We start from the raw sequence: 115,343 nt of genomic DNA, 5'->3' as shown, positions 1-115,343 counted from the left end.
CCAAGACCCTCGCCGCCATGCTGGAATCGGTCGTCGACGACCAGGAAGGCACCGGAACCAAGGCCGCCATCCCCGGCTACCGCGTCGCCGGCAAGACCGGCACCGCCAACCGCGTCGACCCGCAACTGGGCCGGTACAAGGGCTACACGGCCTCCTTCGCGGGCTTCGCCCCGGCCGACGCCCCGCAGCTCACCGTCTACTGCGCCATCCAGAACCCCACCCAGGGCAGCTACTTCGGAGGCCAGATCTGCGGCCCCGTCCACAAGAAGGTCATGGAGTTCGCCCTGAAGACCCTGCACGTCGCACCGACCGGGAAGCAGCCCCCGCGCATGCCGGTCACCTTCACACCCGGCGCCTGAGCCGAGGGAGCCACCAGTGACAACGATCACGCCCGACCCCGGGAACCGGCCCGGCGACGGCCGCGACCCGGCGGCCTCATTTAGCCCGATCCCGGGTGCGCCCGGTACGCTCACCGCCGTGCCACACCCTGATCAGTCCCCCAGCACCGGCAAGGACGCCCCCGCGAAACAGCCGGGAGCGCCGCGTCCGGCCCAGGTCCGCCCCACCCCCCTCGGCGAACTCGCCGCCCGGGTGGGAGCCTCCGCTCCGCACGAGCCGCACCGGCCGTACGAGGGGCAGGTCACCGGCATCACCCACGACTCACGGGCCGTGCGCCCCGGAGACGTGTACGCCGCGCTGCCGGGTGCCCGCGCCCACGGAGCCGACTTCGCGGACCAGGCCGCCGGCCTCGGAGCCGTCGCCGTCCTCACCGACCCGGCGGGCGCCGACCGCGCCGCCGCGACGGGCCTGCCGGTCCTCGTCGTCGACGACCCGCGCGGCCGGATGGGCGAACTCGCCGCCGACATCTACGGCCGCCCGGGCGCCGACCTGCTCCAGATCGGCATCACCGGCACGTCCGGCAAGACGACCACCGCCTACCTCGTCGAGGGCGGGCTCAAGGCCGCCGGCCACAGCCCCGGCCTGATCGGCACCGTCGAGACGCGCATCGGCGACGAACGCGTCAAGTCCGAGCGGACCACGCCCGAGGCGACCGACCTCCAGGCGCTCTTCGCCGTCATGCGCGAACGCGGCGTCGAGGCCGTCGCCATGGAGGTGTCGAGCCACGCCCTGGTGCTCGGCCGCGTCGACGGCTGCGTCTTCGACGTCGCCGTCTTCAACAACCTCAGCCCGGAGCACATGGAGTTCCACTCCGGCATGGAGGACTACTTCCAGGCCAAGGCGCAGCTGTTCACCCCGCGCCGCTCCCGCCAGGGAGTCGTCAACTTCGACGACGAGTACGGCAGGAGGCTGGTGACCGAGGCGACCGTCCCCGTCGTCACCTTCTCCGCCGAGGGCCACCCGGACGCCGACTGGCGCGCCCGGGACGTCCGTTCCGGCCCCCTCGGCAGCACCTTCACCATCGTCGGCCCGAAGGACGAGCACATCAGCGCCACCGCGCCGCTGCCCGGCCCGTTCAACGTCGCCAACACCCTCGCCGCCGTCGTCACCCTCGCCGTCGCCGGCGTCGACCCGCAGCGGGCCGCCGACGGCGTCGCCGCCGTGCCGGGCGTCCCCGGGCGGCTGGAGCGGGTCGACGCCGGCCAGCCGTACCTCGCGGTCGTCGACTACGCCCACAAGACCGACGCCGTCGAGTCGGTCCTGCGCTCCCTGCGCAAGGTCACCGAGGGCCGGCTGCACATCGTGCTCGGCTGCGGCGGCGACCGCGACGTCACCAAGCGGGGCCCCATGGGCGCCGCCGCGGCGCGCCTCGCCGACACCGCCGTCCTCACCTCCGACAACCCGCGCTCCGAGGATCCCCTCGCGATCCTCTCCGCGATGCTCGCCGGAGCCGCCCAGGTCCCCGCGCACGAGCGGGGCACCGTCGTGGTCGACGCCGACCGGGCCTCCGCCATCGCCGCAGCCGTGGCCCGCGCCCGCCCGGGCGACACCGTGCTCGTCGCGGGCAAGGGCCACGAGCAGGGCCAGGACATCGCAGGCGTCGTACGGCCCTTCGACGACCGACAGGTCCTGCGGGAAGCCATCCAGAACAGTCAGGGATGAAGAAGTGATCGCCCTCTCCCTCACCGAGATCGCCGCAATCGTCGGCGGGCAGACGCACGACATACCGGATCCGGCGGCACAGGTCACCGGCTCCGTCGTCTACGACTCCCGCCAGGTCGAGCCCGGCAGTCTCTTCGCCGCGTTCAGCGGTGAGAACGTCGACGGGCACGACTACGCCCGGGGTGCCGTCGAGGCCGGAGCGGTGGCCGTGCTGGCCACCCGCCCGGTCGGCGTCCCGGCCATCGTCGTGCCCGACGTGACCGCCGCGCTCGGCGCGCTCGCCCGCACCGTGGTCGAGCGGCTCGGCACGTCCGTCGTCGCCCTGACGGGCTCGGCGGGCAAGACCAGCACCAAGGACCTCATCGCGCAGCTCCTGCGACGCCAGGGCCCCACCGTCTGGCCGGCAGGCAACCTCAACAACGAGATCGGCCTCCCGGTGACCGCCCTGCGGGCCACCGAGGAGACCCGGCACCTCGTGCTGGAGATGGGCGCCCGCGGCGTCGGTCACATCCGCTACCTCACGGAACTCACCCCGCCCCGCATCGGCCTCGTCCTCAACGTCGGCAGCGCCCACATCGGCGAGTTCGGCGGACGCGAGCGGATCGCCGAGGCGAAGGGCGAACTCGTCGAGGCTCTCCCGCCGGCGGAGGAGGGCGGCATCGCCGTCCTCAACGCCGACGACCCGCTCGTGAAGGCCATGGCGTCGCGCACCAAGGCGCGCGTCGTGTACTTCGGGGAGTCGGCGGAAGCGGCCGTACGTGCCGAAAACGTCCGTCTCACCGCGACCGGACAGCCCGCTTTCCGCCTTCACACACCCACCGGGTGCAGCGACGTGACCATGCGCCTGTACGGTGAGCACCACGTGTCGAACGCGCTCGCCGCGGCCGCCGTCGCCCATGAGTCGGGCATGCCCGTGCACGAGATCGCCGCCGCGCTCTCCGAGGCGGGCTCCCTCTCCCGCTGGCGCATGGAGGTCACCGAGCGTCCGGACGGTGTGACGATCGTCAACGACGCCTACAACGCGAACCCCGAGTCCATGCGGGCCGCCCTGCGCGCGCTGGCAGCCATGGGCGAGGCCGCACGGGCCAGGGGTGGACGTACGTGGGCGGTGCTCGGCCTGATGGCCGAGCTCGGCGACGAGGCGCTCGCCGAGCACGACGCGGTCGGACGGCTCGCCGTCCGGCTCAATGTCGGCAAGCTCGTCGCGGTCGGGGGCAGGGAAGCGTCCTGGCTGCAACTGGGCGCATATAACGAGGGTTCGTGGGGTGAGGAGTCGGTGCACGTGTCCGACGCGCAGGCGGCGATCGACCTGTTGCGCAGTGAACTGCGCCCGGGTGACGTCGTGCTGGTGAAGGCTTCCAGGTCGGTCGGGCTCGAGAGGGTCGCCCAGGCACTGCTCGGGAACAGCACCGAGGGCGAGGTCACCGGCCGATGAGGCAGATCCTCTTCGCGGGAGCCATCGGGCTCTTCCTGACCCTGATCGGCACGCCGCTGCTGATCAAGCTCCTGGCCCGCAAGGGATACGGGCAGTTCATCCGGGACGACGGCCCGCGCACGCACGGCAGCAAGAAGGGCACGCCCACCATGGGCGGCATCTCCTTCATCCTGGCCACGCTCATCGCCTACGCCCTGGCGAAGGTCATCACCGGCGAGGACCCGACGTACTCGGGCCTCCTGGTGCTCTTCCTCATGGCGGGCATGGGCCTCGTCGGCTTCCTCGACGACTACATCAAGATCGTCAAGCAGCGGTCCCTGGGTCTGCGCGCGAAGGCCAAGATGGCCGGCCAGCTGATCGTCGGCATCGCCTTCGCCGTCCTCGCCCTGCAGTTCTCCGACAAGCGCGGACTGACCCCGGCCTCCACGAAGCTGTCGTTCATCACGGACTTCGGTTGGACCATCGGCCCGGTGCTGTTCGTGGTCTGGGCGCTGTTCATGATCCTGGCGATGTCCAACGGCGTGAACCTCACCGACGGCCTCGACGGCCTCGCGACCGGTGCCTCCGTGATGGTCTTCGGCGCGTACACCTTCATCGGCCTCTGGCAGTTCCAGGAGTCCTGCGCCAACGCCAAGACGCTCACCAACCCGAACGCCTGCTTCGAGGTGCGCGACCCGCTCGACCTCGCCGTCGTCGCCTCGGCACTGATGGGCGCCTGCTTCGGCTTCCTGTGGTGGAACACCTCGCCCGCCAAGATCTTCATGGGCGACACCGGTTCGCTCGCGCTCGGCGGCGCCCTCGCGGGCCTGGCGATCTGCTCCCGCACGGAGCTGCTGCTCGCCCTCCTGGGCGGACTGTTCGTCCTCATCACCATGTCCGTCGTCATCCAGGTCGGCTCGTTCAAGATGACCGGCAAGCGGGTCTTCCGAATGGCCCCGCTCCAGCACCACTTCGAACTCAAGGGGTGGTCCGAGGTCCTCGTCGTCGTCCGGTTCTGGATCATCCAGGGCATGTGCGTCATCGTGGGTCTGGGCCTCTTCTACGCGGGATGGGCAGCCGACAAGTGAGTACCTCCTGGCAGGGCAAGCACGTCACCGTCGCCGGCCTGGGCGTGAGCGGCATCCCCGCCGCCCGCGTCCTCGCCGGCCTCGGCGCGCGCGTCACGGTCGTCAGCGACGGCGACGACGAGCGCTCCCGCACGCAGGCGGCGCAGCTGGAGGCGGAGGGCGTCACCGTCCGCCTCGGCGACGGGGCGACCCTGCCGGAGGGCACCGAACTGGTCGTCACCACGCCCGGCTGGAAGCCCGACAAGCCGCTGTTCGCGGCGGCCGCCGAGGCGGGCGTGGAGGTGTGGGGCGACGTCGAGCTGGCGTGGCGCCTGCGCGGCCCCGACGCCGCCCCCTGGCTCGCCGTCACCGGCACCAACGGCAAGACCACCACGGTCCGGATGCTCGCCTCCATCCTGGAGGCGGCCGGGCTGCGGACCGCGGCCGTCGGCAACATCGGCGTCTCGCTCCTCGACGCCGTCCTCGGCGAGGAGGAGTACGACGTCCTCGCCGTCGAGCTGTCCAGCTACCAGCTGCACTGGGCGCCGAGCGTGCGCGCCCACTCCGCGGCCGTGCTGAACCTCGCGCCCGACCACCTCGACTGGCACGGCTCGATGAAGGCGTACGCCGCCGACAAGGGCCGTATCTACGAGGGCAACCAGGTCGCCTGCGTCTACAACGCCGCCGACGGCGCCACCGAGGACCTGGTGCGGGAGGCCGATGTCGAGGAGGGCTGCCGCGCGATCGGCTTCACCCTCGGCACGCCCGGCCCGTCCCAGCTGGGCGTCGTCGACGGCATCCTGGTGGACCGCGCGTTCGTGGCGAACCGTCAGAAGCAGGCGCAGGAGCTGGCGCAGGTCTCCGACGTGAACCCGCCGGCCCCGCACAACATCGCCAACGCCCTCGCCGCCGCCGCCCTCGCCCGCGCCTTCGGCGTGGAGCCGGCGGCCGTCCGCGAGGGCCTGCGGGCCTTCCACCCGGACGCGCACCGCATCGAGTTCGTCGAGGAGGTCGCCGGCGTCGCGTACGTCGACGACTCCAAGGCCACCAACACGCACGCCGCGGAGGCGTCGCTCGCCGCGTACGACCCCATCGTCTGGATCGCCGGTGGCCTCGCCAAGGGCGCCACCTTCGACGAGCTCGTCGTCAGGTCGGCCGCGCGGCTGCGCGGGGTCGTCCTCATCGGCGCGGACCGCGCCCTCGTGGCGGAAGCCCTCGCGCGACACGCCCCGCAGGTGCCGGTGGTCGACCTCGACCGGACCGACACTGGGGCGATGGCGGCGGCGGTCCGGGAGGCGGCGCGGCTCGCCCGGCCGGGCGACACGGTGCTCCTCGCCCCGGCCTGCGCCTCGATGGACATGTTCGTCAACTACGACAAGCGGGGTGAGGCGTTCGCGGACGCCGTCCGCGCACTCGCCGCCGAAGACGCCTGACCAGCCACCAGGTCCGGCGGCGCCGGACACGACTGGAGGGGACAGCGACCATGCGCGCCGAGCACACCGCCGACGTACGCCCGACACCGGGCCCGCCGGGCAGCCCGCGCGCGCTGCTCGCCGCGGTGGTGCGCCGGATCGTTCCGCCTCCGCCGCTCGCGCCCGCCGGCGCCGCCCTCCCGGACGCCGCTCCGGCCGCCGCGCCCGCGGGGGCGCGTGGCGTGTCCGGGCTGGCCCTGCGCACCCGCACGGCGCGCCCGCGCGGTGCCGCCGTCCCGCGCGGCCGCGCGCGTACGCCGGGCGCGGGGCGGCCGCCCCGCGGCAACCGCCTGCGCCGGTCGTACGAGCGCGCACGCCGGGCGTGGGACCGGCCCCTCACGGCGTACTACGTGATCCTCGGCGCCAGCATGCTCATCACGGTGCTCGGCCTCGTCATGGTGTACTCGGCGTCGATCATCAAGGCGCTGGAGCTGTCCCTGCCGGCCTCGTACTTCTTCCGCAAGCAGTTCGTCGCGGCCGTCATCGGCACCGCCCTGCTGCTGCTTGCCTCGCGCATGCCGGTCAAGCTCCACCGCGCCCTGGCCTACCCGCTGCTCGTGGGCACCGTCTTCCTGATGGTCCTGGTGCAGATCCCGGGCATAGGGCACGCGGTCAACGGCAACCAGAACTGGATCTACCTGGGCGGGCCGTTCCAGCTGCAGCCGAGCGAGTTCGGCAAGCTCGCGCTGATCCTCTGGGGTGCCGACCTCCTCGCCAGGAAACAGGACAAGCGGCTCCTCACGCAGTGGAAGCACCTGCTCGTGCCGCTCGTGCCGGTGGCCTTCCTGCTGCTCGGGCTGATCATGCTCGGGGGCGACATGGGCACGGCGATCATCCTGACGGCGATCCTCTTCGGCCTGCTCTGGCTCGCCGGCGCCCCCACGCGGCTCTTCGTCAGCGTCCTGGCCGTCGCGGGCGTCATCGGCGTCGCCCTGATCCGGGGCAGCTCCAACCGCATGTCGCGCATCGCCTGCATCGGCGCCACCGAACCGGGCCCCGGGGACGCCTGCTGGCAGGCGGTGCACGGCATCTACGCCCTGGCGTCCGGTGGATGGTTCGGATCCGGACTGGGTGCGAGTGTGGAAAAATGGGGTCAACTCCCCGAACCACACACCGACTTCATCTTCGCCATCACCGGGGAGGAACTGGGTCTGGCGGGGACGCTGTCGGTGCTCGCCCTCTTCGCGGCTCTAGGCTATGCGGGTATTCGCGTGGCCGGACGCACGGAGGACCCCTTCGTGAGGTACGCCGCGGGAGGCGTGACCACCTGGATCACGGCCCAGGCCGTGGTCAACATCGGTGCGGTGCTCGGTCTGCTGCCGATCGCAGGTGTCCCCCTCCCGCTGTTCTCCTACGGGGGCTCCGCCCTGCTGCCGACCATGTTCGCCGTCGGGCTGCTGATCGCCTTCGCGCGTGACGAGCCCGCCGCGAAAGCGGCCCTGGCCGGCCGAGAGCCCCGGTTCGGCGGGTGGGCCGGGGTGAGATGGAAGTCGATGCGACGGCGCGTCAAGAAGCGCCCGTCCGGAGAGCGGTGAATTTCGGTGCATGTCGTACTCGCCGGCGGGGGGACCGCCGGCCACATCGAGCCCGCGCTCGCCCTCGCGGATGCCCTGCGCAGGCAGGACCCGACCGTGGGGATCACGGCCCTCGGCACGGAGCGGGGTCTGGAGACCCGGCTCGTGCCCGAGCGGGGCTACGAGCTGGCGCTCATCCCCGCCGTGCCGCTGCCGCGCAAGCCCACCCCCGAGCTCATCACCGTGCCCGGGCGGCTGCGGGGCACGATCAAGGCCGCCGAGCAGATCCTGGAGCGCACCAAGGCGGACTGCGTGGTCGGCTTCGGCGGCTACGTGGCCCTGCCCGGCTACCTGGCCGCCAAACGGCTCGGCGTGCCGATCGTGGTCCACGAGGCCAACGCGCGGCCCGGCCTGGCCAACAAGATCGGTTCGCGGTACGCGGCCGGGGTCGCCGTCGCCACGCCCGACAGCAAGCTCCGCAACGCCCGCTACATCGGCATCCCGTTGCGGCACACCATCGCCACGCTCGACCGCGCCCGGGTCCGCCCGGAGGCGCGCGCCGCGTTCGGCCTGGACCCCAACCTGCCGACGCTGCTGGTCTCCGGCGGCTCGCAGGGCGCCCGGCGGCTGAACGAGGTGATCCAGCAGGTCGCCCCGGTCCTCCAGCGCTCCGGCATCCAGATCCTGCACGCGGTCGGCCCGAAGAACGAGGTGCCACGCGTCGACAACATGCCCGGGATGCCCCCCTATGTCCCGGTACCGTATGTGGACCGGATGGACCTCGCGTACGCCGCGGCCGACATGATGCTCTGCCGCGCGGGCGCGATGACCGTCGCCGAACTCTCCGCCGTCGGGCTCCCCGCCGCCTACGTCCCGCTGCCCATCGGCAACGGCGAGCAGCGGCTGAACGCCCAGCCGGTGGTCAAGGCCGGCGGTGGCCTGCTGGTCGACGACGCCGAACTGACCCCCGAGTGGGTCCAGGGCAACGTCCTGCCCGTCCTCGCCGACCCGCACCGGCTGTACGAGATGTCCCGCGCCGCCGCCGAGTTCGGCCGCCGGGACGCCGACCAGCTGCTGGTCGGGATGGTTTACGAGGCGATCGCGGCACGCCGCTAGGGGCGCGCCCGGCGGCAGCGAGCGAAGGGCAGGGAGCATGGCCGGACCGACGACCGCCGAGCGCGGCGCCAGGAGGCCCGCGGGCGCGTCGCCGGGCCGGCCCTCCGCGCGCCCGGAGCGCGGCGGGGGCGCCCGGGGTGGCCCGGCGCGCCCCCGGGTCCTGCTCCTGGCCCTCGCTGCCGTCCTCCTCGCCGCCGGCGTGCTCTGGGTGCTGTACGGCTCCTCCTGGCTGCGCGTCGAGCGCGTGTCCGTCTCGGGCACGCGCGTGCTGACGCCGGGCCAGGTCACCGCGGCGGCGGCCGTCCCGGTCGGCGCGCCGATGGCCTCCGTCGACACGGACGCCATCGAGGAACGGCTGCGCCGCGCGCTGCCCCGGATCGACTCGGTCGACGTCGTACGCTCGTGGCCGCACGGAATCGGCCTGGAAGTGACCGAACGCGTACCGGTCCTGGTGGCCCGACAGGGCGGGGCGTACATGGAAATCGACGCGAAGGGTACCCGGTACGCCATGGTCTCGACCGCGCCCGCCGGAGTGCCCAGGCTGCACCTCGCCGCGGGCCGGTCGCCGAGCCTGCGCCGCTTCGACGCCGACCGGCTGACGCGCGAGGCGGTGGGTGTGGTGGGCGGGCTCCCCGGAAAGCTCGGCCGGGACCTGCTGTCCGTCCGCGTCCGCTCGTACGACTCCCTCACTCTGGAGCTGTCGGGCGACCGGACGGTCTTCTGGGGGAGTGGCGAGGACCGCGGGGCGAAGACCCGTTCGCTGCTCGCACTGATGAAGGCGGCGCCCGGAGCGGCGCACTTCGACGTGAGTGCCCCGGGCGCCCCTGCGGCGTCAGGGAGTTGACGCACATACGCGCTGGCCAGCACCCTGGTTGGTCAGGGCTCTGGGTGATCACATAGGGTGAAAAGAAAAACGGGAGGTTCGGCGTGTTCGTTGAACGCGCCCCACTTGTCGACTTAGTGTCCTGTTCGGAAGAGTCCAGGGAGCAGGCACACTGGTAACCCTAAACTTCAACGTTAGGGTTTGGGTCGGCGATTCGGACCGTCCCTTCGGCATCCGCCGTCGCGGCGCGCCACGCAGCGCGAAGCGGCGGCACGTAACTCGAGGCGAGAGGCCTTCGACGTGGCAGCACCGCAGAACTACCTCGCAGTCATCAAGGTCATCGGTGTCGGCGGCGGTGGTGTCAATGCCATCAACCGAATGATCGAGGTCGGTCTCAAGGGCGTCGAGTTCATCGCCATCAACACGGACGCACAAGCCCTGTTGATGAGCGACGCCGACGTCAAGCTGGACGTCGGCCGCGAACTCACCCGCGGCCTCGGCGCCGGGGCCAACCCCGCAGTCGGCCGCAAGGCGGCAGAGGACCACCGTGAGGAGATCGAGGAGGTCCTCAAGGGGGCCGACATGGTCTTCGTCACCGCCGGCGAGGGCGGCGGCACCGGCACAGGCGGCGCCCCCGTCGTCGCCAACATCGCCCGCTCGCTCGGCGCCCTGACCATCGGCGTGGTCACCCGGCCCTTCACCTTCGAGGGCCGCCGCCGCGCCAACCAGGCGGAGGACGGCATCGCCGAACTCCGCGAAGAGGTCGACACCCTCATCGTCATCCCCAACGACCGGCTGCTGTCCATCTCTGACCGCCAGGTCAGCGTCCTGGACGCGTTCAAGTCCGCCGACCAGGTGCTGCTCTCCGGTGTCCAGGGCATCACGGACCTCATCACCACGCCGGGCCTGATCAACCTCGACTTCGCCGACGTCAAGTCGGTCATGTCGGAGGCCGGGTCGGCGCTCATGGGCATCGGCTCCGCCCGCGGGGACGACCGGGCCGTGGCCGCTGCCGAGATGGCGATCTCCTCGCCGCTGCTGGAGGCGTCCATCGACGGCGCCCGCGGCGTGCTGCTCTCCATCTCCGGCGGCTCCGACCTCGGCCTGTTCGAGATCAACGAGGCGGCCCAGCTGGTCAGCGAGGCGGCCCACCCCGAGGCGAACATCATCTTCGGCGCCGTCATCGACGACGCCCTCGGCGACGAGGTGCGCGTCACGGTCATCGCGGCCGGCTTCGACGGCGGGCAGCCGCCCGCCCGGCGGGACACCGTCCTCGGCGCGTCGGCGGCCAAGCGGGAGGAGTCCGCCTCCCCCGCGCCGCGTGCCGCGGAGCCCTCGCGCCCGGTGAGCAGCGGCCTCGGCACGGTCCCCGTCCGCGAGGAGCCCGCGCCCGCCCCGGTCGAGCCCGCCCCGACGGCCGGCGAGACCACGCTCGCGCCGGTCACCCCGCCGTCCATCCCGACGACGCGCCCCTACCCGGACACCCAGGCCGAAGAGCTGGACGTCCCGGACTTCCTGAAGTGATAGAGCGGTACGACACGACGGACGGCGCGCACTTCGCCTTCACCGACCGGTGGGGCGGGGTGAGCGCCGTTCCGTACGAGGAGCTCAACCTCGGCGGCGCCGTCGGCGACGACCCCGCCGCGGTCCGCACGAACCGGAAGATCGCGGCCGGGAACCTCGGCGTCGACCCGGACCGGGTCGTCTGGATGCACCAGGTCCACGGCCGGGCCGTCCACGTGGTCGACGGTCCGTGGCCTGCGGGCGCCGAGGTCCCGGCGGGGGACGCCGTCGTCACCTCACGGCGCGGCCTGCCGCTCGCCGTGCTCACCGCCGACTGCGTGCCCGTCCTGCTCGCCGACCCGGTGGCCGGTGTCGTCGCGGCGGCCCACGCGGGCCGCCCCGGCATGGTGGCCGGGGTCGTCCCCGCCGCGATCGAGACCATGATCACACTTGGTGCCGAGCCGTCCCGGATCGTCGCGCGGACCGGTCCCGCCGTCTGCGGGCGCTGCTACGAGGTGCCGCCGGCGATGCGGGACGAGGTCGCCGCCCTCGAACCGGCCGCCCGGGCCGAGACGAGCTGGGGCACCCCGGCCGTCGACGTCGTCGCCGGGGTCCACGCCCAGCTGGAGCGGCTGGGCGTACGCGACCGCCGCGCCTCCGGCACGTGCACCCGCGAGTCGGGCGACCACTTCTCCTACCGCCGCGACCGCACGACCGGGCGGCTCGCCGGGTACGTCTGGCTCGACGGTGCCGCCGCCGGGTCCGCCGGGCGCGTCGAGCCGGGGGAGGACGGGGCATGACGGACCGTAGGGCGGAACTCGCCGAGAACCTCGTCCGGGTGGAGGAGCGCATCGCCGCCGCCTGCGCCGCGGCGGGGCGCCCCCGCGAGGACGTGACCCTCATCGTGGTCACCAAGACCTACCCCGCCGAGGACGTCCGCATCCTCCACGAGCTCGGCGTCCGCCACGTCGCGGAGAACCGCGACCAGGACGCGGCCCCCAAGGCCGCCGCGTGCGCGGACCTCGATCTCACCTGGCACTTCGTCGGTCAGCTCCAGACGAACAAGGTCCGCTCGGTGGCCGGTTACGCCCAGGTCGTGCAGTCGATCGACCGGTTGCGGCTGGTTTCGGCGCTCTCGTCGGCCGCCGCGCGTGCCGGGCGGGAGCTCGACTGCCTGATCCAGGTCGCCCTCGACGCGGAGTCGGGCGAGCGGGGCGAGCGAGGGGGCGTGGGGCCCGAGGGGATCGAGGAGTTGGCGGCGGCGGTCGACGCGGCACCCGGGCTCCGGCTCGGCGGTCTGATGACCGTCGCGCCCCTGGCCGGTCCGTTCGCGGGGCGGCAACGGGCCGCGTTCGACCGGCTGGTGGAATTCTCGTCACACCTGCGCGCGACCCGTCCTGCTGCGAACATTGTGTCAGCAGGGATGAGTGCGGACCTGGAGGACGCGGTGGCGGCCGGGGCGACACATGTGCGCATCGGTACGGCGGTACTCGGAGTCCGACCTCGGCTCGGGTAACGTCGCGAAGCAAGTCGGACCACAGTAGAAAATATGGTCATTTCCGCCGAATGGCGGGCAGGCCGAGTGGATCGCGGGCGCGACCTGACGTTGCCGATCCACCACAGAGCGGAGGAACCGGAGAATGGCCGGCGCGATGCGCAAGATGGCGGTCTACCTCGGCCTCGTGGAGGACGATGGGTACGACGGCCGGGGATTCGACCCCGATGACGACTTCGAACCCGAGCTCGAGCCGGAGCCCGAGCGGCGCCGCCACCAGCCTCCGCACCAGGTGGAGCGCGAGGAGCCGGTCCGTGCGCCGGTCGTGCAACCGCCGGTCCAGCGTGAGCCCGTTGCGCTTCCCGCTGAAAGCGGACGACCCGCCCGAATCGCCCCCGTGGCGTCCATCACACCTGAACGCCCGAGCCTGGAGAAGAACGCACCGGTGATCATGCCCAAGGTCGTGTCCGAGCGGGAGCCCTACCGCATCACCACGCTGCACCCGCGGACCTACAACGAGGCCCGTACCATCGGGGAACACTTCCGCGAGGGCACGCCCGTGATCATGAACCTGACCGAGATGGACGACACGGACGCGAAGCGACTTGTCGACTTTGCCGCCGGTCTCGTCTTCGGGCTGCATGGCAGCATTGAGCGAGTGACGCAGAAGGTGTTCCTGTTGTCGCCTGCTAACGTCGATGTCACGGCGGAGGACAAGGCCCGCATCGCAGAGGGCGGATTCTTCAACCAGAGCTGAGACACGACACCGGGAACGACCCGGCCGCACGGCCGGTATGAGAGAGCCAGGGGAGAGGGAACGCGGGATGGGCGTCGCACTACAGGTGGTCTACATCGCGCTGATGTGCTTCCTGATCCTGCTGATCTTCCGGCTGGTCATGCAGTACGTCTTCCAGTTCGCCCGTTCATGGGAACCCGGCAAGGCGATGGTGGTCGTTCTGGAGGCCACCTACACTGTCACCGATCCACCACTGAAGCTTCTGCAGCGGTTCATCCCACCGCTGCGTCTCGGGGGCGTGGCACTCGACCTGTCCTTCTTCGTTCTGATGATCATCGTGTACATCCTGCTCAACATCGTGGGTGGCTTCGCGATGAGGGTGTGAGCGATAACGGTCCTGCCGACTGCCGACGACTACGTAGAGGTGAAGAAGAGATGGCGCTGACCCCCGAGGACGTGCGGAACAAGCAGTTCACGACCGTCCGTCTCCGAGAAGGCTACGACGAGGACGAGGTCGATGCCTTCCTTGACGAGGTCGAGGCCGAGCTGACCCGCCTGCTCCGGGAGAACGAGGATCTGCGCGCGAAGCTGGCCGCCGCGACGCGTGCCGCCGCGCAGAACCAGCAGCAGGCCATGCGCAAGCCGCCGGAGCAGCAGGAGCGCCCGGTCGGCCCCGGCGGTCCGGGTGGTCCCGTGCCCGCCGCCATATCCGGTCCGCCGGTCCAGCAGCAGCCGCCGCAGATGGGTCCGCCCCAGCTGCCGGGCGGTGCGCCGCAGCTGCCGGCCGGTCCCAGCCACGGCGGGCCGCAGGGCCCGCACGGCCCCGGCCCCATGCAGGGCGGCCCCATGGGCGGTCCGATGGGCGGCCCCATGGGTGGCCACGGCCAGGGCATGCCCCAGCAGGGGCCCGGCGGTGACAGCGCCGCACGTGTGCTGTCGCTGGCCCAGCAGACGGCCGACCAGGCGATCGCGGAGGCCCGTTCCGAGGCCAACAAGATCGTCGGCGAGGCCCGGTCGCGCGCCGAGGGCCTGGAGCGGGACGCCCGCGCCAAGGCCGACGCGCTGGAGCGGGACGCGCAGGAGAAGCACCGCGTCGCGATGGGCTCCCTGGAGTCCGCCCGCGCCACGCTGGAGCGCAAGGTCGAGGACCTGCGCGGCTTCGAGCGCGAGTACCGCACGCGTCTGAAGTCGTACCTGGAGAGCCAGCTGCGCCAGCTGGAGAGCCAGGGCGACGAGTCGCTCGCCCCGCCGCGCTCCCCGTCCGCGGCTCCGTCGCTGCCGCCGTCCCCGTCGATGGCGTCGGCCGGTGCGGCTGCCCCGTCGTACGGCGGCAACCAGAACATGGGCGGTTCGCCGGGCATGGGCGGCGGCCCGTCGTACGGTGGCCAGCAGCAGATGTCCCCGGCGATGACCCAGCCGATGGCGCCGGTGCGGCCGCAGGCGCCGCAGCCGATGCAGCAGGCGCCCTCGCCGATGCGTGGCTTCCTCATCGACGAGGACGACAACTGACGGGGACGGGTCGCGTGATGAGCGCGTAGCCGTCGGTAGGCAGTCGGGCCGGGTGTCGTGGGCCGGGTGTCGTGGGTGGGGGTGGAGAGCGTCGGTCTGGTGGCCCTTGGCGGTGAGGCCGGGGTGCGGTGCCTCTTGGTGGTGAGGCCGTGTGGTGCCTCTTGGGGGTGAGGCCGGGGTGCGGTGCCTCTTGGTGGTGAGGCCGGGGTGCGGTGCCTCTTGGTGGTGAGGCCGTGTGGTGCCTCTTGGGGGTGAGGCCGGGGTGCGGTGCCTCTTGGGGGTGAGGCCGGGGTGTGGTGCCTCTTGGTGGTGGGGCCGTGGTGTGGTGCCTCTTGGGGGTGAGGCCGGGGTGTGGTGTCCATCGGCGGTGCGACCGTGGTGTGGTGTCTCGTGCCAGGGGCTCGTGGTGCGGTGTCTCGTGGCGGCCAGGGCGGGGGCCGTGTCTCTTGGCGGTGAGGCCAAGGCGGGGTGTGGTGTCTCGTGGCCGTGGTGCGGTGCGGTGCCTCGGGCCGGTGGGGGTGGGGCGGGGCCCCTCCGGCGCACCTCCTCGGGGTCGGCGGCCTCGGGTCCCGTACGGGAGCCGTTCCGACGCCGCCAACCCCTGCGGGGGCACCCCGGAGGGGCCCCGCCCCGGCCGTGTGCCGGGTGCGGGACGTGGAGGGTGAGCCGAAGGGCCCGGCCACGGGAGGTGGCCGGGCCCTTCGGAGGGGTCACGCCTTGCGGAGACGGAACGTCAGGGACAGGGGCTCGTCCGTGAACGGCTCGCCGTAGCTGCCGTCCGCGTCGCCCTGGGCGAAGTCCGTCGCCAGGACCTCGTCGGCGATGAGGCCGGCGTGGTCGGTCAGGGCCGTGACGACCTCGGCGTCGGTCGCGGTCCAACGCAGGGCGATCCGGTCGGCGACGTCTAGGCCGCTGTTCTTCCGGGCCTCCTGGATCAGGCGGATCGCGTCGCGGGCCAGACCGGCCAGCCGCAGTTCCGGCGTGATCTCCAGATCGAGCGCGACGGTGGCGCCCGCCTCGGAGGCGACGGACCAGCCCTCGCGCGGCGTCTCGGTGATGATCACCTCGTCCGGCGTGAGCGTGATCGTCTCGCCGTTCACCTCCACCGTGGCCTCGCCGCCGCGCAGGGCGAGCGACAGGGCGGCGGCGTCGGTCGCGGCGACGGCCTTGGCGACGTCCTGCACGCCCTTGCCGAACCGCTTGCCGAGGGCGCGGAAGTTCGCCTTCGCCGTCGTGTCGACGAGCGACCCGCCGACCTCGGAGAGGGAGGCCAGCGACGAGACGTTGAGCTCCTCGGTGATCTGCGCGCGCAGCTCGGGGGAGAGCGACTCGAAGCCCGCCGCGGCGACCAGCGCGCGGGAGAGGGGCTGGCGGGTCTTGACGCCGGACTCGGCGCGCGCGGCGCGGCCCAGCTCGACGAGGCGCCGCACCAGCGTCATCTGCCGGGACAGTGCCGGGTCGATCGCCGACGGGTCGGCCTCGGGCCAGGTCGACAGGTGCACCGACTCGGGCGCGTCGGGCGTGACCGGCACCACCAGGTCCTGCCAGACCCGCTCGGTGATGAACGGCGTCAGCGGCGCCATGAGGCGCGTGACGGTCTCCACGACCTCGTGCAGGGTGCGCAGGGCGCCCTTGTCGCCCTGCCAGAAGCGGCGGCGCGACCGGCGTACGTACCAGTTCGACAGGTCGTCGACGAAGGCGGAGAGGAGCTTGCCGGCGCGCTGCGTGTCGTACGCCTCCAGCGCCTGCGTGACCTGGTCGGTGAGGGCGTGCAGCTCGCTGAGCAGCCAACGGTCCAGGACGGTGCGGTCGGCGGGTGCCGGGTCGGCGTCGGTGGGCGCCCAGCCGGCCGTGCGCGCGTACAGCGCCTGGAAGGCGACGGTGTTCCAGTACGTGAGGAGCGTCTTGCGGACGACCTCCTGGATCGTGCCGTGGCCGACGCGGCGGGCCGCCCAGGGGGAACCGCCGGCGGCCATGAACCAGCGCACCGCGTCGGCGCCGTGCTGGTCCATCAGCGGGATCGGCTGGAGGATGTTGCCGAGGTGCTTCGACATCTTCCGGCCGTCCTCGGCGAGGATGTGGCCCAGGCAGACGACGTTCTCGTACGACGACTTGTCGAACACGAGCGTGCCGACGGCCATCAGCGTGTAGAACCAGCCGCGCGTCTGGTCGATGGCCTCCGAGATGAACTGCGCCGGGTAGCGCTGCTCGAAGAGCTCCTTGTTCCGGTACGGGTAGCCGTACTGCGCGAACGGCATCGAGCCCGAGTCGTACCAGGCGTCGATGACCTCGGGGACGCGCGTCGCGGTGAGCGCGCAGCCGTCGTGGGTGCACGGGAAGGTGAGGTCGTCGATGTACGGGCGGTGCGGGTCGAGCGCGGACTGGTCGCTGCCGGTCAGTTCGGTCAGCTCGGCCCGGGAGCCGACGCAGGTGAGGTGGCCCTCCTCGCAGCGCCAGATGGGCAGCGGGGTGCCCCAGTAGCGGTTGCGGGAGAGCGCCCAGTCGATGTTGTTGTTCAGCCAGTCGCCGAAACGGCCGTGCTTGACGGAGTCGGGGAACCAGTTGGTCGCCTCGTTCTCCTCCAGCAGCCGGTCCTTCACGGCGGTGGTGCGGATGTACCAGGACGGCTGCGCGTAGTACAGCAGCGCCGTGTGGCAGCGCCAGCAGTGCGGGTAGCTGTGCTCGTAGGCGATGTGCCGGAACAGCAGGCCCCGGGCGTCGAGGTCGGCGGTGAGCGCCTCGTCGGCCTTCTTGAAGAAGACGCCGCCGACGAGCCGCAGGTCCTCGGCGAACGTGCCGTCGGGGCGGACCGGGTTCACGACGGGCAGGTCGTACGCGCGGCAGACCTTGAGGTCGTCCTCACCGAACGCCGGCGCCTGGTGGACCAGGCCCGTGCCGTCCTCCGTGGTGACGTAGTCGGCGTTGACGACGAAGTGCGCCTCGGCCGGGAAGTCGACCAGGTCGAAGGGACGCCGGTAGGCCCAGCGCTCCATCTCGGCGCCGGTGAACGTCTGCCCGGTGGCCTCCCAGCCCTCGCCGAGGGCCTTCTCCAGCAGCGGCTGGGCGACGACGAGCTTCTCCCGGCCGTCGGTGGCGACGACGTACGTGACGTCGGGGTGGGCGGCGACGGCGGTGTTGGACACCAGCGTCCAGGGGGTCGTCGTCCAGACCACCAGCGCCGCCTCGCCGGCCAGGGGGCCGGAGGTGAGCGGGAAGCGGACGTACACGGACGGGTCGACGACCGTCTCGTACCCCTGCGCCAGCTCGTGGTCCGACAGGCCGGTGCCGCAGCGCGGGCACCAGGGGGCGACGCGGTGGTCCTGGACCAGCAGGCCCTTGCCGAAGATCTCCTTCAGCGACCACCACACCGAGTCGACGTACTCGGGGTCCATCGTGCGGTACGCGTCGTCCAGATCGACCCAGTAGCCCATGCGGGTCGTCAGCTCGGCGAACGCGTCGGTGTGGCGGGTCACGGACTCGCGGCACTTGGCGTTGAACTCGGCGATGCCGTACGCCTCGATGTCCTTCTTGCCGGAGAAGCCCAGCTCCTTCTCGACGGCGAGCTCCACGGGCAGGCCGTGGCAGTCCCAGCCGGCCTTGCGGGCCACGTGGTAGCCGCGCATGGTGCGGAAGCGGGGGAACACGTCCTTGAAGACGCGCGCCTCGATGTGGTGGGCGCCCGGCATGCCGTTGGCAGTGGGCGGGCCCTCGTAGAACACCCACTCGGGGCGTCCTTCGGACTGCTCCAGGCTCTTGGCGAAGACCTTGCTCTCGCGCCAGAAATCGAGCACGGCGTGCTCGAGGGCGGGCAGGTCGACCTGGGCGGGTACCTGGTGGTACTGCGACATCGAATCCTCCGGCGGACAGGTTCGTCGTTCCGTCGGAGGGACGAGAGCGCGTGCTCCCGCGGTACCACCCTCCTTGGCGCCGGGCACTGGGCCCGGAGCCCCCTCATTGGGGTCGCGATGCCGGTTCTACTGACCTTGCGCCCGTGGGCGGAGCCCACTGCCAAAGCTTTCTTCCGGCGGCTCCGGGGTGATGCTTCACGTCGGGCTCGCCCCCGGGCTCTCACCGTCCCCGGGTCGCTCATGGCCGCGTGCGACGCTACTGGTCCCCATCCACGCCTTTCGCTGCGCCCAGTGTACGGGGCGGGCCGAACGCGGGTCGCCACGTTTTCCGGGGCGGGCGCGCGGCGCGGTCCGTACGGCCGAACGGCCCCGTGCGCCGTCGCACGCCTCCGGCGGGGGCGCACCCCCGCTTACCGGGCGGACGGCGGCGGTACGGGCCCTCCCCGCTCGCCTGGTCGGGTACCGGCTGACCGCCGCCGGCGGCGTGCCCCGTTGCCGCGGGACCGAAGTCGATTTATCGTCCCAGCACGATTCGCGAGCAAGATCACAATATGTGAAGGGGCCGCGGCATGGTGGCGAAGAAGACCGCCGTCGAGGGGACGGCGTCCGGGAGGTCCGCCGCGTCCGCCGCGGGCCGTGCGCCCGCCGCCGCGCGCGGAGCGGCCCCGGCGGACGACGGGCCCCCGACCGGGGGCCGCGCGAGCACGCGGGCGGGCGCGACGGGGAAGAAGGCGGCCACCGGGAAGTCCGCCCCCGGGAAGACCGCCCCTGGAAAGGCGCCGACCAGCCAGTCGGTGGCCGGGAAGACGGCGACAGACAAGGTGCCGGCCAGGAAGGAGGCCCCCGCCGAGAAGGCCGCCGCGAAGAAGGCGTCCGCCAAGAAGGCACCTGCCAAGAAGGCACCTGCCAAGGAGGCGCCTGCCAGGAAGGCGCCTGCCAGGAAGGTGGCTGTCCAGGAGGCCGCTGCCAAGAAGGCCCCTGCGAAGAAGGCGTCCGCCAAGGAGGCGTCCGCCAAGAAGGTTGCGGCGAAGAAGGTGCCCGCCAGGAAAGCTCCCGGCAAGAAGACGGCCGGCAAGACGGCGGTTCCGTCGGGGGCCGAGGGGTCCGGTGGGAAGACGACCGCGGTCGAGGGGTCCGGAAGGGCCTCCGCGGGGAAGGCATCTGCGGGGAGCGCGTCCGGTGCGAAGGCGCCCGCCGGGAAAGCGGTCATCGCCAAGAAGGTGGCGGCCGCGGAGGGGGCCGCGCCGGGGGGTTCCGGCGGTCCTCACCGCGGTGACGGTGTCGCTGGTGGGGAAGGAGTGGTCGGTGAGATGCCCGCGGCCGGTGCGGCGGCGGGTGGCAGGGCAGGGAAGAAGGCCGCGTCCGCGGCCGAGGTGGCGGCCCGGGCCGCTGAGGAGACAGGAGCCAGGACGGTGGCAGCGAAGAAGACGGCGGACGTGACCACGGCGGCCGGGGTGGCCGTTCCCACGGCCCGCGGGGTCGCCGATGTGGCACCCGAGGAGTTGGCCGTACGGCCGGGCGAGGAGCCGTGGACGGCCGAGGAGGTGGCGGAGGCCCGCGCCGAGCTGGAGGGCGAGGTGCAGCGGCTCCAGCAGGAGCTCGCCGCCTCCGAGGAGGCCCTGTCGGGGCTGATGCGGGACTCGGGGGAGGGCGCCGGTCACGACGAGGCGGACACCGGGACGAAGAACATCACGCGCGAGCACGAGATGGCGCTCGCGGCGAACGCCCGGGCCACCCTGGAGCAGAGCCGGCACGCGCTGCAACGGCTCGACGCCGGTACGTACGGCCTGTGCGAGATCTGCGGCAAGCCGATCGGCAAGGCGCGCATGCAGGCGTTCCCCCGGGCCACCCTCTGCGTGGAGGACAAGCAGAAGCAGGAGCGACGGGGCTGACCGCGCGGGTGTGCCGTACCCTCGTCCCAGTCAGGTACCTAGGTTGAGGGACTCACGTGGCAGAGGCGGAGCAGGTCATCGGTACGCCGGACGTTGACGACGACGCCGGGACGCCCGCCGAGCGGCCGCGGGGCCGGCGCAGGGTCGTGGCGCTCGTCGCCGTGGCCCTCGTCGCGTACCTGCTGGACCTGGGCAGCAAGATGCTCGTCGTGGCGCGGCTGGAGCACCACGACCCGATCGTGGTGATCGACGGCCTGCTGGAGTTCAGGGCGATCAGGAACCCGGGTGCCGCCTTCGGCATCGGTGAGGCGTTCACGGTCCTCTTCACGGTGATCGCGACGGCCGTGATCGTGGTGATCGTGCGGCTGGCGCGCAAGCTGTACAGCCTCCCCTGGGCGGTCGCGCTGGGTCTGCTGCTCGGCGGCGCGCTCGGCAACCTCACCGACCGGATCTTCCGCTCGCCGGGCGTCTTCGAGGGCGCGGTGGTCGACTTCATCGCGCCCGCGCACTTCGCCGTCTTCAACCTCGCGGACTCCGCGATCGTCTGCGGCGGCTTCCTGATCGTGATCCTTTCCTTCCGGGGGCTGGACCCGGACGGGACCGTCCACAAGGACTGAACGGGCACCCCCGTCCACAGGCCCGACCGGGCCGGGACGGGAACAAGGCATACTCGACGGGTGAGTACGCTTCCCGAGATCCGCACGCTGCCCGTTCCCGACGGCCTGGAGGGCGAGCGCGTCGACGCCGCCATCGCCCGCATGTTCGGCTTTTCCCGCACCAAGGCGGCCGAGCTGGCCTCCGCCGGGAAGGTCCTCGTCGACGGCGCGGTGGTCGGCAAGTCCGAGCGCGTCACGGGTGGTGCCTGGCTGGAGGTCGAGATGCCCGGGGCGCCCGCGCCGGTGCGGGTCGTCGCCGAGCCGGTCGAGGGGATGGAGATCGTCCACGACGACGACGACATCGTCGTGATCATGAAGCCGGTCGGTGTCGCCGCGCACCCGAGCCCCGGCTGGACCGGCACGACCGTGATCGGCGGCCTCGCCGCGGCCGGGTACCGGATCTCCACGTCCGGCGCCGCCGAGCGCCAGGGCATCGTGCACCGCCTCGACGTGGGCACGTCCGGGCTGATGGTCGTCGCCAAGTCGGAGCGCGCCTACACGCTGCTGAAGGCGCAGTTCCGCGAGCGGGTCGTCGACAAGCGGTACCACGCGCTCGTCCAGGGCCACCCGGACCCGCTGAGCGGCACGATCGACGCGCCGATCGGCCGCCACCCCCAGCACGACTACAAGTGGGCCGTCACCGCCGAGGGCAAGCCGTCCGTCACGCACTACGACCTCATCGAGGCGTACCGGGCCGCGTCCCTCCTCGACATCAAGCTGGAGACGGGTCGGACGCACCAGATCCGCGTCCACATGTCCGCGCATCGGCACCCCTGCGTCGGCGACCTGACGTACGGCGCCGACCCCACCCTCGCCAAGCGCCTGCGGCTGACCCGCCAGTGGCTGCACGCGGTGCGCCTCGGCTTCGAGCACCCGGCGGACGGCCAGTGGGTCGAGTTCGAGAGCGGCTACCCCGACGACCTCCGGCTCGCCCTCGACACCATCGCCGCGGAGAGCGCGTGACCCCCTACCGCGTCCGGGAGGTTCGGACGGAGGAGGACCGCGCGGCGGCCTTCGCCGTCCGGCGCGCGGTGTTCGTCGTCGAGCAGGGCGTCCCGGAGGAGATCGAGTACGACGCGTACGACGCCACGGCCGTGCACGTCATCGCCGAGCACACCGCCGACGGTGTCACCCTCGGCACGGGCCGGCTCCTGTACGGTCCGGACGCCGCGGGCCGCACGGGTGGCGCCGAGGGCGTCGGCGCGCTCGGCCGCCTCGCCGTCACGCGGGAAGCCCGCGGCCTCGGCGTCGGGGCGGCGCTCGTCCGGGCCATCGAGGACGCGGCGCGGGCCCGGGGCCTGACCGCCGTGGACCTGCACGCGCAGACCCACGCCCTCGACTTCTACCGGCGGCTCGGCTACGGGCCGTACGGCGAGGAGTTCCTCGACGCGGGAATACCGCACCTGGCGATGCGCCGCACGCTCTGATCCACCGGGCGGCGTGGCAGGGTGGAGCCCTGACCCCGGCGTTTCCCAGCGGGTGGAGGGCCTCGCACCGTGGACCAGTTGGCTCTGCTTCTCCTACTGCTGCTCGGCGCCCTGCTGGCCGTGCCCCTGGGCGACCGCCTCAAGGTGCCCGCGCCGGTCCTCATGACGCTGCTCGGGATCGTCCTCGCCTTCCTGCCGTTCGTGCCGAACGTCGACGTCCCGCCCGAGCTCATCCTGCCGCTGGTCCTGCCGCCGCTGCTGTACGCCACGGTGCAGCGCACCTCCTGGCGGCAGTACGCGGTGAACATGCGGCCGATCCTGCTGCTCGCGGTGGCGCTCGTCCTGGTCACCACGGCCGTCGTCGCCGCCGTCGCGCACACCGTGGTCCCCGGCCTGCCCATCGCCGCCGCCGTCGCGCTCGGCGCCCTCGTCGCGCCGCCCGACCCGATCGCCGCGACCGCCGTCGCCGGGTCCGTCGGACTGCCCCGCCGCCTCGTCTCGATCCTGGAGGGCGAGGGCCTCTTCAACGACGTGACGGCGATCGTCGTCTACCACGTCGCCGTCGGCGCGGTCGTCGCCGGGACCTTCTCCTGGGCCGGCGCCGGCCTCGAACTGCTGCTCGCCGCGGTCGTCGCCCTCGCCGTCGGCCTGCTCCTCGGCAAGCTGGGCGCCCGGCTGGCGGGCGCGCTCGACGACGCCACCCTCCGGACGGGGCTCACGCTCCTGCTGCCGTTCGTCGCCTACTCCCTCGCCGAGGAGCTGCACGGCTCCGGCGTCCTCGCGGTCCTGGTCACCGCCCTCGTCCTGGCCCGCCACACCCTCGACGCGGACGACGTGACGGGACGGCTGGCCGGCCGCACCTTCTGGGAGATCGTCGACACCCTGGTCACCGGCGTCGCCTTCGGGCTGGTCGGCCTGGAGCTGAGCGCGGTGTTCGAGTTCGCCGAGGGGCGTGTGGGGCGGATGCTCGGCTGGGGCGCGGTGGTCGTCGTGACCGTCGTGGGGGTGCGGTTGCTGTGGCTGCTGCCCGCGACCTGGCTCGCGAAGCGGCTCCACACGCGCCGCGCGTCGGCCGAGGAGATCCCGATGAGCTGGCGGGAGACCGTCGTCATGTGGTGGTCGGGGATGCGCGGCGTCGCGTCCGTCGCGCTGGCACTGGCCATCCCGCTCACCACGGACGCCGGTGGCGCGTTCCCCGGGCGGGACGAGATCCTCTTCATCGCCTTCTGCGTGATCATCGCCACGCTGGTCTTCCAGGGACTCACGCTGCCCTGGCTCGTCGGCCGGCTCGGCGTGCGCGCCGACAGCGACGAGGAGCGGCGCCTCGAACGGGAGCTCGCGCTGCGCGCCGCCCTCGCCGCGAAACGGCGGCTGAAGGAGATCCAGCGCACCGAGGGGCTCCCCGACGAACTGGTCGAGCGGCTGCGGCGGCTGGCCCTCGACATCGGGGCGCGCATCAGCCCGGACCTCGTCGACGAGGAGCGGCGGGTCGCCTACGAACGGCGCGCCGAGGACTTCCGGACCGTCCACCGCGTCCAGCACGAGCTGCTCTCCGCCGCGCGGCACGAGGTCCTCGCCGCGCGCAACGAACCCGGCTCCGACCCGGAGGTCGTCGACCGGGTGCTGTACCAGCTCGACGTGCGCAGCCTCCGCTGACCCGGGCCGTACCGGCCGCGCCCGCCCGGGACCGGCGCGCCCGCAGGGTAACGCGCGCCCGCAGGGTGACGCGCGCCCGCAGGGCCGCCGGCGCGCGGTCAGCGCCGTGCGCGACCCCGGCCGCGTTCGACGGTACGGCCGTGCTCGGTCCGCCGGTCGCGTTCGGGTCCGCGCCCGAGGTCGGGGCGCTCCCGGTCGGAGGGGTCGCGGTCGGGGCGCCGGCCGTCGCCGTCGGCGCCGCCGCGCCCGTCGACACGGCCGCTTCCCTCGGCTCCGTCGGCACGGTCGACGCCGTCCGGGCGGACGTCGTCGCGGTGGGCGCGGTCGGGGCGGGTGGGGTCGCCGGCCCGGCCGGGCGCCGTCGTGGTCGCCACGCGCGGCAGGGCGTACGGGTGGTGCTCCGAGAGCCAGGTGACGAGCTGCTCCCGCACGTCGCACCGGAGCGTCCAGACGTCGTCGGCGTTCCGGGCGGTGACCACCGCCCGGACGACGATCGTGCTCGGGGTCGTGTCCGTGACGGCGAGCGACCAGCTCCGGCCGTCCCACTCCGGCGACTCCTGGAGGAGCCGGTGCATCCGTTCGCGCATGAGCGGCACCGGGGCCGCGTGGTCCAGGTGGAAGTAGACGGTCCCGGTGATCTGCGGGCCGCCGCGCGACCAGTTCTCGAAGGGCTTGCTGGTGAAGTACGAGACGGGCATCGTGATCCGGCGCTCGTCCCAGGTCCGGACGGTGAGGAAGGTCAGCGTGACCTCCTCGACCACGCCCCACTCCCCGTCCACCACCACGGTGTCCCCTATGCGCACCATGTCACCGAAGGCGATCTGGAACCCGGCGAAGACGTTGCTGAGGGTGGACTGGGCGGCGACACCCGCGACGATGCCGATGATGCCGGCGGAGGCCAGCATCGACGTGCCGACGGCCCGGAAGTCGGGGAACGTCAGCAGCATCGCCGCCGTGGCGACCACGCCGACCACCGCCGTGACGATCCTCATGATCAGGGTGACCTGGGTGCGGACCCGGCGGCGCCGCTCGGCGTTGCGGGTCGTCGCGGCGTAGCGGGTGTACGTCGCCTCGACGACGGCCGACGCGATCCGCATCACCAGCCACGCGCTGGCACCGATCAGCACGAGCGTCAGCGCGCGGCCGATGCCCGTGGCGTGGTCCTGGATGATCCGCCACGCCGTCTGGCGGTACGCCCCGCGCAGCAGCGCGCTGAGCATCACCAGCTGGAGCGGTATCCGGCAGCGCCGCAGCAGCCCCCAGAGCGGGGTCTCGTGGTGGCGCTCGTCGGCCCGCCGCAGCAGCAGGTCGGCCAGCCAGCCGACGAGCAGGGTGAGGAGGATCGAGCCGCCGAGGACGATCAGGGGGCGCAGTACGTTCTCCATGACTCCGGACGCTCGACGTGTGGTGTAAGGATGACCGGATGGAGATCATGCTGTTCCACTCGGTCTACGGGCCGCGCCCCGCGGTGCACGCCGCCGCGGACCGGCTGCGCGCCGCTGGGCACCAGGTGCACGTGCCCGACCTCTACGGCGGCCAAACCGCCGCGTCCGTGGAGGAGGGGAGGGAGATCAAGGACCGCATCGGCTGGGAGGAGCTGGCCAGGCGGGCCGTCTCCGCCGCCGCGCCGCACTCCGAGCGGGGCCTCGTGTACGCGGGGTTCTCGCTGGGCGCCGCCTTCGCCCAGATGCTGGCGGTGGCCGACGAGAAGGCGCGGGGACTGCTCCTGCTGCACGGCACGTACGACGTGCCGGAGGACGCGTCGGTGGGCGGTCTGCCGGTGCAACTGCACATGGCCGACCCCGATCCGTTCGAGCCGGACGACTGGCTGAACACCTGGTACCTGGAGATGGGGCGGGCCGGCGCGGACGTCGAGGTGCACCGGTACAGGGGTGCCGGGCACCTGTACACCGACCCCGATCTGCCGGACCACGACGCGGACGCGGCCGAGCGCACCTGGGCGACGGCGCTGTCGTTCCTCGACGGCCTCTGAGCCCCGGTCGGGTGCCGGGCCGCGCCGGTCGGGTGCCGGGGCCCGGGGCCGGGGCCTGGTCGCGGCACCGGTCGCCTGACGCGCCGAGGGGCCCGGCACCGCCGTCGTGGCGGCGCCGGGCCCTCGGCCGCTCCCCGCGGACGGACCGTTCGGCGGCGGTCCGTCGGTGCGTGCCGGGTCAGCGGGTGCGGTACGCCGTCCAGTGGTCCTGCATGCGCTGCACCTGACCGGCCGTGAACTGGTGCATGCAGGAGTCGTACGTGTAGTCCATGAAGTTGTGGATCGGGTCCACGCCGGCCTGGCGGGCGCAGGTGTCGCGGCCGGTCGGGCACTGGTACGCCGGGCTCTTCTCGGCGGCCGTGTCGGTCACGTAGTCGCCCTGGCCGCTGCAGCCGCCCTGGAACGTGTGGTACAGCCCCATCCAGTGGCCGACCTCGTGGGTGCCGGTGTCACCCTGGTTGTAGTTGGCCGCGGAGCCGCCGGGCAGGGACGCGTCGAGGACGACGACGCCGTCCATGGACGGGTTGGAGGCGTACGACGTCGGGAACGTCGCCCAGCCGAGCAGGCCGCCGCTGAGGTTGGCGGTGTAGAAGTTGAGCGCGCCGGCGCCGCCCTGGCGGAGGGTGGTCTTCATCGCCTTCTCCTCGGGGGAGCCGGAGGCGAGGTTGTACCAGGAGGCGTTGTCCGTGTAGGTCGTGCCGGCCAGCGTGAACTGGAAGCCGGTGGGGGCGTTGCCGCTGCCCTGGCCGCCGAAGGCGGAGTTGAGGACGGCCATCTGGTTGTTGACGTCCGTGGCGGTCAGCTTGCCCTTGGCGCCGTCGTGCACGACGTGGAAGTACACCGGGATGGTGGTGGCGACGGCCGCCGTGTCGAACCGGCTGCTGTCGAGGCCCTTGGCCTTGGCGGCCTTGAGCTTCTTCTGGAGGTCGGCCTCCATGGCCGCGGCCTTCTCGGCGGTCACCTCGTTGGGCTCGTGCGTGTGGACGTCGCCCGACGGGCGGGACTCACGGGCGTGCGCGCTCGCGTCCGTCTCCTCGACGCACTCCTCGCCGGCGGCGGCGAGCGGGGCGGTCGCGGCGGCACCGGTGGGGGCGGAGAACGGGAACAGGGCGAGCGTTCCGGCCAGTACGGCCGTGCCGAGCACGCGGCGGTGCGTTCTCGGGGATATGCGGACAAGAGCACGCATGGGTGACTCCTCGCGGGGGGACCGGCGGGGGCTTTCCCCGCCGACGCCCGGAGATTACGTGGCCATGTCAGATGTGCGGCAGGAGTGATCCGGCCCAATCGATCGTTGAGGTGATGGAGACATCCGGGAGAGGAAATCCTGCGGTCCGTCCCGATGGCTGAGACCCGTCCGTAACGAACGCGCCACCGGTGTCGGGTGGTGTGTCCGGTTTCGATCTTCGGAACACACCACCTGACACATGCTGGTGATCGTCGTTTAACCTGCTCCAGGTTGGCTGAAAATCGCCCCCCTGGTCACCTCATCACACCGGGGAGTACACCCGCTCGACCTTCTGCGTTCCGTTGAGCGTGCGGTACGAGCGGGCCCACGTCGCCGAGGCGCCCGGCTTCCTGCGGTCGGAGAGGACGAAGTAGTCCATCTGTGAGCGCTCGGCGGTCACGTCCAGCACGCCGTACCCGTGGTGGTCCATGTCCAGCCAGTGCACGTGGCTGTTGGCCGCCTTGATCGCCGCGGCGGCGACGGTCGACGCGGTGTTCGCCGGGACGCGCAGGATGTCGTCGAGGTTGTCGGAGGTCACCGACGTGACGACGAACTCCGTCGCCGCGGACGGCGACTTGGGGTAGGTGGCGGCCGTGACCGGCACGTCGTTGGCCCACGCCATGTGGATGTCACCGGTGAGGAAGACGGTGTTGCGGACGGCCCGCTCCTGGAGGTGGGTCAGCAGCTCCCGCCGGTCGTCGGTGTACCCGTCCCACTGGTCGACGTTGATCGCGATGCCCCCGGTCGGCAGGCCCAACAGCTCGGCCACCGGCTTCAGCAGGTGCGCGGGGAGCGAGCCGAAGGCGACCGGCGAGATCATCACCGAGGTGCCGACCAGCCGCCAGGTCGCGTCCGAGGAGGCCAGCCCGGCCTTCAGCCAGTCCAGCTGGGCGCGGCCGGTGATCGTGCGCTCCGGGTCGTCGACCTTGCCGCTGCCCGTGCCGGCCTGCCGGGAGCGGAACGAGCGCAGGTCGAGCAGGTGCAGGTCGGCGAGCTTGCCGTAGCGCAGGCGCCGGTAGACCGTGCCCTCGGCGGAGGTGCGCACCGGCATCCACTCGAAGTAGGCCCGCTTCGCCGCGGCCATCCGGGAGGCCCAGTCGCCCTCCGTGCCCGGGGTGTGGTTGTCGGCGCCGTCCGACCACGTGTCGTCGGCGAACTCGTGGTCGTCCCAGATGGCGATCACCGCGTGGGCCGCGTGCAGCGCCTGGAGGTCCGGGTCCGTCTTGTAGGTGGCGTGCCGCAGCCGGTAGTCGGAGAGGGTGACCGTCTCGTGACGGGGCTCGTGCGGGCGCAGGACGCGGTCGGTCTTCGGGTAGGCGCCGGAGCCGTACTCGTATATGTAGTCGCCGAGGTGGAGGACCGCGTCGAGGTCGGTGCGGGCGGCCAGGTGGCGGTAGGCGGCGAAGTAGCCCGCCTCCCAGTTCGCGCAGGACACGACACCGAACCGGACGCCCGGCGTGGCGTCGTCGTACCCGGGCGTGGTGCGGGTCCGCCCGACGGGCGAGAGGACGGAGGTGCCGGTGCCGCCGTCCGCACCGGCCGCGAAGCGGAACCAGTACGGCGTGGCCGGGCGCAGCCCGCGCACGTCCACCTTCACGGTGTGGTCGGTGGCGGCGCTCGCGGTGACCGCTCCCCGGGCGGCGATCCGGGTGAACCCGCGGTCCTCGGCGACCTCCCATCTCACCTCGGTGTCGGCGCCCTTGCCGGAACCGGGCGTGGCGTCGGGCGAGGGGGTCACCCGGGTCCAGAGCAGGATCCCGTCGGGCAGCGGGTCGCCGGAGGCGACCCCGTGGAGGAAGGCGGCGGTGGAGGTGGTGGCGGCGGCGGGGGAGGCGGCCGTGGAGACGAGCGCGGGCGCGGCGACGGCCGTGACGGCGGCGGCCTTGACGACGGTGCGGCGGCTGGGAGCCGCCGTGCGGATGAGGTTTCGACTGGTCACGGCGGAGCAGATTACTCATCCCATTACTGTTCAGTACGCAACAACTGCCCTTGTTTGGCGGGAAGTTGCCATCCGCTCACCTTGTGTCTGTCGAATGAACGGCTCGTCCTCGGTGGAACGGGCTGTTCACTGGATCCGGGTGGCGGCGGGGGTACGTGCCTCGGTGTCCGACGTGGCGGATGTGGCGCTGCGAGGTCTGTATCGACTGGGCGGCGTCGATCGCAGCGCTGACCGGGACACGCGAGAGCGGGCGAACTCGTCGGCGTCCGCCCGCTCTTCGGTGTGCGGTTGTCGTCTGGGTCGCCGGCAGGCTCCGGCCTTGCCTTCCTTGCCTGCCGAGCGGTACGTGGGGCTCTTGTCGACGGCCGCGGTGAATCCGGCCGCCGTCAACAGGACGTTCGTGCCGTTCGCGTCCGCCAACGGCTTCCATCCACCGCCGGGACCCGCGGTCCCCGGCCGGCCCCCACCTCACCTCGGCCTCGGCGACGGTGCGGCGGCTGGGGGTGGTGTGAGCGGGGACTCGACTTGTCGCGGATGCTCGGGCGCGCCGGCCGGGCGAGCGTCGGGCGGGCGGACTCCTTCGAGCCGCCCGCCTGCGGCCGGAACGCGCGCCTGGCCGACCTCGCCGACGGTGAGCCTCACCGGTGGTCATTCGGCGAGGTCACGGTGCGGCGAGGTCGATATCAGGCGACGCCGCCCTGCTTGGTGGCGCAGTACTCCTCGCGGCCGTCCGCTCCGTCCTTCAGGCAGACGCGCACGGTCACCCGGGTGCCCTCGGGGAGGTCCCAGCTGCCGCTGCCGCAGCTGTTGTCCGCGCCGTTGGCGTCCTCGACCACACGCCGGTAGCTACCGGTCGAGGTGGTGTAGAGGAGCTCGCCGTGGACCCTCTTGCCGTCCGCCCGGGTGTCGCAGACGTCGAGGCGGTCGCCGTTGGAGACGAACTTGGCCCACCCGCCCCAGCCGGCGTCGTTGGTGTAGGCGATGGCGTCCGTGCCGGCCATCGCCGGGCTGACGCCCATCAGGAACGCGGCGCCCGCGGCGGCGGCCACGACGGCTCCCCGCTTCTTCATCCTGGTGTTGACGCGCATGACTGCATCCCTCCCGTTTGTGTTCAGATGATCATGCGGAAAGGATCTTTCTCCCAACCCCATGGCCTGTCAACCGAGTTGTGGCCGCCCAGTCCGGGGGCGGTCGGGGATACGGCCGAAAAACAGGGGGAGGGGGAGGCGGGGCCGCCACGGCCCCGCCTCCCCCTCCCCGGGGTACGCCTCTGGTCAGCCCTTCAGGGCCTTCTCCATCGCCGTGGTGAACTCGGCCGCCGTCATCGGCGCGTTCTTGCCGTTCGCGTCCGTCACCGGCTTGCCGTCCATCTTCAGGGTCGGGGTGCCCTTGACGCCGCTCTTGTCGAACGCCGCGGACATCTTCAGCGCCCAGGCGTCGAAGGTGCCCTCCTCGACGTTCTTCTTGAACGCGGCGTTGTCCTTCAGCGCCGGGACCGTCTGGGCGACCTTCAGCAGGTAGGAGTCCTTGCCGAACTCGTCCGCCGACTCCTCGGGGTGGAACTTCGTCGAGTACATCGCCGACTTGAACTTCATGAACGCGTCGGGGCTCACGTCGAGCGCCGCGCCGAGGGCGGACAGGGCGTTCCTGGAACCCTCGCCGGTGGCGACATCGTCGATGAAGGTGGCGCCCACGAACTGGACCTTGTACTTGCCCGCCTCGACGTCCTTCTCGATGACCGGGCCGACCTGCTGCTCGAACATCGCGCAGACCGGGCAGCGCGCGTCCTCGAAGACCTGGAGCGTCTTCTTCGCGGTCGGCTTGCCGATGACGACGGTGGTGCCGTTCTCGCCCTCCGTGTTCCTCGGCGCCTTCACGTCCTTCACGGCCTTGGCGGCCTCCCAGTGGGAGGGCTTGTTGGCCTGGACGACGGCGTAGCCGATGCCGCCGGCGAGGGCGAGCGCGGCCAGGACCGAGACGCCGACGGTGATCTGCCGACGCGCCTTGTCCCGCTTGGCCTGGCGCTCCCGCTCCTGCCGGAGCCGTTCGCGGGCCGCCGCCTTGTTGACCTGCTTGTTGCGTGCGCTCATGGTGATGTCTTCTCCGTGTGTGGGGGTGGTCGTGTCCGAGGGGTGTGTCAGGCCGTGACGGCCCGGCACGGCGGTCCCCTCCGCCCGACGGAGTGCACCAGCAGCCGGTGGTACGCGGCGGTGAGCGGGCGGGCGCCGGCGCGCGGCGCCCGGCGGGGCGCGAGCCCCCGGGCCGAGGCCACCGCCCAGGCCACGAGCAGCGGGCGGAACGTGGACACCGCCACCGCGCGCAGCACCCGGGCCAGCGCCGCCTCGCCCCGCCGCAGCCACGCCGCGGCGAGCAGCCCCACCGAGACGTGCGCGGCGAGCAGCAGCCACGGCACCGACGGGTCGGCGGAGTGCAGGAGCGCGGCCGCCGCCGTCTCGGGCGCGGTGACGCCCGCCAGGGGAGTGCCCACGGCGTCACCGCACAGCACGTCGACGCCGACCGCGCGCAGCGAGCCGGCGACCGGCCCGCCGGAGGGGCCGTAGCAGGCGTGCTGGCCCGCGGTGAACGCGGTGTCCGCGGCCAGCTCCAACGGGACGAGCAGCCCCGCTATGGGCCGGAACCCGCGCTCCGGGCCGGCCAGCGCGTAGGCGACGGCGAACACCCCGGCCGCGACGAGCAGCACCGCGGTCAGCGGGAGCGGCACCCGGGACAGCAGCACGTGGGAGGCGGCGGACAGCGTCACGACCAGAGCCGTGAAGATCGCTGCCCGCGCCCCCCTCAGCTGGGCCCCGGCCATGTCGTCCATCGTCCGAGAGTGTGCCACGCGCCGCTGTAAGGGGCCCCTAAAAGGCGGCGATCAGCGAAGTCCCGGAATGCGACCGTTACGGAAGAGGTCGACGAAGATCCGGTGGTCGGTCCGCGCCCGGGCCCCGTAGGCGTGGGCGAATTCGACCAGCATCTCCGCGAAGCCCTCCTCGTCCGAGGCGATCGCCGCGTCGATGGCCCGCTCCGTGGAGAACGGCACCAGCGAGTGGCCGCTCTCGTCGTCGGCGGCCGCGTGCATCGCCGCGGTGGCCCGCCCCAGGTCGGCGACGGTCGCGGCCGTCTCGTCCGGGTCGTCCACGTCCGACCAGTCCAGGTCCACGGCGTACGGGGAGACCTCCGCGACCAGCTGGCCGGCGCCGTCCAGCTCGGTCCAGCCCAGCCACGGGTCGGCGTGCGCCTGGAGGGCCCGCTGCGAGATGACCGTGCGGTGGCCCTCGTGGTGGAAGTAACCGCGCACCGCCGGGTCGGTCACGTGCCGGGAGACCGCCGGCACCTGCCCCTGCTTCATGTAGATCACGACGTCGTTCTCCAGGGCGTCGCTGTTGCCCTCCAGCAGGATGTTGTACGAGGGCAGCCCCGCCGAGCCGATGCCGATGCCGCGCCGCCCCACCACGTCCTTCACCCGGTGGGAGTCGGGGCGGCCCAGGCTCGACGGCGGCAGCGTCTCCAGGTACCCGTCGAAGGCGTCCAGCACCTTGTAGCGGGTGGCCGCGTCGAGGTCGACCGCCCCGCCGCCGGCCGAGAAGCGGCGCTCGAAGTCCCGGATCTCCGTCATGGTGGCGAGCAGGCCGAAGCGGGTGAGCGCGCGGGCCTCGTGCAGGGCGTCCAGGAGCGGGCCCTGCGCGGTCCGCAGCGTGAACGGCGGGGCCTCCTCGTCGCGGGCCCCGGTCGCCAGGGCGTGGATCCGCTCCCGGTAGGCGGCGGCGCACAGCCGCACGAGCTCGGTGATCTGCCCGTCGCTGAACGCCTTGGCGTACCCGAGGAGGGCCACGGACGCGGCGAGGCGCTTGAGGTCCCAGGTGAAGGGGCCGACGTACGCCTCGTCGAAGTCGTTGACGTTGAAGACGAGCCGGCCGTGGGCGTCCATGTACGTGCCGAAGTTCTCCGCGTGCAGGTCGCCGTGGATCCACACCCGGCTGGTCCGCTCGTCCAGGAACGGGCCGCCCTCCCGCTCCTCCCCCTCCAGGTCGGCGTAGAACAGGCACGCGGCGCCGCGGTAGAACGCGAAGGCGGAGTGCGCCATCTTCCGGAACTTGATCCGGAAGGCCGCCGGGTCCGCCGCCAGCAGCTCCCCGAAGGCGGTGTCGAACACGGAGAGGATCTGCTCGCCGCGCTCGTGGGCGGTGGACTGCGGGACCGGCATCGTCGGGTGCCTCCTGACGCGCGCACGCCGCTCGACGGCGTGCATGACAAATCGGACGGGTCGTACCGTCCGATCAACGCGCGGAGGCGCCCGCGAGTGCCCGGGCCGCGTCCCGCGCCGGGCGCCCGTTGTCGGCGCGGAGTCGTAGACTTCCGAGCTGTCCCCCCGTCTGCCGACGCTCCCCGCCCCCGGAGGCCGCAACCGTGTCGAAGCCGCCGTTCACGCACCTGCACGTCCACACCCAGTACTCGCTGCTGGACGGTGCCGCGCGGCTCAAGGACATGTTCGCCGCCTGCAACGAGATGGGCATGACCCACATCGCCATGAGCGACCACGGCAACCTCCACGGGGCGTACGACTTCTTCCACTCGGCGAAGAAGGCGGGGGTCACCCCGATCATCGGCATCGAGGCGTACGTCGCCCCCGAGTCGCGCCGCAACAAGCGCAAGGTCCAGTGGGGCCAGCCGCACCAGAAGCGGGACGACGTCTCCGGTTCCGGTGGCTACACGCACAAGACGATCTGGGCGGCGAACGCCACCGGCCTGCACAACCTCTTCCGGCTCTCCTCCGACGCGTACAAGGAGGGCTGGCTGCAGAAGTGGCCGCGCATGGACAAGGAGACCATCGCCCAGTGGTCGGAGGGGCTGATCGCCTCCACCGGCTGCCCCTCCGGCGAGCTCCAGACCCGGCTGCGCCTCGGCCAGTTCGACGAGGCCCTGAAGTCCGCCTCCGAGTACCAGGACATCTTCGGCAAGGACCGGTACTTCCTGGAGCTGATGGACCACGGCATCGAGATCGAGCGCCGCGTCCGCGACGGCCTGCTGGAGATCGGCAAGAAGCTCGGCATCCCCCCGCTGGTCACCAACGACTCCCACTACACCTACGCGCACGAGGCCGGCGCGCACGACGCGCTGCTCTGCATCCAGACCGGCAAGAACCTCTCCGACCCCGACCGCTTCAAGTTCGACGGCACCGGCTACTACCTCAAGTCGACCGACGAGATGTACGCCATCGACTCCTCGGACGCCTGGCAGCAGGGCTGCGCCAACACGCTCCTGGTCGCCGAGCAGGTCGACACCGCCGGCATGTTCGAGAAGCGCGACCTGATGCCGAAGTTCGACATCCCCGAGGGCCACACCGAGGTCACCTGGTTCAAGGAGGAGGTCCGGCGCGGCATGGAGCGCCGCTTCCCCGGCGGCATCCCGGAGGACCGCCGGCGGCAGGTCGACTACGAGATGGACGTCATCATCCAGATGGGGTTCCCGGGGTACTTCCTCGTCGTCGCCGACTTCATCATGTGGGCGAAGAACCAGGGCATCGCGGTGGGCCCCGGCCGTGGCTCGGCGGCCGGCTCGATCGTGGCGTACGCGCTGGGCATCACCGACCTCGACCCCATCCCGCACGGCCTGATCTTCGAGCGGTTCCTCAACCCCGAGCGCGTCTCCATGCCCGACGTCGACATCGACTTCGACGAGCGCAGGCGCGTCGAGGTGATCCGCTACGTGACGGAGAAGTACGGCGCCGACAAGGTCGCCATGATCGGCACGTACGGCACCATCAAGGCCAAGAACGCGATCAAGGACTCCGCGCGCGTGCTGGGCTACCCGTACGCCATGGGTGACCGCATCACCAAGGCCATGCCCGCCGACGTCCTCGGCAAGGGCATCCCGCTCTCCGGCATCACCGACCCCTCCCACCCCCGGTACTCGGAGGCGGGCGAGGTGCGGTCGATGTACGAGAACGAGCCGGACGTGAAGAAGGTCATCGACACCGCGCGGGGCGTCGAGGGCCTGGTCCGCCAGATGGGCGTGCACGCCGCCGGCGTGATCATGTCCAGCGAGACCATCACCGACCACGTCCCCGTCTGGGTGAGGCACACCGACGGCGTCACCATCACGCAGTGGGACTACCCGAGCTGCGAGTCGCTCGGCCTGCTGAAGATGGACTTCCTCGGCCTGCGCAACCTCACGATCATGGACGACGCCGTCAAGATGGTGAAGGCCAACAAGGGGATCGACATCGATCTCCTGAGCCTGCCCCTCGACGACCCGACGACCTTCGAGCTGCTCCAGCGCGGCGACACCCTCGGCGTCTTCCAGTTCGACGGCGGCCCCATGCGGTCCCTGCTGCGGCTGATGAAGCCCGACAACTTCGAGGACATCTCCGCCGTCTCGGCCCTCTACCGGCCGGGCCCGATGGGCATGAACTCCCACACGAACTACGCGCTGCGCAAGAACGGCCAGCAGGAGATCACCCCGATCCACCCGGAGCTGGAGGAACCGCTCCGGGAGGTCCTCGGCGTCACCCACGGCCTCATCGTCTACCAGGAGCAGGTGCAGAAGGCCGCCCAGATCATCGCCGGGTACTCGCTCGGCGAGGCCGACATCCTCCGCCGCGTCATGGGCAAGAAGAAGCCCGAGGAGCTGGCGAAGAACTTCACGATCTTCCAGGCCGGCGCCAAGAAGAACGGCTACAGCGACGAGGCCATCCAGGCGCTGTGGGACGTGCTGGTCCCCTTCGCCGGCTACGCCTTCAACAAGGCCCACTCCGCCGCGTACGGACTCGTCTCCTACTGGACGGCGTACCTCAAGGCCAACCACCCCGCCGAGTACATGGCGGCGCTGCTCACCTCGGTCAAGGACGACAAGGACAAGTCGGCGGTCTACCTCAACGAGTGCCGCCGCATGGGGATCAAGGTCCTCCCGCCCAACGTCAACGAGTCCGAGTCCAACTTCGCCGCCCAGGGCGACGACGTGATCCTCTTCGGCCTCTCCGCCGTGCGGAACGTCGGTACGAACGTCGTCGAGTCGATCATCAAGTGCCGCAAGGCGAAGGGGAAGTACTCCTCCTTCCCCGACTTCCTCGACAAGGTCGAGGTCGTCGTCTGCAACAAGCGCACCGTCGAGTCGCTGATCAAGGCCGGCGCCTTCGACGAGATGGGCCACACCCGCAAGAGCCTCGTCGCCCACCACGAGCCGATGATCGACAACGTGGTCGCGGTCAAGCGGAAGGAGGCCGAGGGCCAGTTCGACCTCTTCGGCGGGATGGGCGAGGAGGGCGCCGACGAGCCCGGCTTCGGCCTGGACGTGGAGTTCTCCGACATCGAGTGGGAGAAGTCCTACCTGCTCGCCCAGGAACGCGAGATGCTCGGCCTCTACGTCTCCGACCACCCGCTCTTCGGCATCGAGCACGTGCTGTCGGACAAGACCGACGCCGCGATCTCCCAGCTGACCGGCGGGGAGCACTCCGACGGCGCGGTCGTGACCATCGGCGGCATCATCTCCGGCCTCCAGCGGAAGATGACCAAGCAGGGCAACGCCTGGGCCATCGCCACCGTCGAGGACCTCGCCGGCTCCATCGAGTGCATGTTCTTCCCCGCCACCTACCAGCTGGTCTCCACCCAGCTGGTCGAGGACACGGTCGTCTTCGTCAAGGGCCGCCTCGACAAGCGCGAGGACGTCCCCCGGCTGGTCGCGATGGAGCTGATGGTCCCCGACCTCTCCTCGGCGGGCACCAACGCGCCGGTCGTCCTCACCATCCCGACCGTGAAGGTCACGCCGCCCATGATCAGCCGCCTCGGGGAGATCCTCAGCCACCACAAGGGGAACACCGAGGTGCGGATCAAGCTCCAGGGTCCGCGCAAGACCACCGTGCTCCGCCTCGACCGGCACCGGGTCCAGCCCGACCCGGCCCTCTACGGCGACCTGAAGGTCCTCCTCGGCCCGTCCTGCCTGGCCGGCTGAGCGGCCCCGCCGTCCCGCGCGGGCGGTGGGCCGTACGCACCGGCCCGTCGCTCCGCCGGCCGTCGCGATGCCGGCCTCGCGCCACCGCCCGTCGCGCCATCGCCCGTCGCGCCGCCGCCCGTCGGTCGCCGTGCCACCCGCGCCGCCACCCGCCGCCGTCACACGGAAGGGGCGCGCCCGTCGTCACGGGCGCGCCCCTTCCGTATGACCTGTGACCTCTCCGGTCACACGGTCACACGGTCACCGCGTCAGTTGTGACCGAACCTCTTCTGCCGGCCCTTCTGCGCGACGTCCGCCGGCGTCACCGACGTCGCCCGCTGCTCCGTCTGCCGCTCCATCGAGGTGTCGCGGGACTGCTGGGTGCCGCGCTCCGCCGGGGACTGCTGGCGCTCGGACTTCCGGTGCTTGGCCATGGTGGTGCCTCCTGTGGGATGTGGGGGCCAGGACCGCGACCAGACTCACATACCAGTATGGAGCGCGCATTTTGGATCATTGCCGACCGTAGCCACCCTTCCCTGCAGCGGAGCGGCCGTAGTCAGGAGGCGTCGGAGGCACTACGGTGAGGCGCCACGCCGATGATCGCGCTCCGGCCGTCAGGATCCGGACAGTCGGGCAGACTCGAAGGAAACCCGAAGCAACTCCGATCCCGAGGTTCCCGAAAGAGGGTGGAACACGTGGACCGCTGCGTCGTGCTCGTGGACGCCGGCTATCTGCTCGGCGCCGCCGCCAGCCTCCTCGCCGGGGAACCGGCCCGCTCCCGGATCACCGTCGACCACTCCGCCCTCATCCGAGGACTGCGCGAAGGGGCCGAGGCCGACACCGCGCAACCGCTGCTGCGCATCTACTGGTTCGACGGCGCCCCCGACCGCGTCCCCCAGCCGGAGCACCGCAGGCTCCGCGTGATGCCGCGCGTGACCGTCCGGCTCGGCGCCCTGACCCGCAGCGACGGCCGCTGGGCACAGAAGGGCGTCGACGCCGCCATGCACGCCGAACTCACGGAACTGGCCCGCAACCGCGCCTGCTCCGACGTCGTGCTCGTCACCGGCGACGGCGACCTGCTGCCCGGCCTGATGTCCGCCAAGGAACACGGCGTCGCGGTCCACCTCTGGGCCGTCCAGGCCGCCGACGGCGACTACAACCAGTCCGAGGACCTCGTCGCCGAGGCCGACGAGCGACGCGTCCTCGACCGCGCCTGGATCACCCGGGCCGTCCGCGCCAAGGACCTCACGGGCCCCTGCGCCCCACCGCCCGCCCCGCGCCCCGAGATCGCCGCCATCCTCGCCGCGCCCCTGCCCGAGGCGGCCCTCGCCGCGGCGGAACGCGCCTCCGACGCCGCCCCCCGCCCGCACGCCGACCCCGCCCCGCCCGCCTCCGCCGCGCCGCCCGTCCCCGCTCCCGCCGCGCCGCCCGCCACCCCGGCCGACGGCACGGCCCCCGCCGGCCCCGCCACCGGCCACCAGGCGGCCGCGCCCTCCGGCGCGTCACGCGTCGTCCCCACCCCCAAGGACCTGGCGGGTCTGCGCGCCTCCGCCCACCAGCCCGCCCAGCCGTCCACCGGACCGGCCAACGCCACCCTGCGCTGGTCCTCCGACCGCGGCTGGATCGACCGCCCCGGCGGCCCCGCGGGCGAACCGCCCGAGACCGCGTCCCTGCCCACGCTCGCCCAGCTCACCAGCGCGGAGCAGCGCTGGGCGGACCGGGAGGAGGACATCACCACCGTCGGCGGCGACCCCTTCGAGGTCGGCCAGGTCTTCGCCCGCCGCTGGATGGAGCGCCTCCCCGAGCAGTGCCACGTCCAGAAGCTCTCCGCGATGTACCCGCGCATCCCGCACCGCATCGACGGGGAACTGCTCCGGTACGCCGCCCGCTTCGGACTCCTCGCGCACAAGGACGACCAGATCGACGAGCACGACCGGTACGCGATCCGGGCCGGTTTCTGGCGCGAGATCGACGTGCGCGCCGCGGCCGGAAACCCCGCGGCGGGGGAGTAGCGGCGGGCGTGGCGGGCCGCGCAGCACCGCCCCGGGCGCGATCCGGGGTCCGGGACCCCTTAGGCTCATCCCTCGTGAGTACGGTGTGCGTGGTGCGGGATCTGGTGAAGACGTACCCCGCCGCGCGCGGCGGCCGAGGCAGGCCCGCGACACCCGAGGTCCGGGCCACCGACGGGGTCAGCCTGGACGTGCGGGGCGGGGAGATCTTCGGGCTGCTCGGCCCCAACGGCGCCGGCAAGTCCACCCTCGTGCGCCAGCTCACCGGACTGATGCGCCCGGACTCGGGCACCGTCGAGGTGCTCGGCCACGACCTGGTCCGCCACCCCGACCGCGCCGCCCGCCTCATCGGCTACCTCGGTCAGGAGTCCACCGCGCTCGACGAGCTGACCGTCGGCCTGGCCGCCGAGACCACCGGCCGGCTGCGCGGCCTCACCGCCCGTGACGCGCGGGCCGAACGTGACGCCGTCCTCGCCGAACTGGGGCTCGAGGAGCTCGTCTCGCGCCCCCTCAAGAGGCTCTCCGGCGGACAGCGCCGGCTCGCCTGCTTCGCCGCGACGCTCGTCGGCGAGCGGCCCCTGCTCGTCCTCGACGAGCCGACCGCCGGCATGGACCCCATCGCGCGCCGCGCCGTCTGGGCCGCCGTCGACCGGCGTCGCGCCGAGCACGGCGCGACGGTGGTGCTCGTCACCCACAACGTCATCGAGGCCGAGACGGTCCTGGACCGCGTCGCCGTCCTGGAGCGTGGCCGGGTCATCGCGTGCGACACCCCCGCCGGGTTGAAGGAACGCGTGGCCGGCGAGGTGCGCGTCGACCTGGTGTGGCGGGAGCGGGCCCCGCTGGAGGTGCCCGAGGTGGCGGCGCTGCGGGCGTCCGCCCACGAGTCGGGGCGCCGCTGGGTGCTGCGGCTGACCCCGGACGAGGCGCGGGCCGCGGTGGCCGCGGTCACGGGAGGCGCGGCGTTCGCCGCGCTCGACGACTTCACCCTGGCGACGCCGAGCCTGGAGGACGTCTACCTGGCACTCGGCGGCGAGGCGAAGGGGCTGGTCAAGTCATGAACGCGCGAGGGCGGGACGGGCGGCCCGGCCGGGGCGTCGGCAGCGAGGACAGGAGCTGGGAACGGTGAGCACTCTGCCAGTGGAGGCGCTCTCGACGGGGGTCGTCCGGTCGTCCGCCGCGGGGGCGGGCGAGCGCCGGGAGGCGCCCCTCGCGCCCCGCGCCCGGCTGCTGCCGGCGCTCGCGGCCGTGTACCGGGCGCAGCTGTCCCGGGCGCGGGTCGCCCGGATCCCGCTGCTGTTCGTGGCGACGTTCCAGTCCGTCGGGATCATGGTCCTGATGCGGGGCGTCGTCGACGGCGGCGCGGAGGCACGCGCGGTCGTCGCGGGGTCGTCCGTCCTCGTCGTGGCGTTCGTCGCGCTGAACCTCCTCGCCCAGTACTTCGGCCAGCTGCGCGCGAGCGGCGGCCTCGACCACTACGCCACGCTGCCGGTGCCGCCCGCGGCGGTGGTGCTGGGCGCCGCCGGGGCGTACGCCTCCTTCACGGTGCCCGGTACGGTCGTCACCGCCGTCGCCGGGTCGCTCCTGTTCCAGCTGCCCCTCACGCATCTGTGGGTGCTGGTGGCGGTGGTCCCGCTCTCCGGGGCGGCCCTCTCGGGGCTCGGCGCCGCGCTCGGACTGCTCGCCCCGCGCCAGGAGCTCGCCACCCTGCTCGGCCAGCTCGGGATGTCGGCCGCGCTGCTGCTCGGCGTCCTGCCCGCGGACCGGCTGCCCGGTCCGATCGGCTGGGCGCGGGACCTGCTGCCGTCGACGTACGGGGTGGAGGCGCTGGCCCGCACCTTCGACGCCCGTCCCGACTGGGGCGCGGTCGCCCTCGACCTCTCCGTGTGCGCGGTCGTCGGCGTGGCCTCGCTCGCCGCGGCCACCTGGGCGTACCGCCGGGCGGCCGTCCGGTGAGGCGGCGCCGGACCGCGCCTGGCACGATGACAGCGTGACCGCACCCCTTCCCCCGTCCCAGCAGCCCGCGAGTGAGCACGTGCCGAACGACACCCCCAGCACTCCGCCGCACGGCGACGCGCCCGGCGGTCCCGCCGCGTGGCCGCGGCGTTCCCCGTCCCCGCACCCGTACGCGAAGGACGAGGAAGCGGCACCGGACGTGGCCACGGAGGTGCGGCAGGGGGCCGTGGTGCTGCTCGCGGTGGCGGTCGCGGGGTTCGCGCTGGGCGTGCTGTGGCTGTGGCTGGCGCCGCGCATCCCGCTGGTGTCGGACGGTACGGCCGTCCTGCTGACGGACTCCGAGGGCGAGGGCGCGGTCGGCACGGACGGCGTGTTCCTGCTGCTCGGTCTGGCGTTCGGCGCGGTCAGCGCGCCGGTCGTCTTCCTTCTCCAGCGCCGCGGCGGCATCGCGGTGGTCGTGGGCCTGGCCCTGGGCGGTGTGCTCGGCTCCGTCCTGGGCTGGGGCACGGGCACCCTCCTCGGCCCCACGCACGACGTGGTGGCACGCGCGCGGGCGGTCGGCGAGGGCGTCACCTTCGACGCGCCGCTCGAACTCCACGCGTACGGCGTGCTGCTGGCGTGGCCGGTCGCGGCGATGGCCGTCCACCTGGCGCTCACGGCGCTCTTCACCCCCCACGACCCCGAGCCGGAAGGGGACCTCACCCCGTACGGCCCGGCCCGTCACGCGCCCACACCACACGGGACCACTCCGCCGGCGTCCACGCCGCACGGGTCCACCCCGTCCGGGGCCGCCCCGCCCGGGCCCGCACCGCACGGGTCCACGCCGCCGTCCGGTCCCGGCGCCCCGCCGTCCGGCTCCGGCGCCTGACCCGAGCCCGTCCGGCCGCGCGCGCCGAGAGCGCCAGGGCGTCAGAGGCGGCCGATGGGGGCGAGGACGGCGCCGGTCAGCCCGGCGAGGTCCGCCGGGGCCAGCTCCACCTCAAGGCCGCGCCGCCCCGCGGAGACGCAGATCGTCTCGTGTCGCGACGCCGACGCGTCCAGGACCGTCGGCAGCCGCTTGCGCTGCCCGAGCGGCGAGATGCCGCCCCGGACGTACCCGGTCGTCCGCTCGGCGGCCGCCGGATCGGCCATCGCCGCGCGCTTGCCGCCCACGGCGGCGGCGAGCGCCTTCAGGTCCAGCCGGCCCGCCACCGGCACCACCGCGACCGTGAGGGCCCCGTCGACGTCGGCGACCAGGGTCTTGAAGACCCGGTCGGGGGAGACTCCGAGTGCCTCGGCCGCCTCCTCGCCGTACGACGGCGAGGCCGGGTCGTGGGCGTACTCGTGCACCGTGAAGGGCGTCCCCGCGGCCGTCAGGGCCACCGTCGCCGGGGTGCCGCCCGCCTGCTTCCTCGTCTTCTTCGCCATGTCCCGTCCCCATCCCCGTCCGTCGGTCCGTACCGCTCCGCCGCTCCGTCGGGCCGCGCCCGACGTCCCCGGTCCGACGTCCCCCGGTCCGCCGTCCGCCGGTCCGCCGTCCGCCGGTTCGTCGGGCCCGTGCTCGTCGTGCCGTCAGTTGGGGCTCGTCGGAGCCCGCGTCAGCTCGACCGCCGGCAGCGAGGGCAGGTGGCGCAGCACCGCCGTCTCGGCGCGCAGCAGGCGCAGCTCCTCGCGCAGCCGGGTCGCGGTGTCGGGTGCCTGCAGCAGCCGCTGCTTCGACGGCGTGTCCAGCACCGCGGCCGCGGCCACCAGGTACGACACGACCGACGGCTCGTCGGGCAGTTCCGCGCCGGTCGCCAGAGACCGCTCGCGGGCCCCCGCCAGCCGCTTCTGGTACGAGCGGAAGGCCCGCAGCACCCCCTCGGCGAGCGCGCCCGCGCCCTCGCCCTGCCGCTCCTCCAGCTCCTCCAGCTCCGCCGTGAGGTACGGGCCGCTCGTGTCGACCGACACCAGCCGCACCCGGGTCGTGCCGGTCGCCAGCACCTCGAAGCCGCCGTCCGGCCGCTCCCGGATGGTCGCCGCGTCGGCGACGCACCCGACGCTGTGGAACGCCCGGGCGGGGTCGGGGCCGAATCCCGCGGCGGGGCCCTTCTCCGGCAGCGCCGTCTGGTCGGGCAGCCCCGGCGCCGTCGGCGCCACCTCGTGGCCGTCGCGGATCGCGACGACGGCGAAGCGGCGCGGCTGCGACTCGTCGGTCTTGAGGAGCTCGCGCATCATGGCGCGGTAGCGCTCCTCGAAGACGTTCAGCGGCAGCACGAGGCCGGGGAAAAGCACCGCGTTCAGCGGGAAGAGGGGCAGGCGAGCGGTGGTCACAGCGCTCAAGCCTAATGGCCGCGGCTCCGGGCCCGTCCGGCCGTCCGCGCTCCGGTACCGCCGCGCCGCCCCGGTGTGCCCGGCTCCGGTACCGCCGCGCCGCCCCGGTGTGCCCGGCTCCGGTACCGCCGCGCCGCCCGACGGGCCCCGCTCGGATACCACCGCGCCGTCCCGCGCGCCGCCTCAGCGCACCCGGCGCACGCTCGCGCGCCGCACCAGGTCGCGCGCCTCCAGGAACCGGCCCAGCGGATCCGCGCCGTCGCCGCCGGAACCGACCGCCACCCACGGGAACGTCGTCGCCCGCGCCCCGATCAGCCGGAACTGCTCCAGCGCCGCCCCCCAGCGCCCCCGCGCCATCAGCACGTACGCCAGCAGGTTGCGCACCTCGGCCGTCCAGGCGTCGCCCACCGGGTGGCGGGCCGACAGCTCGATCGCCAGGTCCGCCGCCGCGTCGATCCGCGCCGCCGGGACCCCGCCCGCGCCGCCGGCCGCCAGCTGTGCGTGGGCGGCGCGCAGCGGCAGCGCGCGGACGAGGGAGCCGGGCAGCGCGTCGAGCGCGGCCGCCTCGGCGAAGTCGAAGCACGCGTGGTGGGAGCCGTACCAGCGCGCCGAGAGGTACTCCAGGGCCGCCACGTGGCAGCCGTGGTGGTGCGGGGACCGGCGGACCGCCTGCTCCCACAGCGCCTCGAAGAGCGCGTCGGCGGCGTGGCCGCCGCGCGCGTGGTCCAGGGCGATCCGCCACGGCACGGGGTCGCGGGGCGCGGCCTCGGCCGCCGCGTGGACCACCGGCTCCACCTCCCGCAGCCGCTCGGCGCGGGCCGGCGAGGCCCAGGCCCGGTCGACGGCGAGCTGCGCGGCGACGAGCAGCGCGTCCGGGTCGTCCGGGGTCCGCGCGCGCCACTGCGTCAGCCAGTCCCCGCGGCTGTGGGCGAACGCGGCGAGCCGCACGGCGTACCGGTCACGCCACTCCCACTCGGCGGCGGCACGGGTGGCGGCGAGCAGCCGGGCGGCCGGAATGTGATTGCCGAGCGCGGCGGCCACCAACGCCGGGCCGAGCCTGTCGTCCGGTGCGTCCAGCAGTACGGAGCCGTCCGGCGGCAGCCCGTCGCGGGGCGGCGTGCCGGACCGGACCGTGCGCGCGGAGCCCATCAGGGCGCGGAGCAAAGACATGGTGCCGCCCATTGAAAACCGCAGGTGGGAGCGGCGCCAGAGAGCGTCTGTGAAGCTTTCGTGGCGGCAGGATGGTTGTCCTGACGAACGTCAAGAGGCGGTAAAGAAAGCGGCGGGGTGGGCACGGAAGGGGAGAGCGGGCACCGGTCGCGGCCCCGGCCCGGCGTCCGGCGGCCGCCCGCGGCGCGTCAGCCGCGCCGCAGCAGCCGGGAGGCGCCCGCCGCCACCGCCGTGGCCAGAATCCACCCCACGAGGATCAGCACCGTCGACACCCACTGCCACCCCGTCGACAGCCGCCAGTAGCCCTCCTGGCCGAGGTTGATCACCGGCACCAGCAGGTCCAGCGCGTACAGCACGGCGTTCCACTGGGGGAACTCGTCCTGCTTGATCGGGACCGGGTCGTAGTACGAGAAGGCCCACGCGCCCGCCGCCCACAGCACCGCCATCCACACCGCGGCCCGGCCGGGCCGGTAGCCGTAGGCCACCGTCCAGTCCTGCAGGAAGCCCCACGTCTTCGCGGCGAGCGGCAGCGTCTCGCGGCGGCGCCGCTGCTTGGCCAGCAGCACCTCCCGGGCGTCGGCGTCCTCCCCGCTGCCCCGCAGGACGGCCGCCAGCCGCTCGTACGGCTCCGGGGCGTACTCCGGGGTCGCCGCCGCCACCCACTCCAGACGTTGCGAGAGCGGGAAGTGGCCGTACGGCACGAGGTTCTCGTACACGAAGCCGCTGATCGCCAGGCCGCCCGGCCCCGGCCAGCTGGCCGCCTCGTCGACCAGGGTGACGACCTTCGCGCCGTTGAGCACCACGCGGCCCTCCTCCGGTCGCTCGGAGGTGAAGCGCAGCTCCGGGGTGACGATCCTGCGCAGCGACAGCTCCTCCCTGCGGGCCGACGTCAGCACGAACCGCGCCTGGTGGAGGTCGATCGCGTCCCCGAACCGCCCGTCGTCCAGCCGCACCCCGCCCCGGCACTCGAAGGGCCGCATCCGCGTGCCCCGCATCGGCGTGTTGACGTCGGCCAGGCCGTACGGCGGCGTCCCGCCGAGGTGGTCCTCCGGGCCGCCCACCGACTCGCTCACCCACGCCCCCGTCAGGTACAGCGTGCGCTCCACGCTGAGCTGCGGGGCGTTCAGCGCCCGCCGCCCCTCGGCGCCGCGCAGGCGGCTGCCGCGCAGACTGAGCGAGACCCCGACCTTCGCGCCCCGCAGGCTCACCTCCCCGTACGTCTCGATCAGCTCGGCCTGGAGGTCCTGCGCCACCGTCAGCCCGTCCGCGACGATGGCCCGGCCGCGCCGGTCCGGCTGGACGTGGATCTGGCTGATCAGCAGGTCGGTGCCTATCTGCGCGTCCGTGAGCCGCACGCCGCGCGCCACCCGGCAGCGCGGCAGGTGCAGGTCGCCCTCCGTGTGCAGGCGGGCCGCCTCCAGCCGGGGCACGGCACACCCGACGAGGCGCAGCGTGCTGAACCGCGTCTCGGGCAGCACCACCTCGTGCTCGAAGACGCACCCCTGCAGCTCGACGTACGGGTCGACGGTGCCGCCCGCCAGGTCGAGCGTGCCGGTGATCCGCGCCCCGCGCAGCTTCAGCGCCGACACGCGCCCCGCCAGGGCCGGCGGCCCCGACAGCAACAGCCGGGCCACCACCCGCGCCCGGACGCTCCGCTCCTCGGGCCACGTGCGCGGCGCGAACGGGTCGTCCAGCACCGGATGGCCCGACCGCAGGTCGTACCAGGCGCCGATGCGGAACGCCTGCCACATCCCCAGCTCGGCCGGGGTCAGGTCGCCGGGCAGCTCGTCATCGCGATCGTCCTGCGGCTCGGTCACTGCCGCCCCCTCGCTTTCCCCAGGTCGTACGGCTGTTCTTCCCGCTGAGTGACGGACTGAACGCTAACTGTCAGGTGTGACATCCGACGGGTGGTGTGGCGTGTATCAGCCAGTGATACGGGCGACCGGTACCGCGGAGGCGTCTGCGAGAATTGACCCGTGATCTCACGTATCGATCTGCGCGGCGACGCCCTGCCGACGGGCGGCGCCCTGCGCGACCTGCTCCCCCGTGCCGAGTTCGACGTGGAAGCCGCCCTGGAGAAGGTGCGGCCCATCTGCGAGGCCGTGCACCATCGGGGCGACGCGGCGCTGATCGACTACGCCCAGCGGTTCGACGGGGTCGCCCTCGACCGGGTGCGGGTCCCGGCCGCCGCGCTCACCCGCGCCCTGGAGGAGCTGGATCCGGCCGTCCGCGCGGGCCTGGAGGAGTCCATCCGGCGCGCCCGGATCGTCCACCGCGAGCAGCGCCGCACCACGCACACCACCCAGGTCGTGCCCGGCGGCACGGTCACCGAGAAGTGGGTCCCGGTCGGCCGCGTCGGGCTGTACGCCCCGGGCGGCCGCTCCGTCTACCCCTCGTCCGTGATCATGAACGCCGTCCCGGCGCAGGAGGCGGGCGTCGAGTCGATCGCCCTCGCGTCCCCGCCGCAGAAGGACCACGACGGCCTTCCGCACCCGACCATCCTCGCCGCCTGCGCCCTGCTCGGCGTCGACGAGGTGTACGCCGCGGGCGGCGCCCAGGCCGTCGCCATGTTCGCGTACGGCACGGAGTCCTGCGCCCCCGCCGACATGGTCACCGGCCCCGGCAACATCTGGGTCGCCGCCGCCAAGCGGTACTTCACCGGCCGGATCGGCATCGACACCGAGGCCGGCCCGACGGAGATCGCCGTCCTCGCCGACGACACCGCCGACCCGGCGCACGTCGCCGCCGACCTCATCAGCCAGGCCGAGCACGACCCGCTCGCCGCCGCCGTCCTCGTCACGGACTCCGTCGAGCTGGCCGACGCCGTGGAGAAGGAGCTGGCGCCGCAGATCGCCGCCACTCGGCACGTCGAGGACCGGATCCTGCCCGCCCTGCGCGGCAGGCAGTCGGCGATCGTGCTGGTCGACGGCGTGGAGGAGGGCCTGCGGGTGGTCGACGCGTACGGCGCCGAGCACCTGGAGGTGCAGACCGCCGACGCCGCGGCCGTCGCCGCGCGCGTGCGCAACGCCGGCGCGATCTTCGTCGGCCCGTGGGCGCCCGTCTCGCTCGGCGACTACTGCGCCGGCTCCAACCACGTCCTGCCCACCGGCGGCTGCGCCTGCCACTCCTCGGGCCTGTCCGTGCAGTCCTTCCTGCGCGGCATCCACATCGTGGACTACACGCGCGACGCCCTCGCCGACGTGGCCCACCACGTGGTGACGCTCGCGGAGGCGGAGGACCTGCCGGCGCACGGCGCGGCGATCAAGGCGAGGTTCGGGTGGAAGGTGCCCCCGCAGTGACGATCCGCATCGACGACCTGCCGATCCGCGACGAGCTGCGCGGCAAGTCCCCCTACGGCGCGCCCCAGCTGGACGTGCCCGTACGCCTCAACACCAACGAGAACCCCTACCCGCTGCCCGAACCCCTGGTCGAGCGGATCGCCGAACGCGTCCGCGAGGCGGCGCGCGCCCTGAACCGCTACCCCGACCGCGACGCCGTCGAGCTGCGCACCGAGCTCGCCCGCTACCTCACCCGCACCACGGGCCACGAGGTCGGGACGCGCCAGGTGTGGGCGGCGAACGGCTCCAACGAGGTCCTCCAGCAGCTCCTCCAGACCTTCGGCGGCCCCGGCAGGACCGCGATGGGCTTCGAGCCCTCGTATTCCATGCACGGCCTCATCTCGCGCGGCACCGGCACCGGCTGGATCCCCGGTCCGCGCCGCGACGACTTCGGCCTCGACGTGGAGGCGGCGGCCCGCGCCATCACCGAGCACCGCCCCGACGTGGTCTTCATCACGTCCCCCAACAACCCCACCGGCACCGCCGTGGACGCCGACACCGTCCTCGCCCTCCACGACGCCGCCCAGGCCGCCAAGCCGTCCCTGGTCGTCGTCGACGAGGCGTACGTCGAGTTCAGCCACCGCCCCTCGCTGCTGCCGCTCATCGAGGGCCGGCCGCACCTCGTGGTCTCCCGCACCATGTCCAAGGCGTTCGGCGCGGCCGGTCTGCGCCTCGGCTACCTCGCGGCGCACCCCGCGGTGGTCGACGCCGTCCAGCTCGTCCGCCTGCCGTACCACCTGTCCGCCGTCACCCAGGCCACCGCCCTCGCCGCCCTCGAACACACCGATACGCTGCTGGGGTACGTCGCGCAGCTGAAGGCCGAGCGGGACCGGCTCGTCGACGGGCTCCGCGCCGCCGGCTACGAGGTCACCGACTCGGACGCCAACTTCGTCCAGTTCGGGCGCTTCGAGGACGCGCACGCCGTCTGGCGCGCCATCCTCGACCACGGCGTCCTCGTCCGCGACAACGGCGTACCGGGCTGGCTGCGGGTCACGGCCGGCACGCCCGAAGAGAACGACGCGTTCCTGGATGCGGTTCGCGCACTGAAGAAGGAGCAGAGCTCATGAGCCGCGTAGGACGCGTCGAGCGCACCACCAAGGAGACGTCCGTCGTCGTCGAGATAGACCTCGACGGCACCGGCAAGGTCGACGTCGCCACCGGCGTCGGCTTCTACGACCACATGCTCGACCAGCTCGGCCGCCACGGGCTGTTCGACCTCACCGTCAAGACCGACGGCGACCTCCACATCGACTCGCACCACACCATCGAGGACACCGCCCTCGCGCTCGGCGCCGCCTTCAAGCAGGCCCTCGGCGACAAGGTGGGCATCTACCGGTTCGGCAACTGCACGGTCCCGCTGGACGAGTCCCTCGCCCAGGTCACCGTCGACCTCTCCGGCCGTCCCTACCTGGTCCACACCGAGCCCGAGAACATGGCCCCCATGATCGGCTCGTACGACACGACCATGACCCGGCACATCCTGGAGTCGTTCGTCGCCCAGGCCCAGATCGCGCTGCACGTCCACGTCCCGTACGGCCGCAACGCCCACCACATCGTGGAGTGCCAGTTCAAGGCCCTCGCCCGCGCCCTGCGGTACGCCTCCGAGCGCGACCCGCGGGCCGCCGGCATCCTGCCCTCCACGAAGGGCGCGCTGTGACGGGTCTGTCGACCATCCTCATCGTCGTCGGCCTCTTCCTCGCCGGCGGCGTGTACTCCTTCAGCAAGCAGCGGATGCCCAAGGGCCTGATCGTCCTCCTCGCCGTCGCCTCGGCGATGTGCCTCGCGGCGGGCGTCCTGCGCATCCAGGGAATCTGGGAATGAGCGGCATGAGCACTGCCAAGAAGGTCGTCGTCTTCGACTACGGGTTCGGCAACGTCCGCTCCGCCGAGCGCGCCCTCGCCCGCGTCGGCGCCGACGTCGAGATCACCCGCGACTACGACCGCGCCATGAACGCCGACGGCCTGCTCGTCCCCGGCGTCGGCGCCTTCTCCGCCTGCATGACCGGGCTCAAGGAGGCCCGCGGCGACTGGATCGTGGGCCGCAGGCTCGCCGGCGGCCGGCCCGTCATGGGCATCTGCGTCGGCATGCAGATCCTCTTCGCCCGCGGCGTCGAGCACGGCGTCGAGACGGAGGGCCTCGACGAGTGGCCCGGGACGGTCGGGCCGCTGAAGGCCCCCGTCATCCCGCACATGGGCTGGAACACCGTCGAGGCGCCCGGGGACTCCGCCCTGTTCGCCGGGGTCGACCCCGACGAGCGGTTCTACTTCGTCCACTCCTACGCCGTGACCGACTGGAGCCTCCAGACGGCCAACCCCGCCCTGCGGGCGCCCCTGGTCACCTGGTCCACGCACGGCGAGCGGTTCGTCGCCGCCGTCGAGAACGGCGCCCTGTGGGCGACGCAGTTCCACCCCGAGAAGTCCGGTGACGCGGGAGCCCGGCTCCTGACCAACTGGCTCGACACCCTCTGACCGCCCCCACCGCCCCATCGCCCTCCACCGACCGAACCCCGCCCAGAGGCTAGGACCGCTGAGATGACCAAGCTCGAACTCCTCCCCGCCGTCGACGTCCGGGACGGCCAGGCCGTACGGCTCGTCCACGGCGAGTCCGGCACGGAGACGTCGTACGGCTCCCCGCTGGAGGCGGCCCTGACGTGGCAGCGCGCGGGCGCCGAGTGGCTGCATCTGGTCGACCTCGACGCCGCCTTCGGCACGGGCGACAACCGCGCGCTCATCGCCGAGGTCGCCGGGAGCCTCGCGGGCCACGGCGTCAAGGTGGAGCTGTCCGGCGGCATCCGCGACGACGCCTCCCTCGCCGCGGCCCTCGCCACGGGCTGCACCCGCGTCAACCTCGGCACCGCCGCCCTGGAGACCCCGGAGTGGGTCGCCAAGGTCATCGCCGAGCACGGCGACAAGATCGCGGTCGGCCTGGACGTCCGCGGCACGACGCTGCGCGGCCGCGGCTGGACCCGCGACGGCGGCGACCTGTACGAGACGCTGGCCCGCCTCGACTCCGAGGGCTGCGCCCGCTACGTCGTCACCGACATCGCCAAGGACGGCACGCTCCAGGGCCCCAACCTGGAGCTGCTGCGCGACGTCTGCGCGGCCACCGACAAGCCGGTGGTCGCCTCCGGCGGCGTCTCCTCCCTCGACGACCTGCGGGCCATCGCCGCGCTCGTCCCCGAGGGCGTCGAGGGCGCCATCGTCGGCAAGGCGCTGTACGCCGAGGCGTTCACCCTGGAAGAGGCGCTCGCGGCGGTGGCGGAATGACCGACCCCGTACGCCGTGTGACGACCGGCGCCCCCTGGGAGGAGCAGTTCGGCTACTCCCGGGCCGTGGAGCTGCCGGGCGGTCTCGTCCTCGTCTCCGGATGCACCTCCGTCGTGGACGGGGCCATCGCCGAGGGCGGCCCCTACGAGCAGGCGATCAACTCCTTCGGCGTGGCCTTCGCCGCGCTCGCGCAGCTCGGGCTGGGCGCCGAGGACGTCGTCCGCACCCGCATGTACCTCACGCACGCCCGGGACGCGGAGGAGGTCGGCCGCGCCCACAAGGAGCTGTTCGACGCCATCCGCCCCGCCGCCTCCATGCTCATCGTCGCCGGCCTCGTCGACTCGCGGCTCGTCGTCGAGGTCGAGGTCGAGGCGTACCGCCGGGACGGGGGTGCCGCGTCGTGAGCCTCGCGGTACGCGTGATCCCCTGCCTGGACGTGGACGGCGGCCGCGTCGTCAAGGGCGTCAACTTCCAAAACCTGCGCGACGCGGGCGACCCCGTCGAGATGGCCAGGCTCTACGACGCCGAGGGCGCCGACGAGCTCACCTTCCTCGACATCACCGCCTCCTCCGGCGACCGGGAGACCACCTACGACGTGGTGCGTCGCACCGCCGAGCAGGTCTTCATCCCGCTGACCGTCGGCGGCGGGGTGCGCAGCGCCGACGACGTCGACCGGCTGCTGCGCGCCGGCGCGGACAAGGTCGGCGTCAACACCGCCGCCATCGCCCGGCCCGAGCTGATCCGGGAGGTGTCGGAGCGGTTCGGCAGCCAGGTCCTCGTCCTGTCCGTGGACGCCCGGCGCTGCCCCGAGGGCACCGTCACGGCCTCCGGCTTCGAGGTCACCACCCACGGCGGGCGCCGGGGCACCGGCATCGACGCCGTCGAGTGGGCGCACCGGGCCGCGGAGCTCGGCGCGGGGGAGATCCTGCTGAACTCGATGGACGCCGACGGCACCAAGGACGGGTACGACACGGCGATGATCGCGGCCGTGCGCGCGCACGTCTCCGTGCCGGTCATCGCCTCCGGCGGCGCCGGCCGGCTCGCCGACTTCCCGCCCGCCGTCGAGGCCGGGGCGGACGCCGTGCTCGCGGCCTCCGTCTTCCACTTCGGCGACCTGCGGATCGGCGAGGTCAAGACCGCGCTGCGCGAGGCGGGGCACCCCGTCCGCTGAACACCGGCCGGGCGGCCCGGCCCGCGGGGGAGCCCCGGGCCGGGCGGCCCCGGCCGTGCGCGACCCGGGCGGCCCGGCGTGGGCGGAGGCCCGGCGTGGGCGGAGGCCCGTGCGCCGGTGGACGCCCGTGTGCTGCTCCCGTCGGGCGCCGGCGCGGCCCCGGCGCGGGCGCTCGTGCGCGGTCCGGCGCGGTCAGATGCCCAGTCTGGCCTCGGCCACCCGCGCCACCGCCTCCTTGTCGCCGTCCAGTTCGACCCGGGCGACCTCCTGGCGGCCGTACAGGAACATCAGCAGCTCCGAGGGCTCGCCGGTCACCGTCACCACGGGGGTGCCGCGGCGGGCGACGGCCGTCTGCCCGTCGGTGCGGCGCAGGACGAGGCCGACGGGGCAGCGGCGGGCGGAGAGGCGGGCGAGCTTCTCCAGGCGCGCCCACAGGGTGTCCGCGAAGACCGGGTCGATCTCGCGCGGGGACCAGTCCGGCTGGGCCCGCCGGACGTCCTCGGAGTGGACGTAGAACTCGACCGTGTTCGCCCCCTCGTCGACCTGCTTGATCGAGAAGGGCGACATCCGGGGCGGGCCGCCCCGGACCAGCTGCACGAGCTCGGCGTACGGCTTGGCCGCGAACTCCGCCTGGACCCGCTCCAGCCGGCCCTTCAGCGGGCCGATCAGGACGCCGGCCGCCGCGTCCGGGCGGCGCTCGCGCACCACCACGTGCGCAGCCAGCTCGCGGGTGGTCCAGCCGTCGCACAGGGTCGGAGCGTCGGGCCCCGCGGCCTCCAACAGGTCGGCGAGGAGCAGTCGTTCACGCTTGGCATGGGTGGACATGACCGCAAGGGTAAGGGGGCGCCCCCCGGTCCGCCCAGTGGACGCGGCCGGAACCGGCCCCCGCCGCGCGGCACAATGGCCGCATGACCAGCAACCTTGACCCGGCCATCGCCGCCCGTCTCAAGCGCAGCCCCGACGGGCTGGTCCCGGCCATCGCCCAGCAGTACGACACCGGCGAGGTGCTCATGCTCGGCTGGATGGACGACGAGGCCCTGCACCGCACCCTCACCACCGGTCGCTGCACCTACTGGTCGCGCAGCCGCCAGGAGTACTGGGTCAAGGGCGACACCTCCGGCCACGTCCAGCACGTCAAGTCCGTCGCGCTCGACTGCGACGCCGACACCCTCCTCGTCCGGGTCGACCAGGTCGGCGCCGCCTGCCACACCGGGGCCCGGACCTGCTTCGACGCCGACGTGCTGCCCCTGGGCGAGTAGGGTCGGGCGCCATGGACCTCGAGACCTTCCGGAAGCTGGCGGCCGACCGCCGAGTGATCCCCGTCAGTCGCCGCCTGCTCGCGGACGGCGACACCCCGGTCGGGCTGTACCGCAAGCTCGCCGCGGAGCGCCCGGGCACCTTCCTCCTGGAGTCCGCCGAGAACGGCCGCTCCTGGTCCCGGTACTCGTTCGTCGGCGTGCGCAGCGCCGCCACCCTGACCACCCGGGACGGACAGGCCCACTGGCTCGGCACCCCGCCCGTCGGCGTCCCCGTCGACGGGGACCCGCTGAAGGCCCTCCGCGCCACCGTCGAGGCCCTGCACACCCCGCGCGACCTGGCCTCCGGGATGCCGCCCTTCACCGGCGGCATGGTCGGCTACCTCGGTTACGACGTGGTGCGCCGCCTGGAGCGCATCGGTGACCACGGCACGGACGACCTGCGGCTGCCCGAGCTGACCATGCTGCTCACCTCGGACCTCGCCGTGCTCGACCACTGGGACGGCACGGTGCTGCTGATCGCCAACGCGATCAACCACAACGACCTCCAGACCGGCGTCGACGAGGCGTACGCGGACGCCGTCGCCCGGCTCGACGCGATGCAGGCCGACCTCACCGAGCCGGCCGAGTCCGCCTCCGCCGTCCTGCCGCCGTCGGAGCTGCCCGCCTACACCGCCCTGTGGGGCGGTGAGGCGTACCAGCGGGCCGTCGACGACGTGAAGGAGCGCATCCGCGCCGGCGAGGCGTTCCAGGTGGTGCCCTCGCAGCGGTTCGAGACGCCGTGCACGGCGAGCGCCCTGGACGTCTACCGGGTCCTGCGCGCCACCAACCCCTCCCCGTACATGTACCTGTTCCGCTTCGAGGGCTTCGACGTCGTCGGCTCCAGCCCCGAGGCCCTGGTCAAGGTGGAGGACGGGCGGGCCATGGTGCACCCCATCGCCGGCACCCGGCCGCGCGGCGCCACCCCGCAGGAGGACCAGGCCCTCGCCGACGAGCTGATCGCCGACGCGAAGGAGCGCGCCGAGCACCTCATGCTCGTCGACCTCGGCCGCAACGACCTCGGCCGGGTGTGCGAGCCGGGCTCCGTCGAGGTCGTCGACTTCATGTCCATCGAGCGGTACTCGCACGTCATGCACATCGTCTCCACGGTGACCGGCCGGGTCGCCGAGGGACGCACCGCCTTCGACGTGCTGACCGCCTGCTTCCCGGCGGGCACCCTGTCGGGCGCGCCCAAGCCGCGCGCCATGCAGATCATCGAGGAGCTGGAGCCCGGCAGGCGCGGCCTGTACGGCGGGGCCGTCGGCTACCTCGACTTCGCGGGCGACTCGGACACCGCCATCGCCATCCGCACCGCGCTGCTGCGCGACGGCACCGCCTACGTCCAGGCGGGGGCCGGTGTCGTCGCCGACTCCGACCCGGTCGCGGAGGACGCCGAGTGCCGCAACAAGGCGGCCGCGGTGCTCCGCGCCGTGCACACCGCCAACCGGATGAACCACGTCTGACGGCATGGGGGATAGTGGGTACGTGAGTGCCGCACCCGAACCCCAGCCCCGTGCCGCCGGCCAGGGCGAGGCGTCCGCCCCGGGCGCCCGCCGCAGCCTCGCCGCGGCCCTGCTCCTCGGTGGCGCCGGGGCCGCCGTCGTGCTGCTCGCCTCCGGCCGGACCTGGACCGAGGGGCGGGTCGCCGGCCCCGGCGGCACCGTCACCCTGGAGGCGGCCGGGGGTGACATCACCGGGGTGCCCACCGCCCTGGCCGTCGTCGGGCTCGCCGCCCTGGTCGCCGTCCTCGCCGCGCGCGGGACCGGCCGCCGCCTCGTCGCCCTGCTCCTGACGCTGAGCGGTGCCGGCGCGGCCGCCGCGGCCGTCGCCGGCGCGTACGACCGCGCGGCGCTCGACGAGGCGGCCGCCCGCGCCACCGGGGACACCGCCGCGCGCGCCGCCGCCCTCACCCAGACGGCCTGGCCCTACGTCACGGCCGTGGCGGCCCTGCTGATCCTCGCCGCCGGGCTCCTCGCCCTGCGCCACGGCTCCTCCTGGCCGACCATGTCCGGCCGGTACGAGCGCGACGGCGGCCCCCGCGCGCGGGGCGCCCGCCGCGAGGCCGACCCCGACCGGCCCGACGAGCTGTGGAAGGCCCTGGACCGCGGCGAGGACCCCACCGACCGCACCTGACGGCACCCGCCGCGACCGGCCGACGCGTGCGGCGCACCCCCGGGTCACCCGGCGGGCGCGCGTGCGGAAGAATGGCCGCGAGCGTCCGCACTCGGCAGGGCCTCACCACAGAGCGACATCAACGAGGAGCAACTCATGGCGGGCAGCGCCCACGGACACACCCCGGCCGCCTGGACCGGCGTCACCATCTCCTTCATCGGCTTCTGCGTCGCCGGTGCCTTCATGGTGGCGGCCAACCCGCTCGGCTTCTGGGCCGGTATCGGCCTCGTCCTGCTCGGCGGTGTCGTCGGCGCCGTGATGAAGGCCGCCGGCCTCGGGATGCCCAAGGAGTCGCAGGAGCACGCCGAGGCGCGCCGCGCGGCGGCCGGCGCCTGAGCCGACCGGCCCACCCCGGTCCGACACGGGGCGCGGTCCGGCCCCGGCCGGGCTGCGCCGCCCCGTACGAGCGGTGACAATCGGCGGGTGGACGCCACGACACCCCCGCACCCGGCCGGGACGCACCCGCCCCGCCCCACCGCCCCGTACGGCCCGCCGCACCCGGGCGCGCCGCACCCGCCTGTCGGGGAACCGGACCCGCCCGCCGGCGTGACGGAGCCCGCCCGCGCGTCACGCCCGGCGGGGCCCCCGCCGCCGCTGCGCCGCAGGCTGCTGCCGCCGCTGGGCGCCCTCGCCGGGGTCGCGGCGGCGTTCGCGTACGTCGGCACCGTCGACCCCAACGAACCAGGCCACTACCCGGCCTGCCCGCTCCTGCGGTACACCGGCCTGTACTGCCCCGGCTGCGGCGGGCTGCGCAGCGCCCACGCCTTCGTCCACGGCGACCTCGCCGGGGCCCTCGGGGCCAACGCGATGGCCGTCGCCGGTTACGCCGCCTTCGCCGTGTTCATGGTGTGGTGGCTGGTCAGGGCGGTGCGGGGGCGACCTTCCCGGCTCGACCCGGCGCCCTGGCAGCTGTGGCTGATCGGTGGCGTGTGGGCCGTCTTCACCGTGGTCCGCAACCTGCCCTTCGGCTCCGCGCTCGTCCCGTGAAGCCCGGACGGCCCCCTGAAGCCCGGACGGAGCGGTGAAGCCCGGACGGCCTCGCGAAGCCGGGGCGGGCCGGTGAGGCCCGGGCGGGCGGTGAGGCCGTCGGCGGCCGCGTGAGGCCGCCGGACGGGCTCCGTGAAGGCGCTGGTCAGCGTCCTGGCGCGGACCGGATGCGGACGTGGGCCCCTCCTGCGGATACCATCGAGGTGTCCGGCTTGATCAATCACCACCCTCCCGGAAGGGGGCCTCTCGCGTGAGTGTGCTCGACGAGATCATCGAAGGCGTCCGCGCCGACCTCGCAGAGCGACAGGCGCGGGTCTCCCTCGACGAGCTCAAGGAGCGGGCCGCCAAGGCGCCCCAGGCCCGGGACGGCGTCGCCGCCCTGCGAGGCGAGGGCGTCCAGGTCATCTGCGAGGTCAAGCGCTCCAGCCCCTCCAAGGGCGCGCTGGCCGCGATCGCCGACCCCGCCGGGCTCGCCGCGGACTACGAGGCGGGCGGCGCGGCCGTCATCTCCGTCCTCACCGAGCAGCGGCGCTTCGGCGGCTCCCTGGCCGACCTGGAAGCCGTCCGCGCCCGCGTGGACATCCCCGTCCTGCGCAAGGACTTCATCGTCACCGCCTACCAGCTGTGGGAGGCCCGCGCCCACGGCGCCGACCTCGCCCTGCTGATCGTCGCCGCCCTCGACCAGCCCGCGCTGGTCTCGCTCATCGAGCGGGCCGAGTCCATCGGCCTCACCCCGCTCGTCGAGGTCCACGACGAGGAGGAGGTCGAGCGCGCCGTCGACGCGGGCGCCCGCATCATCGGCGTCAACGCCCGCGACCTCAAGACTCTCAAGGTGGACCGCTCCACGTTCGAGCGGGTCGTCCCGGAGATCCCGGCCGGCATCGTCAAGGTCGCCGAGTCCGGCGTCCGCGGCCCGCACGACCTCATCGCCTACGCCAACACCGGCGCCGACGCCGTGCTCGTCGGCGAGTCCCTCGTCACCGGGCGCGACCCCAAGGCCGCCGTGGCCGACCTGGTCGCCGCCGGCGCCCACCCGGCCCTGCGGCACGGACGGGACTGACCCACCGTGTCCACCGCCGTCGCCCGCCCCGCGCCCCGGCCCCTCCCGGGCCTGGGCGCGCGCGTGCGCGTGACGGCGGCACAGGCCCCCTCCGGGGCGTACGCCCGTCTGGCCCGCGGCTGCCGCCCCCGCGGTTGCCGCGCCCCCGCGCGGCGCGTCCACGGCCGCCGGGTGCGGTACGTCATCGGTGACGAGCCGGGCCAGGTGAACGGCATGCGATGGCGCGCCCCGCGCCGCGGGGAGCACTGAGGACCCCTCCCACCGGGCCGCCGCGGACGGCGGCCCGCGGCTCCCCGGCCGACGCGGCGCACACGTGTGTCACCACCACGTTCCCACCACGTCATCCCGGACACGCCGGGGGCCGTCGCCCCCGTAGGAGTCTCCACATGCCCAGCGAGTTCTTCGTTCCCGACCCCGTGGGCCAGGTGCCCGACGCCCAGGGGTACTTCGGCGCCTTCGGCGGCAAGTTCATCCCGGAGGCGCTCGTCGCCGCCGTCGACGAGGTCGCCGTCGAGTACGAGAAGGCCAAGACCGACCCGGCGTTCGCCGCCGAGCTCGACGACCTGCTCGTCCACTACACCGGCCGGCCCAGTGCCCTGACCGAGGTGCCCCGCTTCGCGGAGCACGCCGGCGGCGCCCGGATCCTCCTCAAGCGCGAGGACCTCAACCACACCGGTTCGCACAAGATCAACAACGTGCTGGGGCAGGCCCTGCTGACCCGGCGCATGGGCAAGACCCGCGTCATCGCCGAGACCGGCGCCGGGCAGCACGGCGTCGCCACCGCGACCGCCTGCGCCCTCTTCGGCCTCGACTGCACCATCTACATGGGCGAGATCGACACGCAGCGCCAGGCCCTCAACGTCGCCCGCATGCGCATGCTCGGCGCCGAGGTCATCGCGGTGAAGTCCGGCAGCCGCACCCTCAAGGACGCGATCAACGAGGCGTTCCGCGACTGGGTCGCCAACGTCGACACCACCCACTACCTCTTCGGCACCGTCGCCGGCCCGCACCCCTTCCCGGCCATGGTGCGCGACTTCCACCGGGTCATCGGTGTCGAGGCGCGCCGCCAGGTCCTGGAGCGGACCGGTCGGCTGCCCGACGCCGCCGTCGCCTGCGTCGGCGGCGGGTCGAACGCCATCGGTCTCTTCCACGCCTTCATCCCCGACGCCTCCGTCCGCCTCGTCGGCTGCGAGCCGGCCGGGCACGGCGTCGAGACCGGCGAGCACGCCGCCACCCTCACCGCGGGCGAGCCGGGCATCCTGCACGGGTCCCGCTCGTACGTCCTCCAGGACGACGAGGGGCAGATCACCGAGCCCTACTCCATCTCGGCCGGCCTGGACTACCCGGGCATCGGCCCTGAGCACGCCCACCTCAAGGACAGCGGCCGCGGCGAGTACCGCGCGATCACCGACGACGCGGCCATGCGCGCCCTGCGCCTGCTGTCGCGCACCGAGGGCATCATCCCGGCGATCGAGTCCGCGCACGCGCTGGCCGGGGCCCTGGAGGTCGGCCGGGAGCTCGGCCCCGACGGGCTGATCGTCGTCAACCTCTCGGGCCGCGGCGACAAGGACATGGACACCGCCGCCCGGTACTTCGGGCTGTACGACACGGACGCCGCCGTGGCCGCCGACGCGGAGACGGACGTCGCGGAGATCGAGGGGGACGCCAAGTGAGCGGGAACATCCAGCTGTTGACCGAGACCCTCGCCGCGGCGAAGGCGCAGGACCGGTCCGCGCTCATCGCCTACCTCCCGGCCGGGTTCCCGACGGTCGACGGTGGCATCGCCGCCGTCAAGGCCGTCCTGGACGGTGGCGCGGACGTCGTCGAGGTCGGGCTGCCGCACAGCGACCCGGTGCTGGACGGCCCCGTCATCCAGACCGCCGACGACATCGCCCTGCGCGGCGGCGTCCGGATCGCCGACGTGATGCGCACGGTCCGCGAGGCGTTCGCCGCCACCGGCAAGCCGGTCCTCGTCATGACGTACTGGAACCCGATCGACCGCTACGGGGTCGAGCGGTTCACCGCCGAGCTGGCCGAGGCGGGCGGCGCCGGGTGCATCCTGCCCGACCTGCCCGTGCAGGAGTCCGCGCTGTGGCGCGAGCACGCCGAGAAGCACGGACTCGCCACGGTCTTCGTGGTCGCCCCGAGCAGCCGGGACGCCCGGCTCGCCGAGATCACCGCGGCGGGTTCCGGCTTCGTCTACGCGGCGTCGCTCATGGGCGTCACCGGAACCCGCGAGTCCGTCGGCGAGCAGGCCGCGGACCTGGTCCGGCGCACCCGCGCCACCACGGACCTGCCGGTCTGCGTGGGGCTCGGCGTCTCCAACGCCGCCCAGGCCGCGGAGGTCGCCACCTTCGCCGACGGCGTGATCGTCGGTTCCGCCTTCGTCAAGCGCATCCTCGACGCCCCCGACGAGGCGGCCGGGCTGGCCGCCGTACGGGAACTGGCGGGTGAACTGGCCCGCGGCGTCCAGCGGTCGCGGCCGGGCGCGTAGCTCGTACGGGTGGATGTGGAACCGGGGAGGAGCGGACGTGCCTCCCCGGTTCGTTGCTTGGGCGTGAACGAGAAGAACAGCGCAGGGAACCGGAGCGCCCGTGAGCGGCTCCAGAAGGAACGCGAGCGCGAGAAGGCCCGCGAGAAGCGCCGCAGGCTGCTGCTCGTGGTGTCGGCCGTCGTCGGCGTGCTCGGCCTCGCCGCCGTCGTCGGCGTGATCGCCGCCAACACCGGCGGCAAGGGCGAGGAGTCGGGCAAGGGCCCGGTCACCGCGCCGTCCGGCGCCACCGGCGAGGACCAGCTCGTCATCCCGGTGGGCGCCGCCGACGCCCCCTCCACGCTCACGGTGTGGGAGGACTTCCGCTGCCCGGCCTGCGCCATGTTCGAGAACACCTTCCGGGACACCATCCACGAGCTGGAGGCCGCCGGGCAGCTGCGCACGGAGTACCGCCTCGCCACGATCATCGACGGCAACATGGGCGGCAGCGGCTCACTCAAGGCGGCGAACGCCGCCGCCTGCGCGCAGGACGCCGGGAAGTTCACCGCGTACCACGACGTGCTCTACGTGAACCAGCCGCAGGAGACGGACGACGCCTTCGCGAAGGACGAGAAGCTGTTCGAGCTGGCGCGGAAGGTGCCGGGCCTCGACACCCCGGCCTTCCGTAGCTGTGTCTCCGACGGCACGCACAACAGCTGGGTGAACGCGTCGAACGAGGCGTTCCGCTCCGGTGACTTCCGCGGAACGCCGACGATCCTGCTCAACGGCGAGTCGATCTTCCCGACGAAGGGGAACGAGCAGATCACCCCGGCCAACCTGAAGAAGTGGGTCGCCGAGGCGAACAAGGGCAAGAAGCCCGGCACGGCCACCCCGACGCCCGCGGCCTCCGCGTCCGGTTCCGGTTCCGGCTCGGCCCCGGACTCCGACGCCGGTTCGGACCCGAGCTCCGGCCCCGGTTCGGATCCGGACTCCGGTCCGGACTCCGGTTCGGATTCCGGTTCCGGGGCGGGCCCGGCCTCTCCGAGCGACGTCCGCGGGGCCGACCCGCAGGACGACTTCGGCCCCGCGTCGGGGCTGGACGCCGCCCGCTGACACCTCGTGCCCGCCCCTCCGCGCGCCCCGCCCGGCCCCGTCCGACCGGTGCGGGGCGCGGTGGTGCCCGGGGGAGGGGCGTTATGCAGTCTTTGCCGGGCGGGTGGCCCCGCCCCCGGTCCGGCAGGGTAGCGTCGGTGGTGCCATGGACCTTGCCTACATTCCCAGCCCGTCGACCGGTGTCCTCCACCTCGGACCGGTCCCGCTGCGCGGCTATGCCTTCTGCATCATCATCGGTGTCTTCGTCGCCGTCTGGTACGGCAACAGGCGCTGGATCGCCCGGGGCGGCACCGCCGGCACCGTGGCCGACATCGCCGTCTGGGCGGTCCCCTTCGGACTCGTCGGCGGCCGCCTGTACCACGTCGTCACGGACTACCAGCTGTACTTCAGCGAGGGCCGGAACTGGGTCGACGCGTTCAAGATCTGGGAAGGCGGCCTCGGCATCTGGGGCGCCATCGCGCTGGGGGCGGTGGGCGCCTGGATCGGCTGCCGCCGCCGGGGCATCCCCCTCCCCGCGTACGCCGACGCCATCGCGCCCGGCATCGTCCTCGCCCAGGCGATCGGCCGCTGGGGCAACTGGTTCAACCAGGAGCTGTACGGCCGCCCGACCGACCTGCCGTGGGCGCTGGAGATCAGCGAGGGCGTGAACCGCGAGGCCGGGCTCTACCACCCGACCTTCCTGTACGAGTCGCTGTGGTGCGTCGGGGTGGCCCTGCTGGTGGTCTGGGCCGACCGCCGCTTCACCCTCGGCCACGGACGGGCGTTCGCCCTGTACGTCGCCGCGTACTGCGCGGGCCGCGGCTGGATCGAGTACATGCGCGTCGACGACGCGCACCACATCCTGGGCCTGCGGCTGAACGTCTGGACCGCGATCCTGGTCTTCCTCCTCGCCGTGACGTACATCGTGCTGTCGGCGCGGAAGCGGCCGGGTCGCGAGACGGTCGTGGAGCCCGTGAAGGCCACCGCGGGGACCGGCACCGGCGCCCCGGGCGCCGGTACGGCCGGGGGGACGGCCACGGGCTCGACCTCCGCCGTCGACAAGCCGGCCCCCGCCGTCGACGAGCCGGCCCCCGCCGCCGCCTCGGAGAAGCCCGGCACGGCCGCCGCCTCCGACACGTCCGGCACGGCCGCCGCCCCGGAGAAGCCCGGCACGGACGCCCGGGGGAGCGCCGCCGACGGGTCGGCCCAGCCCACCGGAAAGACCGGCGCCGCCGGGGCCGGGGCGCCGAAGAAGCCGTAACGGCGACCGCACCACGCGAGCGGCCGCCCCGACCACGACGTCGGGGCGGCCGCTTTGTCACGTCGGACGGCGGCGTCGAGCTCCGCGTGGTCCGGCACGGGCGTCGAATCCCCCGTCCGTCCGTCCACCTCCGCCTCCCTCGTGCCGTTCCCTGGCGCCGCCTTCCCATGCCGTCCCGCGCGCCACCGCCCCGCGCACCCGCCGGTATCCCGCAGTCCCACGCCCCGCCGCCACCCCCGCGGTCCGTCCTCGGCGCACGTGCCGCCGGTGCCGCGCCGTCCCTCGGTGTAAGGGGCGCCATATCGAGGCTTCGAGGTGCTGCGTCGCAGGTGAGGAGAGCCTTACTTAGGAAAGCCAGCCTTGCTGGCGCGGCCCTTACATCGCGCGTAGTTTCGAGAGCGACGAGGGGCCCGGGCGGGACCCGCGCGAAGCGAGGGGAGAGCTGTGTCCATCATCGAGACCGAGGCCGCGCTGCACGAGGCGCACCGGGACAACCACACGCACCGCGACGTGAACGGCGGCTGGCTGCGCCCGGCGGTGTTCGGCGCGATGGACGGGCTCGTCTCCAACCTCGCGCTGATGACCGGTGTCGCGGGCGGCTCCGTCACCCAGCAGGCCATCGTCATCACGGGCCTGGCGGGTCTCGCGGCCGGCGCCTTCTCGATGGCCGCCGGCGAGTACACCTCGGTCGCCTCGCAGCGGGAGCTGGTCCAGGCCGAGCTGGACGTGGAGCGCCGCGAGCTGCGCCGGCACCCGGTGGACGAGATGGAGGAGCTGGCCGCGCTCTACGTGGCCCGCGGCGTCGAGCCCGCCCTCGCCCGCGAGGTGGCGATGCAGCTGTCCCGTGACCCGGAGCAGGCGCTGGAGATCCACGCCCGCGAGGAACTGGGCATCGACCCCGACGACCTGCCGTCGCCGCTGGTGGCCGCCGTCTCGTCGTTCGGCTCCTTCGCCCTGGGCGCGCTGCTGCCCGTCCTGCCGTACCTGCTGGGCGCCACCACGCTGTGGCCCGCGGTCCTGCTGGCGCTGCTCGGTCTGTTCGCCTGCGGGGCGCTCGTCGCCCGGGTGACCGCGCGCGGCTGGTGGTACAGCGGCCTGCGCCAGCTCGCCCTCGGTGGCGCCGCGGCCGCCGTCACCTACGCCCTCGGGGCCGCCTTCGGCGCGGCGCTCTAGCCCTCCGCGGGAGGGCGACCACCGCCCCGCGGACGGCCGGTCGACGGCCGTCCGCGGGGCGTTTCGCGCTCAGGGGCCTTCCCGTGGTGGCACGGGGGCGTTGTGACGAACGTCCGGTAGCCGGATCGGCCGGGCGGGTGGGACACTATGCGGGGCTCCACATAGGTAGTCATGGGTATCCGAGATCCCGGCGGTTTCGTCGCCCTCGCCACCGGGCATCAGTCGTGAACGCCGCGGGCAATGAGGCCCGCTTCCCCGACGGACCGGCTCACACCATCCGTGTGCCCGGTCCCGGCCCGTCCACCGACGAGGAACTCCCTTCGGCACCGCCGGTGCGACCCCCTGGGTGTCCGCATGCTGGAATGCGCTATCCGGTTCCCGAGAAACGCTCCATCATGTAACCTGCACGAAATTTCCTGGAGGGCCAACGTCGTCCCTTCGGCACTCGCAACATGCCACGACGACGACGGGAGAGCCGATGCGTTCCGACGCCTGGTCGCCCATGGACAGTCGCCCCGCTCCGCAGGGGATGTACGACCCCCGCAACGAACACGACGCGTGCGGCGTCGGGCTGGTCGCCACCCTCACCGGTGTCCCCAGCCACGAGCTGGTCGAGCAGGCGCTGACCGTACTGCGCAACCTGGAGCACCGCGGCGCCACCGGCTCCGAACCCGACTCCGGTGACGGCGCGGGCATCCTCATCCAGGTCCCGGACGGGTTCCTGCGCGAGGTCGCCGGATTCGCGCTGCCCGAGGCCGGCGCGTACGCCGTCGGAACCGCCTTCCTCCCCGAGGACGCCGCGGACGAGGCCGTCTCGCGCGTCGAGGCGCTCGCCGCCGAGGAGGGCCTCACCGTCCTCGGCTGGCGCGAGGTCCCCGTCACCCCGGGGCTGCTCGGCGCCACCGCCCGCTCCACCATGCCGGCCTTCCGCCAGCTCTTCGTCGCCGACGGCACCAGCACCGGCATCGATCTGGACCGCAAGGCGTTCGTGCTGCGCAAGCGCGCCGAACTGGAGCTGGGCGTCTACTTCGCCTCGCTCTCCGCCCGCACCCTGGTCTACAAGGGCATGCTCACCACCGGGCAGCTGGAGCCGTTCTTCCCGGACCTCTCCGACCGCCGCATCGCCAGCGCCCTCGCCCTGGTCCACTCGCGGTTCTCCACCAACACCTTCCCGAGCTGGCCGCTCGCCCACCCGTACCGCTTCGTCGCGCACAACGGCGAGATCAACACGGTCAAGGGCAACCGCAACTGGATGCGCGCCCGCGAGTCCCAGCTCGCCTCGGACCTGTTCGGCCCCGCCGCCGGCCGCGGCATGGAGCGGATCTTCCCGATCTGCTCGCCCGACGCGTCCGACTCCGCCTCCTTCGACGAGGTCCTCGAACTGCTGCACCTGGGCGGCCGCTCCCTGCCCCACGCGGTGCTGATGATGGTCCCCGAGGCGTGGGAGAACCACGACTCCATGGACCCCGCCCGGCGCGCGTTCTACCAGTACCACGCGACGATGATGGAGCCCTGGGACGGCCCCGCCTGCGTCACCTTCACCGACGGCACCCAGATCGGCGCCGTCCTCGACCGCAACGGCCTGCGCCCCGGCCGCTACTGGGTCACCGACGACGGCCTCGTCGTCCTCTCCTCGGAGGTCGGAGTCGTCGACGTCGACCCGGCCAGGGTCGTCCGCAAGGGCCGTCTCCAGCCCGGCCGGATGTTCCTCGTGGACACCGCCGAGCACCGCATCATCGAGGACGACGAGATCAAGGCGAAGCTCGCCGCCGAGCACCCGTACCAGGAGTGGCTGGAGACCGGGATCATCGAGCTCGGCGACCTGCCCGAGCGCGAGCACATCGTCCACACCCACGCCTCGGTCACCCGCCGCCAGCAGACCTTCGGCTACACCGAGGAGGAGCTGCGCGTCATCCTGGCGCCGATGGCCCGCGCCGGCGCCGAACCGATCGGCTCCATGGGCACCGACTCGCCGATCGCCGCGCTCTCCGACCGGCCGCGCCTGCTCTTCGACTACTTCACCCAGCTGTTCGCGCAGGTCACCAACCCGCCGCTGGACGCGATCCGCGAGGAGCTCGTCACCTCGCTGCTCTCCTCGCTCGGCCCGCAGGGCAACCTGCTGGAACCGACCGCCGCGTCCTGCCGCAGCGTCACCCTGCCCTTCCCGGTCATCGACAACGACGAGCTGGCCAAGCTCATCCACGTCAACGCCGACGGCGACATGCCCGGCATGACCGCCGTCACCCTCTCCGGCCTCTACCGGGTCTCCGGCGGCGGCGACGCCCTGGCCGCCCGGATCGAGGAGATCTGCGCCGAGGCCGACGCCGCCATCGAGGACGGCGCCCGCCTCGTCGTCCTCTCCGACCGGCACTCCGACGCCGAGCACGCCCCGATCCCGTCGCTGCTGCTCACCGCGGCCGTCCACCACCACCTCATCCGCACCAAGCAGCGCACCCAGGTGGGCCTGCTGGTCGAGGCCGGTGACGTCCGCGAGGTCCACCACGTCGCACTGCTCATCGGCTACGGCGCCGCCGCCGTCAACCCGTACCTGGCCATGGAGTCCGTCGAGGACCTCGCCCGCGCCGGCACGTTCATCGAGGGCGTCGAGCCCGAGAAGGCCATCCGCAACCTCATCCACGCCCTCGGCAAGGGCGTGCTGAAGGTCATGTCGAAGATGGGCATCTCCACCGTCGCCTCCTACCGCGGCGCCCAGGTCTTCGAGGCCATCGGCCTCGACCAGGACTTCGTCGACACCTACTTCAAGGGCACCTCCAGCAAGATCGGCGGCGCCGGGCTCGACGTCATCGCCAAGGAGGTCGCCGCCCGCCACGCCAAGGCGTACCCGGCCAGCGGCATCGCGCCCGCCCACCGCGCCCTCGACATCGGCGGCGAGTACCAGTGGCGCCGCGAGGGCGAGCCGCACCTCTTCGACCCCGAGACGGTCTTCCGCCTCCAGCACGCCACCCGCTCCAAGCGCTACGACATCTTCAAGAAGTACACGGAGCGCGTGAACGAGCAGTCCGAGCGGCTGATGACGCTGCGCGGCCTCTTCGGCTTCCGGTCCGACCGCCCCTCGATCCCCCTCGACGAGGTCGAGCCGGCCTCCGAGATCGTCAAGCGGTTCTCCACCGGCGCCATGTCGTACGGCTCCATCAGCCAGGAGGCGCACGAGACCCTCGCCATCGCCATGAACCAGCTGGGCGCCAAGTCCAACACCGGTGAGGGCGGCGAGGACCCGGAGCGCCTGTACGACCCGGCGCGCCGCTCCGCGATCAAGCAGGTCGCGTCCGGCCGCTTCGGCGTCACCAGCGAGTACCTGGTCAACGCGGACGACATCCAGATCAAGATGGCGCAGGGCGCCAAGCCCGGCGAGGGCGGCCAGCTGCCCGGCCACAAGGTCTACCCGTGGGTCGCCAGGACGCGCCACTCCACGCCCGGCGTCGGCCTCATCTCGCCCCCGCCGCACCACGACATCTACTCCATCGAGGACCTGGCCCAGCTGATCCACGACCTCAAGAACGCCAACCCGGCCGCCCGCATCCACGTGAAGCTGGTGTCCGAGGTCGGTGTCGGTACGGTCGCGGCCGGCGTGTCCAAGGCCCACGCGGACGTCGTGCTCATCTCCGGTCACGACGGCGGTACGGGCGCCTCGCCCCTCACGTCGCTGAAGCACGCCGGCGGCCCCTGGGAGCTCGGCCTCGCCGAGACCCAGCAGACCCTGCTGCTCAACGGCCTGCGCGACCGGATCGTCGTCCAGACCGACGGCCAGCTCAAGACCGGCCGCGACGTCGTCATCGCCGCGCTGCTCGGCGCCGAGGAGTTCGGTTTCGCGACCGCGCCGCTCGTCGTCTCCGGCTGCGTCATGATGCGCGTCTGCCACCTCGACACCTGCCCGGTCGGCATCGCCACCCAGAACCCGGTGCTGCGCGACCGGTTCACCGGCAAGGCCGAGTACGTCGTCAACTTCTTCCGGTTCATCGCGGAGGAGGTGCGCGAGCTCCTCGCCGAGCTCGGCTTCCGCACCCTCGACGAGGCGGTCGGCCACGCCGAACTCCTCGACACCGCCCGCGCCGTGGACCACTGGAAGGCGCAGGGCCTCGACCTCGCCCCGCTCTTCCACGTCCCCGAGCTGCCCGAGGGCGCCGTCCGCCACCAGGTCGCCACCCAGGACCACGGTCTGGAGAAGGCGCTGGACAACCAGCTGATCGAGCTGGCCGCCGACGCGCTCGGCGCCGCCACCGCCGAGGAGGCCCGGCCGGTCCGCGCCCAGCTGCCCATCCGCAACATCAACCGCACGGCCGGCACCATGCTCGGCCACGAGGTGACGAAGCGGTTCGGCGGGGCCGGCCTGCCCGACGACACCATCGACATCACCTTCACCGGCTCCGCCGGTCAGTCCTTCGGCGCGTTCCTGCCGCGCGGCGTGACTCTCCGCCTGGAGGGCGACGCCAACGACTACGTCGGCAAGGGCCTCTCCGGCGGCCGCATCGTCGTCCGCCCGGACCGCGGCGCCGACCACCTGGCCGAGTACTCGACCATCGCGGGCAACACCATCGGGTACGGCGCGACCGGCGGCGAGATGTTCCTGCGCGGCCGCACCGGCGAGCGCTTCTGCGTCCGCAACTCCGGCGCGACCGTCGTCTCGGAGGGCGTGGGTGACCACGGCTGCGAGTACATGACCGGCGGCCACGCGGTGGTGCTCGGCGAGACGGGCCGCAATTTCGCGGCCGGGATGTCCGGCGGCGTCGCGTACGTCATCGACCTCGACCGGGACAACGTCAACGCCGGCAACCTCGCCGCCGTCGAGACCCTCGACGACGCCGACCGGGCGTGGCTGCACGACGTCGTGCGCCGCCACCACGAGGAGACGGGTTCGACCGTAGCGGAGAAGCTCCTTGCGGACTGGGCCACCGCCGTGGGCCGGTTCAGCAAGATCATCCCGACCACGTACAAGGCCGTGCTCGCCGCCAAGGACGCCGCTGAGCTCGCCGGTCTCTCCGAGCGGGAGACCACCGAGAAGATGATGGAGGCGGCGACCCATGGCTGACCCCAAGGGCTTCCTGAACACCGGCCGCGAGGGCGCCAAGAGCCGCCCGGTCGGCGACCGCGTCAAGGACTGGAACGAGGTCTACGTCCCCGGCTCCCTGCTGCCGATCATCAGCAAGCAGGCGTCGCGGTGCATGGACTGCGGCATCCCCTTCTGCCACAACGGCTGCCCGCTCGGAAACCTCATCCCCGAGTGGAACGACTTCGCCTACCGCGAGGACTGGGGCGCCGCGTACGAGCGGCTGCACGCCACCAACAACTTCCCGGAGTTCACCGGACGGCTGTGCCCCGCGCCCTGCGAGGCGGCGTGCGTGCTCGGCATCAACCAGCCGGCCGTCACCATCAAGAACGTCGAGGTCTCGATCATCGATAAGGCGTGGGAGTCCGGCAACGTGGCCGCCCAGCCCCCGGAGCGGCTGTCCGGCAAGACCGTCGCCGTCATCGGCTCCGGTCCGGCGGGCCTCGCCGCCGCGCAGCAGCTGACCCGGGCCGGCCACACGGTCGCCGTGTACGAGCGCGCCGACCGCGTCGGCGGGCTGCTGCGCTACGGCATCCCCGAGTTCAAGATGGAGAAGCGCCACATCAACCGGCGCATCGAGCAGATGCGCGCGGAGGGCACCCGCTTCCGCACCGGTGTGGAGATCGGCCGCGACCTGAAGGCCACGGACCTGCGCAAGCGGTACGACGCGGTCGTCATCGCCGCGGGCGCCACCACCGCGCGCGACCTGCCCGTGCCGGGCCGCGAACTGCGCGGGGTCCACCAGGCGATGGAGTACCTGCCCCTCGCCAACAAGGTGCAGGAGGGCGACTTCGTCGCCCCGCCCATCACCGCAGAGGGCAAACACGTCGTCGTCATCGGCGGCGGTGACACCGGCGCGGACTGCGTGGGCACCGCCCACCGCCAGGGCGCGCTCTCCGTCACCCAGCTGGAGATCATGCCCCGGCCGGGCGACGAGCGCGCGCCGCACCAGCCGTGGCCGACGTTCCCCATGCTGTACAAGGTCACCTCGGCCCACGAGGAGGGCGGCGAGCGGGTCTACTCCGTCTCCACCACCCACTTCGAGGGCGACGAGGACGGCAACGTCCAGTGGCTGCACCTGACCGAGGTGGAGTTCGTCGACGGCAAGCTGACGCAGAAGCCCGGCACCGAACGGCGCATCCCCGCCCAGCTCGTCACCCTCGCGATGGGCTTCACCGGCACCGACCGCGAGAACGGCCTCGTCGAGCAGTTCGGCCTGGACCTCGACGAGCGCGGCAACATCGCCCGCGACGGCGAGTACCAGACCAACGTCCCCGGCGTGTTCGTCGCCGGTGACGCGGGCCGCGGCCAGTCGCTCATCGTGTGGGCCATCGCCGAGGGCCGCTCCGCCGCCCGTGGTGTGGACCGTTACCTGACCGGCGCCAGCGAGCTGCCGGCCCCGATCCGCCCCACGGACCGCGCGCTGACGGTCTGAGCCCGAGCCGGCCGCCCCTCCCGGGAGGGCGGGGCGCCCGGCGAGGCCCTCTGCCGCCGACCCGCCATCCGTGCCACAGTCGTCCCGTACAACGGCGTACGGAACACAGCAGCGCCCGCCACGTCCCCGACCGGACACCTGGCGGGCGCTGCGCCTTGTCGCGGGGCGACGTCCGTGCGCACCAGGCCGGTCACCCAGGGGAGCACACATGGCCATCGACCTGCAGAAGATCCAGCGGACGGCGCCGGCGCTGGTGGACCTGTACAAGCGGGCGGGCGTCTCGCTCCGCAAGCACGGGCTGGAGGGGCAGCGGGCGGCGGTCTACCTCGTCGTCGACCACTCCGGCTCCATGCGGCGCTACTACCGGGACGGCAGTGTCCAGGCCCTCGCCGACCGGGTCCTCGGCCTGTCCGCCCACCTCGACGACGACGGCCGGGTGCCGGTCCTGTTCTTCTCCACGGACGTGGACGCCCTCGCCGAGGTCGACCTCGCGCACCACCGCGGGTGCGTCGAGCGGATCGCCGCCGGCCTCGGCCGCATGGGGCAGACCTCGTACCACCACGCCATGGACGCCGTGATCGACCACTACCTCGACAGCGGCGCCACCCACCCGGCGCTCGTCGTCTTCCAGACGGACGGCGGGCCGTCCGACCGCGTCGCCGCCGAGAGGTACCTGTGCCGGGCGGCGCGACTCCCGCTGTTCTGGCAGTTCGTCGGGTTCGGGGACCCGGCCGGCCGGCAGTTCGACTTCCTGCGGCGTCTGGACGAACTCCCGGTCCCCGCCAGGCGGCCCGTCGACAACGCCGGCTTCTTCCCGGCGGGACGCAACCCCCGCGCGGTACCCGACGACGTGCTGTACGACCGGCTGGTCGGCGCGTTCCCCCGCTGGCTCGCCGCGGCGCGCGCCCCGGGCGTGATCCGGTCGACGCCGGGCGCCCCGACCCCAAGTGGCACCCTGGGCGCATGAGTTCCCTCGTGCGACACGTGACCATCGACTGTTCCGACGCCTACCGGCTGGCCTCCTTCTGGTCCGCCGTGCTGGACGCGCCCCTCGCCGACGACGACCACCCCGGCGACCCGGAGGCGACCGTGGCGGGGCTGCTGTTCGTCACCGTCCCGGAGCGCAAGAGCGTCAAGAACCGGCTGCACCTCGACCTCCAGCCGCAGGACCGCACCCGCGACGAGGAGGTCGAACGGCTCCTCGCCCTCGGCGCCACCCTCGTCTCCGACCAGCGCCGCCCCGACGGCACCGGCTGGGCCGTGCTCGCGGACATCGAGGGCAATGAGTTCTGCGTGGAGCGCAGCGCCGCCGAGCGCGCCGCCGGAGCCGACGCGGCCTGACCCGGGCCGCACCCGCGCGTCCGTGGCCGCACACCACGCGTCCGCGGGCCGCACGTCGGGGGCGTGCGGCCGGCGGACGTCGAGGTGTGGCGTGTGCGCCCGCGGCCGTCGGTGTGCGGCGTGGGGGCGTCAGGGGCGGCGGGACGGGGTCCACTCCAGGCGACGGCGGGTCGGTTCGTCGCGGACGTGCTCCACGGCCGCGCGGGCGACGGCGTACGCGGGACCTTCCGGGTCCGCCGTCGCCAGCAGCCCCTCCAGCGCGGCCACGGCCCGCCCGTCCCCGCGGACCGCCAGCCCGCGGGCCGCCTCCGCCGCCACGGTCGGGTCCGGCGCCTCGTCGTCGAGGCGGGCCGCCAGGGCCTCCCGCACGGTGGGGGAGTCGTCCGGCGCCACCGCCAGGGCGCGCACCGCCGCCGCGCGCACCGCCGCGTCCCCGTCGCGGGCGAGCGCCACCAGGGCCGCCAGGCCCTCGCGGTGTCCCGTCGGGACGAGGCCGGTCACGGCGACGGCGACCCCGCGCCGCACCCGCGCGTCCGGGTGGACGGCGTGCCGCAGCACGTCCGGCAGGACCGCCGCGTCGCCCTGGGCCCCGAGCGCCCGCACCACCGCCAGCACCACGTCCGCCTCCCGCACCTCGCGGGCCAGTTCCCGCAGCACCGGCAAGGCCCGTACGGCGAAGGGCCCGCCGCCACCGGGCGACGCGGTGAGCCGGGCCAGTACGTCCGCCCCGAACGCCTGCCGCAGCGGCTCCCCGTCCGCGCACGCGTCGAGCGCCGCGGCGAACGTCGCCTCGTCGCCGCGCCGTCCCAACGCCTCGGCGGCCTCGGTCCAGTCGTCCAGCGACGGGTCGCCGCACCGCAGCGCCCGGCCCTCGAGCTCCTCGTACGGCGGGTGCTCGCCGAGCTCCTCCTCCAGCAGGGTCGCGATCGCCGCGTGGCCGGTCTGCTGCTCCCGCCCGGCCGTCGGGAGCCCGTCCCGCACCACCTCGACCACCACGGTCACGCCGCCCTCCTCCCGGACGCGCCGCGTGACGGTCTCCACGCCGTCCCCGTACGCCTCCGCCAGCGCCTGGCGCACCACCTGCTCCGCGTCCCGCCCGAGCCACGTCCGGGCCTCCGCCAGCGCCTCGGCCCGGCCGGGCGCGCCGTACTCCAGCAGCGCCCGCACCACCGGCAGCGATCCGCGCCGGGCCGCGGCGACCAGCGGCGGCGTGCCGTCCGGTACGGCCGCGCCCGGGTCCGCGCCGTGCTCCAGCAGGACCCGCACCGTGTCGGCGAAGCCCTGGCGCACCGCCCAGGCCAGCGCCGTGCAGCCGTACTCCTCCCGCTGGTCCGGCCACGCTCCCGCGGCCAGCAGGGCGCGGACGGCCCCGGTGTGGCCGTTGCAGGCCGCGCCGCACAGCGGCAGGTCGCCGCCGGACGCGCCGCTGCCCCGCCCGGGGTCGGCCCCGGCGGCGAGCAGCAGCCGCACGATCCCCGTGTGGCCGCTCACGGCGGCGGTGTACAGGGCGGTGGCGCCGTCCTCGTCGGTGGCCTCGGCCGGCGCGCCGGACCGCAGCAACCGCACCACGGCGTCCTCCGCACCGCCGTGCACGGCCTCGAACAGATCCTCGTGAACTGGCACCGGCACCATCGTCATACCCCGACCCTCACCCGCCGGCCGCCGGGCCGCAAGCAAATAGGCCCCTTACGTGTCGCACTCCAGTACCGTGCGGCACAGCCCGCACCGGGCCCGCACCCGGCCCCGCACCGGCACCCGGACGCGCTGCCGGCAGGTCGGGCACGGGAACGACACCCGCAGCCCGGCCCCACCGCCCTCGAAGGCGTACCCGTCGCCGTCCCCGTCCGCCGCGCCGCCGCCGTCGGCGCCGTCGGGCAGGCGGAGCTCCGTGTACCGGCGCCGCTCCCTGGCGTACCGGCGGCGCCCCGCCCGGTCCGCCGCGGCGAGGGGCGGCCGGCACTCGTCGCGCAGCGCCTCCACCCGGCCGCGCTCGTACGCCGTGTACGCCTGCGGGCTGGTGAACCACGGCGAGGGGTCCTCGCCGAAGACGCGCGCCCGCTTGGCGAGCACGTAGCCGAACTCCTCGGGGGTCAGGTAGCCGAGTTTCTGGCTCGACAGGGCGTCCTCGCGGTACGCGTCGAGCAGCAGCCAGCCGGCGCCCAGGTACGTGGTCGCGGTGTCGGTGAGGATCTCGTTGTCGCGCGTGCCGGGGAAGCCCAGCCCGAGCCGGTGCAGCAGCACGTGTGTGATCTCGTGGGCGAGGGCCGCGCCGATGTCCCGCCGGTGTGTCCGGAAGCGGTCGTTCAGCTCGACGAAGTACTCGGGCCCCGAGGCGAGTTCGACGCTCGCGGCGTGCTCCATCGCCCGGAAGCCGACGATCATCCGGGCCTCCGGCAGCCGGAGCTGCCGCACCAGCGCGCCGGCCACCCGGTGCGCGCCCAGGTGCAGGTCGTCGGCGTCCGCGAAGGCCACGTCGCCGGGGGCGACGCTGGTGGCGTACGCGTACAGCCCCTCGGGGGAGACCCGCCGGTACAGGGCGGTGATCGCGGCGCGGACCGTGGCGAGGTGCGGGAAGCCGTGGACGACGTCACCGTCGCCCCCGCGGGGCCTGCCGTACGCCACGTGCCCTCGCCCCCTTCCGGTCCGCTGCCGGTCACTTCCGGTCCACTTCCGGGCCCGCTCCCGGGTCCGCCCGCGCACTGCCCCGCGGCCCGTCAGCGGGCTGTCGCCGGGGCCGCCCGCGGCCCGCTCCCCGGGTTTCCGGGCCCTCCCGGGTCCGCCGGAGCCTCCTCCACAGTACGGCCGGCGGCCCGCCTCCCGCCCATGCGGCCGCCCGTCCGTCGGCGTGGCCGAAAACACCGCCTTGTGGGGTGCTCGGCGGCCTCCGGATAATCCCATCCACGTCTTGACGGGCGCATGTCACACAGGTGTGCGGTCGTCGTGTGCGAGGCCCAACCCCCCACGGAAGGCAGAGACGTGAAGAAGACACTCGTTCGTGCCCTCAAGAGATTCGTGGCGGCCGGCGCGGTCGTGCTCGCCGCGGTCAGCCTCCAGCCCACCTCCGCCTCGGCCGCCCCCGCGCCGGTCGTCGGCGGCACCCGCGCCGCCCAGGGCGAGTTCCCCTGGATGGTCCGGCTCTCCATGGGCTGCGGCGGCTCCCTGCTCACCCAGCAGATCGTCCTCACCGCCGCCCACTGCGTGAACGGCTCGGGCAACAACACGAGCATCACCGCCACCGCCGGCGTCGTGGACCTGCAGAGCTCCTCCGCCATCAAGGTCCGCTCGACCAAGGTCCTCCAGGCCCCGGGCTACAACGGCACCGGCAAGGACTGGGCCCTGATCAAGCTGGCCCAGCCGATCAACCTCCCCACCCTCGACATCGCCACCACCACCGCCTACAACTCCGGCACCTTCACCATCGCCGGGTGGGGCGCGAACCGCGAGGGCGGCAGCCAGCAGCGCTACCTGCTCAAGGCCCAGGTGCCCTTCGTCTCCGACGCCACCTGCCGCCAGGCGTACAGCGAACTCGTCCCCGCCGAGGAGCTGTGCGCCGGCTACACCAGCGGCGGCACCGACACCTGCCAGGGCGACTCCGGCGGCCCCATGTTCCGCCGGGACGCGAACGGCGCCTGGATCCAGGTCGGCATCGTGAGCTGGGGCTACGGCTGCGCCCGGCCGAACTACCCCGGTGTCTACACCGAGGTCTCCACCTTCGCCTCCGCCATCAAGTCGGCGGCCGCCACCCTGTGACGCGCTGACCGCCGGGCAGGCCCGCCGCACCGCGGGCCTGCCCTCCCACCTGCGGGCGACCGCATCCCGAACACCCTCCGCGCCGTCCGTCGCGAGCCGTCTAAGCTCGCGGTCATGAGCACGAGCGACATGCGAGACATCGACGGCGCCGTCGTCGCGGAACTGAACCGCCTCCGCGAGAGCATCGACAACATCGACGCGGCCGTCGTCCACATGCTGGCGGAACGCTTCAAGTGCACGCAGCAGGTCGGCCACCTCAAGGCCCGCCACCACCTGCCCCCCGCGGACCCCGCCCGCGAGGCCCGCCAGATCACCCGGCTCCGCGAGCTCGCCGAGGCCGCCAACCTCGACCCGGCGTTCGCCGAGAAGCTCCTCAACTTCATCATCGCCGAGGTCATCCGGCACCACGAGCGCATCGCGGTCGAGCCCCGGACCGGCGACGACGCGGGCGCCGGAGGCGCCGGAGCGCGCTCCGAGTGAACCGGCGGCACGGCTGACGCTTACAGCGGAACCCCCTGCCCCGTCCCCGCGCCATCGGGCAGCATGGGCCCATGCCCGTACTGACGCGCGAAGAGGCGCAGACCCGAGCCCGGCTGCTGGACGTCCAGCGCTATGCGATCGACCTCGACCTGACCACCGGCGACGACACCTTCGACTCGACGACCGTCATCGAGTTCACCGCCCGCGCCGCCGGTGACACCTTCGTCGAGCTGAAGCCCGCGGAACTGCGCGGCGCGACCCTGGACGGGCAGCCCCTCGACCCCACCGCACTGGACGACAACCGGCTCCCCCTCACGGGCCTCACCGAGGGCCCCCACGTCCTGCGCGTCGACGCCGCCATGCGGTACTCCCGCACCGGCGAGGGCATGCACCGCTTCACCGACCCCACCGACGGGGAGACGTACACCTACACCCAGCTCTTCCTCGACGACGTCCAGCGCGTCCTGGCCGCCTTCGACCAGCCCGACCTGAAGGCCGTCTTCGACGTCACCGTCACCGCCCCGGACCACTGGACCGTCCTCGCCAACGGCGTCACCACCCGCCAGGACGACGGCCGTTGGACGGCCGCCACCACGCCCCCGATCTCCACCTACCTCGTCGCCGTCGCCGCCGGCCCCTGGCACTCGGTGCGCACCGAGCACGCCGGGCTGCCCTTCGGCATCCACTGCCGGCGCTCGCTCGCGCCCCACCTCGACGCCGACGCCGACGAGATCCTCGACGTGACGCGCCGCTGCTTCGACCGGTACCACGAGAAGTTCACCGAGCCCTACCCCTTCGACTCCTACGACCAGGCGTTCGTCCCCGAGTTCAACGCCGGCGCCATGGAAAACCCGGGCCTCGTCACCTTCCGCGACGACTTCGTCTTCCGCTCGGCCGTCACCGTCTCCGAGCGCCAGACCCGCGCGATGGTCATCGCCCACGAGATGGCCCACATGTGGTTCGGCGACCTCGTCACCCTCAAGTGGTGGGACGACATCTGGCTGAACGAGTCCTTCGCCGAGTACATGGGGTACCAGACCGTCAACGAGGCGACCACCCGCTACCCCGACACCTGGATCGGCTACGGCATCGCCCGCAAGTCGTGGGGGTACGACGCCGACCAGCGCCCCTCCACCCACGCCGTCGCCCCCGACCCGGAGGCCGTGCCCGACACGGCCTCCGCCCTGCTCAACTTCGACGGCATCTCCTACGCCAAGGGCGCCTCCGCGCTGCGCCAGCTCGTCGCGTGGATGGGGGAGAAGGAGTTCCTCGCGGGCATCAACAACCACTTCGCCCGCCACCGCTTCGGCAACGCCACCCTCGCCGACTTCATCGACAACCTCGCCTCCGCCACCGACCGCGACGTCCACGCCTGGGCGGAGGCGTGGCTGCGGACCACCGGCATCGACACCCTCACCGCCGGCGTCACCGCCGAGCAGGGCCACTGGACGCTGGCCCTCGACCGCGACGGCAGCCGCCCCCACCGGGCCACCGTCGGCGTCTACGACCGCGACCTCGCCGACGCCCGCAGCCTCGTCGTGCGGGAGCGGTACGAGACGGACGTCCCGGGGACCGGCGCCCCGGAGAGCCGGCCGGGCCTGCGCCCCGTCCTGGTCGTCCCCAACGACCACGACCTCACCTACGCCAAGGTGCGCCTGGACGAGGACTCCCTGGAGACCACCCTGCGCTGCCTCTCGGGCGTGCCGGACCCGCTCACCCGCGCCGTCCTGTGGAACACCCTGCGCGACATGGTCCGCGACGGCGACCTCGCCCCCGCCGACTACCTCGCCACCGCCCACGCCCACCTGCCGGAGGAGACGGACGTCGCCATCGTCGACGGCGTCCTCGGTTTCGCGATCCACCAGATCGCCGACCGCTACGTCCCCGCGGCCGACCGCGCGGGCGCCCGGGCCACGCTCACCGACGTCACGCGCGACCTCATCCGCCGCACCGAGGACGGCGAGAACCCCGGCCTGCGCCTCACCGCCGTCCGCCACTTCATCGACTGCGCGGACCGCACCGGCACCTTCCAGGGCTGGCTCGCCGACGGCGCCGTCCCCGGCGGGCCCGACCTCGACCCCGAGCTGCGCTGGCGGATCCTGCGGCGGCTCGCCGTGCTCGGCGCCACCGACGAGGCGGCCATCGCCGCCGAGCTCGACCGGGACCCGAGCGCCACCGGCCAGGAGGGCGCCGCCCGCTGCCGGGCCGCCCTGCCCGAGGCCGCCGCCAAGGAGGCCGCCTGGGAGCGGATGTTCCACGACGACACCCTCTCCAACTACCTGTTCAACGCCACCGCCGAGGGGTTCTGGCAGCCGGAGCAGACCGACCTCCTCGCCCCGTACGTGGCGCGGTACTACCCGCAGGCCACGGCCCTCGCCGCCCGGCGCGGCCCGGCCATCGCCACCGCCGTCGGCCGCCAGGGGTTCCCCGGGTACGCCATCACCCATGAGAACCTCAAGCTCGGCGACGAGCAGCTCACCCGCTCCGACCTGACGCCGGCCCTGCGCCGCCAGCTCGTCGACCGCCTCGACGACCTGCGCCGCGCCCTGCGCGTCCGCGAGGGCTGACCCCGGGGGCGCGCCGGCGGGACCCCCGCCGGCGCGCCCCGCCCTTCCCGCGCCCCGCCCTTCCCGCGCCCCGCCCTTCCCGCGCCCCGCCCTTCCCGCGCCCCGCCCTTCCCGCGCCCCGCCCTTCCCGCGCCCTGCCCTTCCCGCGCCCGCCCGCGGCCCCGCGCGTCCGCGGCCCCCGTACGCCCGCGCGTGCCGTCCCCCGTTCGGGTACCGATCCCCGCACACCTCGCACACGGCGCGCACCGCCGGTACACGCTGGCTCACGCAACGTCACGCACGCGTGGAAGGCAGCCCCGGATGACCCCCACCCCCACCGCCCCCGAGCCGGTCCCGGCGCCGCGGCGCCACGCCGGGCCCGAGCGGCCGCACGACCTCGTCGGCGTCGGCATCGGCCCCGGCAACCTCTCCCTCGCCGCGCTCGCCCACGGGTTCCCCGGCGGCCTCGACACCGTCTTCTTCGAGCGGGCCGCCGTCTTCCACTCCCACCCGGGCCGCCCCGTCGAGGGCGCCACCGCGCGCACCCCGTTCCTCGCCGACCTCGTCACGCTGGCCGACCCGACCAGCCCCTGGACGTTCCTGAACTACCTGCGCTCCCGCGACCGGCTCCTGCCCTTCCACGCCGCCGGGCGCCTCCACGTGCACCGCGCCGAGTACGACGCCTACGGCCGCTGGGTCAGCGACCACCTCCCCGGCCTGCACTTCCGCCACCAGGTCGAAGCCGTCCGGTGGAATCCCGAGCTCGACCTGTTCGAGGTCGACCACGCGCGGCTCGACCCCGACGGGGAGACGGAAGTCCTCGGCCGGGCGTACGCGCGCAACGTCGCCCTCGGCATCGGCTCGCAGCCGGACGTCCCCGAGCCCCTCAAGCCCCTCGTCGCGGCGCCCGCCGTCCCGGTGCTGCACTCCGCCGACTACCCGGCCCACCGCGAGGCGCTGCTCGCGGCCGGACACGTCACCGTCGTCGGCTCCGGGCAGTCCGGCGCGGACGTCTTCCTCGACCTCCTGCGCCACCGCCCCCCGGGCCGCGAGGGCATGCACTGGATCACCCGCACCGACGCCTTCGCCTCCGCGGAGCGCTCCCGGCTCGGCCTCGAACACCTCACCCCGGACCACGCCCGGTACTTCCACGAGCTGCCCGAGCAGGCGCGCGACGACCTGGTCCCGGGCGGGCGGCGCCACGGGGCCGTCGCCCGGGACACCCTCGACGCCATCCACGACGAGCTCTACCGCCGCACCGTCCAGGGAGGCCGGCCGGACGCCGTCCTCACCCCCGGCGTCCACGTCCGCACCGCGGGCCGCCTCGCCACCACCAAGGTGGAGCTCCACCTCGAACACGTCCGGCAGGGCAGCCGCTCGCGCCTCACCACCGACGCGGTCGTCCTCGCCACCGGCTACCGCGAACGCCCCCTGCACCGCCTCCTCGCCGCGCTCGACCCCTACCTGCGCCGGGACTCCCGCGACCGGCCCCGCGTCGACGAGCACCACCGGCTCGTGCTCGACCCGTCGGTCACCGGCAGCGTGTACGTCGTGACGTCCGTGGCCCACACGCACGGCGCGGGCGCCGCGGACCCCGGAATGACGGCCTGGCGCAGCGCCACCGTCCTCAACCACCTCACGGGCAAGGAGCCCTACCCGCTGCCCGGCCGCACCGCCTTCACCAGCTTCGGCCTGGAGCGGAGCGAGCCGCCGCGCGTCCCCGCGCCGGACCGCGGGCTCACCCCGCTCGGCGGCCGGCCGTAGGGGGTGCCCCGCCGCGGCCGGCCGCCGGCCCTCAGAAGACGGGCGTGCCCGCGCGCGTCAGCCGCCAGCCCACCGAGGCGAACTCGGACGGGTCCAAGACACCCTTCGCCTTCACCCACTGGATGATGGTGTTGCGGATCTCGTCCGAATCCGCCCACACCTGCTGGGCGTTCGCCACGTGCGGGTAGGCGCCGCCGCCGCTCGCCCGGTAGTTGTTCACCGCCAGCACGAACCGCGCGGCGGGGTCGACCGGCGCGCCGTCGAACGACAGGCCCGTGATCCGCGACCCCACCGGCTGCGCGATGTCGATGTCGTACGTCAGGCCGTACACCGCGTCGTAGTTGTAGTCCGGCGTGCCGCCGGCGTTGGTGAGCCTGGCGGTGTCGACCGGTTCGCCGGGGGCCGTCCGCGCGTAGTAGCGCGCCGAGTACTCCAGGTACTCCTTCAGCTGGGCGCCCGTCAGGACGCGGGCCTCCAGGGTGTTCTCGAACGGGTACAGGCCCGCCGCGTCCCGGATGGTGATCTCGCCCGCCGGGATGGCGGCCGACCGGGAGAAGCAGGACGCCTGGGACAGCACGGGGAGCGCCGCGTGCGGGGTTCCGGCGAGCGCCGCGCGCACCGTCTCGGCCTGCACGTGGTTGATCAGGTCGATGATCGGCTCGTCCCGCCACGGGGCCTGCGCGGTCGACATCTCCACGGGGGAGGTGCCGATCACCTGGTTGACGTAGGCCACGACCTTCTCGTGCTCGTCGGCGAGCAGCCGCACGATGTGGGGGTCCTCCTCCACCGTGTTGGCGTTGAGCACTCGGGCGCCGACCTGCTCGACCACCCAGCGGCCCTTCGACCACACCAGCTCGAAGTCGAACCGCGTCAGCCGCTGGCCCCACTTCAGCGGCTCGGAGAGGACGACGTCGCGGCCGGTCCGCTCGTTCTTCACCCGGTACTCGGCGATCTCCGTGTGCGCGTGGCCGACCAGGATCGCGTCGATGCCGGGGACCTGCTGCGCGACGAGCGCCGCGGCGTTCTCCACGTAGGGCAGCTGGTCCCCGTACGACGAGGTGCCGCTCGAACCGGAGTGCGCGGAGACGATGACGACGTCCGCGCCCATCGACCGGAGCCTCGGGACCCAGTGGGCCGCCTGCTCCTCCAGACCGGGGAAGACCATCCGGCCGGAGACGTTCGCCTTGTCCCAGATGGCGATGCCCGGGTTGGTCAGCCCGAGGACCGCCACCCGCACGTCCCGCCCGCACGGCGTGCGCAGCCGGTGCATGCTGTACGGCGCGAAGGCGGGCCGCAGCGTCTTCGCGTCGAGCGCGTTCGCCCCCAGCAGCGGGAAGTCGCACTGCTCCTCGAACTTCCGCAGCACGGGGATGCCGTAGTTGAACTCGTGGTTGCCGAGCGCCGCGGCGTCGTACCCGATGGCGTTCATCGCCTGCGCCATGGGGTGGACCGGGCCGCGCGCGGCCGTGATCGGGTCGACCTTGGCGTAGTAGTACGACAGCTGGGTGCCCTGGATGGTGTCACCGGCGTCGATCAGCAGCGTGTTGCGCCGGCCCTTCTCGGCCCGCACCCGGTCCACCAGCGTGGAGATCTTCGCCAGGCCGACGTCGTTGTGCGCCTTGTCGTCGAACTCTCGGTCGGTGAAGTAGTCCCAGTTGAAGACGTGGCCGTGGAGGTCCGTCGTGCCCATCACGGTGAAGGAGTACCGCTTCGGCGCGGGCTTCGCCTGCGCGGCGGGCGCGGTGGCCGTGGTGGCCGCGCCCGTCACGGTCACACCGGCTCCCACGGCGGCGGACCGCCCGAGGAACGACCTACGGTTCAGCGGCATGCGTACTCCCCTTCGTGCTCCTGTACGACGCGCGTAGACACGACGCGCGTAGATTCTGGACCAGGGACGTTGTCCCCGAACACCCCCACGAGGTTTCGATCTGGTGACCGGGTGCGAAAAGACACCACATGGCCACCCCCGAAGCCCCCCGCATCACCGTCCGAGGCGAAGCCCACGTCGAGACCGACCCGGAGCTCGCCCGCATCGCCGTGACCGTCACCGCCCGCGGCACCGACCGGCGCGCGACCCTCGACGACCTCACCCGCCGCAACGCCGCCGTGGTCGACCTCGTCAACGGCTGCGCGGGCGCCCTCGACCGCCTGGAGACCGGCGCCCTCGTGCTCACCCCCGAACTGGGCCGGCGAGGGCGGGGCGAGCACGTCCGCACCCACCACGGCACCGTCCAGCTCACCGCCACCCTCACGGACTTCACCGCCCTCGGCGAGCTCGTCACCCGCCTCGCCGACCTCGACCTGACCCGCGTCGACGGCCCGTGGTGGTCGCTGCGCCCCACGTCACCCGCGTACGCCCGCGCCCGCGAGGAGGCCGTCCGGGACGCGGTCCGGCGCGCCCGCGACTACGCCCGCGCCCTCGGCACCGACCTGGACGCCCTCCTGACGCTGGACGACACGCCGTCGGACGGGCACGTCCCGTTCGGCGCGGGCTCCCCCCGGATGGCCTTCGCCGCCGAGGCGGCCGACGTCCCGCCCCTGGACCTCCAGCCGCAGCGGCAGACGGTGACCGCGCACGTCACGGCCGGCTTCACACTCCACCCGCCGACCCTCTGAGGACCCCTCCGGCGCGCTCATCGGAGCAGCCCGCCGCACACTTCAACACTTGTCAACGTGCGGCCACCCAAAGGAGGTTGACCCGTCATCCGCAGCGAAACCTCTACCCATCGGTAAGCCCTAGGCTCACACCATGCGCCGAGCGAAAATCGTCTGCACCCTGGGACCCGCCACCCACTCGTACGACCAGATCAAGGCCCTCGTCGAGGCCGGGATGGACGTGGCCCGCTTCAACCTCAGCCACGGCACCTACGCCGACCACGAAGAACGCTACGCCCGCGTCCGCAAGGCGTCCGACGAGACCGGCCGCAGCGTCGGGGTCCTCGCCGACCTTCAAGGTCCGAAGATCCGTCTCGGCCGCTTCCGCGAGGGGCCCGTACTCCTTGAACGCGGCGACGAGTTCACCATCACCACCGAGCCCGTCGAGGGCGACCGCGCCCTGTGCGGCACCACCTACGACGGCCTCGCCGCGGACGTCACCGTGGGGGAGCGGATCCTCGTGGACGACGGCCGCGTCGCCCTGGAGGTCACCGCGGTCGACGGTCCCCGCGTCCGCACCCGGGTGGTCGAGGGCGGCATGGTCTCCGACCACAAGGGGCTCAACCTCCCGGGCGTCGCCGTCTCCGTGCCCGCCCTCTCCGACAAGGACGTCGAGGACCTGCGCTGGGCGCTGCGCACCGGCGCCGACGTCGTCGCCCTCTCCTTCGTCCGCAGCGGACGCGACGTCGAGGACGTCCACCGCGTCATGGACGAGGAGGGGCGCCGCGTGCCGGTCATCGCGAAGATCGAGAAGCCGCAGGCCGTGGAGAACATCGACGACATCGTCGCCGCCTTCGACGGCATCATGGTGGCCCGCGGCGACCTCGGCGTGGAGATGCCGCTGGAGCAGGTGCCCATCGTCCAGAAGCGCGCCGTCAAGCTCGCCAAGCGCAACGCCAAGCCGGTCATCGTCGCCACCCAGATGCTCGACTCGATGATCGACAACTCCCGCCCCACCCGCGCCGAGGCGAGCGACGTCGCCAACGCCGTCATCGACGGCACGGACGCCGTGATGCTCTCCGGCGAGACCAGCGTCGGCCGGCACCCGGTCGAGACCGTCCGCACGATGAGCCGCATCGTCGCCGCCGCCGAGGAGGACGTGCTGGCCAAGGGCCTGCCGCCTCTCACGGAGCGCAACAAGCCGCGGACGCAGGGCGGCGCGGTGGCCAGGGCGGCGGCGGAGATCGGGGACTTCCTCGGGGCGAAGTACCTCGTCGCCTTCACCCAGTCCGGTGACACCGTGCAGCGGCTGAGCCGCTACCGGTCCCCGATCCCGCTCCTGGCCTTCACCCCCGACCCGGCGACCCGCTCGCAGCTCACCCTCACGTGGGGCGTCGAGACCTTCCTCGGCCCGCACGTGGAGTCGACGGACGCCATGGTGGCGCAGGTGGACGAGCACCTGCTGGAGATCGGCCGCTGCCGGCCCGGCGACATCGTGGTGATCACGGCGGGTTCCCCGCCCGGGGTGGCGGGGTCCACGAACCTGGTCCGCGTGCACCGCATCGGCGAGGCGGTCCGCTGAGGGGTCGCGCACGTCCGCGCGTCCGGTCGACGGGCGTCCGCCGCGGAAGCGCGGGGCGCCCGGCGGGCGGTGGGGAAGAGGGCGCCGAACGGCGCGAAGGTCGGCAGCGGCGTGACCATGGAAACAAAGGAAAAGTGCCCCGGGTCGGACTCGAACCGACACTGTACGGGTTTTGAATCCGTTGCCTGCTGCCAATTGGGCTACCGGGGCTCGCAGAATCGAAGGTTCCCCCCGACCCGCTGCGAGTCCACCATACCGCAGCTAGGTAGGCTCATGGGGAGCTGTACCGCCCCGCAACGAGGAGCCTCCGTGACCGCCCCCGAGTCGCCCCAGCCGCCCGTCGCCGACGACGACACGTCGCACGTCCCGCCGCTGACGACCCGCGTCGTCATCGCCGAGGACGAGGCCCTCATCCGCCTCGACCTCAAGGAGATGCTGGAGGAGGAGGGGTACTCCGTCGTCGGTGAGGCCGGAGACGGCGCGCGGGCCGTGGAGCTCGCCCGCGAGCACCGCCCCGACCTGGTGATCCTCGACGTGAAGATGCCCGTGCTCGACGGCATCTCGGCCGCCGAGAAGATCGCCGGCGAGTCGATCGCCCCGGTGCTGATGCTGACCGCCTTCTCCCAGCGGGAGCTGGTGGAGCGGGCGCGCGACGCGGGCGCGATGGCGTACCTCGTGAAGCCGTTCAGCAAGAGCGACGTGGTCCCGGCGATCGAGATGGCGGTGTCGCGGTTCGCGGAGCTGCGGGCGCTGGAGAAGGAGGTCGCGGACCTCGCGCAGCGCCTGGAGACGCGCAAGCTGGTGGACCGCGCGAAGAGCATCCTGCAGACGCAGTACGGGCTGTCGGAGCCCGCGGCGTTCCGGTGGATCCAGAAGACGTCGATGGACCGCCGCATGTCCATGCAGCAGGTGGCCGAGGCCGTCATCGAGGACGCCGAGGAGAAGAAGGCCGCGAAGGGTCAGTGAGGGTCGTACCGGGGCGCGCGCCCCGGTACGGCGGTGGGCCGACAGCCGTCGGCCGGGTTCCGGGGAAGCCCCCGGCCCGTCGTCCGCTCCTGTGGGAGGTGGACAACGGGCCGGGGGCTTCCGCCGTTGTGGGCCCGGCGCAGCTCAGGGGCGGTTTTCAGCCGGGACGGGGTGGGCCGTGACGATCGTGTTCCGGTCACCGTCACGTCCGCTGGCCGGTAAGGAGTGTTCTGTTTCCGGCGCATGACCCAGGTCACAGGGGGATCACACATCGGTCGGCGACCTATCCGATGAGCCGAACAGACGATTACATTCCCCGCACACCGCACGGACAAGCGGTGTCATGTGAGGAAGTTGTTCGAACTTCCAGCTCACACAAGATCGTTCGGGCGGCTCCAGGGAGTGCGTTGTGCTGAACAAAACCCTCGTCAGACTTGCTGTTCCAGCGGTCGTCGGCGCCCTCGCGCTGACCGGTTGCAGCGATTCGGGCAGCGACGGTGACACCCTCAAGATCGCTTTCCAGGGGCCGCTGTCCGGCGACAACGTCGCCCTCGGCGAGAACATGCAGAACGGTGTGAAACTGGCCATCGACCAGGCGAACGCCAAGGGTGATCTGGACGTCAAGCTGGAGTACGTGGCGGCGGACGACCAGGGACTTCCCGACAAGGCCACGGCCGCCGCGCAGAAGGCCATCGACGACGAGAGCGTCGTCGCGGTCGTCGGCCCCGCCTTCTCCGGCCCCACGAACACCGCCTCCCCCCTCTACACCGAGGCCGGCCTCGTGACGGTGTCGCCGTCTGCGACCAACCCGAACCTCACGGATCCCAAGAACGGCTTCGAGAGCCTGCTGCGCGGCGTCCCCAACGACAGCCAGCAGGGTGCCGCGATGGCGACCTACTACGCCAAGAAGCTGAAGGCGAAGAAGGTCTACCTGCTCGACGACAAGACGGACTACGGCACCGGCCTCGCGGCCGTCGCCGAGAAGAACCTCAAGGCCGCCGGCGTGCAGATCGTCCGCAAGGCCGTCCCGCAGAAGACGCCGGACTACAGCGCCACGGCCAAGGACGTCGTCAACTCCAAGGCCGACGCCCTCATCTACGCCGGCTACTACCAGGACGCCGCGCCGTTCGCCAAGAAGCTGAAGGAGGCCGGCTACAAGGGCGCCGCGATCTCCGGTGACGGCACCAACGACGTCAAGTTCATCGAGCTGGCCGGCGACGCGTCGGAGAACTGGTTCCTCACCTGCCCCTGCACCGACGCCACGGTCGAGGCCGGGACGAAGAAGTTCGCCGCCGACTACCAGAAGGCGTTCAACCGGGCCCCCGGTACGTACTCCGCCGAGGCGTACGACATTACCAACATGATCATCGAGCAGATCAAGGGCCTGAAGGGCGACGTCCAGCGCGAGGCGCTGCGCGACGCGCTGGCCAAGGCCTCCTACAAGGGCCTGACCAAGACCTTCTCCTTCGACGAGAACGGCGAGTTCAAGGGTACGGACGTGTACCTGTACCAGGTCAAGGGCGGCAAGATCGCCTACCAGGGCAACGTCAACGAGCTGGTCGGCTGAGGCCGAAGCGGCTGAACGCCGGGTGACGGGGGCCGGGAGGCGTGCTTCTCCCGGCCCCCGTCCGGCACCGGGGTCCCCCCTCCGACCCCGTACGTGTCTGATTCGCCTGTCCCGCCGCGGACCGCTGCCGCCATGAGCGCCACGGACTCCGCCCGGTTCCCACAAGGAAGTTCGTTCCCATGTCCCTCCAGGAGTTCTGGGACTACCTCGTCCTAGGTGTGATGCTCGGCTCGCTGTACGCCGTCATCGCCATCGGCTACACCCTCGTCTACGGCGTCCTCCAGCTGATCAACTTCGCGCACAGCGAGGTCTTCATGCTCGGCGCCTACGGCAGCCTCATCGTCCTCCAGCTGGTGAACCCGGGGGACAACCCCTCGGCACTGGCCTCCATCGGCTTCGTCGCCCTGGCCATGGCCGGCTCCGCCCTCTTCGGCGGCGTGACCGCCTACGGCCTGGAGAAGGTGGCCTACCGGCCGCTGCGCCGCCGGGGCGCGCCCCGCCTGATCTTCCTCATCACCGCGATCGGGGCCTCCTTCTTCCTCTACAACCTCGCCGGCAAGCTCTTCGGGCGCGACCCCGTGACGCTGCCGGAGATGTACGACAACCACGCCGTGTTCAGCCTCTTCGGCGCCGGTGTGAACGTCACCCAGATGCTCCAGTTCCTCACCGCCGTCGTCATGATGGTCGGCCTCGACCTGCTGGTGAACCGCACCAAGCTCGGCAAGGGCATCCGGGCGGTCGCCCAGGACGCCGAGGTCGCCTCCCTCATGGGCGTGGACATCGACCGGGTCATCTCCCGGACCTTCGTCATCGGCGGCGTGCTCGGCGGTGTCGCCGGCTTCCTCTTCGCCAACCTCAACCAGGTCTCGTACACCATGGGCTTCATCCCCGGCATCACCGCGTTCGCCGCGGCCGTCGTCGGCGGCATCGGCAACATCCGCGGCGCGATGGCCGGCGGCGTGCTGATCGGCGTGGTCGAGACGATGACCGTGCCGCTCCTGGGCGACGAGTGGCGCAGCGTCTCCGCCATGGTCGTCCTGATTCTCGTGCTGATGTTCCGTCCGATGGGCATCCTCGGCAAGCAAGTGGGGAGGGCGGCGTGAGCGCGGTGGATTCTTCCGTGAAGGACGTGGCGTCCGCGGCGAGCAGGCTCCGTCGTACGGCGTGGTACCAGCAGCCCCGGTTCACGCGGCTGTGGGCGCTGCTGGCGCTCGGTGTCCTGCTGGCGCTGGTCACCGGCGAGCAGGGCAACACGCGGGACATCTTCTTCTCGATCGAGAGCTCCCTGCTGGGGCCGCACTTGTGGGTGTGCCTCGGTCTCACGGTGGCCGTGTGGGCGCTGCGCGAGTTCGCGGGCGAGCCCATCAAGGGCGCCGTCGGCCAGGCCCGGTCGGCCACGGGCGGCCCGGTCGGCGCGCTGCGCGACCGGTTCCAGGGCGACCGGCGGCTGCGCTGGGGCCTCATGGGGCTCGCGCTGGTGTTGGCCCTCGTCGTCCCGTCGATGCTGTCGCGGACGTGGCAGACGGTCCTGGTCGACCAGATCGCGATCTTCGCGTTGCTGGCCATCGGCCTGAACGTCGTGATCGGCTGGGCGGGCCTGCTGGACCTGGGCTTCTTCGCCTTCTTCGCGGTGGGCGCCTACTCGACGGCGTTCTGGACGGGGCGTCTGCCCATCGAGCCGCCCGTCGTGCTGAACCCGTTCTGGGTCATCCCCATCGCGGTGGTCACCTGCCTGGTCACCGGCTTGCTGCTCGGCGCGCCGACGCTGCGGCTGCGGGGTGACTACCTGGCGATCGTGACGCTCGGTTTCCACGAGATCATCTACCTGGTGGCGAAGAACGCCGACGGCGTGACGGGCGGCCCGCAGGGCGCCCGCCTCATCCCGGACTTCTCGTTCGACTTCGCGGGCATCGCCTACAAGTGGTCGATCAAGCCGCTGCCGTACTGGTACCTGCTGGTCTTCTTCATCGTGCTGGTGATCATCCTCTTCTCGCGGCTGGAGCACTCCCGGGTCGGCCGGGCGTGGACCGCGATCCGCGAGGACGAGATCGCGGCGGCCGCGAACGGCGTCGACACCGTGCGGTTCAAGCTGATGGCCTTCGCGATCGGCGCGTCCACCTCGGGCGTGGCCGGCGTGATCTTCACCAGCAAGTACGGCTACATCAACCCCGAGGTGTTCCCGCTGCTCCAGTCGATCCTGATCCTGGCGTACGTGATCTTCGGCGGGATGGGATCGATCCCGGGCGTGCTGATGGGCGCGGCCGCCCTGGTGTGGCTGCCGGAGGCGCTGAAGGACTACGTGGACCCGTCCGACCGGTACATGTACCTGGGCGCCCTGCTCGTGATCATGATGATTTACCGGCCCCAGGGCATCTGGCCGTCCCGCCGCCGTCAGCGAGAGCTGAAGCTGGCGGAGGAGGGCCTCGGTGACGCGGACGCGATGTCCGAGCCGGCGGGAGGCAAGGTCCGATGACCACTGAAGTGACGAGTGCGCCGGCCGCGGAGCCGGTGCTCCAGGCGACGGACGTGACGCTGCGGTTCGGCGGGCTCACGGTCCTCGACAAGGTCGACATGTCGATGCGCCGGGGCGAGGTCCTGGCGGTCATCGGCCCGAACGGCGCGGGCAAGACGTCGTTCTTCAACTCCCTGACGGGCGCCTACACCCCGCAGGAAGGGAAGATCGTCTTCATTTCGAAGGACGGCGAGCGGAAGTCCCTGCTCGGCAGCAAGCCCCACCTGGTGAACCGGGTCGGGGTGGCCCGCACCTTCCAGAACATCCGCCTCTTCTCCGCGCTGACGGCGCTGGAGAACGTGAAGATCGCCGCGGAGACCCGGCTCAAGGCCGGCCCCGTGTCGATCATGCTCGGCCTGCCCGGCGCGCGCCGGGCGGAGCGGCAGAGCGACGAACGCGCGCACCGACTGCTGACGTTCGTGGGGCTGGAGGACAAGCTCAACGAGATCGCCGGCAGCCTCAGCTACGGCGACCAGCGGAGCTTGGAGATCGCCCGGGCGCTGGCGACCGACCCGCAGGTGCTGCTGCTGGACGAGCCGGCGGCGGGCACCAACCCGACGGAGAAGCTGGAGCTGGAGCAGCTGATCCGGCGGATCAACACCGAACTCGGTGTGAGCGTGCTGCTGATCGAGCACGACATGCGGCTGGTCATGTCGGTCGCCGACCGCGTGATGGTCCTCAACTTCGGCAAGAAGATCGCCGAGGGCACGCCGAGCGAGGTGCAGCAGCACCCGGCGGTGATCGAGGCGTACCTGGGCACCTCGGCGGAGGACGCGGAAGCGGTCCGGCACGCGGTCGAGGACCAGCACCCGGAACCCGCCACGGCCGCCCCCGCCACCACGTCGGCCACCGTGCCCGCCGTGGCCGCGGCCGGCACCGCTGCCGCGGTCCCGGTGGATGCCGCCGACGCGGACGCCGACGCCGACGCCGACGCCACCGGGACCGGCGCGGCCGATGCCGGAAACACCGCCGAGGCCGACGCCACCAGCGCCGACGCCGGGGCCGAGGCGGGAACCGGGGACGACGTCGGAGCCGAGGACGGTACCGGCGCCGAGGCCGAGGCCGAGGCCGACGCCGACGCGGCCGGTGTGCGGGAGCCCGCCACCGCGGACACCGCGGACACCGCGGACACCGAGGTCACCACGGCGGATCCCGCCGACACCGCCGGGGCCGCTGACACGGCGGAGGCCACTGACACGACCGACGCCGCCGACACGACCGACACCGCGCCCGCGGGCGACGGGGCCGGCACGCGTGGGGACGAGGTCCGGGCGGACGGCGCGAGCCGTGCGCGGAGCGACGAGGAGAGCGGCCAGTGAGCACGACGGCACAGGCACGGACGGAGCCCGGCGGGACCGGCGCCCCGGACGGGACGCTGCTCGAACTGCAGGGGATGCGGGTGTTCTACGGCGCCATCGAGGCGTTGAAGGGCATCGACCTGACGGTCGGCAGGGGCGAGATCGTCGCCCTGCTCGGCGGCAACGGCGCGGGCAAGACGACCACGCTGCGGACGATCTCCGGCATGCTCCAGCCCCGACACGGCCGGGTACTGCTGCGCGGCGAGCGGATCGACGGCATCAAGTCGCACGAACTGGTCCACTTCGGCATCGGGCACGTGCCCGAGGGCCGGCGGGTGTTCGCGACGATGACGGTGCTGGAGAACCTGGAGATGGGCGCGTACCGGTTCTCGTCGGTGGACGCCGGCGACCTGGACCGGGTGTTCACGCTCTTCCCCCGGCTCGCCGAGCGGCGTTCCCAGCAGGCGGGCACCCTCTCCGGCGGCGAGCAGCAGATGCTGGCCATCGGCCGCGCCCTGATGGGCCGGCCGGAGCTGCTCCTGCTGGACGAGCCGTCCATGGGCCTGGCGCCGCTGATCGTCCAGCAGATCTTCGAGATCATCAAGGAGATCAACGAGCAGGGCACCACGGTGCTGCTGGTGGAGCAGAACGCCACGCAGGCCCTGGGCCTCGCCCACCGCGGGTACGTCCTGGAGACGGGATCCGTGGCCATGGCGGGTCCGGCGGGCGAGCTGCTCGCCGACTCCCGCATCCGCGCGGCCTACCTCGGCGAGGGCGCGGCCTGACCCGCGGCGCGTGACGGCGCCGGGTGCCCCTCCGCGGGGCGCCCGGCGCTCACGCGTGCCGTCAGACGACGCCCGGGACGCTCCCCGCGTCCTGCGCGGTGACCTCCCGCAGCATGCACGTCAGGCGCGCGGTGCAGACCCGCTTGTCCTGCTCGTCGGTGACGACGATCTCGTACGTGGCGGTGGACCGGCCGCGGTGGACCGGGGTCGCGACCCCGGTGACCAGGCCCGAGCGGACGCCGCGGTGGTGGGTGCAGTTGAGGTCGACGCCGACGGCGATCTTCTTCGAGCCGCCGTGCAGCATGGCGCCCACCGAGCCGAGCGTCTCGGCGAGCACGGCGGAGGCCCCGCCGTGGAGCAGCCCGTAGGGCTGGGTGTTGCCCTCCACGGGCAGGGTGCCGACGACACGGTCGGGCGCCGCCTCGACGATCCGCAGGCCCATGCGCTCGCCGAGGTGGCCCGCGGAGAACAGGGCGGGCAGGTCGACGCCGAGCGCGGCGTACTCGTCGATGACCTCTTGCGGGAACTTCACTGCGGTCTGCTCGCCCATGGGGCCCGGACTCCGTTCGTCGTCGTACGGCCGGCCTGGTGCCGGTGGCTGAGCGAACGCTCAGTCGGGCGGTGATTGTTCCAGACGGACGACGACGGACTTGCTGGCGGGGGTGTTGCTGACGTCCGCCGTCGCGTCGAGCGGGACCAGGACGTTGGTCTCGGGGTAGTAGGCGGCCGCGCAGCCGCGCGCCGTGGGGTAGTGGACGACGCGGAAGCGGGGCGCGCGGCGCTCGACGCCGTCGTTCCACTCGCCGACCAGGTCCGCGTACGCCCCGTCCGCGAGGCCGAGGCGCGCCGCGTCGTCGGGGTGGACCAGGACGACCCGGCGCCCGCCCTTGATGCCGCGGTAGCGGTCGTCGAGGCCGTAGATGGTGGTGTTGTACTGGTCGTGCGAGCGCAGGGTCTGCAGCAGCAGCCGGCCCTCGGGCACCTTCGGGTACTCGACGGGGGCGGCGGTGAAGTTCGCCTTGCCCGTCGCGGTCGGGAAGCGCCGCTCGTCCCGCGGGGCGTGGGGGAGGGCGAAGCCGCCGGGGTGCGCGGCGAGGCGGGCGTTGAAGTCCTCGAAGCCGGGGATGACGCGCGCGATGCGGTCCCGGATGGTGGCGTAGTCCTTCTCGAACTCCTCCCACGGCGTGCGGGAGGACGGGCCGAGGACCGCCCGCGCCATGCGCGCGACGATGGCCGGCTCGGAGAGCAGGCGCGGGCCGGCCGGCGGGAGGTTGCCGCGGGAGGCGTGGACCAGCCCCATCGAGTCCTCGACGGTCACGAACTGCCGGCCCGACGCCTGGACGTCCCGGTCGGTGCGGCCCAGCGTGGGCAGGATCAGCGCGCGGGCGCCGGTCACCACGTGGGACCGGTTGAGCTTGGTGGAGACGTGCACGGTGAGGCGGGCGCGCCGCATGGCGGCCTCGGTGACGTCCGTGTCCGGGGTGGCGGCGACGAAGTTCCCGCCCATCGCGAAGAAGACCTTGGCGCGCCCGTCGCGCAGCGCCTGGATCGCGCGCACGACGTCGTAGCCGTGGTGGCGCGGGGAGGTGATGCCGAACTCCGCGTCCAGGGCGTCCAGGAAGGCGTCGGAGGGGCGCTCGAAGATGCCCATGGTCCGGTCGCCCTGGACGTTGGAGTGACCGCGGACCGGGCAGACGCCCGCCCCGGGCCGCCCCACGGCGCCGCGCAGCAGGAGGAGGTTGACGACCTCGCGGATGGTGGGCACGGAGTGCTTGTGCTGGGTGAGGCCCATCGCCCAGCAGACGATGGTGCGGCGCGAGGAGAGGACCATGCGCAGCGCCCGCTCGATCTCGGCGCGGGTCAGGCCCGTGGCGGTCAGCGTCTCGTCCCAGTCGGCGGCGCGGGCCGCCGCCGCGAACTCCTCGTACCCGTGGGTGTGCTCGCGGACGAACTCCTCGTCCACCGCGCCCTCGGTCTCGATGACGAGCTTGTTGAGCAGGCGGAAGAGCGCCTGGTCACCGCCGATACGGATCTGCAGGAAGAGGTCGGTGAGGGTGGCGCCCTTCAGCAGTCCCTGCGGCGTCTGGGGGTTCTTGAACCGCTCCAGGCCCGCCTCGGGCAGCGGGTTCACCGAGATGATCCGCGCACCGGCCGCCTTGGCCTTCTCCAGGGCGCTCAGCATGCGCGGGTGGTTGGTGCCGGGGTTCTGCCCGGCGACGATGATCAGGTCGGCCTGGTGGAGGTCGTCGAGGGAGACGCTGCCCTTGCCGACGCCGAGCGTCTCGGTGAGCGCGGACCCGGACGACTCGTGGCACATGTTCGAGCAGTCCGGCAGGTTGTTGGTGCCGAACTCGCGGGCGAAGAGCTGGAGCAGGAACGCGGCCTCGTTGCTCGTGCGGCCCGAGGTGTAGAAGAGCGCCTCGTCCGGTGAGTCGAGGGCGGTGAGCTCCTCCGCGATGATCCCGAAGGCCCGCTCCCAGCTGACCTCCTCGTACCGCTCGGCGCCCTCCGGCAGGTACACGGGGTGGGTGATGCGGCCCTGCTGGCCGAGCCAGTAGCCGCTGCGGCCGGCCAGCTCGGACAGGGGGTGGGCGGCGAAGAACTCCGGCGTGACGCGGCGGAGCGTGGCCTCCTCGGCGACGGCCTTGGCGCCGTTCTCGCAGAACTCCGCGACGTGCCGCTCGTCACCCTCCGGCCAGGCGCAGCCGGGACAGTCGAAGCCGTCCTTCTGGTTGACCTTGAGGAGCGTGCGGGCGGTACGGCCCAGGCCCATCTGCCGCTGCGAGGCGCGCAGCCCGTGCACGACGCCCGGCAGCCCGGCCGCGGAGTGCTGGGCGCCGGTCACCCGCGGAGCGTCCTGGACCGGGTCACCTGCGGGCGGTTTGCTGACCATGGCGCGCGCTCCTTCGTCTTCGTCTCCCCGTACGGGCCGTGTCCCCCCGATCCTGTCACGCGGCACCGATGGCGCGACCCCGGCCGTCAGCCGTTGTCGGTGCGGCGTGGCAGGATCGTGTCCGTGGCTGAGACAGCATCGAAGAAGACCGCGCAAGACCGTCCGCGCCTGCTCCTCATGGACGGGCACTCCCTGGCGTACCGGGCGTTCTTCGCCCTGCCCGCGGAGAACTTCACCACGGCGAGCGGGCAGACGACCAACGCCGTGTACGGCTTCGCGTCGATGCTGGCGAACACGCTGCGCGACGAGGCGCCCACGCACTTCGCCGTGGCGTTCGACGTGTCCCGCAAGACGTGGCGCTCGCAGGACTTCCCGGAGTACAAGGCGAACCGCTCCTCCACCCCCGACGAGTTCAAGGGCCAGGTGGAGCTGATCGGCGAGCTGCTCGACACGATGAACGCCGACCGTTTCGCGGTGGAGGGCTACGAGGCGGACGACATCATCGCCACGCTGGCCACCCAGGCGGAGGCCGCCGGGTTCGAGGTCCTCGTCGTCACCGGCGACCGGGACTCCTTCCAGCTGGTGTCCGACCACGTCACGGTGCTGTACCCGACGAAGGGCGTCTCGGAGCTCACCCGCTTCACGCCGGAGAAGGTGCAGGAGAAGTACGGCCTGTCCCCGAGCCAGTACCCGGACTTCGCCGCCCTGCGCGGCGACCCCTCGGACAACCTCCCGGGCATCCCGGGCGTCGGCGAGAAGACGGCCACGAAGTGGATCACCCAGTTCGGGTCGTTCCAGGAGCTGGTCGAGCGTGCCGACGAGGTGAAGGGGAAGGTCGGGCAGGCGCTGCGCGACCACCTGGAGTCCGTCAAGCTCAACCGCCACCTCACCGAGCTGGTGCGCGACGTGGAGCTGCCGAAGACGGTCGCCGACCTGGAGCGCGCGCCCTACGACCGCACGGCGCTCAAGGGCTTCCTGGAGGTCCTGGAGATCCGCAACCCCAGCCTGCGCGAGCGGCTGCTCGCCGTGGACCCGGGCGCCGAGGAGGAGTCCGCCCCGGCCCCGGCCGCCGGCGTCGAGCTGGACGGCGCGGTCCTCGGGACGGGCGAGCTGGCGCCGTGGCTGGAGCGCCACGGCGACGGACCGCTCGGCATGGCCACGGTCGACACCTGGGCGCTCGGCATCGGCAGCGTCGCGGAGGTCGCCCTCGCGGCCGCGGACGGCGCGGCGGCGTGGTTCGACCCGTCGGGGCTGGACGAGGCCGACGAGCGGGCGTTCGCTGCGTGGCTCGCCGACCCGGCCCGCCCGAAGGTCCTGCACAACGCCAAGGCGGCCATGCGCGTCCTGCCGGAGCACGGCTGGAGCGTGGCGGGCGTCTCGATGGACACGGCGCTCGCGGCGTACCTGGTGAAGCCGGGCCGCCGCTCCTTCGCCCTGGACGCGCTCTCCGTCGAGTACCTGGGCCGGGAGCTCGCCCCCGCGTCCGCCGCCGACGGCCAGCTGGCGTTCGGCGCGGACGAGACGGCGGAGGCCGACGCGCTGATGACGCAGGCCCGCGCGGTCCTCGACCTCGGTGACGCCTTCGCCACGCGCCTGGCCGAGGTGGGCGCGACCCGCCTGCTGCACGAGGTGGAGCTGCCCACCTCCGAGCTGCTCGCCCGGATGGAGCGGCACGGCATCGCCGCCGACCGGGCGCACCTGGAGGCGATGGAGCAGCAGTTCGCGGGCCAGGTGCAGCACGCCGTGAAGGAGGCGCACGCCTCGGTGGGCCACGAGTTCAACCTCGGCTCGCCCAAGCAGCTCCAGGAGGTCCTCTTCGGCGAGCTGAACCTGCCGAAGACGAAGAAGACGAAGACCGGCTACACCACGGACGCGGACGCCCTGGCGTGGCTCGCCGCGCAGACCGAGCACGAGCTGCCGGTGATCATGCTGCGCCACCGCGAGCAGGCCAAGCTCCGCGTGACGGTCGAGGGCCTGATCAAGACGGTCGCGGCGGACGGCCGGATCCACACCACGTTCAACCAGACCGTCGCCGCGACCGGACGGCTGTCGTCCACGGACCCGAACCTCCAGAACATCCCGGTCCGCACGGACGAGGGCCGCGCCATCCGCCGGGGCTTCGTCGTCGGCGAGGGCTTCGACGCCCTGATGACGGCCGACTACAGCCAGATCGAGCTGCGCGTGATGGCGCACCTCTCGGAGGACGAGGGCCTCATCGAGGCGTTCACCTCCGGCGAGGACCTGCACACCACGGTCGCCTCGCAGGTGTTCGGCGTGGACAAGTCCGCCGTCGACGCCGAGATGCGCCGCAAGATCAAGGCCATGTCGTACGGGCTGGCGTACGGCCTGTCGGCGTTCGGCCTCTCGCAGCAGCTGAACATCGAGGCCGCCGAGGCGCGCGGGCTGATGGACACCTACTTCGAGCGCTTCGGCGGGGTGCGGGACTACCTGCGTCGGGTCGTCGACGAGGCCCGTGCGACGGGGTACACCGAGACGATGCTCGGCCGCCGCCGCTACCTGCCCGACCTGAACAGCGACAACCGCCAGCGCCGCGAGATGGCCGAGCGGATGGCGCTGAACGCCCCGATCCAGGGCACGGCCGCCGACATCGTGAAGGTCGCCATGCTCAACGTGGACCGCGCCCTGACCGAGGCGGGCCTGACCTCCCGGATGCTGCTCCAGGTGCACGACGAGATCGTGCTGGAGCTCGCGCCGGGTGAGCGGGAGCCGGTCGAGGAGATCGTGCGCCGGGAGATGGCGTCGGCGGTCGAGCTGCGGGCGCCGCTCGACGTCTCCGTGGGCGTCGGTCCCGACTGGGAGTCCGCCGCGCACTGATCCCGCCGCCCCCGGGGCGCGGCCCGTGCGGCCGCGCCCCGGCGGGCGCCGGGTCCGGGTCCGGGCCGCTCGACGGCGGCGCTCCCGGGGACGGGCACCGCGGTGGCGCGCGCGTCGGGAGGGCGGGCCGTGCGGTGGTGCGCGTCAGGGCCGGGGCGTCGTCGCCCGCAGTCGCGCCCCGGCGCCGTAGAGGACCAGGCCGGCGGCCAGCCCCGCGCCCGCGCCGAAGCAGGCGGTGGGGACGATGTCGAGGGGCGTCTCGATCCGGCCCCAGTAGGCGTACCAGCGCAGGCACCGGTGGAGCAGTCCCACCGCCGCGCACCCGGCGAGCACCCCGACCGCCAGCCACCGGCCCCGCCGGGTCGGCGCCGGCCACGGCATCCCCGCACCGGCCTCCGGCACGGGGGCGCGGCGCAGGGCGCCCCGGCAGAACCACACGAGCACGACCAGCGCCAGCGCCGAACCGCCGTACTGCGCGTACAAGTACAGCGGGAAGCCCGCCACGACCTCGCCGAGCACCGGCAGGACGCGCGTGCCCCACCGGCCGGGGTGCGTGAACAGGTCCCACACCACGTGGGTCGCCGCGCCGAGCACCGCCGAGACGTAGAACCACACCGCCAGCGCCGCCGGGTGCCGTCCGCGCCAGGGCCGGCCGCGCAGCACCGCGTACACCCGCCCCCGCCACCGCACGGGCAGCAGCGCGACGAGCGGCTCACGCGCCATCAGCCACAGGGCCGTCAGCAGCGCCGCCGTCACCGCGTCGACGGTGAGGACGCCCAGGACGCCGTGCGTCACCGCGCCGAAGGCCATGGCGCCGGGGAGGACACTGTCCGCGAAGTAGGTCATGTCCGGTGCGAACGACCCCGTGACGAGGGCGGACGCGACCAGCGGCCCGCGCGCGGTGCCGGACCTCCGCATCCCGGGCAGCACCGCGGCGGCATGGCTCAGTGTGAACGGCATGAACGCGGGCCCCCGGCTGGTCACTTCAGGTTCGGCAACAGCGGTCAGTATCAATCATGATGTGATCACTCCGGTACGTCGGTGTGGAGCAGTACGCAGACGACCGGTGACGGAAGCGTGAAAAGCGGTCAGCCCTCGGTGTGGCGGAGCGCCGAGTTGACGTAGGGTCGCCTGAGCCGCGCACCGGGGCGCGCGGCCGAGGTCTTCGGCGCCGACGGGCGCCATCGGGGAGGGACACACGAATGGCAGCGCACATCGGCCGTCGACTGCGCAAGGGCGCCACCACCACCGCGGTGGCCGCCGCGGCGGTGGCGGCCCTCTCGGCGTCGCAGGCACCGGGCGCCACCCCGATCGCGGGCGGCCAGACGGCCGGCGGTTCCACACCGCCGACCCCCTCGGGCTCCACCGCCACCGGTGATTCGCCCTACTACACCGACCTGCCGCCGCTGAAGAGCCCGAACCCGCTCCCGCCGGGCAGCGCCCCCGACGGGCTGCTCGGCACCGGCCCCGCGGAGGCGGGCATACCGGCGACCGTCCTCGCCGCCTACAAGCAGGCCGAGCAGCACCTGAAGACCACCAAGCCGGGGTGCAACCTCCCCTGGCAGCTCCTCGCCGGCATCGGCAAGGTCGAGTCCGGCCAGGCCCGCGGCGGCCGCGTCGACGCCAACGGCACCACGCCGTCGCCGATCCTCGGCCCGGTCCTCAACGGCAACGGCTTCGCCAACATCACCGACACCGACAACGGCGCCTACGACGGCGACGCCCGGCACGACCGCGCGGTCGGTCCGATGCAGTTCATCCCCTCCACCTGGGCGTCGTGGGGGCAGGACGCCAACGGCGACGGCCGCAAGGACCCCAACAACATCTTCGACGCCGCGCAGGCCGCCGGCATGTACCTGTGCGCCAACAACCGCGACCTCGCGCTGAAGGCGGACCTCGACCGCGCCATCCTCAGCTACAACCAGTCCCGCGAGTACCTGCGCACGGTGCTGTCCTGGTTCGAGTTCTACAAGCGCGGCACGCACCAGGTCCCCGACGGCAGCGGCGTGCAGCCCGGCGACATCAGCGACCCCGTCACGTCGCCCGTCGGGCCCGGCGCCGACCCGGTCCCGAGCACGCCGGTCACCACTCCGTCGCCCACGCCCACCCCGACGCCGACGCCGCCCACCCCGACGCCGACGCCGTCCACCCCGGGTGCCAAGCCGACCCCGTCCAAGCCCTCGCAGCCCCCGACGTCGAAGCCGACGCCCCCGAAGCCGCAGCCCACGCCGACCCCGACCCCGACCCCGCCGCCCAAGCCGACGACCCCGCTCGACCGGCTGCACCGCCTCGTGGTCACCGGCGCCGGCACCCTGACCGCCCCCGCCGGCACCGAGTTCCCGGTGCGGCCCGTGGTCACGGCCCGCGACGCGTGGGGCAAGGTGCTTGGCGGCGTCCCCGTCCGGTTCGAGGTCATCGGCGACACCGACGCGAGCTTCCCCGGCGGCGAGACCGTCGTCACCGTCACCACCGGCGCCGACGGCACCGCCACCGCCCCCGTGCTCGACGCCGGCGAGCGGACCGGGCAGTTCACCGTCCGGGCCGCCGTCCCGCAGCGCCCGGCCGTCGGCCCCGCCGACTTCGCCGCGACGGTCACCTCCGGTCAGGCGGACGCCCTCGTCCGTACGGGCGACGCGGCCCTGTCGGCGGCCCCGGAGGGCGAGTTCGCCGAGCAGGTCACCGTGAAGGCCACCCGCAAGGGCGCCCCCGTGGCCGGCGTGGCGCTCACCGCCACCGTGCTGGTGAAGGCCGCGGACGGCAGCCTCCGGCCCGCCGAGGAGGGGCCCTTCTTCAAGGACGGCCGGGGTGAGCCCCTGCGCGCCCTCGCGGGACTGAAGACCGACGCCGACGGCGTCCTGCAGCTGCCGAAGCTGTACGCCGACGGCCGGACCGGCACGTTCCTCCTGAGCCTCACGGCACAGGGCGGCACGACGCTCACGGTGGAACTGCACGTCACCGCCGCCTGACCGGCCCCCCGCGGCCCGCCGCCCCGCCCCCGCCTTCCGCGCGGGCGGAACGGCGGGCCGCACCGCTTCCCGGCCCCGGCGCCGGCGCGTACGGGGAAGACCCCGCCCGCCCTGGGGGAAACCCACTCCACGCCTTGCGGACTGACGCGGCGTCAGCAACCCGCCGTGTCGCCGCACCGACGCCGCCACAACCATCCCGCGCGCGAGCCGCCGCCGCTCCGCCCGCCCACGCGCGCCCCGCCGCCGTACCCACCCCGCCGCCGTACCCACCCCATGGCCATACCCGCCCCACGCCCACCGTTCCCGGCGCCACCGCGCCACCGCGCCACCGCGCGACGTGCACGTGTCCGGGGACGGGAGGCGGGGCCGGGTGGGTTCGCCCCCGCAGGGGTCGGCGGAGAAGGGCGGGCACCCCGGCCGGGACCCGAGCCCGCCGACCCCGAGGAGGTGAGCCCGCGCGGCCCCGCCGCACCCACCATCCGCGGGCACCCACCCGGGGGCACCCACCCGGGGGCACCCACCCGGCCGCACCACCCGCCGCCCCCGCCGCCCGCCGCCCCGCCCGCCCGCCCCGCCGGGCCGGCGCCATCCCGCGCGCCGAGGCCCGGCCGCGCGCCAGGGCCCGGCTCCGCGCGCCGGGCCGCCCGGCGGGGGCTCAGCGCCGCGGGTTGGCGCGTCGCGTCGGTACGGCCGTGGCCGGGTCCTCCGGCCACGGGTGCCGCGGGTAGCGCCCGCGCAGCTCGGCACGCACGGCCCGGTAGCCCTCCCGCCAGAACGACTCCAGGTCGGCGGTGACGGCGGCCGGCCGGCCCGCCGGCGACAGCAGGTGCACCAGGACGGGCACCCCCGCGACCCGCGGCGTCCGCGCCAGCCCGAACATCTCCTGCAGCTTCACCGCCAGCACCGGCTGCGGACCCCCGTACTCCACGCGGATCCGCGAGCCGCTCGGCACCTCGATCCGCTCCGGCGCCAACACGTCGAGACGCGCCGCGTCTCCGCTCGCCCATGGCAGCAGCCGCTGCAGGCACTGCCCCGCGTCGATCCGCCCCAGGTCCCCCCGGCGCCGCGCCCGTGACAGCTCCGGGTCCAGCCACTCCTCCGCGCGGTCCAGCAGCGCGGCGTCCGACACGTCGGGCCACGGCGCGCCCACCACCCGGTGCACGAACGCCAGCCGCTGCCGTAGCTCCTCCGACTCCCGCGACCAGCGCAGCAGCCCGAGCCCCTCGCGCCGCAACCCCTCCAGGAGGGCGGCGCGCACCAGCGCCGGATCCGGGTCCCGCAGCGGTCGTACGGCCGTCTCGATAGCGCCCAGCCGCTCCACGGACCGCGCGACGACGTCACCGTCCTCCCACCGCACCTCCTCACCCGCCGCGAGCAGGTGCCGGGCGGCCGACCGGGCGGTCTCCTCGTCCACCACCGCGGCGAGCCGCACCCGTGCAGACGCGGCGTGCGGCGGCCGGTCCGCGACGGCGACCGCCAGCCACGGGGCCGCCCGCAAGCGGGACCCGTCCCCGAGCTCGGCGCCCGTCCCCGACGCCATCAGGAACGCCCCGGCGCCCTTGGCCCGGGCCACCCGCTCCGGGAACGCCAGCGACGTGACCGTCCCGACGACGGCGTCGTCCGGCAGGCCGTCCGGCGGCGTCCCGGCCCCGTCCAGCTGGCCCGTCAGCCGCCGCGCCTCCTGCCGCCACCGCGCCCCGTACGCGTCACCGCCCCGCCGCGCCGCGCGCCACGCGGCAGCCAGGTCGTCGCCGTACTCGCGCGGCGGCTCCTCGCTCAGCAGCGCCACCACCTCCGCGGCGCGCCGCGCCCCCACGGCGGGCGCCCCGTCCAGCAGCGCGCGGGCCAGCCGCGGATGCAGGCCCAGACGGGACATCCGTACGCCCCGCTCCGTCGCCCGGCCCGCCGCGTCCACCGCGCCGACCGCCGCCAGCACCGACCGCGCCGCGGCCAGCGCACCCGCGGGCGGCGGGTCCAGCAGCGCCAGGCCCGACGCGTCCGGATCACCCCAGACGGCCGCCTGCAACGCGAACGCCGCCAGGTCCGCCACCTGGATCTCGGGAGCCGGGAACCGCGGCAGCCGCCCGTCCTCCGCCTCCGTCCAGCAGCGGTACACCACGCCCGGCGCCTCGCGCCCCGCCCGGCCCGCCCGCTGCCGGGAGGCCGCCCTCGACGCCCGCACCGTGGTCAGCGAGCCGAGGCCCCGCGCGTGGTCCGTCCGCGGCTCACGGGCCAGCCCCGAGTCCACCACCACCCGCACGCCCGGCACGGTCAGGGACGACTCGGCCACCGACGTCGCCAGCACCACCCGGCGGCCCCGGCCGGGGGAGAGCACCGCCTCCTGGACCGCCGCCGGCGCCCGGCCGTGGACCTGGAGCACCTCGACGTCCGCGAGCCCCGCCAGGAGACCCGCCACCCGCGCGATCTCCCCGACACCGGGCAGGAAGCACAGCACGTCGCCGGAGCGCTCCGCCAGCGCCCGCCGCACCACCGACGCCACGTGCGCCAGGAGCGCCGGGTCCACGCGCATCCCGTGCGGCGGCCGCACGGACGACGCCGGCGGGGCCCACACCACCTCCACCGGATGGGCCGTCCCCTCGGCCTCCACCACCGGCGCGCCGCCCAGCAGCCGGGACCAGCCCTCCGCGTCGGTCGTCGCCGAGGCGGCCACCAGTCGCAGCTCGGGCCGCAGCGCGGCGCGCACGTCCAGCAGGAACGCGGCGGCCGTGTCGGCGTCCAGGTGCCGCTCGTGACACTCGTCCAGGACCACCACGTCCACCCCGGCCAGCTCCTGGTCCCGCTGGAGCCGCTGGAGCAGCACGCCCGTCGTCACCACCTCGACGACCGTCCCGCGCGTCACCACCCGCTCGCCGCGCACCGTGAAGCCCACCCGGCAGCCCACCGGCTCGCCCAGCAGCCACGCCATCCGCCGGGCCGCCGCCCGCGCCGCGATCCGCCGTGGCTCGGCGACGACGACCCGCGCGCCGCGCCCGGCGAGCGCGAGCGGCACGAGCGTGGTCTTCCCCGTGCCGGGCGGCGCGCACAGCACCGCGGCCCCGTGCCCGTCGAGCGCCCGCTCCAGGGCCGGCAGCGCGGTGCGCACCGGGAGGGCCGACGCCTCCTCCCGCAGTCGCATCACGCGCGCTCGCACACGAAGATCGCCGTCCCCGGGATGAGGTTGCCGCGCAGCGGGGACCAGCCGCCCCACTCCTGGCCGTTCCAGGCGGGCCACTCCGGCTCCACCAGGTCCACCAGCCGGAAGCCGCCCGCCACCACGTCCCGGACCCGGTCGCCGATGGTGCGGTGGTGCTCCACGTACACCGCCCGGCCCTCCTCGTCCTGCTCCACGTAGGGCGTGCGGTCGAAGTACGAGGACGCCACGGTCAGCCCCTCGGGCCCCGGCTCGTCCGGGAACGCCCACCGCAGCGGGTGCGTCACGGAGAACACCCAGCGACCGCCCGGCCGCAGCACCCGCCGCACCTCCCGGAACACCCGCACCGGGTCGGCGACGAACGGCACCGCCCCGTACGCCGAGCACGCCAGGTCGAAGGAGCCGTCCCGGAAGGGCAGAGCCCCGGCGTCGGCCTGCACCAGCGCCAGCCCGTCCGCCCCGATGCGCAGCGCGTGCTGGAGCTGCCGGTGGGAGAGGTCCAGCGCGACCGGCCGCGCCCCGCGCGCCGCCAGCCACCGCGAGCACTGGGCCGCGCCCGCGCCGATCTCCAGGACGTCCAGTCCCCGGAGCGACGCGGCCGGGCCCAGCAGTCCGGCGTCCGCCTCGTCCAGCCCCTCGGGACCCCACACGAACCGGTCGTCGCCGAGGAAGCCGCCGTGCTCGCTCTGGTACTCGTCGGCGTTCCGGTCCCACCAGCCCCGGCTGGCCCTGGTGCTCTCCGCGTCGCCCGCGTCACGGCGCGTCGCCTCGGGCTCGTCGTCTTGGAGGTCTTGGATCATCTCGTCCGTCGCTGTAGTTTGCGGACATCGGGCACGGGTCCCGAGAGGGTGTCCCGGCCGTGCCGCCCAGGGGCCGCGCCCCGGTGTGTCGCGGCGCGCCGAGGCCAGGATGGCCTCGGGAAAGCTTAGTTGTGCCGGGTATGGAGGGATCCGCCCCGGGTGGGCGCCTTCGCGCATTGACCCTGCCCCCCGGCGCCCGTATGCTAAAGGTTGCGCTGCGGGCCTGCGCGCCTCAGACGGAGCAGGTCGCGCTCGCATCTGTTGTATGTCCCCTCGGTTGTCGAGGCGCCACCCGGCCGACCCAGTCGGCGGGAACGGGCGCTTCCTTGGCTGTCCGGCTTCTGCAGCTGCGATACGGGCTCACGGCGTAGCAGTACCTACGACTTTCTGTCCGTAACCGGAGCCCTTTCCCACATGACGAGCAGCACCGAGACCACCGCCACCACCCCGCAGGTTGCGGTCAACGACATCGGTAACGAGGAAGCCTTCCTCGCCGCGATCGACGAGACGATCAAGTACTTCAACGACGGCGACATCGTCGACGGCGTCATCGTGAAGGTCGACCGGGACGAGGTCCTGCTCGACATCGGTTACAAGACCGAAGGCGTGATCCCGAGCCGCGAGCTCTCGATCAAGCACGACGTCGACCCGAACGAGGTCGTCAAGGTCGGCGACGAGATCGAGGCCCTGGTTCTCCAGAAGGAGGACAAGGAAGGCCGCCTCATCCTGTCCAAGAAGCGCGCTCAGTACGAGCGTGCCTGGGGCACGATCGAGAAGATCAAGGAAGAGGACGGGATCGTCACCGGTACCGTCATCGAGGTCGTCAAGGGTGGTCTCATCCTCGACATCGGCCTCCGTGGCTTCCTGCCGGCCTCCCTCGTCGAGATGCGCCGTGTCCGCGACCTCCAGCCCTACGTGGGCAAGGAGCTCGAGGCGAAGATCATCGAGCTGGACAAGAACCGCAACAACGTGGTCCTGTCCCGCCGCGCCTGGCTCGAGCAGACCCAGTCCGAGGTTCGCCAGACGTTCCTCACCACCCTGCAGAAGGGTCAGGTCCGCTCCGGCGTCGTCTCCTCGATCGTCAACTTCGGTGCCTTCGTGGACCTGGGTGGCGTCGACGGTCTCGTGCACGTCTCCGAGCTGTCCTGGAAGCACATCGACCACCCGTCCGAGGTCGTCGAGGTGGGCCAGGAGGTCACCGTCGAGGTCCTCGACGTCGACATGGACCGCGAGCGTGTCTCCCTGTCGCTGAAGGCGACGCAGGAGGACCCGTGGCAGCAGTTCGCCCGGACCCACCAGATCGGCCAGGTCGTCCCGGGTAAGGTCACGAAGCTGGTTCCGTTCGGCGCGTTCGTCCGCGTGGACGAGGGCATCGAGGGTCTGGTCCACATCTCCGAGCTGGCCGAGCGCCACGTGGAGATCCCGGAGCAGGTCGTCCAGGTCAACGACGAGATCTTCGTCAAGGTCATCGACATCGACCTCGAGCGCCGCCGCATCAGCCTCTCGCTGAAGCAGGCCAACGAGTCCTTCGGTTCGGACCCGGCGTCGGTCGAGTTCGACCCGACGCTGTACGGCATGGCCGCCTCGTACGACGACCAGGGGAACTACATCTACCCCGAGGGCTTCGACCCCGAGACCAACGACTGGCTCGAGGGCTACGAGACCCAGCGCGAGGCGTGGGAGACCCAGTACGCCGAGGCGCAGCAGCGCTTCGAGCAGCACCAGGCCCAGGTCATCAAGTCCCGCGAGGCCGACGAGGCCGCCGCTGCCGAGGGTGGCCCCGCCGCTCCGGCCGGTGCCCCGGCGGGCGTCTCCGGCGGTTCGTACTCCTCGGAGTCGGACGACAACTCCGGCGCCCTGGCGTCGGACGAGGCGCTGGCCGCGCTCCGCGAGAAGCTGGCCGGCGGCCAGAGCTGAACGGCTCGGCACCGACCCGCTAGCTCCTAGCAGGTGACATCGAGGCCCGTCCCGGCAGGGACGGGCCTCGACGCGTGCCGGGGGGCCGCGCTCGCGTCTCCGCCCGGGGTACCCGGTTGCGCCCGGGGTCTGCCCGGGGTGCCGGGCTGTGCCTGGGACTCCGTCCGGTCCTGCGCCCGGGTTGTCTCCGTCCGGGCGCTGCGCCGGCCGGCGGCTCCGCACGGGCTGCGGTCCGGGCCTCCGCACGGGCTGCGGTCGGGGCCGGCCGTCCGGGTCAGTCGGCGACCGGGACGCCCGGCGTGACCAGACCGCGCCCGCCGGTGCGGGTGTTGTCCGCGTGCACCGTCGTCGGGCACGACGGGGAGTGGTGCGGGGCGTGGATGGCGTACCGGTCCGGGCCGGTCGCGCCGGTCAGGTCCGCGTGGTTGTCGCGGAAGACCGTGCCGCACCCCCAGCCGGGCCGCTGGCTGTGCACTTCGAAGCCGTTGTTCAGGGTGGACCGGCCGGTGTTGCCGGAGACGAGGACGCCGTTGCCCTTCACGTCCACCCATGAATCGTCGTAGTGGACGCCCGTCATCCCGCGCCCGTCGAAGACGTTCCCGACGATCCGCGCGCCGGTGGTGCCCTCCTTGATGTCGACGCCCTCGCCGCCGACCCCCGGGCCGATGGTGTTGTCCTCGATACGGATGTCGTCGCTCCGGTCCGACAGGTCGTTCGCCGTCCCCACGTACACGCCCTCGCCCATGCCCCGGCCGTCGCGGCCCGTGTCGTGGATGTGGGAGTTCCGGATGACGCCGCCGGTGCTGGACGAGCGGAAGTGGACGCCTTCCATGGCCAGGCCGTGGACGGTGACGGAGTCGATGACGACCCCCTTCGCCCGGTCCGTCATGATCCCCTTCTGCCCGCCGGTGACCGTCACGCCGTAGACGGTCCAGTACGAGGCGCCGTCGAGGTGCAGGCCGTAGCCGCCCGTCGCCGTGAGGACGGCCCGGGAGGAGCCGGTGAGGACGATCCGGGCCGAAGGCGTGCCGGGGACGGTCGCCTTGAAGTTGCCCCGGTACGTGCCGTCGGCGAGCCGGATCGTGTCGCCGGGGCGCGCGGCGGCGAGCGCCGCCTTGAGCTGCGCGGCGGTGGAGACGTCCACCACGGCCGCCGCGCCGGCGGGGTGCGGGAGCGCGCCGGCGCGTGAGGGGGCCGCGGTGGCCGCGGTGACGGTGGCGGTCGCCGTCAGGGCGAGGGCGGTCGCGAGCAGGCAGGGGAGCAGCGGTGAGGGGCGCATGATGGGGCCTTCCCGTCCAGTTCTCGTACGTGTACGCCGGCGGGATGCTGAACGCGCGCGCTGTCCCGAGACCGTAGGGACGGGTGAGGGGCATGTCAAGGTCTGGACCAAACGGCCAAAGGGTGGTTCGTGCCCGGGACATGGGCGCCGCGGGGAATGTCAGTGGCCCGTGCGACGTTCTCCGGTAGGACACGAGGAGGAGCGGTAATCGTGCTTGATCCGCAGGATTTGTACGCATGGGAGCCGAAGGGCCTGGCGGTCGCCGACATGGCGCTCGCCCAGGAGTCGGCCGGCCTGATCATGCTCTATCACTTCGACGGATACATCGACGCGGGCGAGACCGGCGAGCAGATCGTCGAGAGCCTGCTGGAGACCCTGCCCCACCAGGTGGTGGCCCGCTTCGACCACGACCGGCTGGTCGACTACCGGGCGCGCCGCCCGCTGCTGACGTTCCGCCGCGACCGCTGGACGGGGTACGAGACGCCCGCCATCGAGGTCCGCATCGTCCAGGACGCCACGGGCGCGCCCTTCCTGCTCCTGTCCGGGCCGGAGCCCGACGTCGAGTGGGAGCGCTTCGCCGTCGCGGTCCGGCAGGTCGTGGAGCGCCTCGGCGTGCGCCTCTCCGTCAACTTCCACGGCATCCCCATGGGCGTGCCGCACACCCGGCCCGTCGGCCTCACCCCGCACGGCAACCGCGCCGACCTCGTACCGAGCCACCGCAGCCCGTTCGACGAGGCGCAGGTGCCGGGCAGCGCCGCCGCGCTCATCGAGTACCGCCTGTCCGAGGCGGGGCACGACGTCCTCGGCATCGCCGCGCACGTCCCGCACTACCTGGCCCGCTCGGCCTACCCGGACGCCGCGCTCACGGCCGTCGAGGCCGTCACCGCCGCCACGGGCCTGGTACTGCCGACCGTCGCGCACGGCCTGCGCACCGCGGCGCAGCGCACCCAGACGGAGATCGAGCGGCAGATCGGCGAGGGCGACGAGGAGCTGGTCGCCCTGGTGAAGGGGCTGGAGCACCAGTACGACGCGCTCGCCGGTGTGGAGACCCGCGGCAGCCTCGTCGCGGAGCCGGTGGACCTCCCGTCCGCCGACGAGATCGGCCGCGAGTTCGAACGCTTCCTGGCGGAGCGCGAGGGCGACAACCCGTGACCCCGCCGGTCGGCCGCCGCACCCCGCACCACGGGGGAGCGGCGCGTCCGGCGGGCGCCGGGGCGGGGGCGCCCCGGCCCGGACCGGGTGGGGGCGGCGGGCGCAGGTCCGCACGCGGCGCCTAAGCTTCCGCCCATGCTGACCGTAGGTCTCACCGGTGGAATCGGCGCCGGCAAAAGCGAGGTCTCGCGCCTCCTCGTCTCGTACGGCGCCGTCCTCGTCGACGCCGACCGGATCGCCCGTGAGGTCGTGGAGCCCGGCACGCCCGGCCTCGCCGCGGTCGTCGAGGCGTTCGGGCCCGGGATCCTCACGCCCGAGGGCACGCTGGACCGCCCCCGGCTCGGCTCCATCGTCTTCGGCGACGCCGAGCGCCTGGCCGTGCTGAACGGCATCGTCCACCCGCTCGTCGGCGCCCGCTCGGCCGAACTCCAGGCGGCCGCCGCGCCCGACGCCGTGGTCGTCCACGACGTCCCCCTGCTGACCGAGAACGGCCTCGCCCCCCTCTACGACGTCGTCGTGGTCGTCGACGCGTCCCCCGCCACCCAGCTCGACCGGCTCGTACGGCTGCGGGGCATGTCCCCGGACGAGGCCCGCGCCCGCATGGCCGCCCAGGCCACCCGCGAGCAGCGGCGCGCCGTCGCCGACTACGTCATCGACAACGACGGCCCCTTCGAGGCCCTCGAACCGCGGGTGCGCAAGCTGTGGGAGGAGCTCACCGCGCGCTCCGCGGACACGGCCCCGGAATAGGCCCCCCGCCGGGGATGTTGAACGGTCGGAGCGAGGGGAAGGAATCCACCGTGCCCGACAGCAACCCGGAGACCCACGTCATCGACTACCGGGCGGCCGAGCAGCTGCTCGCCGCACGCGACCCGCGCGGCGCCGTCAAGCTGCTCGACTCGGTGATCGCGGCCCACCCCGAGAACACCGCCGCCCGCCTCCTCCGGGCGCGCGCCTTCTTCGCGGCCGCCCAGCTGCGCCCCGCCGAGCTGGAGTTCGAACTGGTCCTGGAGCGCGAGCCGGACAACGCCTTCGCCCACTTCGGGCTGGCCCGCACCCTCCAGCGCGCCGGCCGCCCGCAGCACGCCCGGCGCCACTTCCGGCTCGCCGCCGCCCTCGATCCCAAGCCGGAGTACGTCGAGGCGGCCCGCTTCGACGCCGGCGACTGACGCGGCCGACGGGCTCACCGAACGCCCGCACGGCGGCCGTACGGCAAACGCCCGCACGGCGGCCGCGCCCCGCCCGCCGGGCGGCCGTGCGCCAGGCCGGGCCCCGCCCGCCGCCGGCCGCCGCGAGCACTGGGCGCGCGGCGATCCGCCGTCGCCCGGGGCCCGGTCAGGTCCCCGGCGGGCGCTGCTCCGGCCGGTACGGCTCGTACGGGGGGACGCTCGGGCCCGGCTGGTAGCGCGCGCCCTGCCGCAGATGGCGCACGACCAGCACCAGGTCGGTCACGACCACGAGCGCCAGGACCCCGCAGGCGACCGCCCACCCCGTCCGCCCCAGCACCGCGAACGCCACCGTGCCGCCCAGCGCCCACAGCAGGCCCCACACCCCGAGCCACAGCCGCAGCCGCAGGGGGCTGCGCGCGGTGACGGGTTCGTTTCCACTGCGCATGGTCATCACCCTCCGCCCCCGCGGGTACCCGTCCGGGGGCTCCCGACCCACCGCCGGCCCCGTTGTCAGACCCCCACCGTAAGGTCGGTGAGCAGGGAACACGACCGTGGCCCGGCGACCGGCAGGGGAGGTGAGGGAGCATGCGGGACACGACCGCCTCGCCGCCCGCGCACGCGGTGCGCGGCCTCGCCGCCGTGTTCCTCCCCGCGGCCCTGCCCCGCGAGGGGCGCGTCGCCTTCTGGGCCCCCGACGGCCGCCCCCTCCCCGAGGACGTCCCCGGCGGCCCCGCACCGGCGCTGCCCGGCGGCCCGGTACCGGCCCTGCCCGGCCGCCCCGGCCCCGTACCGGTACCCGCGCCCGCCCGCGTACCGGGTCCGGGACCCGCACCGGCCGCGGAGGCCGGCACGCTGACGGTCGTACGACCCCGGGGCGACGGCGTCCGCAGCCACGACGTGCCGGCCCTGCTGCTCCCCGTCGCGGACGCCCTGCCCCTGCTCGCCGCCGCCCGCCACGACCCGCACGCCCACCCGGCGACGGCCTGCTGGGGCGCCGCCGCCCTCCACGGCCTGCACCTCGTCGCCCGGGGCCGCCTTCTGCCCGGCCTCACCGCCGACGACCTCGACGCCTGGCGGGCCGGGCCGCTGGACGCCGACGACATCGCCCATCTGCGCGCGGTCGCCGCCGCCCTGCCGTACGAGGGACACGCCGTCCCCCTGCCCGGCCGCCGTCCGCTCCATCTGCCCGAGCCCGAGACGCTCGTCCGGGCCTTCCTCGACGCCGTCGCCGACACCCTCCCGCGCACACCCGCCGCCGCGCACGCCGCGGGCGCGCCGTTCGCCGCCCGGGAGCCGCAGCGGCTGCCCGGGGCGCGCGCCTGGGCCGCCGAGGCCGCCGCCGGCATGGACGCGGGCGTCCGCGTCTCGCTGCGCCTGGACCTCTCCTCGTACGACCTCTTCGACCGCACGCCGGACGACGGGGACGGCGGTGGGTTCGGTGACGGCGGCGACGGTGAGGACGGCCGGGACGGCTGGGACGGCGGCAGGGGCCCCCGCGCCGGCGACGGCGCGGGCGGCGAGCGGCGGGCCGCCGCGGCCGTCGTCCAGGTGCACAGCCTCGCCGACCCGGCCCTCGTGGTCGACGCGGCGTCCCTCTGGGCCCCCGGCGGGGACGAGCACCTCGGCCCGCGCGCCCGCGTCGACGCCGTCCTGGCGCTGCGCCGCGCCGCCCGGGTCTGGCCGCCGCTCGCCCGTCTCCTGGAGCGCCCGGTCCCCGACGTCCTCGCCCTGTCCGAGGAGGAGCTCCACGAGCTGCTCGGCCCCGCCGCGCCCCGTCTCGACGCCGCCGGCGTCACCGTCCACTGGCCGCGCGAGCTCGCCCGCTCCCTCACCGCCTCCGCCGTCGTCCGCCCCGCCCCCGGTTCCGCCACGGACGGCACGGCCTTCTTCGACAGCACCGAACTGCTCCGCTTCGACTGGCAGCTCGCCCTTGACGGGGACGCCCTGACCGAGCGCGAGATGGACGCCCTCGCCGAGGCGCACCGGCCCGTCGTACGGCTGCGCGACCGCTGGGTCGTCGTCGACCCCGCCCTCGTCCGCAAGGCCCGCAAGCGGCAGCTCGGCCTGCTGGAGCCGGTCGACGCCCTCGCCGCGGCGCTCACCGGCACCGCCGAGGTCGACGGCGAGACGGTACCGGCGGTGCCCGTCGGCGCCCTCGCCGACCTGCGCGACCGCCTCGTCGCCGGACCCGCCCCGGGCCCGCCGCCGGACGGTCTCGACGCGACCCTGCGCGACTACCAGCTGCGCGGCCTCGCCTGGCTGGACCTGATGACCTCGCTCGGCCTCGGCGGCTGCCTCGCCGACGACATGGGCCTCGGCAAGACGATCACGCTCATCGCCCTGCACCTGCGCCGCGCCCGCCGTGAGCCGACCCTGGTCGTCTGCCCCGCCTCCCTGCTCGGCAACTGGCAGCGCGAGATCCACCGCTTCGCCCCCGGCGTCCCCGTGCGCCGCTACCACGGCGCCGGCCGCACCCTGGAGGGCGCCGAGGGCGGTTTCGTCCTCACCACGTACGGCACGATGCGCACCAGCGCCGGCCGGCTCGCCGCCCACCCGTGGGGCATGGTGGTCGCCGACGAGGCGCAGCACGTGAAGAACCCCTTCTCCGCCACCGCGAAGGCGCTGCGCACCATCCCCGCGCCCGCCCGGGTCGCGCTCACCGGCACCCCCGTCGAGAACAACCTCTCCGAGCTGTGGGCCCTGCTCGACTGGACGACCCCCGGCCTCCTCGGCCCCCTCAAGACGTTCCGCGCCCGGCATGCCCGGGCCGTGGAGAACAGCGAGGAGATCGAGAACGAGCAGGCGGTGGAGCGGCTCGCCCGGCTCGTGCGCCCCTTCCTGCTGCGCCGCCGCAAGTCCGACCCCGGCATCGTGCCGGAGCTGCCGCCGAAGACCGAGACGGACCACCCCGTTCCCCTCACCCGCGAACAGGCCTCGCTCTACGAGGCGGTCGTCCGCGAGACCATGGACGCCGTCACCGGCGCCGAGGGCATGGCCCGACGCGGCCTGATCATGAAGCTGCTCACCTCCCTCAAGCAGATCTGCAACCACCCGGCGCAGTACCTGAAGGAGGAGCCGTCGCGCCTCGCCGGCCGCTCCGGGAAGCTCGCCCTCCTCGACGAGCTCCTGGACACCGTCCTGTCCGAGGACGGCGCGGTCCTCGTCTTCACCCAGTACGTCGCCATGGCCCGCCTCCTGACGGCCCACCTGACCGCCCGCGGCGTCCCGTCCCAGCTGCTGCACGGCGGCACCCCGGTCGCCGAGCGCGAGCGGATGGTCGACCGGTTCCAGTCCGGCGACGTCCCGGTCTTCGTCCTCTCCCTGAAGGCCGCGGGCACCGGCCTCAACCTCACCCGCGCCGGCCACGTCGTCCACTACGACCGCTGGTGGAACCCGGCCGTCGAGGAGCAGGCCACCGACCGCGCCTACCGCATCGGCCAGACCCAGCCCGTCCAGGTCCACCGGCTGATCGCCGAGGGGACCGTGGAGGACCGGATCGCGGAGCTGCTCGCCGGCAAGCGCGCCCTCGCCGACGCGGTCCTCGGCTCCGGCGAGGCCGCCCTCACGGAGCTGACCGACCGGGAACTGGCCGACCTCGTCTCCCTGAGGAGGCCGTCATGACCCCCCAAGTGGACCCGCGCCGCGGTCGTGCCGGAGCCCGCGGCCCGCTGCCCCTCCACGACGACCGGCGCCGCACCTTCCCGCAGCTCCCGTCCGTCAGCGGCGGCGGCGAGGACGGCGCGTTCGCCGCCACCTGGTGGGGCAACGCCTGGGTCGCCGCCCTGGAGGCGACCGCGCTCGACCCCGCCCGGCTCGCCCGCGGCCGCGCCTACGCCGGCCGCGGCCTCGTCGACGCGATCACGGTCACCCCCGGCCGCGTCACCGCGTACGTGCACGGCAGCCGCGCCCGCCCCTACCGCACGCAGATCCGCCTGGGCGTCCTCGGGGACGACGACTGGGAGGCGTTCCTGGACGCCGCCGCGGCCCGCCCCGACCACATGGCCGCGCTCCTCGACAAGGACGTCCCGCACGCGCTCGCCGACCGCACCGACCTCCTGCCGCACGCCGGCGACCTGATCCCCGACTGCTCCTGCCCCGACGACGGCTACCCCTGCAAGCACGCCGCCGCCCTCTGCTACCAGGCCGCCCGGCTCCTCGACGAGGACCCCTTCACGCTCTTCCTCATGCGCGGCCGCGGCGAGCAGGAGATCCTCGCCGCGCTCGGCCACCGCAGCGCCGCCCGCTCGGCCGCCGAGTCCGCCGCGGCGCCCCCGCCGCCCGTACCGGCCGTCCCGGCGCGCACCGCGGTGCGCGCCGTGCCGCCGGCGCCGCCCCCACCGCTGCCGCCCCCGGCCCGCCCCGGCCGCCCGCCCGCCTATCCGGAGGCCCCCGGCGCGCCCGACCCGCTCGCCCTGGAGCTCCTCGCCACCGAGGCGGCCGCCCGCGCCCACGCGCACCTGACGACCGGCCGCGACCCCGTCGCCGACCTCACCCCCTGGCAGGACGCCGTCCGGCTGGCCGCCGCCCACCCCGGGTCCGGCCTCACCGCCTCCACCCGCGCCCTGTACCGCGACCTCGCCGCCGCCCTCGACCGCACCCCGGCCGACCTGGCGCGGGCCGTCGCAGCGTGGCGGCAGGGCGGCCCGGCCGGGCTGGCCGTGCTGGAGGAGCCGTGGGACCCGCCCGCCGGCCCCTTCGACCGGGCCCGGCCCGCGCTGATCGCCGCCGACTTCCCGCACTTCCGGCCCTGGCGCAACCGCCTCTCCACCCCCGGGCTCCAGCTCCGCTACGGCCGCGACGGCCTCTGGTACGGCTACGAGTCCGACGCGGGCCGGGAGGACTGGTGGCCGCGGGGCACACCGGACTCCGACCCGGTCGGCGCTCTCGCCCAGCTCCTCGGCACGTGACCGGTAGGCTGCGTCGACTACTGGCGATCGACCGCAGGGGGCCGTGGTGGAAGCGGAGTTGGTGGCACTGGCGGCGGCGGGGGCGAGCGCCCTCGTCCAGCAGATGGTCGGAGAGGCATGGGAGCAGACCAGGGGCCGGGTGGCCGCGTTCCTCGCCCGCCGTTCCGGCCGCGACGTGACGGCGATCGACGGTGAGTTGGAGGAGGCGCGCGCCGACCTCGTCGACGCCGAGGCCTCCGGCGACCCGGACGCGCGCGCCGAGGCGCTCGCCGAGTGGCGCGGCCGCATGCGCCGGGCCCTGCGCAACGACCCGCGGGCGGCGCAGGAACTGCGCGCGCTCCTCGCCGAGTTGGGTGACCGTGAGCCCGCCACCAGACAGGTCGTCGAGACGCACAACCACATCAGCGGGGGCACGTACTACAGCACGGTGATCCAGGCGGGCACCGTCGACCGGGGCGACCGCGGCGGCACGCAGCCCGGATGACCCGCACCCGGCTCGGCGTTCCGCGCCCGGGCGGGCCCGAGGGGACCAGCCGCCGGGCCACCCGACCGGGCCCGCCCCGCCGGGCCACTCGACCGGGCCCGCCCCGCCGGGCCATCCGACTGG

General features: G+C 73.6%; 93 protein-coding genes, 1 tRNA gene and 1 pseudogene (1 of these 95 only partly in view). 70 read left to right on the top strand and 25 right to left on the bottom strand.

Going from position 1 to position 115,343, the window contains the following annotated elements; genetic code table 11:
- From NRO40_RS07070 to NRO40_RS07005, 14 genes are all read left to right on the top strand, one after another.
- Positions 1 to 359, top strand: partial view of a peptidoglycan D,D-transpeptidase FtsI family protein gene (locus NRO40_RS07070; RefSeq protein WP_257375352.1) — the end only. The gene continues 1,636 nt to the left of window position 1, outside the view; the window shows 359 of its 1,995 coding nt (coding positions 1,637-1,995); its start codon lies off the left edge, out of view; it ends in the stop codon at positions 357 to 359.
- A gap of 16 nt (positions 360 to 375) precedes the next feature.
- The gene (locus tag NRO40_RS07065; protein ID WP_058941813.1) at positions 376 to 2,061 is read left to right on the top strand and encodes a UDP-N-acetylmuramoyl-L-alanyl-D-glutamate--2,6-diaminopimelate ligase; all 1,686 of its coding nucleotides are present in this window, start codon (positions 376 to 378) and stop codon (positions 2,059 to 2,061) included.
- A 4-nt stretch (positions 2,062 to 2,065) separates the two neighbouring features.
- Positions 2,066 to 3,496, top strand: coding sequence for a UDP-N-acetylmuramoyl-tripeptide--D-alanyl-D-alanine ligase (locus NRO40_RS07060; protein WP_058941814.1), 1,431 nt, complete (start codon positions 2,066 to 2,068; stop codon positions 3,494 to 3,496).
- A complete protein-coding gene (gene mraY, locus NRO40_RS07055; RefSeq protein WP_058941815.1) occupies positions 3,493 to 4,563 on the top strand; it encodes a phospho-N-acetylmuramoyl-pentapeptide-transferase in 1,071 nt (356 codons plus the stop codon). Before NRO40_RS07060 ends, mraY begins: the two co-directional genes overlap by 4 nt.
- Entirely contained in the window at positions 4,545 to 5,975 is a 1,431-nt protein-coding gene (murD, locus tag NRO40_RS07050) for a UDP-N-acetylmuramoyl-L-alanine--D-glutamate ligase (RefSeq protein ID WP_058941816.1), read from the top strand. The genes mraY and murD overlap by 19 nt, the downstream gene beginning before the upstream one ends.
- A 50-nt stretch (positions 5,976 to 6,025) precedes the next feature.
- Positions 6,026 to 7,549, top strand: coding sequence for a putative lipid II flippase FtsW (ftsW, locus tag NRO40_RS07045; RefSeq protein ID WP_232791044.1), 1,524 nt, complete (start codon positions 6,026 to 6,028; stop codon positions 7,547 to 7,549).
- Positions 7,550 to 7,555: 6 nt separating this feature from the next.
- Entirely contained in the window at positions 7,556 to 8,644 is a 1,089-nt protein-coding gene (gene murG / locus NRO40_RS07040) for an undecaprenyldiphospho-muramoylpentapeptide beta-N-acetylglucosaminyltransferase (protein ID WP_058941817.1), read from the top strand.
- A gap of 37 nt (positions 8,645 to 8,681) precedes the next feature.
- Positions 8,682 to 9,488 (top strand): cell division protein FtsQ/DivIB, encoded by an 807-nt coding sequence (locus NRO40_RS07035; RefSeq protein WP_058941818.1) that lies wholly within the window; start codon positions 8,682 to 8,684, stop codon positions 9,486 to 9,488.
- A 279-nt stretch (positions 9,489 to 9,767) separates the two neighbouring features.
- Positions 9,768 to 10,991 carry a cell division protein FtsZ gene (ftsZ, locus tag NRO40_RS07030; RefSeq protein ID WP_058941819.1) on the top strand — a complete coding sequence of 408 codons (1,224 nt, stop codon included), beginning with the start codon at positions 9,768 to 9,770 and terminating at the stop codon, positions 10,989 to 10,991.
- Complete coding sequence (gene pgeF, locus NRO40_RS07025) at positions 10,988 to 11,770, top strand: peptidoglycan editing factor PgeF (protein ID WP_058941820.1); 783 nt, start codon at positions 10,988 to 10,990, stop codon at positions 11,768 to 11,770. Before ftsZ ends, pgeF begins: the two co-directional genes overlap by 4 nt.
- The gene (locus tag NRO40_RS07020; RefSeq protein WP_058941821.1) at positions 11,767 to 12,486 is read left to right on the top strand and encodes a YggS family pyridoxal phosphate-dependent enzyme; all 720 of its coding nucleotides are present in this window, start codon (positions 11,767 to 11,769) and stop codon (positions 12,484 to 12,486) included. Before pgeF ends, NRO40_RS07020 begins: the two co-directional genes overlap by 4 nt.
- Before the next feature lie 124 nt (positions 12,487 to 12,610).
- Positions 12,611 to 13,222, top strand: a complete 612-nt coding sequence (locus NRO40_RS07015) for a cell division protein SepF (RefSeq protein WP_058941822.1) — start codon at positions 12,611 to 12,613, stop codon at positions 13,220 to 13,222.
- Positions 13,223 to 13,289: 67 nt separating this feature from the next.
- Positions 13,290 to 13,586: a YggT family protein gene (locus NRO40_RS07010; protein WP_058941823.1), complete on the top strand. Its 297-nt coding sequence runs from the start codon at positions 13,290 to 13,292 to the stop codon at positions 13,584 to 13,586.
- A 50-nt stretch (positions 13,587 to 13,636) separates the two neighbouring features.
- Positions 13,637 to 14,710, top strand: coding sequence for a DivIVA domain-containing protein (locus NRO40_RS07005; RefSeq protein ID WP_058941824.1), 1,074 nt, complete (start codon positions 13,637 to 13,639; stop codon positions 14,708 to 14,710).
- A gap of 710 nt (positions 14,711 to 15,420) precedes the next feature.
- Here the strand turns inward: NRO40_RS07005 and ileS are convergent.
- Entirely contained in the window at positions 15,421 to 18,558 is a 3,138-nt protein-coding gene (gene ileS, locus NRO40_RS07000) for an isoleucine--tRNA ligase (RefSeq protein WP_058941825.1), read from the bottom strand.
- Between the two features lie 569 nt (positions 18,559 to 19,127).
- Here ileS and NRO40_RS06995 point away from each other — a divergent pair.
- From NRO40_RS06995 to NRO40_RS06975, 5 genes are all read left to right on the top strand, one after another.
- Entirely contained in the window at positions 19,128 to 20,450 is a 1,323-nt protein-coding gene (locus NRO40_RS06995; RefSeq protein WP_079047000.1) for a TraR/DksA family transcriptional regulator, read from the top strand.
- 56 nt (positions 20,451 to 20,506) lie between these two features.
- Complete coding sequence (gene lspA / locus NRO40_RS06990; protein ID WP_058941826.1) at positions 20,507 to 21,067, top strand: signal peptidase II; 561 nt, start codon at positions 20,507 to 20,509, stop codon at positions 21,065 to 21,067.
- A gap of 60 nt (positions 21,068 to 21,127) precedes the next feature.
- The gene (locus NRO40_RS06985) at positions 21,128 to 22,069 is read left to right on the top strand and encodes an RluA family pseudouridine synthase (RefSeq protein ID WP_058941827.1); all 942 of its coding nucleotides are present in this window, start codon (positions 21,128 to 21,130) and stop codon (positions 22,067 to 22,069) included.
- Entirely contained in the window at positions 22,066 to 22,533 is a 468-nt protein-coding gene (locus tag NRO40_RS06980; protein WP_058941828.1) for a GNAT family N-acetyltransferase, read from the top strand. The genes NRO40_RS06985 and NRO40_RS06980 overlap by 4 nt, the downstream gene beginning before the upstream one ends.
- A 69-nt stretch (positions 22,534 to 22,602) precedes the next feature.
- The gene (locus NRO40_RS06975) at positions 22,603 to 24,189 is read left to right on the top strand and encodes a Na+/H+ antiporter (RefSeq protein WP_058941829.1); all 1,587 of its coding nucleotides are present in this window, start codon (positions 22,603 to 22,605) and stop codon (positions 24,187 to 24,189) included.
- Between the two features lie 98 nt (positions 24,190 to 24,287).
- Here NRO40_RS06975 and NRO40_RS06970 read toward each other — a convergent pair whose 3' ends face one another.
- Entirely contained in the window at positions 24,288 to 25,574 is a 1,287-nt protein-coding gene (locus tag NRO40_RS06970) for a mechanosensitive ion channel family protein (protein ID WP_079047001.1), read from the bottom strand.
- A gap of 38 nt (positions 25,575 to 25,612) precedes the next feature.
- Here NRO40_RS06970 and NRO40_RS06965 point away from each other — a divergent pair, with 38 nt between their 5' ends.
- Positions 25,613 to 26,182, top strand: coding sequence for a dienelactone hydrolase family protein (locus NRO40_RS06965; RefSeq protein WP_058941830.1), 570 nt, complete (start codon positions 25,613 to 25,615; stop codon positions 26,180 to 26,182).
- Positions 26,183 to 26,360: 178 nt separating this feature from the next.
- Here NRO40_RS06965 and NRO40_RS06960 read toward each other — a convergent pair whose 3' ends face one another.
- The 6 genes from NRO40_RS06960 to NRO40_RS06935 all read right to left on the bottom strand — a co-directional run bounded on the left by NRO40_RS06960 (position 26,361) and on the right by NRO40_RS06935 (position 33,553).
- Positions 26,361 to 27,368 (bottom strand): zinc metalloprotease, encoded by a 1,008-nt coding sequence (locus NRO40_RS06960; protein ID WP_058941831.1) that lies wholly within the window; start codon positions 27,366 to 27,368, stop codon positions 26,361 to 26,363.
- A gap of 301 nt (positions 27,369 to 27,669) precedes the next feature.
- Complete coding sequence (locus tag NRO40_RS06955; RefSeq protein ID WP_058941832.1) at positions 27,670 to 29,346, bottom strand: alkaline phosphatase D family protein; 1,677 nt, start codon at positions 29,344 to 29,346, stop codon at positions 27,670 to 27,672.
- Between the two features lie 683 nt (positions 29,347 to 30,029).
- Positions 30,030 to 30,434 (bottom strand): hypothetical protein, encoded by a 405-nt coding sequence (locus tag NRO40_RS06950; protein WP_058941833.1) that lies wholly within the window; start codon positions 30,432 to 30,434, stop codon positions 30,030 to 30,032.
- A 186-nt stretch (positions 30,435 to 30,620) separates the two neighbouring features.
- Entirely contained in the window at positions 30,621 to 31,436 is an 816-nt protein-coding gene (locus NRO40_RS06945) for a thioredoxin domain-containing protein (protein ID WP_058941834.1), read from the bottom strand.
- A 47-nt stretch (positions 31,437 to 31,483) separates the two neighbouring features.
- The gene (locus NRO40_RS06940) at positions 31,484 to 32,170 is read right to left on the bottom strand and encodes a hypothetical protein (protein ID WP_058941835.1); all 687 of its coding nucleotides are present in this window, start codon (positions 32,168 to 32,170) and stop codon (positions 31,484 to 31,486) included.
- 51 nt (positions 32,171 to 32,221) lie between these two features.
- Positions 32,222 to 33,553 carry a DUF2252 domain-containing protein gene (locus NRO40_RS06935; RefSeq protein ID WP_058941836.1) on the bottom strand — a complete coding sequence of 444 codons (1,332 nt, stop codon included), beginning with the start codon at positions 33,551 to 33,553 and terminating at the stop codon, positions 32,222 to 32,224.
- 203 nt (positions 33,554 to 33,756) lie between these two features.
- Here NRO40_RS06935 and dnaE point away from each other — a divergent pair, with 203 nt between their 5' ends.
- On the top strand, positions 33,757 to 37,296 hold the full coding sequence (gene dnaE, locus NRO40_RS06930) for a DNA polymerase III subunit alpha (RefSeq protein WP_058941837.1): 3,540 nt from the start codon (positions 33,757 to 33,759) through the stop codon (positions 37,294 to 37,296).
- 248 nt (positions 37,297 to 37,544) lie between these two features.
- Here dnaE and NRO40_RS06925 read toward each other — a convergent pair whose 3' ends face one another.
- The gene (locus NRO40_RS06925; protein ID WP_198549314.1) at positions 37,545 to 37,709 is read right to left on the bottom strand and encodes a hypothetical protein; all 165 of its coding nucleotides are present in this window, start codon (positions 37,707 to 37,709) and stop codon (positions 37,545 to 37,547) included.
- A gap of 261 nt (positions 37,710 to 37,970) precedes the next feature.
- On the opposite strand from NRO40_RS06925, the gene NRO40_RS06920 reads away from it, so the two are divergent.
- The 4 genes from NRO40_RS06920 (at position 37,971) to NRO40_RS06905 (ending at position 42,105) form a co-directional block, all read left to right on the top strand.
- On the top strand, positions 37,971 to 39,287 hold the full coding sequence (locus tag NRO40_RS06920) for an NYN domain-containing protein (RefSeq protein ID WP_058941838.1): 1,317 nt from the start codon (positions 37,971 to 37,973) through the stop codon (positions 39,285 to 39,287).
- An 89-nt stretch (positions 39,288 to 39,376) separates the two neighbouring features.
- On the top strand, positions 39,377 to 40,342 hold the full coding sequence (locus NRO40_RS06915; protein ID WP_058941839.1) for an ABC transporter ATP-binding protein: 966 nt from the start codon (positions 39,377 to 39,379) through the stop codon (positions 40,340 to 40,342).
- Positions 40,343 to 40,406: 64 nt separating this feature from the next.
- Positions 40,407 to 41,237 (top strand): ABC transporter permease, encoded by an 831-nt coding sequence (locus tag NRO40_RS06910; RefSeq protein ID WP_079047002.1) that lies wholly within the window; start codon positions 40,407 to 40,409, stop codon positions 41,235 to 41,237.
- A 34-nt stretch (positions 41,238 to 41,271) separates the two neighbouring features.
- Complete coding sequence (locus tag NRO40_RS06905) at positions 41,272 to 42,105, top strand: DUF2567 domain-containing protein (RefSeq protein WP_079047003.1); 834 nt, start codon at positions 41,272 to 41,274, stop codon at positions 42,103 to 42,105.
- 41 nt (positions 42,106 to 42,146) lie between these two features.
- Here the strand turns inward: NRO40_RS06905 and ybaK are convergent, their stop codons facing one another.
- The 4 genes from ybaK to NRO40_RS06885 form a co-directional block, all read right to left on the bottom strand.
- Complete coding sequence (gene ybaK / locus NRO40_RS06900; RefSeq protein ID WP_058941840.1) at positions 42,147 to 42,644, bottom strand: Cys-tRNA(Pro) deacylase; 498 nt, start codon at positions 42,642 to 42,644, stop codon at positions 42,147 to 42,149.
- Between the two features lie 144 nt (positions 42,645 to 42,788).
- Positions 42,789 to 43,529, bottom strand: a complete 741-nt coding sequence (locus NRO40_RS06895; protein WP_058941841.1) for an LON peptidase substrate-binding domain-containing protein — start codon at positions 43,527 to 43,529, stop codon at positions 42,789 to 42,791.
- A gap of 183 nt (positions 43,530 to 43,712) precedes the next feature.
- Positions 43,713 to 44,711 (bottom strand): hypothetical protein, encoded by a 999-nt coding sequence (locus tag NRO40_RS06890; RefSeq protein ID WP_058941842.1) that lies wholly within the window; start codon positions 44,709 to 44,711, stop codon positions 43,713 to 43,715.
- 176 nt (positions 44,712 to 44,887) lie between these two features.
- On the bottom strand, positions 44,888 to 46,450 hold the full coding sequence (locus tag NRO40_RS06885) for an oxidoreductase (protein WP_408057074.1): 1,563 nt from the start codon (positions 46,448 to 46,450) through the stop codon (positions 44,888 to 44,890).
- A gap of 225 nt (positions 46,451 to 46,675) precedes the next feature.
- Here NRO40_RS06885 and hisD point away from each other — a divergent pair, with 225 nt between their 5' ends.
- The 8 genes from hisD to hisF all read left to right on the top strand — a co-directional run bounded on the left by hisD (position 46,676) and on the right by hisF (position 52,474).
- Complete coding sequence (gene hisD, locus NRO40_RS06880) at positions 46,676 to 47,998, top strand: histidinol dehydrogenase (protein WP_058941844.1); 1,323 nt, start codon at positions 46,676 to 46,678, stop codon at positions 47,996 to 47,998.
- Positions 47,995 to 49,104: a histidinol-phosphate transaminase gene (locus NRO40_RS06875; protein WP_058941845.1), complete on the top strand. Its 1,110-nt coding sequence runs from the start codon at positions 47,995 to 47,997 to the stop codon at positions 49,102 to 49,104. The genes hisD and NRO40_RS06875 overlap by 4 nt, the downstream gene beginning before the upstream one ends.
- Positions 49,101 to 49,694 carry an imidazoleglycerol-phosphate dehydratase HisB gene (hisB, locus tag NRO40_RS06870; RefSeq protein WP_058941846.1) on the top strand — a complete coding sequence of 198 codons (594 nt, stop codon included), beginning with the start codon at positions 49,101 to 49,103 and terminating at the stop codon, positions 49,692 to 49,694. The genes NRO40_RS06875 and hisB overlap by 4 nt, the downstream gene beginning before the upstream one ends.
- Positions 49,691 to 49,858, top strand: a complete 168-nt coding sequence (locus tag NRO40_RS06865; protein ID WP_058941847.1) for a hypothetical protein — start codon at positions 49,691 to 49,693, stop codon at positions 49,856 to 49,858. Before hisB ends, NRO40_RS06865 begins: the two co-directional genes overlap by 4 nt.
- A 5-nt stretch (positions 49,859 to 49,863) precedes the next feature.
- A complete protein-coding gene (gene hisH / locus NRO40_RS06860; protein ID WP_058941874.1) occupies positions 49,864 to 50,505 on the top strand; it encodes an imidazole glycerol phosphate synthase subunit HisH in 642 nt (213 codons plus the stop codon).
- A 63-nt stretch (positions 50,506 to 50,568) separates the two neighbouring features.
- The gene (priA, locus tag NRO40_RS06855; RefSeq protein WP_058941848.1) at positions 50,569 to 51,303 is read left to right on the top strand and encodes a bifunctional 1-(5-phosphoribosyl)-5-((5-phosphoribosylamino)methylideneamino)imidazole-4-carboxamide isomerase/phosphoribosylanthranilate isomerase PriA; all 735 of its coding nucleotides are present in this window, start codon (positions 50,569 to 50,571) and stop codon (positions 51,301 to 51,303) included.
- Positions 51,300 to 51,707 (top strand): RidA family protein, encoded by a 408-nt coding sequence (locus NRO40_RS06850; protein WP_058941849.1) that lies wholly within the window; start codon positions 51,300 to 51,302, stop codon positions 51,705 to 51,707. The genes priA and NRO40_RS06850 overlap by 4 nt, the downstream gene beginning before the upstream one ends.
- The gene (hisF, locus tag NRO40_RS06845; RefSeq protein WP_058941850.1) at positions 51,704 to 52,474 is read left to right on the top strand and encodes an imidazole glycerol phosphate synthase subunit HisF; all 771 of its coding nucleotides are present in this window, start codon (positions 51,704 to 51,706) and stop codon (positions 52,472 to 52,474) included. Before NRO40_RS06850 ends, hisF begins: the two co-directional genes overlap by 4 nt.
- A gap of 192 nt (positions 52,475 to 52,666) precedes the next feature.
- Here the strand turns inward: hisF and NRO40_RS06840 are convergent, their stop codons facing one another.
- Complete coding sequence (locus tag NRO40_RS06840) at positions 52,667 to 53,299, bottom strand: TIGR03085 family metal-binding protein (protein ID WP_058941851.1); 633 nt, start codon at positions 53,297 to 53,299, stop codon at positions 52,667 to 52,669.
- An 83-nt stretch (positions 53,300 to 53,382) separates the two neighbouring features.
- Between NRO40_RS06840 and hisI the strand changes: the two genes are divergently transcribed.
- From hisI to NRO40_RS06760, 16 genes and pseudogenes are all read left to right on the top strand, one after another.
- Entirely contained in the window at positions 53,383 to 53,733 is a 351-nt protein-coding gene (gene hisI, locus NRO40_RS06835; RefSeq protein ID WP_058941852.1) for a phosphoribosyl-AMP cyclohydrolase, read from the top strand.
- Between the two features lie 11 nt (positions 53,734 to 53,744).
- Entirely contained in the window at positions 53,745 to 55,232 is a 1,488-nt protein-coding gene (locus NRO40_RS06830; protein ID WP_058941853.1) for an anthranilate synthase component I, read from the top strand.
- Between the two features lie 4 nt (positions 55,233 to 55,236).
- Positions 55,237 to 55,902 (top strand): TIGR02234 family membrane protein, encoded by a 666-nt coding sequence (locus tag NRO40_RS06825; RefSeq protein ID WP_058941854.1) that lies wholly within the window; start codon positions 55,237 to 55,239, stop codon positions 55,900 to 55,902.
- A 135-nt stretch (positions 55,903 to 56,037) separates the two neighbouring features.
- Positions 56,038 to 56,277 carry an HGxxPAAW family protein gene (locus NRO40_RS06820; protein WP_058941855.1) on the top strand — a complete coding sequence of 80 codons (240 nt, stop codon included), beginning with the start codon at positions 56,038 to 56,040 and terminating at the stop codon, positions 56,275 to 56,277.
- 87 nt (positions 56,278 to 56,364) lie between these two features.
- Entirely contained in the window at positions 56,365 to 56,928 is a 564-nt protein-coding gene (locus tag NRO40_RS06815) for a DUF2752 domain-containing protein (RefSeq protein WP_079047004.1), read from the top strand.
- 250 nt (positions 56,929 to 57,178) lie between these two features.
- Entirely contained in the window at positions 57,179 to 57,988 is an 810-nt protein-coding gene (gene trpC / locus NRO40_RS06810; protein ID WP_079047005.1) for an indole-3-glycerol phosphate synthase TrpC, read from the top strand.
- A gap of 6 nt (positions 57,989 to 57,994) precedes the next feature.
- Positions 57,995 to 58,237 carry a tryptophan biosynthesis modulator TrpM gene (trpM, locus tag NRO40_RS06805; RefSeq protein ID WP_058941857.1) on the top strand — a complete coding sequence of 81 codons (243 nt, stop codon included), beginning with the start codon at positions 57,995 to 57,997 and terminating at the stop codon, positions 58,235 to 58,237.
- 137 nt (positions 58,238 to 58,374) lie between these two features.
- Entirely contained in the window at positions 58,375 to 59,661 is a 1,287-nt protein-coding gene (gene trpB / locus NRO40_RS06800; RefSeq protein WP_058941858.1) for a tryptophan synthase subunit beta, read from the top strand.
- Entirely contained in the window at positions 59,658 to 60,482 is an 825-nt protein-coding gene (gene trpA / locus NRO40_RS06795) for a tryptophan synthase subunit alpha (RefSeq protein WP_058941859.1), read from the top strand. Before trpB ends, trpA begins: the two co-directional genes overlap by 4 nt.
- Positions 60,483 to 60,545: 63 nt before the next feature.
- A pseudogene (locus tag NRO40_RS06790) lies at positions 60,546 to 61,358 on the top strand (DsbA family protein); the annotation flags it as partial.
- Between the two features lie 358 nt (positions 61,359 to 61,716).
- A complete protein-coding gene (gene lgt, locus NRO40_RS06785) occupies positions 61,717 to 62,811 on the top strand; it encodes a prolipoprotein diacylglyceryl transferase (protein ID WP_058941860.1) in 1,095 nt (364 codons plus the stop codon).
- 444 nt (positions 62,812 to 63,255) lie between these two features.
- Positions 63,256 to 63,984 (top strand): VIT1/CCC1 transporter family protein, encoded by a 729-nt coding sequence (locus NRO40_RS06780; protein WP_058941861.1) that lies wholly within the window; start codon positions 63,256 to 63,258, stop codon positions 63,982 to 63,984.
- A gap of 478 nt (positions 63,985 to 64,462) precedes the next feature.
- Complete coding sequence (gltB, locus tag NRO40_RS06775) at positions 64,463 to 69,031, top strand: glutamate synthase large subunit (RefSeq protein ID WP_058941862.1); 4,569 nt, start codon at positions 64,463 to 64,465, stop codon at positions 69,029 to 69,031.
- Positions 69,024 to 70,484 carry a glutamate synthase subunit beta gene (locus NRO40_RS06770; RefSeq protein ID WP_058941863.1) on the top strand — a complete coding sequence of 487 codons (1,461 nt, stop codon included), beginning with the start codon at positions 69,024 to 69,026 and terminating at the stop codon, positions 70,482 to 70,484. Before gltB ends, NRO40_RS06770 begins: the two co-directional genes overlap by 8 nt.
- A gap of 208 nt (positions 70,485 to 70,692) precedes the next feature.
- Positions 70,693 to 71,451 (top strand): VWA domain-containing protein, encoded by a 759-nt coding sequence (locus tag NRO40_RS06765; protein WP_058941864.1) that lies wholly within the window; start codon positions 70,693 to 70,695, stop codon positions 71,449 to 71,451.
- Complete coding sequence (locus tag NRO40_RS06760) at positions 71,448 to 71,825, top strand: VOC family protein (protein WP_058941865.1); 378 nt, start codon at positions 71,448 to 71,450, stop codon at positions 71,823 to 71,825. Before NRO40_RS06765 ends, NRO40_RS06760 begins: the two co-directional genes overlap by 4 nt.
- Before the next feature lie 129 nt (positions 71,826 to 71,954).
- On the opposite strand, the gene NRO40_RS06755 is transcribed toward NRO40_RS06760, so the two are convergent.
- A complete protein-coding gene (locus NRO40_RS06755; protein ID WP_232791045.1) occupies positions 71,955 to 73,457 on the bottom strand; it encodes an ankyrin repeat domain-containing protein in 1,503 nt (500 codons plus the stop codon).
- Positions 73,458 to 73,511: 54 nt separating this feature from the next.
- On the bottom strand, positions 73,512 to 74,447 hold the full coding sequence (locus NRO40_RS06750) for a hypothetical protein (protein ID WP_058941867.1): 936 nt from the start codon (positions 74,445 to 74,447) through the stop codon (positions 73,512 to 73,514).
- Between the two features lie 354 nt (positions 74,448 to 74,801).
- Between NRO40_RS06750 and NRO40_RS06745 the strand changes: the two genes are divergently transcribed.
- The 4 genes from NRO40_RS06745 (at position 74,802) to NRO40_RS06730 (ending at position 80,365) form a co-directional block, all read left to right on the top strand.
- Entirely contained in the window at positions 74,802 to 75,575 is a 774-nt protein-coding gene (locus NRO40_RS06745; protein ID WP_058941868.1) for a S1 family peptidase, read from the top strand.
- A 114-nt stretch (positions 75,576 to 75,689) separates the two neighbouring features.
- On the top strand, positions 75,690 to 76,055 hold the full coding sequence (locus NRO40_RS06740) for a chorismate mutase (RefSeq protein WP_058941869.1): 366 nt from the start codon (positions 75,690 to 75,692) through the stop codon (positions 76,053 to 76,055).
- A gap of 71 nt (positions 76,056 to 76,126) precedes the next feature.
- Positions 76,127 to 78,622: an aminopeptidase N gene (pepN, locus tag NRO40_RS06735; protein ID WP_058941870.1), complete on the top strand. Its 2,496-nt coding sequence runs from the start codon at positions 76,127 to 76,129 to the stop codon at positions 78,620 to 78,622.
- A 300-nt stretch (positions 78,623 to 78,922) separates the two neighbouring features.
- Positions 78,923 to 80,365 (top strand): lysine N(6)-hydroxylase/L-ornithine N(5)-oxygenase family protein, encoded by a 1,443-nt coding sequence (locus NRO40_RS06730; RefSeq protein WP_058944727.1) that lies wholly within the window; start codon positions 78,923 to 78,925, stop codon positions 80,363 to 80,365.
- 31 nt (positions 80,366 to 80,396) lie between these two features.
- Here the strand turns inward: NRO40_RS06730 and NRO40_RS06725 are convergent, their stop codons facing one another.
- Complete coding sequence (locus NRO40_RS06725; RefSeq protein WP_058944728.1) at positions 80,397 to 82,193, bottom strand: bifunctional metallophosphatase/5'-nucleotidase; 1,797 nt, start codon at positions 82,191 to 82,193, stop codon at positions 80,397 to 80,399.
- A gap of 128 nt (positions 82,194 to 82,321) precedes the next feature.
- On the opposite strand from NRO40_RS06725, the gene NRO40_RS06720 reads away from it, so the two are divergent.
- Together NRO40_RS06720 and pyk are read left to right on the top strand one after the other, a co-directional pair.
- Positions 82,322 to 82,981 carry an SIMPL domain-containing protein gene (locus NRO40_RS06720; protein WP_058944729.1) on the top strand — a complete coding sequence of 220 codons (660 nt, stop codon included), beginning with the start codon at positions 82,322 to 82,324 and terminating at the stop codon, positions 82,979 to 82,981.
- Between the two features lie 133 nt (positions 82,982 to 83,114).
- Positions 83,115 to 84,542 carry a pyruvate kinase gene (gene pyk / locus NRO40_RS06715; RefSeq protein WP_058944730.1) on the top strand — a complete coding sequence of 476 codons (1,428 nt, stop codon included), beginning with the start codon at positions 83,115 to 83,117 and terminating at the stop codon, positions 84,540 to 84,542.
- A 135-nt stretch (positions 84,543 to 84,677) separates the two neighbouring features.
- On the opposite strand, the gene NRO40_RS06710 is transcribed toward pyk, so the two are convergent.
- Positions 84,678 to 84,752, bottom strand: a tRNA-Leu gene (locus NRO40_RS06710).
- A 99-nt stretch (positions 84,753 to 84,851) separates the two neighbouring features.
- On the opposite strand from NRO40_RS06710, the gene NRO40_RS06705 reads away from it, so the two are divergent.
- From NRO40_RS06705 to NRO40_RS06680, 6 genes are all read left to right on the top strand, one after another.
- Positions 84,852 to 85,508 carry an ANTAR domain-containing response regulator gene (locus tag NRO40_RS06705; RefSeq protein WP_058944731.1) on the top strand — a complete coding sequence of 219 codons (657 nt, stop codon included), beginning with the start codon at positions 84,852 to 84,854 and terminating at the stop codon, positions 85,506 to 85,508.
- A gap of 409 nt (positions 85,509 to 85,917) precedes the next feature.
- On the top strand, positions 85,918 to 87,075 hold the full coding sequence (locus NRO40_RS06700; RefSeq protein ID WP_257375351.1) for a branched-chain amino acid ABC transporter substrate-binding protein: 1,158 nt from the start codon (positions 85,918 to 85,920) through the stop codon (positions 87,073 to 87,075).
- Between the two features lie 179 nt (positions 87,076 to 87,254).
- Positions 87,255 to 88,178 (top strand): branched-chain amino acid ABC transporter permease, encoded by a 924-nt coding sequence (locus tag NRO40_RS06695; RefSeq protein ID WP_058944733.1) that lies wholly within the window; start codon positions 87,255 to 87,257, stop codon positions 88,176 to 88,178.
- Positions 88,175 to 89,548, top strand: coding sequence for a branched-chain amino acid ABC transporter permease (locus NRO40_RS06690; protein WP_058944734.1), 1,374 nt, complete (start codon positions 88,175 to 88,177; stop codon positions 89,546 to 89,548). The genes NRO40_RS06695 and NRO40_RS06690 overlap by 4 nt, the downstream gene beginning before the upstream one ends.
- Complete coding sequence (locus NRO40_RS30520; protein WP_269803099.1) at positions 89,545 to 90,906, top strand: ABC transporter ATP-binding protein; 1,362 nt, start codon at positions 89,545 to 89,547, stop codon at positions 90,904 to 90,906. The genes NRO40_RS06690 and NRO40_RS30520 overlap by 4 nt, the downstream gene beginning before the upstream one ends.
- A gap of 74 nt (positions 90,907 to 90,980) precedes the next feature.
- Positions 90,981 to 91,670, top strand: a complete 690-nt coding sequence (locus tag NRO40_RS06680) for an ABC transporter ATP-binding protein (protein WP_079047445.1) — start codon at positions 90,981 to 90,983, stop codon at positions 91,668 to 91,670.
- Positions 91,671 to 91,731: 61 nt separating this feature from the next.
- On the opposite strand, the gene NRO40_RS06675 is transcribed toward NRO40_RS06680, so the two are convergent.
- Together NRO40_RS06675 and NRO40_RS06670 are read right to left on the bottom strand one after the other, a co-directional pair.
- Positions 91,732 to 92,220, bottom strand: coding sequence for a PaaI family thioesterase (locus tag NRO40_RS06675; RefSeq protein ID WP_058944736.1), 489 nt, complete (start codon positions 92,218 to 92,220; stop codon positions 91,732 to 91,734).
- Between the two features lie 60 nt (positions 92,221 to 92,280).
- Positions 92,281 to 94,563: an FdhF/YdeP family oxidoreductase gene (locus NRO40_RS06670; protein WP_058944737.1), complete on the bottom strand. Its 2,283-nt coding sequence runs from the start codon at positions 94,561 to 94,563 to the stop codon at positions 92,281 to 92,283.
- 123 nt (positions 94,564 to 94,686) lie between these two features.
- Here NRO40_RS06670 and polA point away from each other — a divergent pair, with 123 nt between their 5' ends.
- On the top strand, positions 94,687 to 97,398 hold the full coding sequence (gene polA, locus NRO40_RS06665) for a DNA polymerase I (protein WP_058944738.1): 2,712 nt from the start codon (positions 94,687 to 94,689) through the stop codon (positions 97,396 to 97,398).
- A gap of 144 nt (positions 97,399 to 97,542) precedes the next feature.
- Here the strand turns inward: polA and NRO40_RS06660 are convergent, their stop codons facing one another.
- Entirely contained in the window at positions 97,543 to 98,358 is an 816-nt protein-coding gene (locus tag NRO40_RS06660; protein WP_058944740.1) for a DUF4184 family protein, read from the bottom strand.
- A gap of 242 nt (positions 98,359 to 98,600) precedes the next feature.
- Here NRO40_RS06660 and NRO40_RS06655 point away from each other — a divergent pair, with 242 nt between their 5' ends.
- Positions 98,601 to 100,364 carry a lytic transglycosylase domain-containing protein gene (locus NRO40_RS06655; RefSeq protein WP_058944739.1) on the top strand — a complete coding sequence of 588 codons (1,764 nt, stop codon included), beginning with the start codon at positions 98,601 to 98,603 and terminating at the stop codon, positions 100,362 to 100,364.
- Between the two features lie 655 nt (positions 100,365 to 101,019).
- On the opposite strand, the gene hrpB is transcribed toward NRO40_RS06655, so the two are convergent.
- Positions 101,020 to 103,500, bottom strand: coding sequence for an ATP-dependent helicase HrpB (gene hrpB / locus NRO40_RS06650; RefSeq protein WP_257375562.1), 2,481 nt, complete (start codon positions 103,498 to 103,500; stop codon positions 101,020 to 101,022).
- A complete protein-coding gene (locus NRO40_RS06645; protein WP_058945235.1) occupies positions 103,500 to 104,315 on the bottom strand; it encodes a class I SAM-dependent methyltransferase in 816 nt (271 codons plus the stop codon). Before NRO40_RS06645 ends, hrpB begins: the two co-directional genes overlap by 1 nt.
- Positions 104,316 to 104,729: 414 nt before the next feature.
- Here NRO40_RS06645 and rpsA point away from each other — a divergent pair, with 414 nt between their 5' ends.
- Positions 104,730 to 106,232 (top strand): 30S ribosomal protein S1, encoded by a 1,503-nt coding sequence (rpsA, locus tag NRO40_RS06640; protein WP_058945234.1) that lies wholly within the window; start codon positions 104,730 to 104,732, stop codon positions 106,230 to 106,232.
- Between the two features lie 274 nt (positions 106,233 to 106,506).
- Here rpsA and NRO40_RS06635 read toward each other — a convergent pair whose 3' ends face one another.
- Positions 106,507 to 107,511 (bottom strand): right-handed parallel beta-helix repeat-containing protein, encoded by a 1,005-nt coding sequence (locus NRO40_RS06635; protein WP_058945233.1) that lies wholly within the window; start codon positions 107,509 to 107,511, stop codon positions 106,507 to 106,509.
- Between the two features lie 210 nt (positions 107,512 to 107,721).
- Here NRO40_RS06635 and NRO40_RS06630 point away from each other — a divergent pair, with 210 nt between their 5' ends.
- The 3 genes from NRO40_RS06630 (at position 107,722) to NRO40_RS06620 (ending at position 109,829) form a co-directional block, all read left to right on the top strand.
- Positions 107,722 to 108,663, top strand: a complete 942-nt coding sequence (locus NRO40_RS06630; protein WP_058945232.1) for a PAC2 family protein — start codon at positions 107,722 to 107,724, stop codon at positions 108,661 to 108,663.
- Positions 108,664 to 108,798: 135 nt separating this feature from the next.
- Positions 108,799 to 109,410: a dephospho-CoA kinase gene (coaE, locus tag NRO40_RS06625; RefSeq protein ID WP_058945231.1), complete on the top strand. Its 612-nt coding sequence runs from the start codon at positions 108,799 to 108,801 to the stop codon at positions 109,408 to 109,410.
- A gap of 50 nt (positions 109,411 to 109,460) precedes the next feature.
- Positions 109,461 to 109,829 carry a tetratricopeptide repeat protein gene (locus NRO40_RS06620; RefSeq protein WP_058945230.1) on the top strand — a complete coding sequence of 123 codons (369 nt, stop codon included), beginning with the start codon at positions 109,461 to 109,463 and terminating at the stop codon, positions 109,827 to 109,829.
- A gap of 166 nt (positions 109,830 to 109,995) precedes the next feature.
- Here NRO40_RS06620 and NRO40_RS06615 read toward each other — a convergent pair whose 3' ends face one another.
- Complete coding sequence (locus tag NRO40_RS06615) at positions 109,996 to 110,274, bottom strand: DUF6343 family protein (protein WP_058945237.1); 279 nt, start codon at positions 110,272 to 110,274, stop codon at positions 109,996 to 109,998.
- A gap of 140 nt (positions 110,275 to 110,414) precedes the next feature.
- Here NRO40_RS06615 and NRO40_RS06610 point away from each other — a divergent pair, with 140 nt between their 5' ends.
- Genes NRO40_RS06610 through NRO40_RS06600 form a run of 3 tightly spaced genes read left to right on the top strand, consistent with a single transcriptional unit; the run spans position 110,415 to position 115,220 of the window.
- On the top strand, positions 110,415 to 113,450 hold the full coding sequence (locus NRO40_RS06610; RefSeq protein WP_058945229.1) for a DEAD/DEAH box helicase: 3,036 nt from the start codon (positions 110,415 to 110,417) through the stop codon (positions 113,448 to 113,450).
- Positions 113,447 to 114,736: an SWIM zinc finger family protein gene (locus NRO40_RS06605; protein ID WP_257375350.1), complete on the top strand. Its 1,290-nt coding sequence runs from the start codon at positions 113,447 to 113,449 to the stop codon at positions 114,734 to 114,736. The genes NRO40_RS06610 and NRO40_RS06605 overlap by 4 nt, the downstream gene beginning before the upstream one ends.
- A 46-nt stretch (positions 114,737 to 114,782) precedes the next feature.
- On the top strand, positions 114,783 to 115,220 hold the full coding sequence (locus NRO40_RS06600) for a hypothetical protein (RefSeq protein WP_058945283.1): 438 nt from the start codon (positions 114,783 to 114,785) through the stop codon (positions 115,218 to 115,220).
- The last annotated feature ends 123 nt before the right edge of the window (positions 115,221 to 115,343 follow it).

The organism is Streptomyces changanensis (genome assembly GCF_024600715.1).
Lineage (GTDB): Bacteria > Actinomycetota > Actinomycetes > Streptomycetales > Streptomycetaceae > Streptomyces > Streptomyces changanensis.
This window is presented reverse-complemented; position numbering and strand designations above follow the sequence as displayed.

Bases quoted from the DNA above. Each gene is read 5' to 3' on its own strand.
- NRO40_RS06645 (WP_058945235.1), bottom strand. From the start codon at position 104,315: ATGATCCAAGACCTCCAAGACGACGAGCCCGAGGCGACGCGCCGTGAC.
- NRO40_RS07010 (WP_058941823.1), top strand. From the start codon at position 13,290: ATGGGCGTCGCACTACAGGTGGTCTACATCGCGCTGATGTGCTTCCTG.
- mraY (WP_058941815.1), top strand. From the start codon at position 3,493: ATGAGGCAGATCCTCTTCGCGGGAGCCATCGGGCTCTTCCTGACCCTG.
- NRO40_RS06610 (WP_058945229.1), top strand. From the start codon at position 110,415: ATGCGGGACACGACCGCCTCGCCGCCCGCGCACGCGGTGCGCGGCCTC.
- priA (WP_058941848.1), top strand. From the start codon at position 50,569: ATGACCAAGCTCGAACTCCTCCCCGCCGTCGACGTCCGGGACGGCCAG.
- NRO40_RS06635 (WP_058945233.1), bottom strand. From the start codon at position 107,511: ATGCGCCCCTCACCGCTGCTCCCCTGCCTGCTCGCGACCGCCCTCGCC.
- NRO40_RS06840 (WP_058941851.1), bottom strand. From the start codon at position 53,299: ATGTCCACCCATGCCAAGCGTGAACGACTGCTCCTCGCCGACCTGTTG.
- NRO40_RS06940 (WP_058941835.1), bottom strand. From the start codon at position 32,170: ATGGACGACATGGCCGGGGCCCAGCTGAGGGGGGCGCGGGCAGCGATC.
- lgt (WP_058941860.1), top strand. From the start codon at position 61,717: ATGGACCTTGCCTACATTCCCAGCCCGTCGACCGGTGTCCTCCACCTC.
- NRO40_RS06935 (WP_058941836.1), bottom strand. From the start codon at position 33,553: ATGCCGGTCCCGCAGTCCACCGCCCACGAGCGCGGCGAGCAGATCCTC.
- NRO40_RS06605 (WP_257375350.1), top strand. From the start codon at position 113,447: ATGACCCCCCAAGTGGACCCGCGCCGCGGTCGTGCCGGAGCCCGCGGC.
- NRO40_RS07015 (WP_058941822.1), top strand. From the start codon at position 12,611: ATGGCCGGCGCGATGCGCAAGATGGCGGTCTACCTCGGCCTCGTGGAG.
- coaE (WP_058945231.1), top strand. From the start codon at position 108,799: ATGCTGACCGTAGGTCTCACCGGTGGAATCGGCGCCGGCAAAAGCGAG.
- NRO40_RS06770 (WP_058941863.1), top strand. From the start codon at position 69,024: ATGGCTGACCCCAAGGGCTTCCTGAACACCGGCCGCGAGGGCGCCAAG.
- NRO40_RS07005 (WP_058941824.1), top strand. From the start codon at position 13,637: ATGGCGCTGACCCCCGAGGACGTGCGGAACAAGCAGTTCACGACCGTC.
- NRO40_RS30520 (WP_269803099.1), top strand. From the start codon at position 89,545: ATGACCACTGAAGTGACGAGTGCGCCGGCCGCGGAGCCGGTGCTCCAG.
- NRO40_RS06675 (WP_058944736.1), bottom strand. From the start codon at position 92,220: ATGGGCGAGCAGACCGCAGTGAAGTTCCCGCAAGAGGTCATCGACGAG.
- NRO40_RS06960 (WP_058941831.1), bottom strand. From the start codon at position 27,368: ATGCGTGCTCTTGTCCGCATATCCCCGAGAACGCACCGCCGCGTGCTC.
- NRO40_RS06655 (WP_058944739.1), top strand. From the start codon at position 98,601: ATGGCAGCGCACATCGGCCGTCGACTGCGCAAGGGCGCCACCACCACC.
- hisH (WP_058941874.1), top strand. From the start codon at position 49,864: ATGAGCACTGCCAAGAAGGTCGTCGTCTTCGACTACGGGTTCGGCAAC.
- trpB (WP_058941858.1), top strand. From the start codon at position 58,375: ATGCCCAGCGAGTTCTTCGTTCCCGACCCCGTGGGCCAGGTGCCCGAC.
- NRO40_RS06820 (WP_058941855.1), top strand. From the start codon at position 56,038: ATGGCGGGCAGCGCCCACGGACACACCCCGGCCGCCTGGACCGGCGTC.
- NRO40_RS06850 (WP_058941849.1), top strand. From the start codon at position 51,300: ATGACCGACCCCGTACGCCGTGTGACGACCGGCGCCCCCTGGGAGGAG.
- NRO40_RS07035 (WP_058941818.1), top strand. From the start codon at position 8,682: ATGGCCGGACCGACGACCGCCGAGCGCGGCGCCAGGAGGCCCGCGGGC.
- NRO40_RS06730 (WP_058944727.1), top strand. From the start codon at position 78,923: ATGACCCCCACCCCCACCGCCCCCGAGCCGGTCCCGGCGCCGCGGCGC.
- NRO40_RS06950 (WP_058941833.1), bottom strand. From the start codon at position 30,434: ATGCGCGTCAACACCAGGATGAAGAAGCGGGGAGCCGTCGTGGCCGCC.
- NRO40_RS06760 (WP_058941865.1), top strand. From the start codon at position 71,448: ATGAGTTCCCTCGTGCGACACGTGACCATCGACTGTTCCGACGCCTAC.
- ybaK (WP_058941840.1), bottom strand. From the start codon at position 42,644: ATGGCGAAGAAGACGAGGAAGCAGGCGGGCGGCACCCCGGCGACGGTG.
- NRO40_RS06995 (WP_079047000.1), top strand. From the start codon at position 19,128: ATGGTGGCGAAGAAGACCGCCGTCGAGGGGACGGCGTCCGGGAGGTCC.
- NRO40_RS06825 (WP_058941854.1), top strand. From the start codon at position 55,237: ATGGGGGATAGTGGGTACGTGAGTGCCGCACCCGAACCCCAGCCCCGT.
- NRO40_RS06720 (WP_058944729.1), top strand. From the start codon at position 82,322: ATGGCCACCCCCGAAGCCCCCCGCATCACCGTCCGAGGCGAAGCCCAC.
- pyk (WP_058944730.1), top strand. From the start codon at position 83,115: ATGCGCCGAGCGAAAATCGTCTGCACCCTGGGACCCGCCACCCACTCG.
- NRO40_RS07020 (WP_058941821.1), top strand. From the start codon at position 11,767: ATGACGGACCGTAGGGCGGAACTCGCCGAGAACCTCGTCCGGGTGGAG.
- NRO40_RS06885 (WP_408057074.1), bottom strand. From the start codon at position 46,450: ATGTGGCAGGCGTTCCGCATCGGCGCCTGGTACGACCTGCGGTCGGGC.
- hisB (WP_058941846.1), top strand. From the start codon at position 49,101: ATGAGCCGCGTAGGACGCGTCGAGCGCACCACCAAGGAGACGTCCGTC.
- NRO40_RS06740 (WP_058941869.1), top strand. From the start codon at position 75,690: ATGAGCACGAGCGACATGCGAGACATCGACGGCGCCGTCGTCGCGGAA.
- NRO40_RS06615 (WP_058945237.1), bottom strand. From the start codon at position 110,274: ATGCGCAGTGGAAACGAACCCGTCACCGCGCGCAGCCCCCTGCGGCTG.
- NRO40_RS06890 (WP_058941842.1), bottom strand. From the start codon at position 44,711: ATGGGCGGCACCATGTCTTTGCTCCGCGCCCTGATGGGCTCCGCGCGC.
- NRO40_RS06970 (WP_079047001.1), bottom strand. From the start codon at position 25,574: ATGGAGAACGTACTGCGCCCCCTGATCGTCCTCGGCGGCTCGATCCTC.
- hisI (WP_058941852.1), top strand. From the start codon at position 53,383: ATGACCAGCAACCTTGACCCGGCCATCGCCGCCCGTCTCAAGCGCAGC.
- NRO40_RS06695 (WP_058944733.1), top strand. From the start codon at position 87,255: ATGTCCCTCCAGGAGTTCTGGGACTACCTCGTCCTAGGTGTGATGCTC.
- murD (WP_058941816.1), top strand. From the start codon at position 4,545: ATGGGCAGCCGACAAGTGAGTACCTCCTGGCAGGGCAAGCACGTCACC.
- NRO40_RS06755 (WP_232791045.1), bottom strand. From the start codon at position 73,457: ATGGTGCCGGTGCCAGTTCACGAGGATCTGTTCGAGGCCGTGCACGGC.
- NRO40_RS06670 (WP_058944737.1), bottom strand. From the start codon at position 94,563: ATGGTCAGCAAACCGCCCGCAGGTGACCCGGTCCAGGACGCTCCGCGG.
- gltB (WP_058941862.1), top strand. From the start codon at position 64,463: ATGCGTTCCGACGCCTGGTCGCCCATGGACAGTCGCCCCGCTCCGCAG.
- NRO40_RS06925 (WP_198549314.1), bottom strand. From the start codon at position 37,709: ATGGCCAAGCACCGGAAGTCCGAGCGCCAGCAGTCCCCGGCGGAGCGC.
- ftsW (WP_232791044.1), top strand. From the start codon at position 6,026: ATGCGCGCCGAGCACACCGCCGACGTACGCCCGACACCGGGCCCGCCG.
- NRO40_RS06725 (WP_058944728.1), bottom strand. From the start codon at position 82,193: ATGCCGCTGAACCGTAGGTCGTTCCTCGGGCGGTCCGCCGCCGTGGGA.
- NRO40_RS06680 (WP_079047445.1), top strand. From the start codon at position 90,981: ATGCGGGTGTTCTACGGCGCCATCGAGGCGTTGAAGGGCATCGACCTG.
- pepN (WP_058941870.1), top strand. From the start codon at position 76,127: ATGCCCGTACTGACGCGCGAAGAGGCGCAGACCCGAGCCCGGCTGCTG.
- NRO40_RS06765 (WP_058941864.1), top strand. From the start codon at position 70,693: ATGGCCATCGACCTGCAGAAGATCCAGCGGACGGCGCCGGCGCTGGTG.
- NRO40_RS06965 (WP_058941830.1), top strand. From the start codon at position 25,613: ATGGAGATCATGCTGTTCCACTCGGTCTACGGGCCGCGCCCCGCGGTG.
- ileS (WP_058941825.1), bottom strand. From the start codon at position 18,558: ATGTCGCAGTACCACCAGGTACCCGCCCAGGTCGACCTGCCCGCCCTC.
- NRO40_RS06945 (WP_058941834.1), bottom strand. From the start codon at position 31,436: ATGAGCGCACGCAACAAGCAGGTCAACAAGGCGGCGGCCCGCGAACGG.
- rpsA (WP_058945234.1), top strand. From the start codon at position 104,730: ATGACGAGCAGCACCGAGACCACCGCCACCACCCCGCAGGTTGCGGTC.
- hrpB (WP_257375562.1), bottom strand. From the start codon at position 103,500: ATGCGACTGCGGGAGGAGGCGTCGGCCCTCCCGGTGCGCACCGCGCTG.
- NRO40_RS06830 (WP_058941853.1), top strand. From the start codon at position 53,745: ATGGACCTCGAGACCTTCCGGAAGCTGGCGGCCGACCGCCGAGTGATC.
- NRO40_RS06660 (WP_058944740.1), bottom strand. From the start codon at position 98,358: ATGCCGTTCACACTGAGCCATGCCGCCGCGGTGCTGCCCGGGATGCGG.